The sequence below is a fragment of the Pseudomonas sp. G11-1 genome (genome assembly GCF_024031555.1).
Classification (GTDB): Bacteria; Pseudomonadota; Gammaproteobacteria; order Pseudomonadales; family Pseudomonadaceae; genus Halopseudomonas; species Halopseudomonas bauzanensis.
In genome coordinates this window covers 165,179-280,146 of sequence record NZ_QEYQ01000004.1, presented here as the reverse complement: position 1 = coordinate 280,146, position 114,968 = coordinate 165,179, and the positions used below count along the sequence as shown (strand labels likewise).

Below are 114,968 nucleotides of genomic sequence, written 5' to 3'. Positions count from 1 at the left end.
GCCAGGGCAGCACCCACTGTGGCGCAAAGGGCGGAATGCCTGCATGGATAACGCCATCGAGCTCATAGCTGAATCGCGCCCCGAGGGTGGCCACCGGCACATCCATGGCCAGCAGCAGCGCACCCAGCAGGCTGCCGACGAGCAGGGCGACCAGGTGGCCGGGAATGCGCCGGGTCAGCCGTGGCCAGAAGATCAGCACCAGCAGGGTCGCGACGCCGACCAAGGTGTCGCCCGGTTGCAGCGAGGGCAGGGCGGTGATCAGCAGTTGCCACTGTTCAAGATAATGGCTGGGTTGTGCCGCCAGCTGCAGGCCGAAGAAATCCTTGATCTGCAAGGTGGCAATCACCACCCCGATCCCGGCGGTAAACCCCATGACCACCGGATAGGGCACGAATTGAATCAAGCTGCCCAGGCGTGCCAGCCCCAGTATCAGCAGAATCAGCCCGGCCATCAGCGTTACCAGCAGCAAACCACCCAAGCCGTACTGTTGGGTGATCGGCAGCAGGATTACCACGAAGGCGGCGGTCGGCCCGGAAATATTGAAACGCGAGCCGCCGCACAGCGCGATGAGCAGGCCGCCGACAATACCGGTATACAAACCATGTTGCGGCGCCACCCCTACCGCAATGGCCAATGCCATCGCCAGGGGGATTGCGATGATGCCGACGGTGATGCCGGCCAATACATCGCTGCGAAAACGAGCAAGAGAATACCCTTGCCGGAAGCTGTCGCGTAGCGCGACAAACAGCGGCAATCTGAACGAACGGCTGGTCATGATCTTTCCCATGTTGACAACGCGGGGGGCGGCTGCCACAACAGATCTTTCTGTCTGCTCGGGAAGCTGTCCCATGAAAATCGGCACCAAGGTATTGACCAGCATACTCCTCGGCACCCTCGCAAGTGTAGTGGCGGCCGCTTCGTCGCCTCTGCCCCATGAAGACTTCATGCCGCCGGATCGCTATGCCGCACGGCAGGACCGTCCAGAGCAGATGTTGCTGGAAGTGGACAACTACCGGCTGACCATCGCCAGCGAATCCCGTCAGGCCGGTACCGGCCGCACGCAGGAAAGCAGCCTCTGGCTGTTTATCGCAGGTCGTTCATTGTTGCGTGGCAGCCAACTGGACAGTGTGCGGGTCGGCTTTATCGACGGCCCCGGCTCACTGCCCCCGGCGCGGCACGAGGCGGCGACTCAGACCCTGACGATGTATTATCCGTTGAGCTACCTGGATACGGTGCGCGGTCTGCTTGAGGGCCCCGGTCCGCATTTCGTGCAGGTCCGCTTTTATGGCAATGGAACGGTATGGGCGGATATCCACGCCGGACCGATCACTGTCAGATGAAAAAGGGCCGGGGAGGCTGCGGTGCTGGTGGCCGCGCGGCCGGATGGTTACAATTCGGGCTTTCCGGATCAGATTGAGGAACTATCGTGCGCAAAGACAAGAAAAAGGTGGTTGGCGAGCCCATGAGTGATGAGCAGGTCGCCGTCTTCATGACCTTTCGTCCCCGTGATGCTGGCGAGTCCGTCGACCTGTACATGTTGACGCGCGCCTATCGTGGCTTGCGTGCCCATGACTTCGCGCGCTTTTTAGAGATGTTCCAGGCCGCTGGCCATGACGTGAATGCCGTTGATGCCGACGGTCGCACCATGCTGCAGATCCTGCGCGAACATGCCCAGGCCGAGGAATACGTCGCGGCACTGGAAGCTGTCGGGGCACGCGCCATTGACTGATGCCATGCGCATTGGATCGGCAAGTCAGGTTCATTCATCTCAGATCTATCCATCCCTCGCTGAAGGAGTGCAAGCATGTTGAAACGTCTGGGTTTCCTGGCGGTAGCGGGACTGGCCGTGGTGTTATCCGGCTGTGCCCATAGTCCGCAGCAATTGAACGTCACGCCGAGCGTGACCATCCCCCTGAGCCAAGTGGCCCGACAGCAGCCGGTGGTGGTCACGGTAAAGGACGGCCGATCCTCACCGGTATTGGGCACGCGCGGCGGCCTGTATCCGGACTCCAGCAATCTGACTATCAGCGAGCAGACGATGCCGCATGTGCGTCAGCAGGTGGAGCAGGCGCTCGGTAAGCTGGGTTTTCAGGTGGTAGCCGAAGGCACGCCCAATGCCAACAGCATGATGGTGAGCCTGGCGGATCTGTCCTACGTCTCGCCGAAGGAAGGGGTGTACGTGACCCAGGCGGATATCGGCGCGGCATTTGCCGTTGAAGTCCGTTCGATGAACCAGCGCTATAACGGCCGTTACAGCGCGTCAGCTCAGCACCGCTTCGGTTATGCGCCGAATCAGGCGACCAATACCCGGCTGGTTACCGAAGTGATGAGCGATGCCCTGTCGCGCATCTTCAAGGATCCGGAAGTCATCCGCATCCTGCAGCAGTAATCCCGCCGTTTACAGCGGGCCGTTATGACGGCCCGCTGTCACCTTCTTACTCTTCCTTGGAATCGTGCGGCGTCTGCAGCATCTCGTCATGCTCGGCCATGTTCCAGGGCAGCACGCCCGGCGTCAGGTGCAGGAAATGCAGGTACTTCTCGAAGTGATCGAGAATGTCACCGATGAGCTCCTGCTGATCGTAGCCATAGACGTCATAGGCCTGGCCACCGCGGCGCAGGAACACCTCGGCCCGGTAGTAATAGCTGTCATCCGCCGCGGTTTCCTCGACCTCTGGATGGGCGAAGGCCGGGCGCAGATAGTCGCGCAGCCGGATCTCGTAGAGGAAGTCCAGTTGCTCCGGCACAATCACTTCCAGATATGCGCGCCGATGCTCTTCGTCATAGTGCACCTCCGCCGGCCAGGATTGGGCCTGCAACCCTTTGGCGACACGGATCATCGCCGTCAGCGCGGTGTCCTTGATAAACAGCTCGACTGCATCCTTTTCCGGGTAGTTGACGATACCGGCCAGGCGCTTCTTCCATAGCGATGTGTTGCTGCCAGTACTGCTGCGGCCTGGTTGCATGCCGGCGCTGACAGTCTGATGGTGGCTTTCGATCACCAGTGCCCGCCACATGCCCAAGGCCGAGATCAGCATGATGATGGCGAAGGGCAGGGCGCTGGCTACTGCCATGCTCTGCAAGGCCTTGAGCCCGCCGGCCACCAGCAGTACCGAAGCCAGAACGCCACTGAGAATGGCCCAGAAACCGCGCTGCCATGCCGGTGTGGCCAGCGCCCCGCCGGAGGCCAGCGAGTCGACCACCAGTGCACCGGAGTCGGCCGAGGTGACGAAGAACAGCGTGATCAGCACCACGGTGATGGTGGAAATGATAGCGGTCAGCGGCAATTGCTCGAACAGTTTGAACAGGGCAATGGCGTTATCCGCCTGTACCTGGTCGATCAGCTCGGAATAGCCCTGGTTGATGATCAGGTGTAGCGCAGTATCGCCGAATACAGAGAACCAGAAGAAGGTGAAGATGGTGGGGACCAGCATCACCCCGAAGACAAATTGGCGAATGGTCCGCCCGCGGCTGATCTTGGCGATGAACAACCCGACGAAGGGGGCCCAGGCGATGGTCCAGCCGAAGATGAACAGCGTCCAGTTGCCGATCCAGTCACTGCGCGAATAGGCCTGCAGATTGAAGGTCCGTTCGACGATGTTGTTCAGATAGCTGCCGGTGTTCTGCAGGAAGGTTTCCAGAATGAAGATGGTCGGCCCGACGAAGAACACGAACAGCATCAACCCGGTGGCCGTTACCATGTTGACCAGGGCCAGGTTCTTGATGCCCCGGTCCATGCCAGCGACCACCGAGCCCATGGTCAGCACGGTGATGCCCGCGATGCAGGCGACCTGAACGCCGGTGCTCACGGGAATCGCCGGCCACAGATAATTGAGCCCGGCGTTGATCTGCGCCACCGACAGCCCGAGTGTGGTGGCAATGCCGAACATGGTGCCGAGAATCGCGAAGGTATCCACCGCATGGCCAATCGGTCCATGGATGCGCTCGCCGATCAGCGGATACAGCGCTGAGCGGATCGACAGCGGCAGACCATGACGGAAGGAAAAGTACGCCAGAACCAGTCCGGTCAGCCCGTAGATCGCCCAGATATGAAAGCCCCAGTGGAAGAAAGCGATCTGCATTGCCTGTTTGGCTGCATCTACGGTGAGCCCTTCGGCACCTTCCGGCGGCTCGGCGTAATGCAGCACCGGCTCGGCCACGCCGAAGAACAACAGGGCAATACCATAGCCGGCGGAAAACAGCATGGCGAACCACGCCGGGAAACTGTATTGCGGCTCGGCATGATCCGGCCCGAGCTTGATATGTCCCCATTTGCTCATCGCCACGATCACGATGAACACCAGGAAGATTGCTACCGACAGCATGTAGAACCAGCCGAAGGTATTGGTGATGTAGCCCAGCACCGAAGAAAACAGCTCTCCTGCCAGTTCGGGTTGGCTGGCAGTACCGATGACCAGTAGCAGGATGAAGAAGAACGCCGGAATGAAGACCGGCAACAGGATGGTGGTATTCCAGAGGCGGGGTCTGGTTGTTTCCGGCATGTGGGGAAGGCTCCTTTGCCTGGATGCGCAGCTTGTGCCGCGGTGTCTGGAGACGGCTTGCCGAAGTATAGCAGCCGCTCTGGACGTCAGGATTCGAGGGTGTCGCAGGTCTCTACCCGGACGCGGGCGATGCCGGCGCGCAGCATGCCCAGTTCCTTGGCGGCGGCGAGCGACACATCGATGATGCGGCTGCCCACGAAGGGGCCACGATCATTGACACGCACGGCGGTGCTACGGCCATTGAACAGGTTGGTGATGCACAGCTGGGTGTCGAACGGCAGGCTGGGGTGCGCTGCCGTCATCGATGTTTCATCGTAGGGTTCGCCGCTGGCGGTACGTCGACCATGCAGGCGGGAGGAATAGTAGGATGCGCGGCCCTCGGCGCTGTAGCTCAGGCCGCCATCCTCATCGTTGAGACTGTCGCCGACGGCGGCGTAGCCGGACATCGACAGCAGGGCCGCCAGCGCCATCTGGCTCAGCCACACCGACTTGTTGCCGGTGCGGCCGGGGCGGGCACGACCTGAGCGCTGGCTAGCCATCGGGTTAGCCATCCAGCTTCTGCTTCAACAACTGGTTGACCTGCTGCGGGTTGGCCTTGCCTTTCGAGGCCTTCATCGCCTGACCGACGAAGAAACCGAACATCTTGCCGCGCTTGGCTTCATCGCTGGCGCGATACTGCTCGACCTGGTCGGCATTGGCCGCCAGCACGTCATCCAGCATGGCCTCGATAGCACCGCTGTCGGTGACCTGTTTCAGGCCTTTGGCTTCGATGATCTGGTCGGCATCGCCTTCGCCATCGGCCATGGCTTCGAACACCATCTTGGCGATCTTGCCGGAGATGGTGTTGTCCTTGATCCGCAGGATCATGCCCCCCAACTGGCTGGCGCTGACCGGCGACTGATCGATCTCGATGTCGGATTTGTTGAGCAGGCTGGACAGCTCGCCCATCACCCAGTTGGCGGCCAGCTTGGCATCGCCACAGACGCGCTGCACTTCCTCGAAGTAGTCAGCCAGCTCGCGGCTGGCGGCCAGGACACTGGCATCGTAGGCCGACAGGCCGAATTCGCTCTGGAAACGCTCGCGCTTCTGCTGCGGCAGTTCTGGCAGCTCGCCGCGCACGGTCTCGATGAAGGCCGGCTCGATGACCACCGGCAGCAGGTCCGGATCGGGGAAGTAGCGGTAATCGTTGGCTTCTTCCTTGCTGCGCATGGAGCGCGTCTCGTCCTTGTTCGGGTCGTACAGACGGGTTTCCTGAATCACCGTGCCGCCGTCCTCGATCAGCTCGATCTGCCGCTGCACCTCGGTATTGATCGCCTTCTCGATGAAGCGGAAGGAGTTGACGTTCTTGATCTCGCAGCGGGTACCGAACTCGGCCTGGCCCTTGGGCCGTACCGACACGTTGCAGTCGCAGCGCAGCGAGCCTTCGGCCATGTTGCCATCACAGATGCCCAGATAACGCACCAGCGAGTGAATGGTCTTGGCGTAGGCGACCGCTTCCTTGGCGCTGCGCATGTCCGGTTCGGAGACGATTTCCAGCAGCGGGGTGCCGGCGCGGTTCAGGTCGATGCCGCTCATGCCCTGGAAGTCTTCATGCAGGCTTTTGCCGGCATCTTCCTCCAGGTGCGCGCGGGTCACGCCCACGCGCTTGACGGTGCCGTCGTCCAGGGTGATGTCGAGAAAGCCCTTGCCGACGATGGGCAGGTCCATCTGGCTGATCTGGTAGCCCTTGGGCAGGTCGGGATAGAAGTAGTTCTTGCGCGCGAAGACGTTGGTCATGCCGATCTCGGCATCGATCGCCAGGCCGAACTTGACCGCATTGCGCACCGCCTGGGCGTTGAGCACCGGCAGGGTACCGGGCATGCCCAGATCAATCAGGCTGGCCTGGGTGTTGGGTTCGGCGCCGAAGCTGGTGGCGCTGCCCGAGAAGATCTTCGAGGCGGTGGTGAGCTGGGCATGAATTTCCAGCCCGATAACGATTTCCCATTGCATGATCTGTCCTCAATCCTCTCAGATGCCGGCCGGAGCGCGGGTGTGCCAGTCGGTGTGCTGCTGGTACTGATGCGCAACATTCAGCAGGCGGGCCTCGCTGAAATAAGGGCCCAGCAGCTGCATGCCGATCGGCAGGTCGCCAGCGAAGCCGGCCGGCAGGGCGATGCCCGGTACGCCGGCGAGGTTGGCGGTGATGGTATAGATATCGGTCAGATACAGACTCACCGGATCGTCGATCTTCTCGCCAATACGAAACGCCGGAGTGGGCGAGGTCGGGCACAGGATGACATCCACCTGCTCGTAGGCGGCCATGAAGTCGTTCTTGATCAGCCGCCGAACCTTCTGCGCCTGCAGATAGTAGGCATCGTAGTAACCCGCAGACAGCGCATAGGCGCCGACCATGATGCGGCGCTTGACCTCGTCACCGAAGCCCTCGGCGCGCGAACGCTTGTACAGGTCGGTCAGATCCGCCGGGTTCTCGCAGCGGTAGCCGAAACGCACGCCATCGAAACGTGACAGGTTGGAGGAGGCTTCCGCCGGGGCAATGATGTAGTAGGCCGGGATGGCCAGCTCGGCATTGGGCAGGCTGATGTCCTTGATCTCGGCGCCCAGGGCCTGGAACTGCTTGACCGCGGCGGCAATGGCGTCGGCGGTGGCGGTATCCAGTCCACTGGCGAAGTATTCCTTCGGCAGACCGATGCGCAGCCCGTTGAGGGGCTGGTTGAGCTCGGCGCTGTAATCCGGCACGGGCTCGTCGACACTGGTGGAGTCACGCTCATCGAAGCCGGCCATGGCCTGCAGCAGCAGGGCGCAGTCTTCGGCGGTGCGGGCCATCGGGCCGGCCTGATCCAGGCTGGACGCATAGGCGATCATGCCCCAGCGCGAAATCCGACCATAGGTCGGCTTGAGACCGGTCAGTGCGGTGTAGCCGGCCGGCTGGCGGATCGAGCCGCCGGTATCGGTGCCGGTCGCCGCCGCACACAGCCGCGCCGCCACGGCAGCGGCCGAGCCGCCGGAGGAGCCGCCGGGTACATGTTCGGTATTCCACGGATTGCGCACTGCACCGTAATAGCTGGATTCGTTGGACGAACCCATGGCGAATTCGTCCATGTTGGTCTTGCCCAGGGTCACGGTGCCGGCGGCCAGCAGCCGGGCGGTGACGGTGGACTCATACGGTGCGATGAAGTTGTCGAGCATCTTCGAGCCGCAGCTGGTGCGTATGCCCTGGGTACAGAACAGATCCTTGTGCGCCAGCGGGATGCCGGTCAGCGGACCGGCGTCACCGGCCGCCAGGCGTGCATCGGCGACACGCGCCTGCTCCAGCGCCAGTTCCGGGGTGACAGTGATATAGCTGTTGAGCGCACCATCGAACTGCTCGATGCGCTTGAGGTAGTGTTCGGTCAGCTCGACGCTGGAAATCGCCTTGCTGTGCAGGGCTTGGGACAAGCCGGCGAGGGTTTTCTCATGCATGTAATTTGTCTCGTTTCAATGCGCGGCAGCAGGGTTCGATATCACTCGATGACCCGGGGTACCAGATACAGGCCCTGTTCGGTAGCCGGCGCAATGGCTTGCAGCGCGTCGCGCTGATTGATTTCGGTGACCGCATCGGTGCGCAGCCGCTGGGTGGTTTCCAGTGGATGGGCGAGCGGCTCGACGCCGCTGGTGTCAACGGCCTGCAATTGATCGATCAAGCCCATGATGCCGGCCAGCTTGTCAGTGGTGGCGGTAATGTCGTCGCCGTGGAGGGCAATGCGCGCAAGATGGGCAATCTGTTCCACGTCAGAGCGGTCTAGGGCCATGTGTTTTCTCCATGAAGCCGGACGATCCGGTGTTATATGCCGATGTTGCCGGGCAAAGGGACGAATTTACCACATCCGCGCCTTGCCCAAAAACCCCGCCATTGTTAGAGTTGCGACACTTCGGGAAGTACCGATCAGTTGCCTGTGTTGGAGTCGTTCCGCCACTCTTCATTTGTGTGTGTCAGTGGCTATTTGCCAGGCAACCTGCATATCAGTGTTTCTTTCATTCAACCCACGTGCCCTCGGGGTATATTCAACGCATGTTCAAAAAAATTCGCGGCATGTTTTCCAGTGACCTGTCCATTGACCTGGGGACTGCCAATACTCTGATTTACGTTCGCGAGCGGGGCATTGTACTGGATGAACCGTCCGTCGTAGCCATTCGCACCCATGGCAACCAGAAAAGTGTGGTGGCGGTCGGTACCGAAGCCAAGCGCATGCTCGGTCGCACGCCCGGCAACATCCAGGCCATTCGCCCGATGAAGGATGGCGTCATCGCTGACTTCAGCGTGTGCGAGAAGATGCTGCAGTACTTCATCAACAAGGTCCACGAGAACAGTTTCATCCAGCCCAGCCCGCGCGTCCTGATCTGCGTGCCCTGCAAGTCGACCCAGGTCGAGCGCCGGGCCATTCGCGAATCGGCGCTGGGTGCCGGTGCCCGTGAAGTCTATCTGATCGAAGAGCCCATGGCGGCGGCCATCGGCGCCGGCCTGCCGGTCGAGGAAGCCCACGGCTCCATGGTCGTGGATATCGGTGGTGGTACCACTGAAATCGCGCTGATCTCGCTCAACGGCGTGGTCTACGCCGAGTCGGTGCGGGTCGGTGGCGATCGGTTTGACGAAGCCATCATCACCTATGTACGCCGCAACTACGGCAGCCTGATCGGTGAATCCACCGCCGAGCGCATCAAGCAGGAAATCGGTGTGGCCTTCCCCGGCGGCGAAGTGCTGGAAGTGGACGTGCGTGGCCGCAACCTGGCCGAGGGCGTGCCGCGGGCCTTCACCCTGAACTCCAACGAGGTGCTGGAAGCGCTGCAAGAGTCGCTGGCGACCATCGTTCAGGCGGTCAAGAGCGCCCTGGAGCAATCACCGCCGGAGCTGGCCTCGGATATCGCTGAGCGCGGCCTGATCCTGACGGGCGGCGGCGCGCTGCTGCGCGATCTGGACAAACTGCTGAGTCAGGAAACCGGCTTGCCGGTGATCGTCGCCGAAGAGCCCCTGACCTGCGTTGCCCGTGGCGGTGGTCGTGCGCTGGAGATGATGGACCAGCACGCAATGGATCTGCTGTCCACCGAGTGATCGGTGCCATGGCGGCAGGCTTGAGCCTGCCGCAACAGCCTATCCTGCTGCCGCAAGGAGCCCACCCATCAAACCGCTTTTCATCAAGGGCCCGTCACTTGGGGTCCGCTTCCTGGCGCTCACGGTGCTGTCGATTGCGCTGATGGTGGTCGACGCCCGTTTTTCCGCATTGAAACCCCTGCGCTCGCAACTGGGTATGGCGCTCATGCCGCTGTATTACGTGGCCGAGCTGCCGGTGCGCGCCTGGGATACCATCTATCTGCAGTTGACCAGCCGTGCCGATCTGATCGCGGAGAACGAAAGCCTGCGCGCCGAAGCGTTGCTGACCAAACGCAAACTGCAGAAGCTGGCGGCGCTGACCGAGCAGAACGTGCGTCTACGTGAACTGCTCAACTCCTCCGAACTGGTGGATGAACGGGTACTGGTTGCCGAGCTGATCGGCGTCGACCCCAACGCGTTCACCCAGCGCATTCTGATCGACAAGGGCGAGCGCGACGGCGTGTTTCTCGGCCAGCCGGTGCTGGATGCGACCGGCCTGATGGGCCAGGTGGTAGAAGTGTTGCCGTTCAGCGCCCGGGTGCTGTTGATCACCGATTCATCCCACAGCCTGCCGGTGCAGATCAACCGGAACGGCCTGCGCGCCATTGCCAGCGGTACCGGCAGCAGCGATTGGCTGGAGCTGCGCCATGTAGGCGATACCGCTGATATCCGCGTGAATGACATTGTGGTCAGTTCCGGTCTGGGGCAGCGTTTTCCCGCTGGCTACCCGGTCGGTCGGGTAGCGGCGGTGGACCGCGACTCATCGCAACCCTTTGCCGAGGTGCGGGTCGAACCTACTGCGCAGCTCAACCGCAGTCGCTATCTGCTGCTGGTATTCAGCGCGGAAAGTGGTTACGGCGATGTTCTGCCGGCATTGAGCCTCGATAGCGAGGCGGTGGAAGCGGACGCTGGTGACGACGTGGCCCCGACCGACGCGCCGCCGCCGAGCGAGACCCCGCCAGCGGCGCCGGCCGCAGAGGAGCAGAACGATGCGCAGTAGCCTGATCGTGGGACTGACCTTCCTCGCTGCGCTGATCCTCAGCGTGGTACCCATGCCGGCGCCCTTCGATACCGCTCGGCCCATGTGGCTGGCCATGGTCGTGGCCTATTGGGTGATGGCGCTGCCGCATCGGGTCGGCCTGCTGACTGCCTGGGTGGCCGGGTTGGCGATCGATGTGCTGGCCGGAGAACTGTTCGGTCAGAACGCCCTGGTAATGGTCTTGGTAGCCTGGTTGATGCTGCTGCTGTACCAGCGTATCCGGCGTTTTCCGTTGTGGCAGCAGAGTCTGGTAATGCTGCCGGTGCTGGGTATCGCGCAGATGGTAGCGCTGTGGTTGAGCAGTCTGGTCGGTAATCGGCCCCCAACGTTGTTGTATCTGCTCCCGGCAGTGATCAGTGCGGTGCTCTGGCCCTGGGTATTTTCCGTGCTGCGGGGCGTAAGGCGGCGTTTCCATGTGCTCTGAGTCCACCTTGCCAGTCCATCTGGCTTCGGCATCGCCGCGCCGCCGGGAGTTGCTGGAGCAGATTGGCGTGCCGGTGCAGCGGGTGATATGCGCGGTGGATGAGCAGGTGTTGCCCGGGGAAGCGGCGGCAGACTATGTACAACGGGTGACCCGGGACAAGGTGCGCGCCGGCGTAGCGGTGGCGCCGGCCGGGGCGGTGGTGCTGGCGGCGGATACCGCCGTGGTACTCAATGGGCGGATCCTCGGCAAGCCGACTGACCAGGAACATGCCCTGGCCATGCTGCGGGCGCTATCCGCCCGGGAGCATCAGGTGATGACTGCCGTGGCGGTGGCACGTGGCGAGGAGTTGCGACTGCAGTTGGTTACCACCCTGGTTCGCTTCCGGCCGTTGAGCGACGCGCAGATGCTGGCCTACTGGCAGACCGGCGAGCCGGCGGACAAGGCGGGCGGCTACGGTATCCAGGGGCTGGGCGCTATTTTCATCGAGCATATCGAGGGCAGCTACAGCGCCGTGGTCGGCCTGCCCCTGGCCGAAACCGCAGAGCTTCTCGGAGAATTTTCCATCCCCTGTTGGCAGTTGCGCTGACAGAGCGCGGGCGGGCCGGTATCCTGACTGTCTGACACAGAGGAAGAGGGCTCCATGAGCGAAGAAATCCTGATCAATATCACGCCAATGGAGACCCGGGTCGCGCTGGTGGAAAACGGCGTCCTCCAGGAAGTCCACATCGAGCGGACCCAGCGTCGCGGCATCGTCGGCAATATCTATAAGGGCAAGGTGGTGCGGGTGTTGCCGGGCATGCAGGCGGCCTTCGTGGACATCGGCCTGGAGCGGGCAGCCTTCATTCATGCGTCGGAAATCTCCGAACGTGAAGGCGCTGCGGTCGAGCCGATCAGCGCGCTGGTGCACGATGGCAAGGCGCTGGTGGTGCAGGTTACCAAGGACCCCATCGGCACCAAGGGTGCACGGCTGACCACCCATCTGTCGGTACCCTCGCGCTACTTGGTATACATGCCGCGTACCCCCCATGTCGGCATCTCCCTGAAGATCGATGAAGAAGCTGAGCGCGATCGGCTGCGTGACATCGTCACTCGCTCCGTTGAGCAGGAGGGGGGTGAAGAGCGCGGCGGTTTCATCTTGCGTACCGCCGCTGAAGCCGCCCGCGAAGAAGATATCCTCATCGATATCCGTTATGTGCGCCGCCTGTGGCAGCAGATTCAGCAGCAGATGAATACCGCTCCGGCACCCTCGGTGCTGTATGAGGATCTGCCGCTGGCGCTGCGCACCCTGCGTGATCTGGCCAACCCGCGGTTGGAGAAAATTCGCATCGACTCGCGGGAAACCTTCCAGAAGGTGGAGCAGTTCGTCCATGAGCTGATGCCGGGAGTGGAAGACCTGCTGGAGCATTATCCCGGTGAGCGCCCGATCTTCGATCTGTACGGGATTGAAGATGAGATCCAGAAGGCGCTGGATCGTAAGGTCTTGCTCAAGTCTGGCGGCTATCTGGTGATCGACCAGACCGAGGCGATGACCACCATTGACGTGAATACCGGTGCCTTCGTCGGTCATCGCAATCTGGAAGAGACCATCTTCAAGACCAACCTGGAGGCGGCGACCTCGATTGCCCGGCAGCTACGGCTGCGCAACCTGGGTGGCATCATCATCATCGACTTCATCGACATGGAGGATGAGGAACACCGCCGACAGGTACTGCGCACGCTGGAGCGTCAGCTGGAGCGTGATCACGCCAAGACCAACATCATCGGCATCACCGAGCTGGGGCTGGTGCAGATGACCCGCAAGCGCACCCGCGAAAGCCTGGAGCAGATTCTCTGCGAGCCCTGTCCATGCTGCTCGGGGCGCGGCATCCAGCGCACTGCGGAAAGCGTCTGCTACGAGATATTCCGCGAGATCATGCGCGAAGCCCGGGCCTATCAGGCCGGCGGCTATATGGTGCTGGCATCCCAGGCGGTGATCGACCGGCTGCTCGATGAGGAGTCGGGCAATGTGGCTGATCTGGAACTGTTCATCCAGCGGCCGATCAAGTTCCAGGTGGAAACCATGTATACCCAGGAACAATACGACGTGGTGCTGACCTGATCCACCCTGACCGGAGTGACTGACTTTCCATGAGCTGGCAGCGCTGGTTGCGGCGTTTTCTCGACGGGCTGATCCTGCTGCTGGTGGGCTGGCTGCTGCTGTCCGCGGCTTACATCAGCCTCGGCCGTCAGTTCGTGCCAGCGGTGGCGGATTATCAGGTTGAACTGGTCGAGTGGGTCGAGCAACAGACCGGGCGCGCCATAGAGCTCCAGGATCTGCGCGGGGAAATGCAGGGCGCACATCCAGTCTTCACCTTGCGTGGGCTGCGGGTTCACGAAGCGGCCGACCCCGCCAGCCCGGTACTGTTCGATCTGCAGCATGTCACCGCCCGGGTCGATGTGTTCGCCAGCCTGTGGCACCGCCAACCGGTGATGGACGCGTTGCAGCTCGAAGGTCTGTCGCTGGAGGTTATCGAAGATGCCGACAGCCATTGGCGACTTGAAGGGTTGGGGCAGAATGAGACGACCGGAGACGGCCTCGACCGCGCGCTGGAGCAACTATTCGATCAGCGCCGCATTACCCTGCTGGATACCCGTATCCGCATCAGCCCCTGGGCGCAACCCGACTGGGTGTTCACCGACGGTGATCTGACGCTGGTGAATGAGGGTGCCCGCCACCGCCTGGATGCTCAGGTGCGGTTGCCGGATGAGCAGCAAGTCCGGCTGCAACTCAACGGCCGTATGCCGGACCGGGACTGGCGGCGGGCCGAGCTGGATTTCTTCGCCGCGTTACCGGCCAGTGACTGGAGCGATTGGCTACCAGCCGAGGTATTGCGCGCGGCCCGCATCGAGCGGCTGGTGGCCGGCGGCGAGCTGTGGGGGCGCTGGCAGGACAATCGCATGCAGCAGCTCCGTGGGTTGCTGCAGGCTCCGGCGCTCGAGTTGGATCTGCTGCGGCCGGCGCCGTCGGTGCAGGATCTGAGCATGGGCTTCGAGCTGCAGCTATCCGATGAGCTGCAGCGGCTGAATATCGACGATCTGCGTCTGCGCCTGGACGAACAGAGCTGGCCTGCCACGCGGGCGCAACTGCAACGTCAGCCAGCGGATGGGCACTGGCAGGCCCGTATCGATCAGTTGCCGCTGGATCTGCTTGGCCGGTGGCTGGGCGGTGTGTTGCCGGACGAGCAGAGCGCCGAGATCCTCGACACCCTGGCGCCGGAAGGTACCTTGCGGGATGTATCGCTGAGCGGCAGTGACTGGTCCGATTTCCTCGACTGGTCGGTGCTGGCGCGGCTGGAGAACGTCGGTGTGCAGGCCTGGGAAGGCGTGCCGGCATTTGCCGGTATCAGCGGCGTGGTTGCCGGCACGCCGTCCGCTGGCGAACTGCGGGTCGACAGCCGCGACTGGAGCATGCATCTGCCGCGGCTGTTTCCCGAGCGCTGGGAATACGACAGCCTGGTCGGCGCACTGAACTGGAATTGGTCGAATGAAGAAGGGCTGAAACTGGCGGTGCCAGGCGCGGCGGTAACGGGGGTTGAAGGCGCTGGTGCCGCCACCCTGGAGCTGCATCTGCCGCGGCCTGGTGGCATACCGACCATGAACCTGCGTGTGGCCCTGCGTGACAGCCGTGCCGAATACCACAGCCGCTATCTGCCTACCCTGTCCTCGGCGATGAGCCCGGCACTGGCCGAATGGCTTGCCGCCTCGCAGCTCGCTGGCACGGTGCCGCTGGCGATCTTTGCCTACGAAGGGTCGCTGCTCAAGGCGGCGACCAGTGACGAGCGGCAAATCAGCCTGTTCGGCCGGCTGGAGCAGGGCCGCCTGCTGTTCCAGGACGGGTGGCCAACCTTGGAGCAGGTCAATGGCTCGCTGCATCTGCATAACACCGACCTGACCGTCGATCAGGCGCAAGGGCAACTGCTGCAGACCCAGCTTGACGATATCGAGGTGACTCTCGGGCGTGACGCGGAGCAGAACCTGCAATTGCTGATCGGCGGCGACTTTGCCGGGCCATTGCAGGACGGTTTGCAGTTGATGCAGCAAACCCCATTGGCCAGACTCACAGGTGATCCATTGCAGGGCTGGAGCGGGGCGGGGGAGGTGCAGGGTGACTTGCAGTTGGGTATTCCGCTGGGAGCTGGCCGGCAACCCGCCGTCCTGTTGCGGATGCAGGCCCGGGCGCAGCAATTGAATATTCCACAACTGCAGGCGCCGCTGAATGAACTGGTTGGTAATTTCAGCTATGAGCACGGCAAAGGGCTGCTCAGTGAGGCGGTCAATGCGCGGTTTCTGGGCCAGCCGGTCACCGGTCGTCTCGATCTGCGCGGTGCCGATCAGCGCCTGCGCCTGCAAGGCCGTCATAAGGTAGCGAATCTGCACGATTGGCCACTGCTGGCGGCGTTGCCGGAGCAATTGGCCGAAGGCAGCTTCGGCTGGAACGCCGAGCTGTTGCTGGGCGACGATCTGCGCCGCCTGCTGGTGCGCAGTGACCTCAAGGGCGTACAACTCAACCTGCCAGGCCCCCTGGCCAAGGCTGCCGATACCAGCCTGCCGAGTGAGCTGCAGCTGGACATGGGGCCAGCGCTGCGCTGGCAATGGCGGCTCGGTGACGACCTGCACGGTCTGTTGGTTGATCGCGATGGTGCGCTATCAGGTGACATCCGCTACCGCCAGGGCACGGCTCGCCTGACAGCGAGGCAGGGCGTCTCGGTCAGTGCCCGGTTCGACGAATTCGACTGGAGCCAGTGGCAGAACTGGTTCAATTCCGGGGTGTTGCCGCAGGAGGGGTTAGCCGAAGCGCTTGAGCAGCAGGATCAGGGGCCCATGCAGTGGTTGAGCGGTGTGCATGTAGAAACCGGGCGCTTCACCGGGTTCGGGCTGGAGTTGAGCGACCTCGCTGTGGTTGCCAGGCCGTTGCAAGGGGGCTGGGAGCTGAACACCAGTCATCCTGATCTGCAAGGCAGCATTACTCTGCCCACGGCGAAGGATGGCGTGATCGCCGTGAAGCTGCAGCGCCTGGGCTTCCCCAAGGCTAATGATCTGCCAGCGCAAACCGATGGTTTCATCGAACCGCTGGTCAGCGAAGATCCGCTCAAGGATATCAATCCGGCCAACCTGCCGGCGATGGATATTGCCATTGATCAGCTGTACTGGGGTGAAGACCTGGTTGGCGCCACCTACTTCAAGTTGCGCCCAGACGCCTCGGCGTTGGCAATCCGCGATATCGATGTGGCCCTGCGGGGTGGCTTGCAGCTCAACGGCAACATGCACTGGAATGCGCAGCGCACCCGGTTCGATGGCAGCCTGGCGGCGGGTGATATCGGCAAGGTGCTGAGCGCCTGGCGTTACGCTCCCACATTGACCAGCAAGCGATTCTCCGCCAGCGCGGGGCTGGAATGGCCCGGTTCACCCGCCTGGTTCGCGCTCAAGCGCGGCACGGGCTCGCTGGCCGTGCAGGCCGAAGATGGCATGTTGCAGAGCGGAGAAAGCTCTGCCGACGCGCTGCGGGTCTTCGGTCTGCTCAACTTCAACGCGCTGGCGCGACGGCTGCGGCTGGATTTCTCCGATCTGTTCGGCAAGGGCACGGCCTATGATACCTTCACTGGTGAAGTCGCCCTGACCAACGGCCTGATGCACACCATGTCCCCCCTGGTGATGGATGGCCCCAGCGCCAAGTTGCAACTCGATGGCACGGTGGACCTGCCGGCGGACCGGATCGACATGGGCCTGCTGGTGACCCTGCCGGTGACCAACAATCTGCCGCTGGCAGCGATCATCGCCGGCGCACCGCACATCGGTGGCGTCCTGTTTCTGGTGGACCGCATCCTGGGAGACCGCGTGGCGCGTTTTGCCTCGGTCAAATACCGCATCAGCGGTGACTGGACCCAGCCGCTGGTCGAATTCGACCGGGCATTCGACGACAAGGCCGCATTGGAGGATTGAAATGCCGCAGGTAGCCGCCATACAGATGATCAGTGGCGCGGATATCCAGGCCAACCTGGATGCCGCTGCCCGTTTGATTGCCGAGGCCGCTCAGCAGGGCGCGCAACTGGTGTTGTTGCCGGAGTGCTTCGCTGCCTTCGGTAACCGCGCCCTCGCGGATATCGCCGCTGCCGAGTACGCCGGCACCGGGCCGATCCGTCCGTTTCTCGCCGAGCAGGCACGCCAGCACGGCATCTGGCTGGTGGCCGGCAGTATCCCGCTGCCCGCCGAACCCGGTGGCAAGGCCATGGCCTGCTGCCTGGTACTGGACGAACAGGGCAATGAAGTGGTGCGCTACGACAAACTGCACCTGTTCGATGTGGAGGTGGCAGACAGTCAGCGCAGCTACCGCGAGTCGAAGGATTACGCTTACGGCGACCGCTTTGTCTGTATCGATACGCCGGTGGGGCGGCTCGGTCTGAGCATCTGTTACGATGTGCGCTTTGCTGAACTGTACGCCGCGTTGCGGCGTGCCGGTGCCGAATTGATCGTGGTGCCTTCGGCCTTCACTGCGGTGACCGGGGCGGCGCACTGGGAAGTACTGCTGCGTGCCCGGGCGATCGAGACGCAGTGCTACATCCTTGCCGCCAACCAGGGCGGCACCCATGCCAACGGCCGCGAGACGTTCGGCCACAGTTGTCTGATCGATCCCTGGGGTGAGATCACCGCCTGCTTGCCGCAAGGCGAAGGTGTGGTGACCGGTACGATCGATTTGCAGCACCTCAATACCATTCGCGGACGCATGCCGGTAGCCGGGCATAGCCGCTTCGAGCCGGTCGACGCCATCGTCCCGGCCTCAACGGAGTTCTGACTATATGAGTAATGTGCTGAGCCAGGTCGAAAGTCGCCTGCTGCTGCCCTCCGAACTGAGCCCCGACAGCCTTGCCAGCGTGTTGGGGCAATTGGTATCCGCCCCCGGGGTGGACGCTGCGGACCTGTATTTCCAGCACCAGATCAGCGAGTCCTGGGTGCTGGAAGACGGTATCGTCAAGGACGGCAGCTTCAATGTCGATCAGGGCGTGGGCGTGCGCGCCCAGGCCGGTGAGAAAACCGGTTTTGCCTACAGCAACGATCTGCGCCTGGCTGCCCTGAGCCAGGCTGCCGGCGCGGCGCGCTCGATTGCCCGCAGTGGGCAGAGCGGTGCGGTGCAGGCCTGGCAGCGCAGTGACAACACCGCCCTGTATGCGGCGGACAATCCATTGGATGTCATGCCCCAGGCCGACAAGGTAGCGCTGCTGCAGCGGCTGGACGCCTACACCCGCAGTCTCGATCCGCGCATCACTCAGGTCTCGGTCAGTCTCGGCGGTGTGCATGACACCGTGCTGGTCGCCGCCAGCGATGGCACCTGGGCTGGCGATATCCGGCCGCTGGTACGCCTGAACATCAGCGTCATCATCGAGCACAACGGCCGCCGTGAGCGCGGTAGCTTTGGCGGCGGTGGGCGCACCGATTACCGCTTCTTCGAGGCCGAGGAACGGGCCATGGCCTACGCCCGCGAGGCGGTGCGCCAGGCTACTGTCAACCTCGACGCCATTGCCGCTCCGGCCGGCAGCATGCCGGTGGTGATGGGGCCGGGCTGGTCGGGCGTGCTGTTGCACGAGGCGGTCGGCCATGGCCTGGAAGGTGATTTCAACCGCAAGGGCAGCTCGGCCTACAGTGGCCGGGTGGGCGAGAAGGTCGCTTCCAGCCTGTGCACCATCGTTGATGACGGCACCCTGCCGGGCCGTCGCGGTTCGCTGAGTGTGGATGACGAAGGCAACCGCACCAACTGCACCACCCTGATCGAGAACGGCATTCTCAAGGGCTACATCCAGGACAAGCTGAACGCCCGGTTGATGGGTGTGGCGCCGACTGGCAACGGCCGTCGCGAGTCCTACGCCCATCTGCCGATGCCGCGCATGACCAATACCTACATGCTGGCCGGCGAGAGCGATCCGGAAGAGATCATCCGTTCGGTGAAGAAGGGCATTTATTGCGCCAATCTCGGCGGCGGACAGGTGGATATCACCAGCGGCAAGTTCGTGTTCTCCACCAGCGAGGCCTATCTCATCGAGGACGGCAAGATCACCGCCCCGGTAAAAGGTGCCACCCTGATCGGCAACGGCCCGGAAGTGATGAACCGCGTTTCCATGGTCGGCCACGATCTGGAGTTGGATAGCGGCGTGGGCACCTGCGGTAAGGATGGGCAGTCGGTGCCGGTGGGAGTGGGTCAGCCAACGCTGAAAATTGATCAGATCACGGTGGGTGGCACCGGGGCTTAACGGCCTCTTTCAGCATGCTGGCAGGGGATGCAGCGGCGATTCGTGCAAGGCTGCGCAGCCCGACAGGGCCGCGCCGACACGCCGTAGATACGTCCCTGTAGGCTCGCGGTCGCCATCCCTGGCGACCGACGGTCGGCGCAACCCTGTCGGGCTGCGCCGCCGGAGAGTTTTGTGTTTCCGGTGAGTTTTTAAACCCCTTCAAATCGTCCCGCCAGCCGATTCTTGCGCACTCCATCTGCTGGGAATACCTTTCCGCTCATCGCGATATACACACCTGGCTGGCATACATTCAGCGCGCCGACGGCCAGGCCCAGATTGAACAGGGCATCCGAATCGCGAAAGCGTGCCGGTTGCATGGCGCCGGTCAGTACGATCACCTTGTCGTCGATATTGGCCAATGCCGCAGCGGTGACCGTCATGGTGTCGGTGCCATGGGTGATGAGGATATGGTCATGGGGGCAGGTGGCGACTTTGGCGTGGATCAGTGCGCGGTCGGCATCGTCCAGTTCGAGACTGTCCTTTTTTACCAGCGACTCGATGGCATAATCGAACCCGACCCGGGCCTGCTGCAACAGTTCGCCGGCCATGGGTTCACCGATCTGATATTCACTGAGCGCGTCGAAATACAACTTGTCGAGGGTACCGCCGGTGCTGAAGATCTGTATGAACATGACTTTCTCCCAGGATGATTGTCGCCAGTATGCCGTCTGATATCGCCGAACACAGCCCCACCATTGCCGTTACCGAGACGCTCTGGTGGGTATACATGGTGCGTGCCGAGAATGGCCATCTGTATACCGGCATCAGTACTGATCCCGAGCGGCGGTTCCGGGAACATGTCAGTGGCAAGCGCGGCGCGCGCTTCTTCAATCGTAGCCCGGCCAGCGCGCTGGTGTGGCGCGAGCGTTGCGCGGATCGTTCCGCTGCGCTGCGCCGCGAGTTGGCGGTGAAGGCGCTGCGCAAGTCGGCCAAGGAGCGTTTGATCTGCCAGCAGCCGGAGCACGAAGGCTGAATGACCTGCATCGTCAATGATCTTTGATTGACGATGCAGGGCCCGTTGGCACAGGCTAAGCTGACCTTCATCATTTGATCGGAGATTGTCATGAGCGAACTGATTCTGCACCACTATCCCCAGTCACCTTTCGCTGAAAAAGCCCGCCTGATGCTCGGTTTGAAGGGGCTGTCGTGGCATTCGGTGCTGGTTCCGCCGGTCATGCCCAAGCCCGATCTGACCGCCCTGACCGGTGGTTATCGGCGCACTCCGGTGTTGCAGGTAGGAGCGGATATCTATTGTGACACGGCGTTGATTGCCCGCCGCCTGGAGCGGGAAAAGGCAGTGCCGGCACTGTTTCCCGAAGGCCGTGAGGCGATTGCCGCGGCGCTGGCGCAGTACGGCGATCAGGTGCTGTTTCACCACTCCATCGCGATCAACTTTCAGCCCGAGGCGGTGGCGGCGCGCTTTGCCGAGTTGCCGGAAGAGGTCATGAAGGGGTTTGTGCGCGACCGTCAGGCGATGTTCGAGAAAGGCAAGGTCAGCCGGCCGTCGGCGGAGGAAGCCCTGGCCCAGTGGCCGGTACTGATGCGTCGCCTGGAAACCCAGTTGGAGCGTGACGGCGAGTTTCTGCTTGGGGATGAGCCGAGCATCGCCGACCTGGCCTGGTATCACCCGCTGTGGTTCATGGCGGCCAATGCCGTGGTTTCTGTCCTGCTGGATGATTATCCGATGATCCGCGCCTGGATGGCGCGCATTGCCGATCTCGGCCAGGGCGCATCGGCGAAGATGGACGCCGCGGAGGCTATCCGCATCGCCCATGACGCTACGCCGGAAGAGTTGCCCGAGCACGGCTTTGTCAGTACCAAGGGCTTGACGCTGGGCCAGTCGGTGACGATCATCCCGGTGGATTACGGCTGTGATCCGGTGGCTGGCAGCCTGGTGCATGAGGCGTCGGAAGAAGTCGTCATTGCCCGTGAAGATGAGCGCGCCGGGCTGGTCCATGTGCATTTTCCGCGCATCGGCTACCGGGTTGATGCAGCCTGATGTCAACCAGTGAAACCGTCATCGCCGTCAGCGGGCTGGGCAAAGTCTATCAGTCGGGTTTTCAGGCCCTGAAGTCGGTTGATTTGCAGATCCGGCGAGGCGAGATTCTGGCCCTGCTCGGGCCCAACGGGGCGGGCAAGACCACGCTGATCAGTATCATCTGCGGCATCGTCAACCCGAGCTCCGGCAAGGTCACGGTGGATGGCTACGACATTACCCGCGACTACCGCCGGGCCCGTAGCCTGATCGGGCTGGTGCCCCAGGAACTGACCAATAACCTGTTCGATACCGTCTGGGCGACGGTGACGCTCAGCCGTGGGTTGTTCGGCAAGCCGCCGAACCGCGCCTATCTGGAGTCGCTGCTGCGCGACCTGTCGCTGTGGGACAAGCGTAACGAGAAGATGATGGCGCTGTCCGGCGGCATGAAGCGCCGGGTGCTGATTGCCAAGGCTCTGGCCCATGAGCCGCAGATCCTGTTTCTGGATGAGCCCACCGCCGGGGTTGATGTGGAATTGCGCCGGGACATGTGGGCCATGGTGCGGACGCTGCGGGACAAGGGCGTGACTATCATCCTCACCACCCATTACATCGAAGAGGCCGAGGAAATGGCCGATCGCATCGGCGTCATCAACCGCGGTGAGCTGTTGCTCGTGGAGGACAAGGCAGTATTGATGCGCCAGTTGGGCAAGCGTCAATTGATCATCCAGCTGCAACAGCCGCTGACCTCGCTGCCGGCTGCGGTAGCGGGCAAGACGGTGGAGCTGACCGATAACGGCTCGACGCTGGTCTACACCTTCGATGCCCAGTGCGAGCAGACCGGCGTGGGCGACCTGCTGCGGTCGCTGGCGCGTGAGGGTGTCGAGTTCAAGGATGTGAATTCCAGCCATAGCTCCCTGGAGGAGATCTTCGTCGGGCTGGTGCATGACAGCAATCAACAGCGGAGTAGGGCATGAACCTGTATGGCATGTGGGCGATCTACTATTCCGAGCTGTCGCGCATGTGGCGCACCCTGTTCCAGAGCATTGCCTCACCAGTGATATCCACCTCGCTGTACTTCATCGTGTTTGGCGCGGCGATCGGCGCGCGGATGGAGGAGATCGACGGGGTCAGCTATGGCGCCTTCATCATCCCCGGGCTGATCATGCTGATGCTGCTCAACGAGAGCATTTCCAATGCCTCCTTCGGTATCTACATGCCCAAGTTCACCGGCACCCTCTACGAGGTGCTGTCTGCACCGGTCTCGCCGATTGAAATCGTGGTGGGCTATGTGGGCGCGGCAGCGACCAAGTCGGTGCTGCTGGGGCTGCTGATCCTGATTACCGCGCGCTTGTTCGTGACCTACGAAATCGCCCATCCGGTGTGGATGATGTCTTTCCTGATCCTGACGGCCGTTACCTTCAGCCTGTTCGGCTTCATCATCGGGGTCTGGGCCGATGGCTTCGAGAAGCTGCAGATCATCCCGCTGATGATTGTCACGCCGCTGGCCTTTCTCGGCGGCAGTTTCTATTCGATCAGCATGCTGCCGCCGGTGTGGCAGACCATCACGCTATTCAATCCGGTGGTTTACCTGATCAGTGGTTTTCGCTGGAGTTTCTATGGGCAGGCCGATGTGCATATTGCGACCAGCCTGGCCATGACCTTTGTCTTCCTGGCGATCTGCCTGACGCTGGTGTGGTGGATTTTCCGCACTGGCTACAAGCTCAAGCCCTGAGTCGCTGCCAGCAAAAGGGTTGAACAGTCTGAGTCCGGGTCGGTCCCTGTAGAAAGGGCAATGACAGGCGGATGACGATGATTTTCGCTGATCGCAAGCAGGCCGGCCAGGCGCTGGCCCAGTCACTCAGTGAATACGCGGGCCGTGCGGATACGGTGCTGCTGGCGCTGCCGCGTGGCGGCGTGCCGGTGGCGGCGGAGATGGCCGCTGCACTGCGATTGCCGCTGGATATCCTGCTGGTGCGCAAGCTCGGCGTGCCTGGGCATGAAGAGTACGCCATGGGGGCGATCGCCGAGGGCGGCAGTTGCTATCTGGATCATGCGCTGATCCATTCACTGGGCATCACTGACGAGCAGGTCGCGGCGATCCGGCGCCGGGAAGAATCCGAGCTGCAGCGTCGCGGCCAGGCCTACCGGGGCGCGGCGGCCATGCCCAACCTGTCCGGGCGCACCGCCATCCTGGTCGACGACGGTCTGGCCACTGGCGCCACCATGCTGGCGGCCATCAGCGCGGCGCGTGACATGGGCGCCGCGGCGGTGGTGGTCGCCGTACCAGTGGCCGCCGCCGAAACCGGACACCGCCTCGAAGCGCTGGTCGATGCGCTGATCTGCCCTCACCTGATCGAACCGCTCCGAGGCGTCGGCCTGTGGTATGAGGACTTCAGTCAGGTGTCCGATGAGGTTGTCACCCGTTTGCTCAGCCAGCATCGCCCGGGAGGTGATCATGACCGAAGCTGATTCCATTCTGGTGCGGACCATGGAAAAAGCAGCCGTGCCACTGACCGGCCAGCCGGGGGATTTCGATGCGATCATCGAGGCGGCGCGGGGCAAATCGCTGGTCATGATTGGCGAGGCGACCCATGGCACCCGCGAGTTCTATCACACACGTGCGCAGATCACCCGCCGGCTGGTGACGGAGCTGGGTTTTGCCGGTGTGGCGGTGGAGGCCGACTGGCCTGATGCTTACGCAATCAACCGCCACGTCTGGAATCTGGATCCGGGCCTGCCCGCTGAAGCAGTCATGCGCACCTTCGAACGCTTTCCGACCTGGATGTGGGCCAACACCGAGGTGCTGGATTTCGTGCGCTGGCTGGCGGGGTTCAATGCAATGCCCTCCCGGGCGGAGGCGGGGCTGCGCCCGGTTGGTTTCTATGGGCTGGACCTGTACAGCATGAGCAGTTCAGCGCAGGCGGTCATAACCTATCTGGACAAGCATGATCCACCCGCGGCGGTGCGGGCGCGGGAGCGGTATGCCTGCCTGGACCAATATCTCGACGAGCCGCATCTCTATGGCCAGTCGGTCGAGTTCGGCCTCAGTGCGTCCTGCGAACAGGCGATTACCGAACAGCTGCAGGAAATGCAGACCCGGGCGTTCCGCCGGTTGGAGGGCTTGGGGCTGGTGTCTGATGAGCAGCGCTTCTGCGCGGAACAGAACGCCCGCCTGGTGAGTAACGCCGAGGAATATTATCGGGCAATGTTCCGCGGTCGGCCGAATTCCTGGAACGTGCGCGACAGCCATATGTTCGAAACCCTGGAGGCGTTGTGCGGCCACCTGGGGCATCAGCTGGGTGAGCCGGCGAAGGTAGTGGTCTGGGCGCATAATTCCCACGTCGGTAATGCCGCTGCTACCGAGATGGGCGCCCGGGGCGAGCTCAATATCGGCCAGCTGGCGCGGGAAAAGTATGGCGAAGATGTGCTGCTGATAGGTTTTTCCACCGCCACCGGGGAAGTGACGGCGGCATCGGACTGGGATGGTCCGGCGGAGCGCAAACAGGTCCGCCAGCCGCTACCCGGCAGCTATGAGGCGCTGTTCCAGGCGGTGGCGCGGGAACGTTTTCTGCTTGATCTGCGTGGCGCGAGTCCGCTGACGTCGCAGTTGGCTGAAGCGAGGTTGCAGAGGGCGATTGGCGTGATCTATCGGCCGCAGACGGAGCGTCACAGTCATTACTATTACGCGCGGCTGGCCGAGCAGTTCGACTTCATGCTGCATTACGACCGGACTCACGCCCTGCAGTCGCTGGTCAGCGAGCCGGTTCCCGGTGAAGACGTTGCCGAAACCTGGCCCAGCGGCCTTTAGATCACCGGTTTGTAGGAGTGGCGTTCAGGTTCGCCACCGTGGTGAACCTGCTCGCAGGCCTGGAGCAAATAGGCACTCTTGACCAAGGCCAGATGGGACAGGGCCTGGGGGAAATTGCCGATCAGGCCATAGCGCGGGTCATATTGTTCGGCCAATAGGCCAACATCGTTACGCAGGGCCAGCAGATGGGCGAACATGTTCTCGGCATCGCCGTCCCGGCCACTCATGACCAGGGTGTCGGCAAACCAGAAGGAGCAGGCGAGAAAGGCGCCTTCGTCCCCACTGAAACTGTCCTGCGGCGGGAAGCGATGCACCACGCCGTCGCGTAACAGGTCCTGCTCGATCCAGGCAATGGTGGCCTGTACCCGTGGATCATCGATTGGCAGGAAGCCCAGCAAGGGAATCATCAACAGGCTGGCGTCCGGGCAGGCACGCTCATAGCTCTGCTGAAATGCGCCGCGCTGCGCATTGATGCCCTTGCGGCAGATATCCGCATGGATCTCGTCGCGCACCGCACGCCACTCCTCCAGCGGAGCCTCCAGCCCATATTCCTCCGCATCACGGATACTGCGATCCAGCGCCACCCAGGCGTAGACCTTGGAATGAACATAGTGGCGGCGTTGATCGCGCAATTCCCAGATGCCTTCATCCGGTTGTTGCCAGCAGTCGATAACTTTCTCCAGCAACCGACGTTGATCCTGCCAGTCCTGCTGGCTCAGGTAGGCGCCGCTGCGCCGGGCGATATGCAACAGGTCGACCAATTGACCATACACATCCAACTGGTGCTGATCGTAGGCGCCATTGCCGACCCGGACCGGCTGCGAATCCAGATGGCCTGGCAGCCAGTCCATTTCATGCTCGCCATTCGCCGATTGGCCATCGACGCTGTAGAGCACGCGCATATCACCGTCGTTGCGCTCGATAACCCGCTGCAGCCAATTGATCCAGGCATGAACCTCGGTCAGATAATTGGAGTCGATGAGGATGTCGAGCGCCCATACCGCATCACGGATCCAGCAGAACCGGTAATCCCAGTTGGCACCATGCCCCGGTGCTTCTGGCAGCGAGGTGGTGGGCGCCGCCACCATGCTGCCGCTGGGCTCATGGGTCAGCGCCTTGAGAGTGATCAGCGAGCGGATTACCGCCTCACGCCAGCGGCCATGATAGGAGCACTGGCGGACCCAGTCGCGCCACCACTGTAGGCAATCATCGAGCAGTTGCTGCGGGTCGGCATCCACGCCAGGCTGCTGCTCGGGTAGCAGATGATAGAGGGTGAATTCATGCATCTCGCCGGCGCCCAGAGCGAAGCTGGCGCTGACGTTATCCGCGCCGATACGTAGCGGTGATTGGCTTGTGAGCAGCAAACGCTGGCCGTCGGTATCCCACAGGCTGACGCCTTGGGCGCCTTCTTCGCAGCGCGCCGCGCGTGCGCCATAGCCGAAGCGCGGGACCAGTTGCATGTCCATCTGCACGCTGCCTTCGAGTCCTTCGACCCGGCGTACAATCAGCGCTTCACTGTTCAGCGGCATGAAATCGGTGATACGCACCCGACCGGCATCGCCACAGTCGAACTCGGTGCAGAGCACCAGGGTGTCGGATTCATAATGACGCTGGATTTTCTGTGCCGGTGGTTGCGGAGCCAGCTGCCAGAAGCCGTGCTCCTCGTTGCCGAGCAGCCGGGTGAAACAGGCGGGTGAGTCGAAACGCGGCGGGCAGAACCAGTCGATGCTGCCGTTGCGCCCGACCAGCGCCGAGCAGCGCAGATTGCCGAGCAGCGCATAATCCTTGATAGGCTGGGTCATATGGGCAAATTCCCGGTGATGGGCTTCAACGTTTCTTGCGTAGCAACAGCATAGCCAACGGCAGCAGGGGCAGCAGCATGGCGGTGGCCACCGCTCCCCGGTGCATGGTCAGCCAGAGTTGACGGCTGTGGTTACGGGCATCGGCGTCAAAGCGGCCATGACTGCCCATGTCGCGATCCACTGGCTCGAACAGATTGTCAGGGCGCCCGGGCGGCAGCGGCACATCGTCCTTCTGGCCCTGATAGCCATCGTCCTTGAGCATCTGATCGGCAATGAGCGGAAAGAACTTGTTACCCCAGATCGCCTTCACAGCGGGAAAGCCCACACATACCTCGCGCCGCCGTTGCCCGGCCGCCCAGACGATGCCTCGCGCTGCGACTTCCGGCTGGAAGATTGGTGGCATCGGCTGGGGTTTCTTGTCCAGGCGGGTGCGGGCCCAGTCAAACTGGGGGGTGTTGAAGGCCGCCAGATGCACGGTGGTGACATGGATGGAGCTGCGTTCATGCTCAAGCTCGACCCGCAGCGAATCGGTGAAACCGCGACAGGCAAACTTGGCTGCGCAATAGGCCGACTGCAGCGGAATGGCCCGATAGGCCAAGGCGGAGCCGACCTGCACGATCATGCCCCGGTTGCGCGGGCGCATATGGCGCAGCGCCGCGCAGGTGCCATGTACCGTGCCCAGATAGGTCACTTCGGTGACCCGGCGATACTCCTCGGCCTGCATCTTGCTGACCGGTGACAGCACGGTGACCATGGCGTTATTGACCCAGATATCGATCGGGCCCAATTCGGCTTCGATCTGCGCGGCGGCGTCATCCACCTGCTGCGCATCGGCCACATCCACCGTTTTGACCCAAGCGGTTGCGCCCAGGGCTTCCACTTCCGCCTTGGCGCCCGCCAGGCCGGCAGCACCGCGTGCCAGCAGGGCCACGGTGGCGCCGCTACGGGCAAATTCGATGGCGGTAGCTCTACCGACGCCGGCAGAGGCACCGGAAATCACAATAACTTTGCGCGAATGAAGCATCACAGGCTGCTCCTGAAAATGGCATTTGTATAGAGCAAATGACCCTGCCAGCGCCTGCGGTGTTCAAGTTAAAGAGAGAAGCTGTTGAGGGGGAAATCCGACTGATGTCTAAGCGCTATATTGATGTTATATTTTTGAGCTTATTGGAATAACGAAAGGGATTGGCGCATGAAAGATGTTTTGTTTTTTAATTCAATGCTGACACCGAAAATTCTCACGGGTGTTTATTGGTTGTTGCTGGTTATCGTCATAATCGGTGGTCTGGTCAGCATGTTTACCGTTAGCTTCTGGGCTGGGCTGGGCGCGCTGGTTGGTGGGGTGATCGGGGTTCGCATCTGGTGTGAGCTATTGATTGTGATGTTCAAGATTCACGAAAATCTGAAAAAGATTGCAGATAACCAGGCGTGATCCTGAGGCGGAGGCAAATGGCTTGCCTCCGCCTTACTTTCAGGGCTTACGCTTGTTACGCAACTGCTGGATCAGCCCTTTCGGCGGGTGCTTGATCACCAGCGAGTCATCGCTTTCGTCATACTCCACCCGGTCACCCAAAAGGTGCGCTTCAAAGCTGATCGACAAACCGTCAGCCTTGCCATAGAACTTGAGAAAGTTGTTCAGGGTCTTCTTATCCGGAGGAATCTCCGGGTTCAGCCCGTAATCCTTGTTGCGGATGTAGTCGTAGAAGGCCCGCGGCTGTTCCTCATCCATCAGCCCCGACAACTCCTCCAACGCTACCTGCTCGCCCTGGCGGGCCTGGCCGCTGACGTAGCCGCTCATGGCCTTGGTCTTGTCCTTGAGCTGGTCGGAGGGTAGGTCCGCCTCGCCGACGTAATCCTGGAACGCCTGCAACAGCGTGGAGGTTTCCTGCTCGGGGTTGGCGCCTTCGATACAGCCGATGAAATCCCTGAAATAATCCGATACGCGCTTGCCGCTGCGCCCGCGGATGAAGGAAATGTACTGCTTGGACGCAGCGTTCTGTTTCCACTCGGTGAGGTTGATGCGTGCCGCCATGTTCAACGCCGACAGATCCAGGTGGCGGGCCGCAGCCACTTCCAGATCATCCGTCACGGTTACGCCTTCGGTGTGGTGCAGCAGCGCGATGATCAGGAAGGCGGTCATGCCCTGGCGGTAGCGAATGAACAGCACATGGCCGCCAAGCGCCAGGTTGGAGCCTTCCATCAGGGTTTTCAGGTGTTCGGCAGACTGTTTGGTAAAGCCGACAAAGTCCTGTTCCTCATCCAGCAACTGCTGCAGCCAGCCGCTGAACGGATAGGCGCCGCTTTCCTCGTGGAAATAACCCCAGGCCTTGTTCGGCTTGCTGTTATATGCCTCTATCAGTCCCGCCAACAGCTGTTCCAGCGCCTCGGAATTGCCCAGCTCGGCATCGCGCAGGGTCAGGCTGGCGGGCTGGCCGTCAGGCTTCTTGTGAATCTGATGAACAATACTGTTGTCGATGGGCATACTGGTATCCGGAGCGGTAGAACAGGTAAACAACGATCGGCTGAACCGATGCGGTCAGCTGCAGCAAGGTACTCCAGTTGCCGATATGTCGCAAATCACGATGCGCTGGGGCCGGAGTCATTTTGGTTTTTGCATGGGAGTGGATATGAAGCGGATGATGCTGAGTGGGTTGTTGTTGAGCTGGGCCGTGCTGGCGACCGCCGAGCCGCTGCCGCCGTGGCACAACACACCCATGGCGCAGGCGGAGCGAACCGGGCAGGTGCTGGATACGGCCACGGGGTTGTGGCTGTCGGCTGATGATCTGGTCGAACGTCTGGCCCAGGCCGAGCATGTACTGGTCGGCGAGCAGCATGACAATGTGGACCATCATCAACTGCAACTCTGGCTGTTGCGTCAATTGCAGCAGCAGCGGCCGCAGGGGAGCCTGTTGCTGGAAATGCTTACGCCCTCGCAACAACCGGCCGTGGACAGCTTGCAGAACGACGATATCGAAGCGCAGCCTGAACAACTGGCGGAGCAACTGGACTGGAGCCCCGGCTGGGATTGGAGTTTATACGGGCCCATTGTTATCTGGGCGTTGGAGGAGGGCGTCAACCTGCGCGCCGCCAATCTCGATCGGGAGGAGATCACCACCCTGTACCGTACGCCGGCAGCTGTTTCGCCTCGCTATTCCGATCAGGCGTTAGCCGAACTGCGAGAAACCATCGAAGCATCCCATTGCGGGCAGATAGCCGAGCCGCAACTCAGCGCCATGCGCGGCATCCAGCAGCAGCGTGATGTACGCATGGGTGAACAACTGATCGCAGCACCGGCTCCGGCATTGTTGCTGGCTGGCAACTTCCATGTACGCAAGGACCTGGGCGTACCGCTACACCTGGACGGGCCTGCGCCAGTGGTGGTCATGTTGCACGAGGCGGGCAAGTCGATGCCAGGCGCTGAGCAAGCCGATTATCTGTGGCTGACCCCGGCTGGGCCGGAAAAGGATCATTGTGCGCAGTGGCAGCAAACTGACGACTGAAGCCCCGCCGCAATGGTGGAGGACAGATTCGCTACGCCGATATCTACAACGGAAAAATCACCGGCACCAACAACAGGGTAATGATCAACACCAACACGGTGAAGGGCGTGCCGATCTTCAGAAAGTCACTGAAGCGGTAACCGCCCGGGTCCAGTACCAGCGTGTTGACGGGGGAAGAGACCGGCGTCATGAAGGCCGCCGAGGCGGCCAGCGCCACGGTCATCACGAAGGGGTAGGGCGACGCTCCCATGGCCTGGGCGGTCGCTACCGCCACCGGTGCCATCAACACCGCAGTGGCGGTATTGGAGATAAACAGCCCGGTCACTGCAGTGGCAATGAATAGCGTGGCCAGCAGTGCACGCGGCCCGGCATCACCGAACAGGCTCAACAGCCCACCCACGGCCAGGTCGATGCCGCCGGTTTTCTGCAGCGCCAGGGCAAAGGGCAGCATGCCGACAATCAGGATCAGGCTGGGCCAGTGAATCGCCTTGTAGGCCGAATCCATGGTGATGCACTTGAAGGTGCCCATCAGCAGACAACCGATCAAGGCGGCCATCAGGTTCGACACCACACCGGATACCATCAACGCCACCATCACGCCCAGGCTGAACAGCGCATAGGGCGCCTTGCGGGCGGCGGGCACCACTTCCTTGATTTCGGTTGGCAGGCTGAGCAACACGAAATCCCGGGTCAGCAGGTGCAGCCGATCGATATCCTTCCAGCTGCCGGCGACCAGCAGCGTGTCTGCGGCCTTGAGCTTTTCATCCACCAACAGCCCCGGCAACGCCTCACCATGGCGCCGTAGGCCCACCACATTGAGCCGATGACGGCTGCGAAACTCCAGTTCCTGAATGGTCTTGCCGGGCAGGCGCGACTCCGGCGGCAGGGCGACCTCAGCCAACCCCAACTGATGGGAATGGGTACTGTAGTAGGAGGTTTCCAGCTCCAGCGGGGTGACACCGATTTCCTGATAGGCGCCCAGCAGGGCAATCGCCGGGCTGGCCAGGTCAACCAGGAGGATATCGCCCGGTTGCGCTACCGTATTGCCGGTGGCCACCTGCAGCAGATTGCGAAAGCGTCGCTGGCGCTCGATGGCAATGACATTGATGCCGTACTCGCTGCGCAGCTCCAGTTCGTTGAGCGGGCGACCGATCAACGGCGAATCCGCATTGATACGCAGCCGGCGCTCGCGCTCCGGCAGGCGGTACAACTCCGCCAGATCATGCATGGTCTGGCGATCCGGCTCGTCCTTGCCGGCACCGGAACCACCGAGCCAGCGACGCACAAACAGCATATAGCCGATGCCACAAACCAGTATGGCCAGGCCGATGGGGGTGAAGCTGAAAAAGGAGAACCCTTCCAGCCCATTGCGTACCAGCTCGCTGTTGACCACCATGTTGGGCGGCGTGGCCACCAGTGTCAGCATGCCGCTGATCAGCCCGGCGAAGCTCAACGGCATCATCAGCCGCGAGGCGGGAATGCCCATGCGCACGCTCACGCTCATCACCACTGGAATGAAAATCGCCACCACGCCGGTGGAACTCATCACCGAACCCAGCCCCGCCACGGTCAGCATCAGCAGCAGGATCAGGCGGGTTTCGCTGCTGCCCGCCTGCCGCACCATCCAGTCGCCCAGTTGGTAGGCAATCCCGGTGCGCACCAGGCCATCGCCGATCACGAACAGCGCCGCGATCAGCAGTACGCTGGGATCACTGAACCCGGCAACCGCCTCCTGCACGCTGAGCACGCCGGTCAGTGGCAACGCGACGATCACCAATAGCGCCACCACATCCATACGCGGCTTGTTGCGGATGAAGAGCACCATGCTGCCGAGCAGCAGGGCAAGAACGATGGTCAATTCGGTATTCACGCATCCATACTCATATGCCGGTGATTCGACGGGCGCGGCGGTGATGGCATCCCGGGAGGACAGTTCCTGGAAAGGACGATGCGCACAGTCTATGCGCATCATGTTGTGCGGGCTAGCGGGGGCAGACATGTCGATGGGCGTCAGGGTGTCTTCCTGCGGAGCACCAGTCCGATCCCGCCGAGCACAGCGACCGAGGCCGCGACTATCCGCAGAGTGAGTGGTTCGCTCAATAGCGCGACGCCGGCGAACGTCGCGATGATAGGCACACTCAGCTGCACGGTTGAAGCTTGCACGGCATTCAGGCCGCGAAGTGCGCTATACCAGATGGCGTAACCCACGCCGGATGCCAGGACACCAGAGAGGACGGCATAGAATGCGCCCCAGCCATCGAGCCGCAGCTCCCCCAGGAAGGGCAAACACAGCACCAGTGTGATGGGGAGGCTCCTGCGAAAGTTCGCGGCGGTCAGCGCGAGCGGATCGGCGGCTCCCCGGCCAAGCAGGGAATAGGCGCTCCAGGCGAGCCCCGAGATGATCATCAGTGCAGCGCTGCCGGCTGGAGGAGCGCTGGCTCCCGGCAGCAATAGCAGCACGAGCCCCGCCAGGGCCAGCAGCAGTCCCGCCACGGCCAGCGGGCCAAGCCGTTCGCCACGATAGATGCCATAGGTCAGCATGCCCAACTGGACCGAGCCAAACAGCAGCAGGGCGCCGACTCCCGTGTCCAGCTGGATATAGGCGAAAGTAAAGGCGACAACGTAAATGCTCAACGACAGCGCACCGGACCACGAGCCGGTACTGCGATTGCCGCGTTGGCGTAGCGCGAGCAGCAACCATAATCCCAGCGCACCGCTAATCAGGCGTATTAGAGAGAAACTTGCAGCGTCTATCTCGGTATTCTTGAGCGCCAGCCGGCAGAGTATCGAATTACCGGCAAATGCCAGCATGGCGATGCAGGTAAACAGGACGGTTCTCATCGAAACGGGTGGGTTCGGTTGCAACGTCGACTCATTCATAACGGTTCCTGCCTGGTCGGGATACAGGCGCTATCTTCATCTTATGCCTGTTTCGCTTTTTTGCTCATCAAAGGTGCCAATCATGATCACTTGCCATCAGTCGGATTACCTGGAAATTGCCTGTCTCTATCGCATCCCCATTGCTCTGATCTGGGCGGATGGCCGGCGGCTGGAAGGGACGCCGCTGGACACCGGCTATAACGAGCAGCGGGAGGAGTGCTTGTTGATGGATATTGGCGGGAACAGGGAATGGGTGGTGGTGGAAGAGGCGCAGGGCATGACCGCTTTGGCCGAGAACCCGCACTTTCATGAGGTTCGCTTTGGTGCAGAGTCTTAGCGATCACCGCAGGAGGCACAAGGTTGAACAAAATGGCGCCGGCTCGTAGCATCCCTTGGCTTGGCGGCTCACCCCACGAATAGCCAGCCCAGCCTTGTCCCTCATCAAAAGGTGATCCCGTTGTCTGAACTGAAAACGCTCGGTCTTTTCCTGATTACCGCCCTGGCAGAAATCCTCGGTTGCTATCTGCCCTATCTCTGGCTGCGCGAGGGGAAAACCATCTGGTTGCTGGTGCCCGGGGCGCTGTGTCTGGCGGCCTTTGCCTGGCTGCTGTCACTGCACCCGACGGCGGCGGGCCGGGTCTATGCGGCATACGGTGGGGTTTATATCTTCATGGCGATCATGTGGCTCTGGACCGTCGATGGGGTCCGGCCAACAGTCTGGGATCTGGTAGGCACGGCGGTCGCGTTGAGTGGCATGGCGATCATCATGTTTGCGCCGCGCAGCCTGTGATATTGGCCGAGGCGCCTTGCTCTGGAGCGAATCGCTACCCTTGCTTCGGCTTTATCATCAGGAGCATGCGCGCAATCAATCAAAGTCCTGCTTTTCCATCCACGGAATGATGCGCTCGAAGGCCTTCTCAAGATTGTCCAGAGAGGTGGAGTAGCTGAGCCGCAGGGCGTTGTTACTGTGATTGCCGAAGGTCTCGCCGGGGATGGTGCACACGCCGGTTTCCTTGAGCAGCCGCAGTGCCACATGGGTGCCGTTTACGCCTTCGGGCAAGGACGGAAACATGTAGAAAGCACCCTCCGGCTTGTAGCCCGTGAGGTGGGGTGTGGCCTCGACCAGCTCTATCAGCCGATCCCGACGACGGGTGTATTCCTCCCGCATGTTGTCGATAAAGTCATTGTCGCCGTGCAGGGCGGCCACCCCGGCCCACTGGAACGGTGTGTTGGCTACCGTGGTGGTGAACATGTGATAGCGCCGCAACATCTTGATGGCCGCCTGGCTGGCGAATATCCAGCCGATGCGCATGCCCGCCATGCTGTAGGTTTTGGAAAAGCTGCTGATCACCATGACGTTATCGAGGTCGCTGCAGGTTTCCAGCACTGAAGGGTATTCGATACCGTCGTAAATCAGGTGGTCATAGACCTCGTCGCTGATCACCTGAATGTTGCGATAGGCCGCCTCCTGAAGAATGGCGTCGAGGGTTTCCCGCGGGTAAACGGTGCCGGTCGGGTTGTTGGGGGAATTGAGTACGATGCCATAGGTGTGGGGTTCGATGGCATCGATCACCGCCTGGGGATCGAGTTGGTGGTTGTTTTCTGCATGGGTAGGTACTGCAGTGACCTCACCGCCATTCATGCGAATCAGCGGCGCGTAGAGAATGAAGGACGGGTCGGGCACGATAAAATGCCGGCCCGGGGCCGACACGGCGGTAAGCGCCAGATAGATGGCCTCGGTGGCGCCCGTGGTGATCAGCACATTCTCCGGGGTCAGCGGTTTCTGGTAGCGGTCTCCATAATAGGCGGCGAGGCTTTCGAGTAACTGGGGCAGACCGGCGTCCATGGTGTAGCCGGTCTGTCCGGCACGAAGGGCCTCGACGGCGGCGGTGACGACATTGTCCGGGGCCGGCAGATCCGGTTGACCTATGGACAGGTGGATCACGTCCGGCATCGACGCCGCCATGTTGACCATCTTGCGGATGCCCGGCATGGGCATGGCGCGCACGGACGGGTGCCACAGCGGATCTTCCGATTCGTACATCTCGATATCGATATTACTCAAAGACATGGCCTTACTCCGTCTCAACCCGGGAATCGAACAGTGCTGGTCGATGGTCAGTGAGGGGGGCTGCCTGCTGGTAAGCATGACCGGCGCGCAGCACCAGCGCGTCGTTGAACCGGGCGCCGACCAACTGCAGGCCAATGGGCAGGCCGTCATTGTCAAAACCGCAGGGAACCGACAATCCCGGCTGGCCGGTCATGTTGAAGGGGTAGGTGAACGGGGTCCAGGTGGGCCAGCGGGTATGGGGCCAATCCTCGGGCACTTCTCGGCCAGTCTTGAAGGCGGTGATCGGCAGGGCCGGGGTCAGTAGCAGGTCGTATTTCTGATGGAAGTGCGCCATGCGCTCGCGCAGGGCCATGGATTCATTGACTGCTCCCAGGTAATCGAGCATGGACAATTGCGCTGCCTTGTCCGCTACCGCGATCAGTTGCGGGTCCATCAGGGCGCGTTTTTTTGCCGATAGATCGCGGATGGCGTTGGCGGCGCCGCCATAGAACAGGTGACCGAAGGCGCCCAGCGGATCACCAAACCCAGGATCGACCCGCGTCACCTCTGCGCCCAGCGCGGTAAATACCGCTACTGCTTCGGCCAGTGCAGCTTCCACTGCGGGGTCTACATCGACGAAGCCGAGGTTAGGGCTGTAGGCGATCTTCAGCCCCTTCACTCCGCCTTCCAGCGCCGCCAGGTAGTCGATGGAGCGGCGGGGTACGGCGTTGCTGTCGCGGTGATCGGCTTCGGTCAGGACGTTCATCATCAATGCGCAGTCCTCCACGGTCCATGCCATGGGGCCGGCATGAGCCAAGGTGCCGAAGGGGCTGGCAGGCCAGTGGGGTACTTCACCGAAGGAGGGCTTGAAACCGACGATGCCGCAGAAGGCGGCGGGAATGCGGATAGAGCCACCGGCATCGGTGCCCAGTGCCAGAGGCGCCATACCCAGTGCCACCGCCACGGCGCTGCCGCCGCTCGATCCGCCAGCGGTTTTGGCTGGATTCCAGGGGTTGTTGGTGACGCCGTCAATGGGATTGTCGGTGACGCCTTTCCAGCCCAGCTCCGGGGTGGTGGTCTTACCGATCGGCACAAAACCATGGCGTGCCAGGGCCGCTACTGAAGGGGCGGCCTTGTTCAATGTGGTGTCCGGGTCGACAGTGTGCGAGCCGCGCCGCGTCGGCCACCAGGGAGTGAGGAAGACATCCTTGACGCCCACCGGCACGCCGTCCAACAGACCCTGCGGCTCGCCGCGCTGGTAGCGCGTCTCTGATTCTCGGGCGAAATCGAGGCTGGTCTTGCGGTCGACCAGGCAGAAGCCATTGGTATGGCTGTCGAGGCGCTCAATCTGATTGAGCATGGCTTCGGAGACTTCTACGGGGGAGAGCTTGCCAGTTCGATAGTAGCCGAGCAGGTCGGTGGCGGTCATGGTCAGGATATCGTTGCGCATATCGCTCCTCCAGTCATAGCCAGTGGGCCGCATTCACGTCGCACCCCCAGTGTAGTGCAGAAAAGGGAGGGCGGATCAGGGCGGGAGCTATTCCTCGAACAGGCGCCGGCGATGATGTCACTGTTCAGCGTCTCGACCGGATTGTCGGTGACTACGCTGGGGCAGCGACCGACGTTGAGCAGGGGCGCAGCGCGCCCCGGTAGTCAACGTTCACATGTACATCAGTAAATACACCGCGGCCCCAGCGGTATAGCCGAGGAACGCCAGCAGGCTGACCCGCTTGATGTACCAGAAGAACCCGATCCTCTCCATGCCCATGGCTGCCACACCCGCTGCCGAGCCGATGATCAGGCTGCTGCCGCCGGTGCCGGCGCAGAAGGCCAGGAACTGCCAGAACCGGCCGTCGGTGACGAACTGGCTGAGCCATTCGGTGTCGGTGGTGGCAGAGGCGAGCATGCCATCGGTGACTGTCGGGTACATCTTCATGGCGCCGGCCACCAGTGGCACGTTGTCCACCACGGCGGAGAGCAGGCCGATGGCATAGTTGATGGCAAAAATATTGCCCAGACCATCGCGCAATGCCACAGCGATCTGGCCCAGGTGGCCCGCCGTTGCCAGGCTGGATACCGCCAGCAGAATACCGAGGAAGAACAGAATGCTTGGCGTATCGACCCGGTGCAGAACGCCGATGACCGACAGCGGATGCTTTAGCTCCGGCTTCTTGTCCCGGTGCATGATCTCGGTGGCCACCCACAGCACACCCAACCCGAACAGGATGCCCATGTACGGCGGCAGGCCGGTGACGGTCTTGAACACCGGGACGAACAACAGCGCCCCGATACCCATGGCCAGCACCGCATTGCGCTCACGATCGGTAGTGGCATGACCGCCCTCAGCGACATGGGCACGTAAACGCGGGCGCGGCGCCTCACCTTTCAAGCGCAGGCTGAGAATGGCCAGCGGAACCAGCAGGCAGACGAGACTGGGCAGGAACAACTCGACGACCACCTGTTGCGCGGTGATCTGCCCGCCGATCCAGAGCATGGTGGTGGTGACGTCGCCAATCGGCGACCAGGCACCGCCGGCGTTGGCGGCAATAATCACAACCCCTACATACAACCAGCGCTCGGGGCGGCCCCGTACCAGTTTGCGCAGCAGCGAGACCATCACGATGGTGGTCGTCAGGTTATCCAGCACGGCGGAGAGAAAGAAGGTCAGCAGGCCGATGATCCACAGCAGCGAAACGCGCCGGCGCGTGGTGATGCGATCAGTGATGACCTTGAAGCCGCCATGGGCATCGATGAGCTCGACGATGGTCATCGCGCCCAGCAGGAAGAACAGGATCTCGGCGATTTCGCCCAGGTGATGACGCAGGGCGCTGACGACGATAGCCGAGGAGTCGGCAGGGTCATTGCTGCCCAGGGCCAGGGTTGGCAGGATCTCGTTGGCACCCAGCACCAGGACCGCCCAGGTCATGGCCGCCGTGAGGAGCGCGGAAGCCGCTTTGTCGAGTTTGAGGGGGTGTTCCAGCGCGATACATAAATAGCCAACCACAAAGATGACTGCCATCAACACATACATGAACAAGACTCCGTCTCGATTTTGAAATCTGCGTGCAGGCGCGGGCCGGCCTGCGGGTCAGGGGCGAGCTGTCGCCGATGACTGGAATGGGGTGCGCGTATTGTCCGCGTTGCGCGGGCAGGCTGACTTGTCAGAGATCAATTCTGCACGGTGATATGCACTTGCTATCAGCGTGAGCGGCCTGCGAGCGCAGGCCGCGGTATGTTTACCACTTACCCCAGCAGCAGGGCGTCATCCGCCAGCTTTTCCCCGCGCACTTTCTCGAACATGTGCAGCAGGTCAGGGACATCCAGGCCCTTGCGTTCATCGCCAGCGACATCCAGCACCACCTGGCCCTGATGCAGCATTACCGTGCGGTCGCCGATATCCAGCGCCTGGCGCATGCTGTGGGTGACCATCATGGTGGTCAGCTGTTTCTCGGCGACGATGCGTGCGGTCAACTGCAACACGAAGTCCGCGGTGCGCGGATCGAGTGCGGCGGTGTGTTCGTCCAGCAGCAGAATGCGTGACGGCTGCAATGCGGCCATCAACAGGCTCACAGCCTGACGCTGACCACCAGAGAGCAGACCGATGCGGTCGGTCAGGCGGTCTTCCAGGCCCAGGCCGAGGGTGGCCAGATGGGCGCGGAACTCATCACGCATGTCCACGCGCACCGCCCGGCGCAGGCCGCGGCGCTGCCCGCGCTGTTGCGCCAGGGCCATGTTTTCCTCGATGGTCAGGTCTTCGCAGGTGCCCGCCATGGGGTCCTGGAATACCCGCGCCACGCGGGTAGCACGGCTCCACACCGGCAAGCGGGTGACGTCATCGCCATCAATCAGGATCGCGCCGCTATCCACCGGCAGGTCGCCGGAGACCGCATTGAGAAACGTCGATTTGCCCGCGCCGTTGGTACCGATCACGGTGACGAACTGGCCAGTGGGAATCTCCAGCGACAGCCCCTGCAGCGCCTTGGTCTCGATCGGCGTGCCGGGGTTGAAGGTGATTTTCAGGTTCTGTGCGCTGAGCATCAGACATGCCTCCTGCGGGTCAGACGTTGCTTGATCAGCGGAATGACCAGCGCAATCACGACCAGCACTGCGGTAATCAGGTTCAGGTCCTGCGCCTGCAGGCCAATGAAGTCGCTGTTCAGCGCCAGGGCGATGAAGAAGCGATAGATCACCGCACCAATGACCACAGCCAGCGTCAGGTAGAAGATCCGCCGTGCCGGCAGGATGCTTTCACCGATGATCACCGCAGCCAGACCGATGACGATGGTACCGATGCCCATGGAGATATCCGCGCCGCCCTGGGTCTGCACGAACATCGCCCCGGCCAGCCCGACCAGCGCATTGGAAATGGCCATGCCAAGAATCACCATGGCGCCAGTATTCACGCCCTGGGAGCGGCTCATGCGCGGGTTGGAGCCGGTGGCGCGGATGGCCAGGCCCTGGCGGGTGGCGAAATAGGCATCCAGCAGCAGCTTGGCAGCAATCACCACCATCACCAGGATCAGCGGCCGGGCAATGTAATCAGCCAGCCACTGCGGCTGCAGGATGCTGAACATGGTCGGTTCCATGATCAGCGGAATGTTCGGCCGGCCCATGATGCGCAAGTTGATCGAATACAGCGCGATCATCATCAGGATACTGGCCAGCAGATCCATGATCTTCAGGTGCACATTGAGCACCGCAGTAACCATCCCGGCCAGCGCGCCAGCCAGGGTAGCGATGATGGTCGCCAGAAAAGGGTCCATACCGTTGGCAATCAATACCGCGCAGACCGCGCCACCCAGCGGGAAGCTGCCGTCCACGGTCAGGTCGGGAAAACGCAACAGACGGAAGGAAATGAAAACACCCAGCGCCACCAGACTGAAGATCAGGCCGACTTCGAGGGCGCCAAACAGGGAAAACAATGACATGGAATGTTAGGCCTTTGGTGAACGGCTGCGCCGGCGTGGGAGCACCGGCGCAGGTTGGATCAGTCGATGATCTCGGCGGCCGAGTCGATCAGTTCCTGGGATAGGGTGACACCCTGAGCCGCAGCGGCGGAACGGTTCAGATACAGGCTCAGCTCACCACTCTTCTGCGGAGCGATGGAGCCGGGCGCTTCACCCTTGAGTACGCGCACAGCCAGTTCACCGGCTTGCACGCCATGCTTGAAGTAGTCGATACCCAGCGCGGCGATGGCGCCACGCTTGACGCTATCGGTATCGGAAGCAACCAGCGGGGTCTTGGTATCCATGCCCACCTTGACCAGCGACTCGTAGGCGGACACCACGTTGTTGTCGGTGTTGGTGTAGATCACATCGACCTTGCCGACCAGGCTGCGGGCAGCAGAGCCCACATCTACGGTACGCGGCGCAGCGGCTTCAACCAGGGTCATACCCATGGTTGGCAGCAGTTCGCGCAGACGCTCGACCACGACCACGGAGTTGGCTTCACCGGGGTTGTAGACCATCCCCACGCGGGTGGCATCGGGCACAACACGCTTGACCAGCTCCATCTGACGGTCCAGTTCCAGCTCATCGGATACGCCAGTGACGTTGGTGCCGGAAGGCTCCCAGTTACGCACCAGCTGGGCCGCGACCGGATCGGTAACGGCAGCGAATACGGTGGGCACCGACTTGGTGCTGGACACCACCGCCTGGGCGGAAGGTGTGGCGATGGCGACGATCACATCCGGGCGATCACCCACAAACTTGCGGGCGATCTGCCCGGCGGTAGCCGTGTTGCCCTGGGCCGTCTGGTACTGCCACTTGAGGTTGTCGCCGGTATAGCCGGCTTCTTCCAGGGCAGAGCGGACGCCGTCGCGTACCGAGTCCAGCGCCGGGTGCTCAACGATGGCGGTAGCCGCCACCGACTTGGTCTCAGCGACCGCGCTGGAGAACGGGGTAGCCAGGCTCAAAGCCAGCGCGCCCAGGGACAGCCATTTACTGATGGGTGACTTCATTGCATTTCCTATCGGGCCGGCAGAGGCCCTGTTTGCTTGTTGTTGTGTCCGTGTTTGATGTCAGAGCCACGGGTTCCAGATTACAGATTGGCGATATGCGCCCGTTGTTCGCTGAGCTGAGCCACAGCCTTTTCGGCTTCGGCCAGCTTGGCGCGTTCCTTGTCGATCACCGCCGGCGGCGCCTTGGCGACAAAGCCCTCGTTGCCGAGTTTACCGCCAATTCGCTTGACCTCGCCTTCCAGGCGACCAATTTCCTTGTCCAGACGGGCCAGTTCGGCAGTCTTGTCGATCAGACCGGCCATCGGCACTAGCACTTCCATCTCACCCACCAGCGCGGTAGCGGACAGCGGCGCTTCGTCGCCCTCGGCCAGCACCTGGATGGACGACAGCTTGGCCAGCTTGCGCAGGAAAGCCTCGTTCTCGTTCAGACGGCGCTGGTCTTCGCTGCCAACCTTGCGCAGCAGCAGTTCCAGCTCCTTGCCCGGAGCGACGTTCATTTCACCACGGATATTACGCACGCCGAGAATCAGATTCTTCAGCCACTCGATATCACCTTCGGCGGCGCTATCGACACGGCTGTCATCAGCGACCGGCCAGGGCTGCAGCATGATGGTGTCGCCAGTCTTGCCAGCCAGCGGCGCGATACGCTGCCAGATTTCTTCGGTGATATAAGGCATGAACGGATGCGCCAGGCGCAGGGCCGTTTCCAGCACGCGCACCAGGGTGCGGCGGGTGCCGCGCAGGCGCTCGGCCGGGGCGTTCTCGTCCCACAGCACCGGCTTGGACAACTCCAGATACCAGTCGCAGTACTGGTTCCAGATGAACTCGTACAGCGCAGTCGCGGCCAGGTCGAAACGGAACTGATCCAACTGGCGAGTTACTTCCGCCTCGGTACGTTGCAGCTGGGAGATGATCCAGCGGTCGGCCAGGGTCAATTCCACGGGCTCACCATTCACACCAGTGTCCTTGTCCTCGCACTGCATCATCACGTAACGCGTAGCGTTCCAGATCTTGTTGCAGAAGTTGCGATAGCCCTCGACGCGGCCCATGTCGAACTTGATGTCGCGGCCGGTGGACGCCAGCGACAGGTTGGTGAAGCGCAGCGCGTCGGTACCGTAGGCAGCGATACCCTCGGGGAACTCGGCGCGGGTCTGCTTCTCGATCTTTTCCGCCAGCTTGGGCTGCATCATGCCGCTGGTGCGTTTCTGCACCAGGGATTCCAGGTCGATACCGTCGATGATATCCAGCGGGTCCAGCACGTTGCCCTTGGACTTGGACATCTTCTGACCCTGACCATCGCGCACCAGACCATGCACATATACGGTCTTGAACGGAATCTGCGCGCTGCCATCGCCATGCTTCATCAGGTGCATGGTCAGCATGATCATGCGTGCCACCCAGAAGAAGATGATGTCGAACCCGGTCACCAGCACATCGGTGGGGTGGAAGGTCTTCAGCGCTTCGGTCTGTTCCGGCCAGCCCAGGGTGGAGAAGGTCCACAGTCCCGAGCTGAACCAGGTGTCCAGCACGTCTTCATCCTGACGCAGGTTGGCGTCGCCCAGATTGTGCTTGGCGCGTACTTCCGCCTCGTCGCGGCCGACATAGACATTACCAGCATCGTCATACCAGGCCGGAATGCGGTGGCCCCACCACAGCTGACGGGAAATACACCAGTCCTGAATGTCGCGCATCCAGGAGAAATACATGTTCTCGTACTGCTTGGGCACGAACTGGATACGGCCATCTTCCACCGCGGCAATCGCCGGCTCGGCCAGCGGCTTGGTGGACACATACCACTGATCGGTCAACCAGGGCTCGATGGCCACGCCAGAGCGGTCGCCCTTGGGCGTCTTCAGGCTATGCGGCTCAATCTTCTCCAGCAGGCCAGCACTATCAAAGTCTTCAACAATCTGCTTGCGGGCAACGAACCGATCCATGCCTGCGTAGGCGGCGGGCAGGGTAGCGTCCACTTCATCATTGACGCTGCCATCAATATTGAACACCTGGCCACGGGCCAGAACCGCCGCGTTCTTGTCCAGCACGTTGATCAGCGCCAGGTTGTGGCGCTTGCCGACTTCATAGTCATTGAAGTCATGGGCTGGGGTGATTTTCACGCAGCCGGTACCAAACTCGGGGTCGCAATAATCGTCACCCACAATCGGAATACGCCGGCCGACCAGCGGCAGCTCGACGAACTTGCCGATCAGCGCCTGGTAACGCTCATCTTCCGGATTCACCGCCACAGCGGTATCACCGAGCACGGTTTCCGGGCGGGTAGTGGCAACGATCAGGTAATTCTTGCCATCAGCCGTGGTCGCACCGTCAGCCAGCGGATAACGCAGATGCCACAGCGAACCGGTCTCGTCGTGGTTCTCCACCTCCAGATCGGAAATGGCCGTATGCAGCTTCGGGTCCCAGTTCACCAGACGCTTGCCACGGTAGATCAGCCCGTCTTCATGCAAGCGCACAAAGGCTTCCTGCACCGCCGCGGACATACCCTCATCCATGGTGAAGCGCTCACGGCTCCAATCCACCGAACTACCCAGACGACGAATCTGCCGAGTAATGTTGCCGCCGGACTCCTCCTTCCACTCCCAGACCTTCTCCAGAAACTTGTCCCGGCCCAGATCATGACGGCTTACACCCTGCGCGCCCAGCTGACGCTCCACCACCATCTGCGTGGCAATACCCGCATGGTCGGTACCCGGCTGCCACAGGGTATTGCGGCCCTGCATACGGCGGAAACGGATCAGCGCATCCATGATCGAGTTATTGAAACCATGGCCCATGTGCAGGCTACCGGTCACGTTCGGCGGCGGCAGGGCAATGGTGTACGACTCGCCAGAACCCTGCGGAGCAAAGTAATTGTTCTGCTCCCAGGTCTGGTACCAGGAAGATTCAATAGCGTGGGGTTGGTAGGTTTTATCCATGGGTGTTTTGGCTGTCCGGTATATGGCTGGCGACGGTAAAGGGTGCCACGGCAGCTTACAGGAGTCCCGCCTGGCCCGCCGATCGGTGGGGCTATATAAAGCAGGAACTCCGCGCGCCATGAGACAGAGTCGCAAAAACGGCCATTATAGCGAGGAGGGAGGGTGGTCGCATCCTTGTTTGTATGGCGTGCAGGGTGCATTGAGCGCAGGTCATACGGCGCCCCGACATCTGCATTCACACTCTATGACTTTCCGACTATGGCCAAGCGCCATTCTCTGGGCTATGTTGACCCCAAAGCATGGATCGCAGCCGTTCCCGCCCAAGGGGCAAGGACAGCCTACCTTCCATACCCGAATCGAGAGCGTATTGGCTTGCCCGCCTGTTGAGGGGCGGGCGGTAGCGTGCCTGGCGGGGTGGGTTTGTACCCAGTAGTAATGGATTCATGAAAAGACGCAGTCAAGCGAATACGGGGTGGGCTGTGGTGTGAGCTGTAAGTTATTGTTTTTAAAGTATATTTCTGGCGGCGTGATTTCGGTGAAGCGGAGTTATGTCGCAGTCACTGTTATGTATTAGTGCTGCGTGCGATCTAATCACTGTTACATACAAAACCAATGAGTGATCACACAATGATAGATTGGCTAAATACCTTAACTGGAAATGATATAGCAACGTATATAGGTGCGCTTTTAGCCCTAGTGGGTTTGTTCTTTGTTGGGTCGAAAATGATTAATAAGACAACACAAAAGCAGAACGTTAAAAATGGAACAGGAATTCAGGTTGGCGGAAATCTAACAATAGGCGAGAAAGATGAATCAGAAAGCAACAGTTAAGGAAAATTCTACCTCCATTCAAGTCGCAGGCGATATGTCAGTAGGGCTAACTTTTGAAAGTTGTGAAAGGTTATTCAACCTACTGCTGCACGAGAATTTCCCAAAGCTGGAGGCCGCTGCAGCTCAAAAGGCACAAGAAAACGTAAAAACGCTTGTCTCTTCAACCTATCAAAAGCTTGAGGCTAGATTAGATCAGATTGAAGTATCTAAGTTAGCTGAGCCAGATGTACAAAGTACATTTAATTCCGCAGTCCAAAGCGCCGCTAAGAAAGGCAAAAAAATAGATATAAATCTATTGTCCGAATTACTACAAGCTCGGCTAGAGAAAGAGAATGATGATTACGTTGATAACTGTATTGAATATGCAATAGATATCATACCAAAATTAACGCATGAGCTACTTTCTGTCTTGCCAATTGTTCACTTCATTCAATCTTTATCATTCAGTAATGAAGCGGCTTTAGATCAAGTGTTTGTTGAGTTGAATAGACATTTTTTGTCCCAGTGTAAAAGCATCTCCATAACTAAATTAAAGACAATAGCTTCATCAGGCGCGGGTAGCTATATCAATATAATGGGTGGGAACACACTTCAAGATAGCTTCAAAAAGAAATATCCAACCCTGCAAGTCGAAGACGTTAAAGTAAAATTTCCTAATGTGTGCAGCTTTCTTGAAGAATATGACAAACTTTCTCTTCATCAGCTTACTTTAACTACTGCCGGGCAAGTGATAGCAACAAAAATGTTAGAAAAGATATTTGGAAGAATGCCTATTAAAGATTGTGTGCGGTAAAGTATGTAACAAGCGGCTATTGTCGCCCCTTCGGGGCTGGGACGGCCTTTCCGCCGCTTCGCGGCTCCAAGTCCGCCCCAAAGCCGAGCGTTAGGCAACACTAAGGAAGATCATGCCTTTAAAAGAAGAAACTAGAAATCTCATCCATGATTATTGTGTAAGAGATCTCCCTGGAGATATGTCTTGGCACATAGATAAATTCTCATTTATTGACGACGCTGAGCTTAGGCTTCGATTGGGAAGAGCTTTTTACTCTGCACGTTATGTCTACAAGCTAATGGAGGCTACATTCGTTCAAAATGACGAGCAGCATCCATTTGTGAAGTTTCAAATTATGCAATATGCCTCAATATACGAAGCCGTGATAACCAACTTGTTGTGGGGGTTGCTTAAAGAGCATCCGGAAGTTATACAGATCCAAACTCATAAGGCATATAAGCCAGTGAACGCCTTGGGCAGTCTAACCAAGGTTAAGTATGGGGACGAAGATATATTCACCTGCGTATATCGCGACGCAAAAACTCCAAAAAATTCAATACCATTTAAAGATAAAGTTGACTGTGCAGTACGCATTGGCTTTCTCGAAGCGGCTTACGCTGAGGATATTAAGCGTACCTATGAGCTAAGAAACCTAGCGCATATTGAAACAGAAGCATCGAAACAGCTTGATGTAGAAATAGCTCAATCAAAAACTGCATATTGGCGTCTCGGCCCGTTTCTTGATTATGCTGCATCGTTTGTAAGTAGCTGCAATACCTAACAGATCAATCAACTACGCGCCTGCGGCGCCGGACAGCCTACCTTCCGCTTCGCTGCATTGCGGCTGCCGGTTATTGAGGCGTTATGTTCCGGAGGTAGTCATTGGACTACGCTGAAATATTAAAAATTGTCTCACCTATTTTTGTAGGCTTCATATCTGCTTACTGCGGATCACTACTAGCGCTAAATAAATTTAAAAAAGAAAAGTTCTGGGATGAGAGACGCAACTCTTACAAATCCGCAATTGAGGCATTGGAGGAGCTTCTTCATTGGTCTGAACAAGTCCGTGCTGATCACCATTGCGAACCATCAAACAGCGTAAAAGCTGAGCCAGAGTTAGCGCTACGGTTAATATCAAAGCTGGCCAGAACGGGAAATCTCATATTTTCCACAAAATTCTCTGAAACTCTAGAAACCATTGACCAATCAATTTCAAGAGCGGCATTTCAAATCCATGACCAGAGCCTTGGAAGTTACGAATCTGAAAGGGAAAGAGCGGAGTGGTTTCTAATTGAGGCAAATGAAATCAGAACGATTGTAGAAGCAAATCTTCCAAAGCTAATAGAAATAGCAAAAGATGAGCTTCCCAAAAAAACATAACAACTGGTTCAAACCGTTAGCTACGCTCACTGGGACGGGCTAAAGCCCGCCCTTAACCAAACGTTATAGGCAAGACAGGTTTGTCTAAAATATAAACATCGAAAAATTGGAGAAAGCTGTGTTCATTTTAACGGAAGCGAAAATTAATAAATACAAGAGCTATACCAATGAACAAGTTATAAAGCTTGAGGATGACGTAACTACTCTTGTTGGTAAGAACGAAAGCGGAAAGACAGCATTCCTTGAGGCGCTGGCAAAGTTCAATTACTTTACCGATGATGATGATTTCAAATTCGATGAGGTTAGAGATTACCCCCGAAATGAACTGAAAAAGTATCAACGATCGGAAGAGGATGCAGTTGTAATAACATGCACTTTTAAAATTGACGAAGAAACAATTGATGAAATAAATTCGGATTTAGGCAAAGGCGTTCTTACTGCCGAGCAGTTCAAGGTTGAAGTCAAGTATAAATCTGGTCGTGCTTGGTATTATATCAAATCCAATGAAGAAAAATTTCTTGAAAACTTACAAAGTAAGCTGGGATTTGAAAATGAGATTAAAAACCACTTATTGAAACTAGGTACAGTGAAAGCGGTAGTAGAGTGCGATGCAGGAGAAGATGAAGAGCTTAAGAAAGTCATTTCTCATATTAACGAAAACATCGTCAAAGAAGCTTTTGGTTGGAAAACGAACCTAATAGATGCCTATATAATAAAGAGATATTTAAACCCTCGTATTCCGAGGTTCTGGTACTTTGACGAGTATCATGAGCTTCCATCAAGAGTAAGCATAGAATCAATTCGAAAAAACGCACCAACTGGTGAGCTAACGAAACATCAATTGGAAACGGCAAAGGCGCTGTTCGAGCTTGCTGTTGTTGATATAGATGAGCTGGCAAGTTCATCTAGCTTTGAGGCATTCATTGCTGAGTTAGAAGCTACTTCTAATGAAATAACAGACACTATTTTTGAGTACTGGTCAACCAATAGCAATCTCGCAATCGAGTTCAAAATTGACTCTGTTATAAGACCAAATCAACAGCCAGAAAAAATCTTAGATATACGTGTCAGAAATAACAGGCACAGAATATCGTTGCCACTCAAGAATAGAAGCAAGGGATTCAATTGGTTTTTTTCATTTATAGTATGGTTTAGTAAAATTCAGGATGACAAAGATAGCAACTTCATTCTTTTATTAGATGAGCCAGGCTTAAATTTGCATGCTTCTGCGCAAGCTGATTTGCTGCGGTTCATTAAGGATCTTTCAAAGGAATATCAGATTGTTTATTCAACTCACTCGCCCTTTATGGTGGAATCGGACTCGCTGAACAGAGTGAGAACTGTGTATGACTCGGAAAGCGGAAGTATTATATCAGACGCAATTCAAGAAAAAGATCCAGACACCCTTTTTCCACTTCAGGCTGCGCTCGGATATGATATAGCGCAAAATCTATTTGTTTCAAAGAATAATTTGCTAGTTGAGGGGCCTTCAGATTTAAACTATCTAACCTATATGTCTGGCCTTTTGGAGGGAGAAGGTCGTGAGGGCTTGAGACACGATATTACCATTGTGCCGGTGGGTGGCCTGGACAAAGTGGTTTCCTTCATTTCATTACTCCGAGGATCAAAGCTAAAAGTGGTTTGCTTGCTTGACTCATTTAATAATTCCAGCGGTTCTCAGCGACTGGAAGGATTGATTCAATCAAAAATTATCAAAGACAAAAGCGTTAGATTCTTCGACGAGTTTGCTGGTGAGAGTTATAGCAAAGCAGATATTGAGGATTTGTTCGGCAGATCAGAATATCTAAATATTTTCAATCAATCATTTCCAGAATATAAAGACATAAGTATTTCTGAATTAGATGATGGCAAGCCAACTATTTTGCTTCAGTTAAAAGCGGCGCTTGGAGGCAAGAGGTTTAATCATTACAAGCCATCACAGTGTTTGCTGGGTTCAGGTATTGATGCAAAAGGCTTTTCTAAAGGCACTCTCGATAAATTTGAAAATATGTTTAAAGAAGTCAATAAGCTATTTTGAGTGTGGTTTGTGCAGACGTTTTTAATTTATCGAGTCCTATAACAATGCACTGCACCGGACAAGCCGGTGAGCGCGGCGTTATACGAAAATCTATAGTGGAGTGAATACTTAAATGTCAGGGAAGTTATGTCAATAAATAATATACAAAAATTAAAGCAATTCGGTATTTTCAAAAATCACACGAATGCCAATGCTAAGGATTTCGGAAAGTACAATCTATTTTATGGGTGGAATGGAAGCGGAAAATCTACCCTTTCAGGTGTTTTTCGATGTATCGAAAATAGCACCACTTCAGGTAAATTTCCTTCTTCAGAGTTCACTGTGAACATTGGTAACGGTACGTCAATTACACAAGCGAACGTATCGAGTGCTGACCTAAATATTCACACCTTTAACCATGACTTTATTGACGAAAACATATCATGGGACAGCGTTGTAAAAAGTCTATTGCTTGTTGATAAAGAGAAAATTGAAGAACGTGAGAAGCTAGAAAAGCTAAAAAAGGAACAGGAAGCTGACACTAAAGCACACAACGTAGAAGCTGAAGCGATAGGGAAACTTGATGGTGCTGTTTCAAAATTTGGAACTGATAGTGCGCGGCACATGAAGACAAGTCTTCAGTCAATCGACACAACTGATAATTACTACCTTAACTACGACAAGCGTAAGTTTGAAAAATTTATCAACGATAACCTTGAAGCAAGTAAATCAGACGCCCCGCTTCTTGACGATCAAAAAATTGTTGAATTGACCAACGCTGCTAAGCCTGATCAAAAATCTCCGATTACCTTTAATCAATATGCTATTAATCAGGAAACTTTCACTAAAGCTAAAGAGCGCCTTGATGATCTTTTGAAAACCAGTGTGGTCAGTCAAACTCTTCAGCGGCTTGTTGAGCATGGTGATATAAAGTCTTGGGTTGAAACTGGCCTTGACCTACATAAGCGCCACGATACAAACCAATGTGAGTTTTGTGGCAGTACCATCACCGAAGAACGCACTAAACAGCTAGAAGCCCACTTTAATGACGATTACAAAGTCTTTCAAACTCGGCTTGAAAGTGCTGATGGATGGCTTTCTGGTCAATATATTCAGCCTCCAATGCTTCCAGCAAGTAGTGACTTTTACGACGAATTCAAAAATGGATACGGAGAAGCATGTAAAGCTTTAGAAGAAGCCATCAAAACCCTAAACGATGAAATAACAGTGTGGCACGCTGTGTTGAAAGAAAAGACAGCTAATCTACTTGAAACTGGTCTAACGGTTGAAGCTATTAGCGAATCATCTGTAAAGGCGTTTAATGATGCTATGACCGCTATTAGCGCGGCTGCTGGTAAACATAATCATAAATCAGGTAACTTCAAAGAAGAAACTAACAAAGCAAAAAAACAACTTGAACTTCACTATGCAACTACTGAAGTGAAATCATTCGGTTATCACGATAAGAAAAAAGAAGTTGTTGACCGAACAACCGCAAATGGATTGCTAAAAACAGCGATCAATACAAGAAAAATTGAAATTCTAACGCTTGAAGATTCACTATCAAATGAAGGCGTGGGCGCTGACCAATTTAACGAATCACTTCATAAGTTTCTTGGTCGCAGTGAGTTAACCCTCCGGTTCAATCCAGTTAAAAAAGGGTATGAAATACTTCGGAATGATTCCGAACAAGTTGACGGAAATCTAAGTGAAGGTGAAAAGACGGCTATTGCGTTTGTCTATTTCATAACCAAGCTAAAGGAGAACGACAATAAAATTGAAGACACTATTGTTGTCGTGGATGACCCTATTTCAAGTTTCGATTCCAATCACCTTTTTCACGCATATTCATTTATGAAAGTGAACTGTGAAAAGGCAAAACAATTATTTGTTCTTACCCATAATTTCACGTTCTTTAAGTTGGTGCGCGATTGGATTTCACGAAAAAATAAGCGTGACAACCAGAATATTGCAAACTTCTATACTGTTAAGGCAAGCAACGAAGTGCCTCGAACTTCAACTTATACAGACGCCGAGCCAGCGCTAACTTTATATAACTCAGAGTATCACTATATATTTTCGCGCCTGTATTCGTTAAAAACTCAACAGACCCTTGAAACGGATGATCATTTCCTTGCCGCCAACTTGTCCCGCAAGCTACTTGAATCCTTCTTGTCCTTCAAATTCCCTAAGAATCGGGGGAACTTCGCTAACTTGTTTAATGTGGCTGTTTCGGCAAGCCAAAATCCGGAAGATGAAGGAAAAGAAAAGATTCGAAAATTCATCAATGAGTATTCACATAATGACCTCATCGAAACTAATGAAGACTTTGTTGAAAACCTGATGGGTGAAGGGGTTACGGTTATTTCAGATATATTTGACTGGATAAATGAGCTAGATGAAAAGCACTACAAAGAAATGATGGAAGTTGTGGCATGAACAGAAATGCGTATAACAAGTTGCTGCACTCAGATAATTTACTCGCTATGCTCCCAGATTTTAGGTAAGCAAGGCGTTAGCCAGGAGCAAATCGTGCCTGTCAATTTCGGAAATGATTTATCCAAAAATATTGAACATTTTAAAGTTGTGTGTGCTGGTTTAGGCATACCATTCATTCGCGCAGACATTCACGGCTTGCTTGATACGTGTTATCTAGATTTAGATGAGCCATCCTTTCTCTTCTTAATTTCACATGAGAAACCATCAGCAATTTTTTATGAGTCGATCATCTATGACCCCGATCGATTCATTCTTGGCAAAATGATATCTAATGGCTGGAAAGAAAGTGTTGAGCACAGCCGAGAGTCTATCTGGCCAACACCTGGTGAGATCAAGGTCGAATTACACGTTGAGTTTTCTCAAGCAGAACAGAATATTGGGCTTCCTCGTTCCCTCATGGTGACATATGCAATCCATGGCCAGAATCGTGTTTGCTGGATATCTGCTGAGTGGGCCGAAGATCTTCATGAAAAAATTTCTGACATTCTGGAGACGCGACATGATCGCGCTGAAGTAGCCCGAGACCAGATCGCGCTGACTCTTGAGTCCCTAATTGTTGAGGTCGCTAACGACTCTGAATTTAAAGAGATTAGAGGCCGCCCCAAAAAGTTACTTTTCCTGCAAAAGAAATATGGTGATCGCATTCCCCCTCATCCGCGAGGTCAAATTTCTAAGCCTGCGCAGAACTGTGATTATGTAGATGCAAATATTGCAATTGTGCTTATTAAAGCGGATGAGCTTGCTTGGTCTTCAGAAAATCTAAATTGAATTTCAAAAAGTTAGTGCAGAGCAATACAAGCAAGGCTAGCAACTGGTTCAACCGTTCGCTTTGCTCAATGAATCAATAAAGGGGAACAAACAGGGGGGGTAGTTCATATTGAACTGTCCCCCTTTTTTTCAGATTGAGCACTTCAATCAGCCTTGGGGAAACAGGATTAGGTACAATTTTTTTATCATGAAAGAGTTATCACGCATGATATCTGTTGCCTCGCCTCTGGCGTTGCGTTCACGCCAGGCTGTCTGGTCGAGGCGGGCACGAATCGTGTTGACTGCCGGCATTGGTAGATCCATCCATTAAGCGGCTGCGCAGCGAGGGCATCACCTCTTACTGCCAGCAAATAGGTGGAGCCCATAGCTGCGGTCCTGGCCAGAATTGTAGTGAAGGCATTAACTCCCTGGCAGAAATGAACGTCATTATGGAAGCTGCAAAACTTCAAAGACATTGATCGGCAGGGTTACCTTCCATGCAGACGCTGGAGTCAACCTCACTCCAGCGCCCTAGGCTGGCTTTACAGCCAGATGCTAAACGTTAGCTCTGTGGTTTGATCAGGAACTTCTCTCCGGTAGCCTGTTTGCCGTAAACCGAGATCGCATCCAGTTGCAAGGCGCCGGCCAGGGATACTTCGTGAGTGTAGTGACTGGCGAACGTGGTCTTGATCTCGGCGGCTACGCGTTTGCGCATGGCGGCGGCGGTGTCCTTGCCCAGCTTTCCCAACGCATTGAACAGCAAGAAGCCGTTCACACCCCAGGCAAAACCGAAGCTGCGGTTCAGAGTAATCGGGCCGCGATCAAGGCCTCCATAAATATAAACCTGTTTATAGGTGTCAGATCCGTACACGCTGTATTCAGTCATGTTGCGAGAAACGGCGGCTTCCATGCAGGTGAGAATATCGCTGGCCAATCTACCGCCACCTATAGGGTCGAAGGCGATGGTAGCGCCGGTTTCGATAAGTGCTTCGGTCAGGTCTGCCATAAAGCTGTCGCTGCTGGAGTTGACCACGTATTTGGCGCCCATGTCGCGCAGCAATGCTTCCTGTTCCGGCTTGCGGACGATGTTGACCAGGTCTATGCCGTCGGCGATGCAGATGCGGTTGAGCATTTGTCCGAGGTTGGAGGCGGCGGCAGCGTGAACGATCGCCTTGTGACCTTCAGCTCGCATGGTTTCTACCATGGCCAATGCAGTAAGCGGATTAACAAAGCTTGAAGCGCCTTCGGCTGCGGTCGTACCCGGCTCCAGTTCCAGACAGCTTTGAATATTGGCACAGAGATATTTGCGGTAGCTACCACCGCCAATGAACGCAACGGTTTTGCCCAGCAGGCTTTGCGCAGCGGCTGATGAGCCAGCAGCGACAACTGTACCGGCTCCTTCGTTGCCTACGGGTATAGACTTGCCAACCCGCTTTTTAACGGCACCCATGAACTTGGCCGGGACATCGGCACTGATGACCGGGCGATCGGCGCTACCGGATTGGCTGGCGGTTGTCATATCGGCCGCGCTGAACATCACACCCAGGTCAGACGGGTTGATAGGAGCGGCTTCGATGCGGATGACCACTTGGTTCTCGCCCGGCTGCGGGATCTCAATCTCGCGCAGGGCAAGTTCCAGTTTGTTGTCTTCGCTAATGGTCGAAGTGAGTTCGATGTTGGTATCTGACACTTTGTTCTCCTGCAAAGGTTGAGTGGTCTGGTATTTCGCTAACCGGTGTTACCGCACAAGATGCGGGGCAAGCCCTTAGCGCTTGCGTGATCCGCCGCTCCGCGGCTACAAATCGGCACGTGTGCCGAGCGTTACAGCATTAAAGCAACATAGCAAGATTCGGGTCGGCAAGCTCGAATCGGCCTCTTAGTATCGTTTCTGTTCCGGTTAGATCCCCATCCATTAAGAACAGAGTCAAAGAGGTCAATTATATGAGTACCCTCGAAAATAAAGTCGCTATTGTTACTGGCGCCAGTGCAGGCATTGGTCGTGAGTCGGCTACACAGCAGGTATGCCGGGAATGGCGGCATATGCAGCTAGCAAGGCAGGGCTGATTGGCCTGACCCAAGTGCTTGCATCTGAGTATGGTTCCCATAACATCCGGGTGAACGCGCTTCTGCCAGGTGGAACTGATACAGCGGCGGCACAGGAATTTGCGGATACTCCTGAGGCGAAAGAGTTTGTATCTAATCTTCACGCGCTCAAGCGTATCGCGCAGCCTGAAGAAATTGCCCGATCAGCGCTTTACCTGGCTTCCGATGCTTCCAGTTTTACTACTGGGTCAGCGATGCTGGTAGATGGCGGCATATCCATAAATCGTGTCTGAGAGGCGGTGCCACATGTCAGACTATGACCGAATCGCGAGCGCTATGACTTATCTTGTGAATAGGGCGTCTGATCAGCCCAATTTGGAGGAAATAGCCGCCCATGTGCATTTGAGTCCTTATCATTTTCAGCGGCTCTTTTGTCGTTGGGCAGGCACGACACCGAAGCGATTCTTGCAGGTCCTCACATTGGAGCGAGGTAAAGGATTGCTGGATAAGTCTAGTTCTCTGCTCGACGTCTCACATGAACTTGGGTTAAGCGGCAGCTCAAGGTTGCATGACCATTTTGTGCAGCTGGAAGCAGTCACACCTGGGGAATACAAGAATCGAGGAAAGCAGCTAAAAATAGAGTACGGCGTACATTCTACCCCGCTGGGGGCCATGTTTGTGGCAGTGACTCCGCGTGGTGTGTGTCGGGCGGGATTCATGGACTTCAACAGCAAGGACGAACTGCTGGATGACCTTCGTATCGCTTGGCCATTCAGTTCAATCACGGAAAGCACCTCGTCTACGCGCCATGTTATCGACGCTATTTTTAGCGGCAATGCCGGCTCCAAGGAGGGTCCGCTTTCGCTCCATGTGGCAGGGACCAATTTTCAGATCGCCGTGTGGCGTGCGCTGCTGAAAATACCTCCGGGCACCGTGGCTAGCTATGGCCAAATAGCAGAGTCATTGGGTGCCTCTAATGCTGCAAGAGCCGTCGGTAATGCCATTGGCTCAAACCCGGTCGCTTTGCTGATTCCCTGTCACCGGGTTATACAGAAAAGTGGCGCGCTTGGCGGATATCGTTGGGGTCCCACAAAGAAACTGATGGTACAGACTTGGGAAAGAATGCAGGATGCTCCGCCTAACAATTCGTTTGAGCCGCCTCCGCGTCCCGACGGGCCTTAACTCAAGCGTTGAGGCCCGACTTACATGCCCCCGTCACCATCACGACGCTGAGTGCGCTGCTATAACCCCAAATACTCTGCTATCAAAAACGCTTCACCCTTGCCTTCATACTTGCCGAAATAGCTGACTGGCTCGCGGGCATCGTCTTCGATATAACCCACCTCGCAATCAATGCCATATTGCTCGGCCAGCTTGTTGAACAGGTCCACTGGGAAATTAAGGTGAATGTTCTTCGTCACGGGCTGACTTATTCCCAGCTGCCAGTCTTGGCAATCGTCGCTTTCGCACTCGTTGATCAGCGTGACATTGTTGGCCGCATTGGCATCAACATATGCCTGCAAGGCCGCTTGCAGCTCCGGCAGGTTCTGCCTCAGTTTTTTCTCTCGCTTTTCTTCAAGGCGGTCGCAGGCGATCAGCAGGTATATAAGCATTTGAACTGTCCGGGTTGAATTTTGTGGCTACTTTACCATAGGGGCTTTGGTTTCCATGGCTGGCAAACCTTGGGCTCCGGTAGGGCCTCTTACCGGGAGGGGGTACCGTCAACTGGCTGGAGACTGCTTCATGCAAATCGTTGTGTTAACCCTGACATTTTCACTCCCAGGCTGCCGCTCGCTGAAGGAGAAGCGCCAGCGAATGGGTGGGATTCACGAGCGCTATGGGCGTAACCCTGCGGTGGCCGTTTGTGAAAGTGGTGATCGTGAACGACTGGATGCAAGCGAATGGACTTTCGTTGTGGTAGGCACCTCGTCACAGGAACTGGACTCGCTGTGTAGCGAGATCGAAGACCGGATACAACGTACAGTCGAGGCCAGGGTGACGGATGTGGTTCGCGAGCGGTTGTAGTGGTCAGCAGGTTTGCCAGAGCAAGTATCTCAATACTCACCCAACACTGCCTTGAGCCGCTGAACCGACGCCCGTGCTTCTTCCGCAGTTGCAAAATTGGCGAACCCCATCAGTAAACCTCCCTGTGATGACTTGCACATCTGCCAGTCGCTCAAGGCGTGAACCGCGAGCCCGCTGGTTTGGGCAGCCTCCGCCAGAGCCCTGTCATTCTGCTCGGTGCGCAGATGGGCTAGGACATGGATGCCGCCCGCCTGTGGCTGGATATACAAGTGCTCTCCCATCTCCTGTTTCAACGCATCAACCAGATAGCCCCGCCGGGTTGCGTATAAGGCTCTCATCTTGCGCAGGTGCCTGCCAAAGTGACCCTGTTCCATGAAGTCAGCCACCATGGCTTGGGGCAGGATGGAGCCTGAGCCTGAGCGGTGATTCACCGCATCCCTGAACTGGCCGATTTGAGAGACAGGGACCACCAGATAGGCCAGACGTAAACCGGGAAACAGCACTTTGCTGAAAGTCCCGGTGTAGAGTACCCGCCCATCGCGATCCAGGCTTTTCAGCGCGGGCAGGGGCCGGCCGTGGTAACGGAACTCGCTGTCGTAGTCGTCTTCGATAATCCAGGCCTGGCGATGGTTTGCCCACTCCAGCAGCTCCAGCCGTCGCGGCAATGACAAGGCAACACCCAGCGGACTTTGATGGGTCGGGGTGACGACGGCGAAACGCGCATGGGGTGCCCGGCGCTGACCAGCCGCCACGTTCAGACCTTCCTCATCGACCGGCACCGGCTCCAGGCGCATCCCCGTACGCTCCAGGAACTGCCGGGCGAGGATGTATCCCGGGTCCTCGTACCATCCCAGGTCACCCGTCTTCAATAGCGCATGGCATACCAGTTCCAGCGCTCCCAGATAACCTGTCGTCACGAACACCTGCTCGGGCGAACAGGCAATCCCGCGTGAGATTCCCAGATAAGTCGCAATGGCGCGCCGCAGAGGCTCATAGCCTGCTGGATCGGGGTAGGTCATGGCCGTGGTCTGCAACGAGCGCATAGTGCGGCCAGCCAGGCGCGACCAGGTCTTTCGTGGGAATGCATCCAACGCCGGCAAGCCGAGCTGAAACGGCAGCACTTCACTGGATATCGCGTGCAGTGCCGGTGATGCAGGAGCGGGAGGCTCTGACAGCTTGGCGTGATCTGCGGCCAGGCTCTCCAAGCGGGGCGAGATGATGGTTCCCGCGGCACCACGCGTCACGAAATAACCTTCGTTGGCCAACATCTGATAGGCCATTTCGACCGTGCCACGCGCCAGCGTCAACTCACTGGCGAGGTTGCGCACGGACGGCACGCGGTCTCCAGGACGGAGTTTGCCCGCAGCAATTGCCTCCCGATAGCGCCGATACAACTGCAGATAGAGCGGCACGCCCTGTTCCTGACTCGGTCTGAGGTGCTGCAAGTCCATATCGAATGCCCCATTAAATTAGTCAATTCTTGCACCTACCTGCTAGGTCATGATTTTCCTACAGTACTGTCCATGCAACAAGGATCTTCACCTGAGGAAAATCTACATGAGTACCCCAAAACGTTTGCCCTATCACACGCTCTCTCCCGAGGCCTATCGCGGGCTCGGTGCTACGAAAGCAGCGCTGGAGAAAAGCAGTCTCGGTATGGAGCTGATCCAGCTTGTATGGCTGCGAATGTCGCAGATCAATGGCTGCGCTTTCTGCCTGGAAATGCATGCGCAAGCACTGCGTGCCGACAACGTTCCAGATGCCAAGCTCGACAGCGTGGCGGGATGGCGCGTGAGTGATCGTTTCAGCGAGCGTGAGCGTGCCGCACTGGCTTGGACAGAGGCACTGACGCACGTAGATCGCACGCACGCACCCGACGAGGATTTCGAGCCGCTCAAGGCGTATTTCAACGAGGTTGAAATTTCCGACCTGACCTTTGCCATTGCCTTGATGAGCGCATTCAATCGCCTGGCGATCGGGATGCGTCAGTAAGTATCAGTACACCCCCACAGCCGCCAGGTTCCTGGCGCGCGATTTGATTCAGGAGCATAACGCATGTCGCAACGTATTCTTGTCATAGGTGCCGGTTTTGCCGGTATGTGGAGCGCGCTGGGCGCCGCTCGTCTGCTCGATCAGGCGGGGCGTACAGACGTGGAGGTCGTACTGATCGCGCCAGAACCGGAGCTGCATGTCCGGCCCCGCTTGTATGAGCATAATCCCGAGGGAATGAAGGCATCGTTGCAGGACATTTTCCAGGCGACCGGTGTTGCGTTCATTCAGGGGCTGGTTGAGCACATCGATGTGACGAACCAGCAGGTGAACATTGTCGGTACCGGCATGGACACATCGCGCCGGTCCATCAGCTATGACCGCCTGGTACTCGCTGCGGGCAGCCGGCTGAATTGTCCGCCGATCCCGGGGCTGGCTGAGCATGCATTCAATGTTGACCAGATTGCTGACGCTGCGAAACTCGAGGCACATATCCATGGTTTGGCCAGCCGGGCGGAAAGTGCAGGGCGCAATACCGTGGTCGTTGCCGGTGCCGGCTTCACCGGCATCGAGACGGCGGCCGAAATGCCAGCCCGCTTGCGCGAAGCCCTCGGTCAGGATGCAGCAGTGCGCGTGATCATGATTGAGCGCAATACAGACGTGGGCCCGGATCTGGGTGCCGGTCCGCGGCCAGTGATTACCCAAGCGCTGGCTGAGCTGGGAGTCACTTGGAAGCTCGGCTCCGGCGCTGCTGGCATCGATGCGAAAGGAGTGACGCTCGAGAATGGGGAATATATCGAGGCTGATACTGTTATCTGGACCGCTGGCGCGCGCGCCAGCAAGCTGACCACGCAAATCCCGGCGCAGCGCGACAACTTCGGTCGGCTTCATGTTGATCGTAATCTGAAGGTCAACGGCCTCGATACGGTCTACGCCACGGGCGACTGCGCCTACGCGGCCACCGATGAAGATGGGAATTACGCAATGATGTCCTGTCAGCACGCCATGAATCTCGGGCGCTCCGCAGGCCATAATGTGGCTGCAGATCTGATCGGTGAGGAGCCGATCCCGTATAGCCAGCCGCAGTACGTGACGTGCCTGGACCTGGGCCCCTGGGGCGCCGTCTACACGGAAGGCTGGGATCGCCAGGTAAAGCTGGCTGGTGCGGAGGCCAAGGCGCTGAAGACGAAGATCAATACCGAGTGGATCTATCCCCCGAGTGGCGATCGCGCTGAAGTCTTTGCCCTGGCGGATCCCAGCCGCATCGTTGTTGCTTGAACGAACAGAGCGGTCTTACCCGATCGCTCTGCTCCTTTCACGAGGCCATGGCCGGAGGTGATATGAACATACTGCTGATTGACTGTAGTCCCAGGCCCAATTCGCATAGCCGGAAATTGTCGGCAGCCATCATTGCGCGGCTGCTCGCCGTGGATCCCGCTGCTCATGTCACTCGCCGTGATCTGGGGCGGGAGCCCATACCGCACGCGGAGACCAGCTACGCCACGGCGATCTCGTCACCTGGGGAGTTGGCAGCGTGGCAGTCGGATAGCGCCGTGCGTCTGTCGGAGCAATTGATCCAGGAGGTGGAAGCCGCGGACGTTCTGGTCATTGGTACGCCGATGAACAACTTCACTGTGCCTTCGGTACTCAAGGCCTGGATCGATCAGGTTCTGCGGATGGGCCGCACGATTGGTGCCGCATCCACGGGAGAAAAAATTGGCCTGCTGCAAGACAAGCCGGTCTATATTGGCATTGCCTCCGGCGGTATATTCACAGGTGACCACGCAAAACAGCCCGATTTTCTCATCCCTTACCTGACTGCTGCATTTGGATGCGTGGGCGTAACTTCGTTGCAGTTCTTTCCTCTGCAAGCGACGGCATTTCTCGATGAGGAGCAACTGAACGCAGATCGGGAAGCTCTGATCTCAACCATGGATACGACGAATATTGGCAGAACCATGCTTGGAGCGGCTCCTGCCGAATGGTGAGTGCGGTAGCCGGGCACTGCAGTCGATACTCCTCATCCTGCTATCAAAATAGGATTGATTGATGCGTAACTATCTGATCCATATAAATAAAATTATTTTCATGATGCTGTTCATTGCCACTCACTCCGTTGCCGACGGTTTACCTGATGAGCTGTTGAACGCGCCCATACACCTTATCTCAGGAGAGACTGTCAGCTTGGCCGAATACAAAGGTGAAAAGCCTGTGTATTTGAAGTTTTGGGCAACCTGGTGCCAGCCATGCCGCCAGCAGATGCCGCACTTCGAGCATGTTCAGGAAAAATATGGTGATGAGATCGAAGTCATCGGCATAAACCTGGGCCTCAATGATGACCTGCGTGCGGTACAAGACACGATTGCAGAATTTGGATTAACGATGCCGATGGCCATTGATGAAGGTGGTGACCTGGCCCAGAAATTCCGCCTTATCGGTACGCCTTACCATCTTTTATTTGATAAGCAGATGAACCTGATTCATCTGGGGCATGAAGCCGATTCCTCACTGGATAATAAGATTGACCTGGTTTCCCGAAGCCTGTCGGAGAAAGACAAGATAATTGACTCGTCCGTGTTGAATGAGGACGAGCCTGATATATCGATCAACACCAATGATGGTGACGTACATGCTCTGTTTTTCACTGCCACTTGGTGTGACTGGTATTTGAAAGAAACGCGGCCAGTGTCCGCTGAGCGCTGCGCTGCAGCGCAAAACACAATAAATTCTGTTTTCAAGGAAACAGCCGATATCTCCTGGCTTGGTGTGATAAATCGCTTGTGGACTGGCGATGAAGACATGGCGGAATACAGAAGAAAATACTCAATAGCGCATTCTATGCAGATAGACAAAAGCAATCGGTTGTTTCATAAATACGCTGTCCATGATCTCCCAACACTCTTGATTATTAAGGATGATGCGGTCGTGGCGCGGATAACGGACTTTTCTGATGAAAACAGAATAGTCAGTGAGCTGAAAAGCCATAAAAAATAAGGATGGGGAGCTCTCTCATCCATTGCGCTGCTAAGGACCTGAGTGCATACCGTGAAGAAAATTCTACTTGTTCTGGCCTTTGCTTTTGGCCTGTTCCAACTTCAGCAGGGTGGGCATCTCGATGGCTTGCTTGATGGCGCCGGCGTTACTCAGTCCGGCGCTGCCAACCACTCGCAGCTGTCGGCGCAGGACCAGCAACTGCACAACACTTTGGAGCGGATTAGTCGGAATGGGCCGTTTCCCTATCAGCGTGATGGCATCACCTTTGAAAATCGGGAACGGCTGTTGCCGATCAAGCCGAGGGGGTACTACCGGGAATACACGGTGGACACGCCGGGCTTATCACACCGTGGCCCGCGGCGAGTGGTGACGGGTGGCAATCCGCCTGTGGAGTTCTATTACACGGAGGATCATTACCGTTCCTTCACCCGCATCAAGGGGCACTGAGATGAGCACAGCAGCCAGCCAGCCAGCGGCAATCACCTGGCGGTCCAGAGGCCAGCTTGATCAACCGGCCATCGCGCTGGATGCAGGTAACAAGCTGAACAAGTCGACCCTGCTGCGGGCGCTCAGCGAGTCCTTCCGTTTTCCGGATTATTTCGGTGGAAACTGGGATGCGGCCTATGACCTGTTGCTTGATGAGGTGGATCAGCTAACAGCACCTGCGCTCTGGCGTTTTTCAATTGATGGCGCGGCGGAGGTGGATAAAGCAGATCTGGCAGACTGGATTCAGTTGATGGCGGACCTGTGTGCTTATGCTGAGTCCCGGGAGCATGGATTGCGGGTGGAGATATACAGTGATGCACAGGTCGAGTGACTCGACTCGAGCGGCTTGAACTGAGCACGAGCGAGTGCCGGGAGAAAAGCCAGGTATGACGCTTTGCAGTAACAGGGGAACTCCCCTTCTCCCAGTGCCGGGAGAGGGGGAACTCATCAGACCTCTGTTACTGTGGCCTCGGGGGCGTTCTTCTTGACGGACTCGATACCGTTGTCGCGGGACGCTGTTGATTCATATAGCTGGCTGGAGCCGATGATCTGGTGGTTTGCTGCCTTGAGATTGAACATGAACTTGCCAGAGCTGGACTCCTTGCGCTCGTAGCGGCCGTCTTCCGGGGCGTTGGCCTTGACTGATTCGACACCGTTCATACAACTGGCTTTGGTTTTGTACCCTTCACTGGCAAGGATGTTCTGCCCATTGGATGCCTTGAGTCGGAAGCGGTATTCACCAGCCTTGTCCTGATAGACCTCAAATTTACCTGCCATATTGTTCTCCTGGAAAAATGAACCACGGCGAATGTCGGTTCATTGTGTCAATTAAAGCTCAGAGTTTGCCGCTTCGCTAATGCCGGACTGCACAAAAGATTGCCTTGAGGCGGCTCGCCGCACCGCGGGCAGTGCGGCTTTTCTCGGGTTTTGGTGCTGCGGAGAAGTTTCAGCTGCGGGCTTCCGATATCATGGCGGCTGATCCGCTGTGCGTAACTGCAGACACGCCGCCGGATGAGGTGGCGTATCTCATGTCGGAGAGAAGGGTTGGCAGTGTGACCATCGATAATGTGGGCGGTCACATTGCTGGAGATCTTTACGGCTACTGATGCACTGAATGCACTGATTGAAATAGTCCGAGCAGGCAACGCTGCAGCCGCCTCGGAGTGAGGAACAGATGACTGAACAAAGATCGAACGACCCCTTGCATGGCGTCACGCTGGAGCAGGTTGTTACCCGGTTGCAAGGCCACTACGGTTGGGACGGCCTGGCTCTGCGGGTCGATATCAACTGCTTCAAGAATGATCAGTCAATCAAATCATCCCTGAAGTTTTTGCGTAAGACCCAATGGGCCCGGGACAAGGTAGAGAAACTGTATGTTTCAACCTTTCACGGTAAAGCTTACTAAGCCTGGGCAGGCGTTTGTAATTGGAGAGAGCTGGTGCTTTGCAGCAAAGCCGTACATTTTTACGCGCATAAAAGTGTGAATTTATCCATTTTTACGCGCATAAAAATGTAAATTCCTGCCCAATGCAAGTCGCTACGAAGAAGGTGCCAAGGTGGAAGGCGGCTCTGGCGCATGGATCGGAAGTGCAGATGAAGCATCGGAAGATTGAGGTGCGCCCGGGTAGTCTGGAGTTCCACAGATCATACGCTTGACGGAACCGGTGCCCCAGCCAACGCCCGATACACATTCACCATCGCCAGCACCATGGCTGTCTGGCTCTGCACCAGGTTATCCCGCATGGCGGTCAGTTCCTGCTCCGCTGCCAACAGTTCGAAGTAGCCGATAAAGCCCTGATCATAACGGTCACGCGCCTGCTCCACGGCCTGGGTGGCGGCGTCGGTGGCGCTTTGCAGCAACGCCGTGCGTTCGTGGGATTGCTGGTAGCGCAGCAGCCAGGTTTCTGTTTCTTCCAGTGCCAGCAGCACTGTCTGCCGGTAGTCGGCGAGCAGTTCTGCGTAGCGGGCGTCGGCGGCGTCTATGCGTGCCTGAACCATGGCCCGATCAAGAAAGGACCAGTCGATACCCAAGGCGACGCGCCCGGTTTGGGCGCCGCCGGTAAAGAGGTCTGACCCGGTGCCAGCCAGGGAGCCGAGCAGGGCACCTAGGGTGAAGCGGGGGAACAGGTCGGCGGTCGCGATGCCGATGCGGGCGTTGGCTGCGGCCAGTCGCCGTTCAGCGGCCTGGATATCCGGGCGGCGGCGCAGTACATCACCGGGGCTGCCTGCCGCAATGGACGGCCGACTGTCCGGTAGGTCCGCAGGGACTTCAAGCAGGGAAACCAGTGCGGTGGGTGTCTGGCCGGTCAATACGCCGATACGGTGCATGGCGGCGCCTATGTCGGCTTTGAGTTGGGGTATCTCTGCCCGGGTGGCATCCAGCTGGGCGCGGGCCCGCACCTGATCGAACAGGGTGCCGCGGCCGGCTTCCAGTCGTGCGTTGACGATATCCAGCGAGGCCTGCTGCAGGCTGACGTTCTCCTCGGCTACCCGCAGTTGCTGTTGCAGGCCGCGCAGCTGGAAGTAGCTGCTGGCCATCTGGCCCGCCAGCGCTACCTGCAGGGTCTGCTGGTCTGCACCGGCGGCCTGCAACTGTGCTTCGCTGGCCTCGGTGGCGCGGCGCAGTCGCCCGAACAGGTCCAGTTCCCAACTGAGCGCGACTCCGGCCTGGTATAACTCCACTCGCTCCTGACCCGGCTGAGTGCGCTCCACTTCTGCCAGGCGTTGGCCGGCAACATTGGCACCGGCGGTGACGCTGGGTAACTGATCCCGGCGCGAACCGCGCAGCAGGGCTTCAGCTTCCTGATAGCGGGCCAGGGCAGCCTGCAGGCTCTGGTTGTCGGCCATGGTTTGCTTGATCAGGTCGGCCAACAGGGGGTCGGCAAAGCCTTGCCAGAACTGCTGTTCGTTGCGTTCCAGCGCCGCTCCGGCAGCCTCTGTGGTTGCCTGGTCGTGGGCAAACTGCTCCAGCTGTACTGGCTCAGGCGGCTGATAATCCGGGCCTACGGCGCAGGCACTGAGCAGCGCTGCCATCGAAAAGATACCTGCCAGCTTACTCATGTGACGCTCCTTCAAGTTCTGCTTGTACATCGCTTTCAGGCTTTTCTGCCTTCTCAAAATGCTTGGCCAGCGTCCGCAGCGCGACATAAAACACCGGTGTCAGCAGCAGGCCGAACAGGGTTACGCCGATCATGCCGGTGAACACGGTGATGCCCATGGCGTTACGCACTTCGGCACCCGCACCAGTGGCCAGTACCAGCGGCACGACGCCGGCGATAAAGGCGACCGAGGTCATGATGATCGGGCGCAGCCGCAGGCGGCTGGCTTCCAGCGCGGCGCTGATGGTGTCGCGCCCTTGCAGTTCGAGTTCACGGGCGAACTCGACGATGAGGATGGCGTTCTTGCACGCCAGGCCCATCAGCACTACCAGGCCGACCTGCACGAAGATGTTGTTATCGCCGTCTACCAGCCACACGCCAAACAGCGCAGCGAGCAGACACATGGGCACGATCAGGATCACCGCCAGCGGCATTACCCAGCTTTCATACAGCGCGGCGAGTACCAGGAACACCAGCAGCAGGGCCACCGGGAAGACCACCATGGCGGCATTGCCCTGGGTAACCTGCTGAAAGCTCAGGTCGGTCCATTCCAATGACATGCCGGCTGGCAACACCTCACCGGCCACGCCCATGACCGCGGCCAGGGTCTGCGCCGAAGATAGCAGGGCGGGGTCGGATTGGCCGATCAGATCTGCCGCCGGGTAGCCGTTGTAGCGGATCACCGGGTCCGGCCCGAAGCTCTCGCGTAGCGTGACCATGGTATTGAGCGGCACCATCTGGTTGTTGGCGTTGCGGGTATACAGGTGGTCGATGTCGCTGGGGTTGTCGCGGAACGACGCATCCGCCTGGGCCATGACCCGGTAGGTGCGGCCGAACAGGTTGAAGTCGTTGATGTACTGCGAGCCGAAGTACAGCTGCAGGCTGCCGAACAGATCATCCAGCCGCACACCCTGAGCCTTGGCCTGGATACGGTCTACATCGGCATCCAACTGGGGAACGTTGGCCTGGTAGGAGCTGAACGGGTAGAACATGCCCGGTGTTTCACTCAGCGCCAGCGCCAGATCATTGGTGGCGGTTTGCAGTTCGCCATAACCGGCGCCGCGTCGATCCTGTACATAGAGCGAATACCCCGAGCCTGCGCCCAGCCCGAACACCGGTGGCGGCATGAAGGTAATGGCGAAGCCTTCGTTGATGTCGGCCAGCTTGGCGTTGATCTCATCGGATATCTCTTGGGCGGTGCGGTCGCGGTCGGCAAAGTCGTCGAATACCATGAACACCGTGCCGACGTTCGGCGTGTTGGTGCCCTGCAGCGCATTGAAGCCGACAAAGGCCAGCGCGTCGGCGACGCCCTCGGTATCCATCGCCAGCTCACTGACCCGCCGCGCAACGGCTTCGGTACGATCCAGCGAGGCGCCTTCGGGCAACCGAATACTGCCGATCAGGTAGGTCTTATCCTGGGTGGGGATAAAGCCGCCGGGCACCTGGGTGAACATCATGGCGGTGCCAGCCAGCAATAACAGGTATATCCCGAACACCCAGCCGCGGCGGCTCAAGCTGCGACCGACCAGGGACTCGTAGCGCTGGGCGTTGCGCAGAAAGAAGCGGTTGAAGGGACGGAAGATCCAACCGAACAGGCGATCAATGATGCGCGCCGGCAGATCCGGTGCTGCCCCATGGGGCTTCAGCAGCGCTGCTGCCAGAGCGGGCGACAGGGTCAGCGAGTTGATCGCGGAAATTACCGTGGCGATAGCGATGGTCATCGCAAACTGGCGGTAGAACTGACCGGTGATGCCATCCAGAAACGCCATGGGCACGAATACCGCGCAGAGCACCAGGCTGATGGCGACGATAGGCCCGCTGACTTCGCGCATCGCCTGATGCGCCGCCGCCAGCGGCGCCAGCCCTTCTTCGATATTACGTTCGACGTTTTCCACCACGACGATGGCGTCGTCCACCACAATGCCAATCGCCAGCACCATGGCGAACAGGGTCAGGGTATTGATGGAAAAGCCCAGCAGCAGCAGGACCGCGAAGGTGCCAACGATGGACACCGGCACCGCGAGCAGGGGGATCAGCGAGGCGCGCCAGGTCTGCAGGAACAGGATCACCACCAGTACCACCAGCGCGACGGCTTCCAGCAGGGTCATGATCACAGCCTTGATGGAGGTGCTGACGAACACGGTCGGATCGTAGGCAATCTCCCAACTGAGGCCCTGTGGAAAGTTATCTTCCAGCTCGGCCATTTTTTCGCGTATCGCTGCCGAGACTTCCAGCGAGTTGGAGCCGGGAGCCTGGAAGATGGGTAGTGCAACCGCTTGGCGGTTATTCAGCAGTGCGCGCAATGCATCCTGCGAGGCAGCCAGCTCGACCCGGGCCACGTCCTTGAGCAGAGTTACCTCACCCTGCTCACCGGTTTTCAGCACGATATTCTCGAACTCTTCGACCGACTCCAGCCGGCCCTTGGCGTTGATGGAAATCAACAGGTCGGAGCCATTCGGCATGGGCGGTGCGCCGATCTGGCCGGCGGAGACTTGGATGTTCTGCTCGCGTACTGCGGTGCTTATATCGCCTGCGGTGACGCCCAGAGCGGCGGCGCGCTGCGGGTCGATCCACAGGCGCATGGCGTAGTCACCCGAGCCAAACAGACCGGCCTGGCCCACGCCGGGAATACGCGCCAGCTCGTCACGGATATGCAGTACCGCGTAGTTGCGGATATAGGTGGCGTCCAGGCTGTCATCCGGCGAGGTCAGGTGCACCGCCATCATCAGATTGGGTGACTGCTTCTGGGTGGTTACACCAAGCTGGCGCACGTCCTCGGGCAGCCGCGGCAGTGCCTGGGATACCCGGTTCTGTACCTGCACCTGCGCCTGATCGGGGTCGGTGCCCAGAGCGAAGGTTACGGTCAGTGCCAGGCTGCCGTCACTGCCGGCCACCGATTTCATGTAGATCATGTTCTCGACGCCGTTAATGGCTTCTTCCAACGGCGTGGCCACGGTTTCGGAAATGGTCTTGGGGTTGGCTCCGGGATAGCTGGCGCTGACCAGCACGCTGGGCGGCACCACCTCGGGGTATTCGCTGACCGGCAGCAGTGGAATGCTGATCAGCCCGACCACGAAGATAATGATCGACAACACCGAGGCGAAGATCGGTCTGTCCACAAAGAAACGCGAGAAATTCACGGCAACAGTCTCCCGGAACGCATCCGGGAGACGCGCCCGTATCAGTTAATTGAAAAATGCAGGCGGGGTCGGGGCGTTACGGCGCCGTGGCCACTACCATGGGCGCCGGGTCGGGGCGCATCGCTACCCGCTGGGGCAGCACTTCCATTCCGGGGAACGCAATCTTCTGCAGGCCGTTGACCACCACCCGCTCGCCTTCGCTCAGACCGGCGGTAATGACCAGCAGCTTGCCCACCCGGCGGCCGGTTTCCACGGTGCGCCGCTCGACCTTGTTGTCGTCACCCAGTACATACAGGTAGCGGCGATCCTGGTCGGTCAGCACCGCCTTCTGATCCACCAGCAGGGCAGCGGAGGCGTTGGCCACGGGCATTTCCACCCGGGCAAACTGACCGGGACGTAATTTGCCGTCGGGGTTGGCTACCTGGGCGCGGTACTGCAGGGTGCCGGTGCGTGCGTTGTACTGGTTGTCGACGAAGTCCAGTTGGCCCCGGTAGGGGAAGTCCTGCTGGCCCGACAGCCCGATACGTACCGGCACAGCCTGACCGTGGGGGTTGTCCTGCGCGGTCTGCTGATCACTTTCGAAATACACATACAGCGGATTAACTGAGACGAGAGTTGCCAGCAGGGTGGCATCGATGGTCGCCAGGTTGCCACGGGTTACCTCGGCGCGGCCGATACGGCCACTGACCGGCGCCTTGATCTGGGTGTATTCCAGATCCAGCTGGGCGCTTTGCAGTGCCGCAGCTGCGGAATTCACCGCGGCCTGGGCCATGGTCTTCGCCGCATTGCGCTGTTCGAACTCTTCGCGAGAGATCGCCCGGCGCTCCCATAACTGTTCGGAGCGGGCCGCCTCGCTGCTGGCCAGCGTCAACTGGCTGCGCATGCGTGCCAGTTCGGCCTCGGCCAGTTGCACGTGGGCTTTATAAGGGCGTGGGTCGATGACGAACAGCACGTCGCCTTCGCTGACCAGTTCGCCTTCTTCGAAGTTGACCTGATCAATGTACCCGCTGACCCGCGGGCGCAGTTCCACGGTCTGGGGTGCTTCGACCCGGCCGCTGAATGCACCCCAGATGGTCACCGGCTCGGCGTTGACCTCGGCCACCTCAACTTCGGGTGGTGGTGGCGTAGCATTATCCTGGGCTTGGCCCCGAGCATCGCAGCCGGCCAGGACGAGCAACAGCAGGCCGCCGAGCAGAGCCACTTTGGCTTGATTGAAGGGGATTGCATGCATGGTCTGTTCTCGCTTCCCGTCAGGGATCACTGGTTCAAGTCGTTGGCGCGGGGCACCGTGGTGGAACGAACATTAAAGCCAGTGTTGTTGTAACGGGTAGCGCGTTACTGCCGCATGATTGCCTGATCCTACTTATAGCGGTTTCGCAATCTTGCGTTTTCCGGCTCTCGAAGATTGTCAAAACGTGATTGTTTCACCTTTGCAAGGCTTTACACGTGATAGCTTGAGCGATCCTGCTGGATTGTTGCCTATTCCTGCAGATCGTCGGCTCGGGGCTTGGGCCTTGTCTGATCCTGTATATACTGCCTTCACTCTCTGGAGGTCTGCTATGCTCAGTATTGTCCACTCGCCCCCTGAACTTGCCTCGATACAGCCCCCCGCCGAACCTATGTGCCGGCAACTGGCCGATCTGGTCTCATCCAGGATCACCACCGAGGGCATCCACAAAACCATCATTCCCGGCCTGGAGCTGTTTCGCATCGATGCGCCCTCCGGTTGTGTGTCTACCGTGTATGAACCCTCCTTGTGCGTCATTGCTCAAGGCCGCAAGACGGTTGAGTTGGGCGACCGGGAAATCGTTTATGGCGCGCTCAGCTATATGGTGTCCAGTGTCGATCTGCCGGTGCAGGGGCGAGTAATAGACGCCTCTCCCGAGCAACCCTATCTGGCGGTAAAAATCAGCATCGATCCGGCGGAAGTGGCCGATCTGGTACTGCAGTTAGGTGACTCCGCGGCGAGTGACGAGCAAACTGACTGCCCTTATTCAGGCTGCGGTCTGTGTATTGCCCAGATCGATCTGGGCATACTCGATGCCATGACCCGGCTGGTGCAGCTACTCGATTCGCCAACCGACGCGAAGGTGCTGGCACCCCTGATCCAGCGCGAAATCATCTACCGCGCGCTGGTTGGCGAGATGGGGCCGCGTATGCGTGAGTTTGTCTCGGCCGATAGCCAGTCACACCGTATTTCCAAGGTGATTTCGGTGCTCAAGAGCCGTTTTGCCGAGCCCCTGCGGGTGCGCGAGCTGGCGGAAGACGTGAATATGAGCGAGTCGGCGTTGTACCACAGCTTCAAGCAGGTCACGCGTATGTCGCCGGTACAGTTTCAGAAGAAGCTGCGCTTGCACGAAGCGCGAAGGTTGATGCTTAGCGAAGGGCTGGAAGCTGCCACTGCAAGCTATCGGGTCGGCTACGAAAGTCCTTCGCATTTCAGCCGCGAGTACAGCCGCATGTTCGGTGCGCCGCCGCGCGCAGACGTTACCAAGCTGCGCCGTGAGACGCGCATGGGTATGCCGGCCTGAGGGTTTCTGAACTATGCTTGAGGCGTGCTGGGAGCCCTCCGGAGGATTATCATCATGTCCCGTTTATTCATGCTTTTTGCTGCATTGATGCTCAGTTCTGCCGCCTTTGCCATGCATTGCCCCCAGGATATGGCAAAGATCGATGCCATCCTGGAAAACAATCCCCCCACCGATCAAGCGGTATTGGATCAGGTAGTGGCGTTGCGTGCGCAAGGAGAGGAGTTGCACGATGCTGGGCGGCACGAGGAGTCGGTAACGGTGTTGGCTGAGGCGCTTGAGCTGTTGGATGAGGAACCGCACAGCCATTGATTACACCGCAGGAGTAAGGACCTTTCTGGGCGCGGAATCAGGATCGGTTGCACATGACGTCTATGCTCCCGACCCTGACTCCCGCTTTACGCTACAGCGTTACAGTACGACCGCAGCCACACTGTTACTGTCGTAAACCAGCTCCACGTCTACGTCGCCTGCATCCACGCTATCAAACGCCCCGGTCACCGCCTGACCGGAGAGCAGGGTAATCTGCGTGCCGGTCGCAGGGGTGTTGGCGAAGTCCAGTTGCAGCGAACCTCCATCGATATAGACGATGCCACTGGCTTTCACCGGGATGTCGTTACCATCGGTATTCAGCGACAGGGTGCCGGCATCCATGGTCAGGTTCCCCACGATCGTCAGCGTACCTTCCACGTCTACTCGCACGGTACCGTCTTCCACATACAGATCCCCTTCGCCGAAGGCGCTGGTGGAACCGGCTTCCAGGGTGCCGCCTTGCACCAGAGTGCCGCCGGTATAGATATTCTCACCGGTCAGAACCAGGTGTCCGCTGCCGGCCTTGGTCAGGCGGCCTTCGCCGGAAATGTCGTTGCGCCACTGGTCGCGCTGGTTGAAGCCATCCTGGCTCGCATCCATGTTGACCGTGACGTCGCCAATGAAAGCGCCGTAGCCATCCGCTGCGGTGACCAGATCAAGGCGCCCCCAGCCATTGGTGTCGTCCAGTATCGGGTAGCCCGAATCGATCGCGGTGGTGTACAGCACTGCGCGGCGCTGTTCGGCGGTCAGATAGGGTAGGCGGGTGGCCAGCAGCGCTTCGGCACCTTCGGGTACCACAGGGGCCTGACCTGCTTTGGTCTCGTCATGGGGCAAGCCGTAGGTCATGCGGAAGCGGTACAGCTCCTTGTTCAGCTCGTTGTCGTCATACTTGCTGGTATTGAAGACCTCGGTGCGAACCAAGGCGCCATCGATCAAGCCAGGCTCGTTATCCACCGGACGATGGGCGTATTCGTACAGATCCATATCTTCGGCTGCTGCCATATCACCGAAGTACTGCTGCGCGGCCTGGTAGGCGGCCGTGGCGTCATCGAGAAGATGCGGCTGGTTCAGCGCATGGGCGGTGACGATCATGGAATGGATACGACCGCCGATGACATCAACCGGGGAGTGCATGCCGGCAATGATCCGGCTCTCACCCAGCAGGGAGGCGCGGGTGAGCATTTCCGAGTAGCGCTGGGGCAGGGCGTAGGCGTAGGCCATGGCGGCGAGGTAGCCGGCATTGGTGTGTCCGCTGGGATAGCCGCCATCCTTGCGGCGGTTCTCGGTATCGATCGTATACAGGCCTTTATCGTAATCGCCGGCGCTGTGCTGACGGCGGGCGCACATCAGGCCGGGGACGACGCTGACGCTGGTGATATAGGTGTCGATGACGCGGCTGGTTGTTGTTCCGCTGGAATCCATGCACTGGTAGTTCTTGTCGGTGCCGAGATACTCGATCTCGCCGAGATCGTTCATGCGCCAGGGGCGCGGGGTCGAGAAGATGTATTTGGACGCATTGGTCGAGGCTGGCGAGCGCTGGCGGAAGGCGTCGACCAGGCGCACCACGGCGCCCAGTTCCGGGGCGTTCTGATCTCCGGCCCAGGCGATTCCGTCATTCACGCCGGATTGAAAGTGCTCGTCCTGCAGAACCTGACTGACGCTGGGTACCGGAATATCGGTATAGGCGCCGGAGGCTGCTACGTAAGCTTCGGTCAGCGGCCCGAGGCCATCGATGACGCTGTAGTTCTTTGACCGTACGTCATCGAGAAAGGCCAGGATCGCTTCATCATCGGACCGGTCCTTGGTGACGTCGATCACATATTGAATGTTGGCTTCCCAGGCTGCGGCATCGACGATGGGGTCAGCCAGATAATGGTCTGGACCGTCACCGGATGCGCCTTGCTGGTAATGATCCGAGGTGCCCTGCCATATGGAATTGATACCGTCCAGGAGGTGGGCCATGGGGTTGTCAGCCAATACCCAGCGGGCGGTGCCATCTGCGTTATTGTCCGCAAAGCGGATGGCGGGTAATGGATAGCTGACTTCGGGCAGGGCGACGGTCTGCTCGTTGTCCAAACCGGCAGGCTTGGCAGGTTTTTCAATTGCGATGGGTGAGCGGTCGTTGCTCGAGCTGCTGCTTTTGCATGCGGACAGGGACATGGCGACCGCAATCGCCAAAGCCAGGCGTGCCGGCAGGGCGCCACGTAGGGAGTGATAGTGCATGAGTGTCTCGCTTTCAGGGCTGAATGAAACGCGCAAGTGAGGTGCGACTGCTGCTGCAGCGCAGCGACGTGTCTAGCGTGGCACTATAGGAAGGCTGTGTTACGTGGCTATTGCAGTTTCAAGGCAGGAGCCAGGGGATGTAAACGGGTCATGCTTCAGCGCATGACCCGTTTCAGTCAGGATTGTTTTCCTTGCTGACAGTTCCCGGCTGGGGGATGGAACAGATTCACTCATCCAACAGCATGCGGAAGCCACCATAGATCAGGCGCTTGCCGTCGAAGGGCATGGGATTGGCGTCCGGTTGCAGGCGGGGGTCCTCCATGACCTTGGCCATGCCGGCATCCCGTACCTCGCGGGAGGGCCATTCGATCCAGGCAAAGACCACCGTTTCCTCGGGCTGGCGCTTCACGGCCATGGAAAAGGATGTGGTCTGGCCCTCGGGCACATCATCACCCCAGCACTCCGTTACCCGCAGTGCGCCATGTTCCTTGAAGACCTGGGCAGCCAGGCGGGCGTGGTGGATATAGGCTTCCTGATTGGCGGTGGGCACCGCGGCGACAAAGCCATCAATGTAGTTCATGTCGATCTCCTGTTCCGCTGTTCTGGATGTTCAGTCTTTCGGTGGTAGTTCACGGGTGGGCCGTACTTCGATACTGCCCAGGCGCGCCGGCGGAATGCGGCTGGCGAGTCGGATTGCGTCGTCCAGGTCATTGGCCTCGAGCAGGTAGAAGCCGGCGAGCTGCTCCTTGGTCTCGGCAAAGGGACCATCGGTAATCAGCGTCTCGCCGTTGCGCACCCGGATTGTGGTGGCGGTTGTCACGGGTTGCAGTGGCTGACCGGTGACGTACTTGCCCTCGGCGGTCAGCCGTTCGACCCCGGCGATGCATTCCTGGTTGAGGTCATGCCATTCCTGCTCGGTCATGGCTTCGATAAGGCTCTCCTGGTAGTACACCAGCGCGACATATTTCATGGTGCGTTAACCTCCTCTGTGTTTGCGTTTTGGGGACATTGACCGGTGCCGTAACCGATCATCCAATGGGTGCCGAAGCGGTCGGTGGTCATGCCGAAGCGCTTGGCCCAGAAGGTTTCTTCGAAGGGCATGATGATCTGACCGCCCTGCTGCAACTGATCGAATACTTCGGCGGCGCGTTCCAGGGTGTCGAATTCCAGATGAACGCAGCTGCCCTGCATCGCCTGATGACAATCGCCAGCCATGTCTGCGCCCATCAGGCGTCGGCCACGAATGTTCAGGGAGGCGTGGATGATCCGGTCGGCCAGCTCGGCCGGCACTTCCGTGGCGGCGGGTGTTTCACCATAGGGAATCATGGCTTCCAGGACGCCGCCGGTGACCTGCTGGTAGAAGGTCATGGCTTCACGGCAGTTGCCGGGGAATGACAGGTGGATGTTCAGCTCGATCGGCAGCCTGGTGTGACGCTGATGTTCATCCTTGAGCGCACCGGGTTCGAAATCGCTTAGCTCGAAGTAGCGCCGTAGCTCCAGGGTGACGTTGCCATTGCTGTCTTCGCGTGGCCACTGCTTGGCCCAGTCGATGGCCTCTTCCAGGGAATCCACTTCCAGCACAGAATAACCGGCCAGTTGGTCCGAGACGGGGGTGAAAGGGCCGCGGGTGACGGTGGCTTCACCGTTGCGAAAGGCGATGCGACAACCTTCGCTGGTGGGCCGGACGCCATTGCCGAACAGAAATACACCTGCCTGGATCATGCGCTCGTTGTAATCGAGCATGGCTCGATAGACCTGATCGGATGGCAACGAGCCTTTTTCGGTGTCCTCGTCCGCTTTGCGCATCAGCATGAATTTCATTTTTATCGCTCTCCTCTGGTGGGTAGTTACCCTTGAGTCGTGCGGATGTGAACCAGATCGACAGCGGTATCGACTTTCTGATGAAGTTTTTATGACCGGCTGGCGAGTTGCTCTTCCAGTAGGCGCAGTTGGCGCGTCAGAAAACGCCGTTCCGGCTCCTGTACCACCAGTGTGAGTGCTTGCTGGTAGGCCAGTCGGGCCGATTCGAGGTCACCCGCACGGCGCAGCAGATCGGCGCGCGCTGCATGAAACAGGTGATAGCTGAGGACTTCTTTGCTGGAGTTGAGTTGCTCCAGCAGACGCAACCCGTCCTGCGGTGAGTCGCGCATGGCCACCGCCACAGCCCGGTTAAGGGTTATTACCGCGGACGGTTGTTGCCGGTGCAAGGCGTCGTAGAGCAGGACGATCCGCTTCCAGTTGGTGTCATTGGCGCTCTTGGCGGTAGCGTGTTCCGCTGCGATGGAAGCCTGCAGCGTGTAAGGAGCGACAGGCGTGAGGCGCAGCGCCTGGGCCAGCCAATCAAGGCCGAGGCGAATATCCTTCTGGTGCCAGAGGCTGCGATCCTGCTGTTCCAGCGTGACCAGTTCGCCATCCTGGTCCTGGCGGGCATCCCGGCGCGAGTGCTGCAGATACATCAGCGCGGCGAGCCCGAACACCTCTCCGTGAGGCAGCAGCCGAGCGAGTGATTCGGCCAACTGGATGGCCTCATCCACGAGGCTGACATCGAGGATATGCTGCCCTTCGCTACGTGAGTAGCCTTCATTGAAAACGAGGTAGATCACCTTGAGCACATCGGGGAGCCGTTGCGGCAGCTCATGCTGGTCCGGCACCTTGTAGGGAATGCCGGCATCGCGGATCTTGCGTTTGGCGCGGACGATGCGCTGCGCCAGAGTGGTGGGTCGCTGCAGCAGGGCACGGGCAACCTGCTCGGTAGTGAGGCCGCACATTTCCCGCAGGGTCAGCGCCACCCGCGCTTCCATGGCCAGCGCTGGATGGCAGCAGGTGAATAGCAATCGCAGCAGATCATCATCGATGGATATTTCGTCAGCTTCCACCGTCGATGGGTCGTCAGACTCCACCAGATGCGCATGGCGGCGCACTGTCTGGTTGCGGCGGATCTGGTCGATGCCGCGCCGGTGGCCGGTGCTGATCAGCCACGCGGTGGGGTTATCCGGAATGCCATTCTGCGGCCATTGCCGTAGAGCCGCTATGAAGGCTTCCTGCAGACACTCCTCGGCCAGATTGAAGTCGTTGAGCAAGCGGATCAGCGTCGCCAGGACCCGGCGAGAATGGTCCCGATAAATCTGCTCGATGTGGGCGGGAGAAGCGGGCATGACACTCATAATCGATAGCTCATCTGTCGTGAACTGCAGTATGGCAACGCTTGCTGCGAATATTGAGCCTATATTGATCTGACACCCTTTTGCTACCGGAACCATGATGCCCAAGCAGCCATCCGCAGCCGAACAACGCGCCATACTCGAGCGGCTCGATAAATTCAGCCGTTTCACTGATAGCAGCATTGGTCTGCCTTTCACGCGGTTCAAGATTGGAGTCGAGGCCATTATTGGCCTGGTGCCGGGTATTGGTGATCTGATTGGCTTGATAATGTCTGGCTACGTGCTGTTGGAAGCACAGCGGGCGGGGGCGAGTAGCAAGGTGAAGCGGCAGATGCTGCGTAATATCGGCATCGACTTTGTTGGTGGCCTGATACCGGTGGTGGGGGATGCCTTTGATGCTATCTACAAGGCCAATACACGCAATACTCGCCTGCTGAGAAACTATCTGAACGAGCAACTCGCCATAGAGCCGCCCCCGGCAACTTTTCCCTGGAAGGTATTGGTTGGTTTGTCTGTGCTGTTTGCCGTGGTTATTGGCGGGGTGGTGATATTGCTGTGAAAGCGGGGAAGTTGATCAGGTTATATTGAGTCCCGCTTGCATGAATACACCTCTCACTTGTTCCGCGCAGCAACCGTCTGGCTCAGCTGTTCACCGACCTCTGGGCGAACTGTTCCTGAATCAGCTGCTCGAGCCTGGCGCTCAACCGCTTGCGCAATTCCGCCTCGATCACCGGCAAGATCTCGTCGATCACATCCTGCATGACCAGTTGCGCTTCGGCCTGCAGGCGAGCCTCCATTCGTACCTCCCGCGCGCCAGTATGCAGCCCGCCGGATGAGGGCTGTTGCATGCTCTGCTGCAGCAACTGCTCAAGATGCACTCGCTCACCGGCGAGGCGGGCCAGTGATTCGTAGGGGAGGAAAGGATTTACCTTGAGGGAAGCAGGCGCTGCCGCTGGCGTGACAACGGGCGGCGCGTCACTGCCGGAGGTGATGATGTCCTGCAATAGAGGAATGTCGAGCTGTAGGTCTGGTTGCTGATCCGTCCCGGAGGAAGGCTCATCCAGCAATGTGCGGATGGACTCCAGGTCTTTCAGCAAGCGAGACGGGTCCGTTGGTTCGCGCTGCGTCATACATCATCCTGCTATCCGTATCTGATGTGTGCTCAGAGGATAGCCCCGTTTGCGGTAAAAACGAAATCGTTCCCGCCCCGGAACCAGGATTGGGTCGTGTTCGACCAGTATTTCCGCCAGACGGTTGAAGCGGCTGAAGAAATCGGGGGTGTCATTGCTGAGATTGATCAGCAGATCATGGTGGGGTGTCGGATCATCTCCCCAACCACAGACCACCGCCTCGTTAGGTTGGTCGGCATGCAGGGCGTGCGGCAGAAAGCTGTCTGCCCGGAATGACCACAGCAAGTCGTCCAGCCGGCTGGCCTCGGCCTCGTCCGCGCAATGCAAATAGACATGCCGGCTCTGCTGCCAGGCCTTGTGCGCCAGGCGGCAGGCATATTGCAGGCGGGCGTCGGGGCTGGGGCTGTTGAGGATGTAGAAGTCGATTCGGGTCATGGGTGCCGTTGGTTGTGGGAAGTGCGGTTAGGTTCCGGAAATATCGACGGCTCGCGTTCGGGTGTCGCCAGCGCCGGTAGCGCCGGTCATACACACGCGGCAAGTACATCCCTGTAGCTCGCGATAGCCATCCCTCGCTATCGACGGTCTAGGTCTGGCGTTACCGGCCCGGCTTGCGCAGGTCGGTGTGGTCAATATTCCCGGATTGCGCCGTGTAGCCTCAGCCCTGCACCTGATTCAACAGATACTGGGTCAGCAAGGGCACTGGCCGCCCAGTGGCGCCCTTGTCCTTGCCGCCACTGATCCAGGCGGTACCGGCGATATCCAGGTGCGCCCAGGGGTAAGCCTTGGTGAAGCGTGACAGGAAGCAGGCGGCGGTGATAGTGCCGGCTTTCGGGCCGCCGATATTGGCGATGTCCGCGAACGGGCTGTCCAGCTGCTCCTGATATTCATCGAACAGCGGCAGTTGCCAGCCGCGGTCGTCAGCCTGTTTGCCGGCATCCAGCAGTTGCTCTACCAGTACGTCATTATTACCCATGACGCCGGTCGTGTGGCTACCCAAGGCAACGATGCAGGCGCCGGTGAGAGTGGCGATATCGACCACGCTGGCGGGCTTGAAGCGCTCGGCATAGGTCAGCGCATCGCACAGCACCAGACGGCCTTCGGCGTCGGTATTGAGGATTTCGATGGTCTGGCCGGACATGCTGGTAACGATGTCACCCGGCTTGGTGGCGGTGCCACTGGGCATGTTTTCGGCGGCGGCGATGAGTATGGTCAGATTGATCGGCAATTGCAGGCTGACAACCGCCTTGAACACGCCCAGTACGGTTGCCGCGCCGCACATGTCGTATTTCATTTCATCCATACCAGCGCCGGGCTTGAGGCTGATGCCGCCGGTGTCGAAGGTGATGCCCTTGCCGACCAGCACATGGGGCTGGGTCTTGGTGTCCGCTCCCTGATAGCTGAGGCGGATCAGTTTGGCCGGTTCGGCGCTGCCGGCGCTGACCGACAGCAGTGAGCCCATGCCCAGTGCCTGCATGTCCTTCTCTTCCAGCACTTCGACTTCGGTGCCCTTGAACTGCTTGGCCAGCACCTTCGCTTCCTTGGCCAGGTAGGTTGGGGTGCAGACATTGCCGGGCAGGTTGCCCAGGGTGCGGGTCAGGTCGGTACCGTCACTGATGGCCTGTCCGTGGGCGACGGCCTGTTTGAGTACGCTGGCGTCGGCCTTGTCGGCAGACCAGAGCACGCATTTCTTCAAGCGTGGCTTGTCGGCTTTCTTGCTCTTGTACTGATCGAACTGGTACAGGCTTTCGCGAATGGTTTCCACCGCCAGGCGCGCCCGGGAATACAGATCCCGGCCCTGGACGGGCAGCTCGCTGAGGGTGAGCAGCGCGTCGGTAGCGCCACCATCCTTGAGAATCGCCACGGCTTTCTGCAGCAACTTGCGATAGTCGCGATCGCTCAATGCCGGCTTCTTGCCACTGCCGATCAGCAATACACGCTGGGCGCTGATGCCGGGGAGGGCGAACAGCATCAGGGTTTGCCCCGATTTGCCGGTGATGTCGCCACGCTTGACGGCAGCGCTGATCTGGCCGCCGCAGACACTGTCGAGGTGGGCCGCGGTGCCGGTGAGGGTGCGTGCTTCGTTGATGCTGACGACCAGGCAACCGGTTTTGATGGTTTCCGGTGCGCCGTGTTTGACGTTGAACTCCATGGTGCTCCCCAAGACAAATCGTGTGGATTGACCGATAATGCAGCCCATTATGACCGGCATCGTGCCGACGCTGGCCGAACAACTGCAGACAGTCACGCTGTAGCTGCATTCTGGCCTATTCCCGAGAGCCCTTAAAGCCCCCGGAATCAAGGAAACCAATGTGATCATATTCCGATACCTCAGTCGTGAGGTACTGACCACCCTTGCGGCCGTCAGCGGTGTGCTGCTGCTGATCATCATGAGTGGGCGTTTCATCAAGTACCTGGCCCAGGCGGCGGCGGGGCAATTGGACCCCGGTGTGCTGTTCATGATCATGGGTTATCGCCTGCCAGGTTTTGTCGTGCTGATCCTGCCGCTGGGCATGTTCCTCGGCATCCTGCTGGCCTACGGCCGCATGTATCTGGACAGCGAGATGGCCGTGCTGTCGGCGACCGGCGTCAGTGATCGCAAGATCCTCGCCTATACCCAGGGCCCAGCGTTGCTGGTGGCGTTGCTGGTGGCCTGGTTGAGTTTGTGGGTGGCGCCGGCCGGCGTACTCAAGACCCAGCAATTGTTCAATGAGCAGGATGCCATGACCGAGTTCGATACCTTGGCGGCGGGTCGTTTCCAGTCGCTGGGCAGCGGTCAGCGCGTCACCTACGCCGGTGGGTTGTCTGACGACCGCACCGAGCTGGAAACCATCTTCATCGCTGAAAGTACTGGCTCGGGCGAGGATGCCAGTGTCGGTGTGCTGGTGGCCGAAACCGGACGACAGCAGATGAATGCGGATGGTAGTCGCTATCTGGTATTGCAGAACGGCTACCGTTATGACGGTCGTCCCGGCGCGGCGGATTTCCGGACTATCCAATACGATACCTACGGCGTACTACTGCCCAAGCCGGAGGTGGTCACGGAGGTAACCGACCGCGAGGCGATGCCATCCGCTCGGCTGTTGGATAGCCCGGACCTGAAGGACCGCGCCGAGCTGCAATGGCGTCTGGCGATTCCGCTGCTGGTGCCCATTGTGGCGTTCTTCGCGGTACCGCTGTCCCGGGTCAATCCGCGGCAGGGTCGCTTTCTCAAGCTGCTGCCGGCGATCATTCTGTATATGGCCTACCTGGCATTGCTGGTCAGCGCCCGCGGCTGGATGGAAGCCGGCAAGACCCCGGCAGCGCTGGGGCTGTGGTGGGTCCATGGTCTGTTCCTGGGCATCGGTGTGTTGCTCAACTTCCGTGCCCTGACCGCACCCAATGCCCCAGCGGGAGGCCAGCATGCGACTGCTTGACCGCCATATCGGCAAATCGATCTTCCTCAGTGTGCTGACGGTGGCGCTGATCATTGTTGGCCTGGATCTGCTGTTCGCCTATATCAGCGAGCTGGAAGACCTGGAAGGCAACTATGGTGCTATCGAAGCGCTGACCTATATCTTCCTGACCAGCCCGCGCCGTCTCTACGAGCTGTTGCCGATGGCGGCATTGGTCGGCTGCCTGATTGGACTGGGGACGCTGGCAAGCAATTCGGAGCTGACCGTCATGCGTGCCTCGGGCGTCTCCATCGCCCGAATCATGGGCGCGGTGCTCAAGCCGCTGCTGGTCTTGATGGTGGCCGGCGTGCTGCTGGGCGAGTATGTCGCGCCCTACAGTGAAAATCTGGCGGAAAGTCGGCGGGCGCTGGCGGTTGGCAGCGGCGACGCGGTCAAATCCAAGGGGCTATGGCACCGTGAAGGTGATGACTTCATCCACATCAATGCGGTGCAGCCCAACGGCGTGCTGCACGGCATCACCCGCTATCGCTTCGATGACCAGCGCGAACTGCTGGAGACCAGCTTCGCCCAGCGGGCCAGCGTTCAGGATGAGCATTGGTTGCTGGAAGAAGTCGCCACCACCTTGTTCGACGTTGATGGCACCAGTAGGGTCGAGCAACATGAGCAGCAGCGCTGGGATGTGGGATTGTCTCCACGGCTGCTGCGGGTGGTTCTGCTCGATCCTGACGTACTGCCGCTGACCGGTATCTGGCACTACCAGAATTACCTTGCCGAGCAGGGCCTGAACAACAGCCAGTACTGGTTGGCATTCTGGAAAAAGCTGCTGCAGCCACTGACCACGGCGGCGCTGGTCTTCGTTGCCATTTCCTTCATCTTCGGCCCGCTGCGCTCGGTCACACTGGGGCAGCGCGTCTTTACCGGAGTGCTGGTTGGTTTCAGCTTCCGTATTCTGCAGGATCTGCTGGGGCCATCCAGTCTGGTATTCGGTTTCTCGCCATTGATCGCGGTGGTACTACCTATCCTGATACTGGTCGTGATGGGTGGCTGGTTGATGCGTCGAGCTGGCTGAGCCTGATCATCCGCTGGGCAACTTATTGCACAGCGGATCATTGATAATCCTGTTGCGACGATCCTGCAGGCCGCATTCTGAAAGGCCTGCAGGGCTATGCGCAAAAACTTGCACAGCTTTGCGCAACTTCTTGCGCAGTTTCATGTGATGGTGTTCACAGTAGCTTGGCTGGGCTTACCAGATTATTAGTAACCTACTGATTTATATTAACTATTTTTAGCTGGCACGGCTCTTGTAATACGTCTGGTTCCCGGATCGTTGTGATCCACTCAATCCAGGCAAGGAGAGCATCATGCCAACACCCGCGTATATGACCATCGAAGGCACCAAGCAGGGCCTCATTACCGCCGGTACCTTCACCGAAGATTCGGTCGGCAACATCTTCCAGGAAGGTCATGAAGATCAGATCCTGGTTCAGGCCTTCGATCATCAGGTCATCATTCCCCGCGATCCGCAATCCGGCCAGCCGACCGGCCAGCGCGTCCACAAGCCGCTGATGATCACCAAGGTCTTCGACAAGTCCTCCCCGCTGATCTTCAACTCGCTGACTTCCGGCGAGCGCCTGAACAAGTGCCGCCTGGAATGGTACCGCACCTCATCCACCGGCACTCAGGAGCACTACTTCACCATCGAACTGCATGACGCCATCATCGTGGATGTGCAGTCGCGCATGCCGAATTGCCAGGATCCGAACCTGTCGCACTTCACCCATCTGGAAGACGTCTATTTCACCTACCGCAAGATCGTCTGGACCCACGAAGTATCCGGCACTTCCGGTTCTGATGACTGGCGTACCCCGATCTCTGCCTGAGCCGCGCAGTAATCGATGCCATCGACCGGAATTCCGGTCGATGGCTTTTTCCATGACATGCAAGGAGCTTCTGGAAAACGCAACGCGTCACCCGGCATGGTCACGCGCGATGGTTTTCCAGAGTCTCCAAGAAGGAATACAGGATGTTCGCCCCGGCCAATACCGCGCACTTCAGCCTCGCCATTCCGCGCCTGGAACATGACTTCAAGGTGCTGGCCTTCCAGGGCACCGAAGCCATCAGCCAGCCTTATTGCTTTGAACTGGACCTGGTCAGCGAACGGCCGGACCTGGATATCGAAGGGTTATTACATCAGCCGGCATTTCTCAGTTACGCCGGGCCGGACCAGGGCGTGCACGGCCTGATCCACAGCGTCGCCCAGGGCGAATCCGGCAAACGCCTGACCCGTTACCGCATCACCCTGGTCCCCCGGCTGGCCTACCTGCAGCACGCCACCAACCAGCGCATCTTCCAGCACCGCACTGTGCCGCAGATCATCACCGAGGTGCTCAAGGGGCACGGCATCTTTACCGATTCATTCCGCTTCCAGTTGCGTGAAGACGGCCCCGAGCGGATCTACTGCACCCAGTACGACGAGACCGACCTGCACTTCATCCAGCGTCTGTGCGAAGAGGAAGGCATCCACTATCACTTCCAGCACAGCCCCGAAGGCCACCAGCTGGTGTTCGGCGAAGACCAGACCGTCTTCCCCAAACTGACCCCGACCCGCTTCAACCAGGGCAGCGGCATGGTCGCCGACGAGCCGGTCATCAAACGCTTCAACCTGCGCCTGCAAACCCGCCCCAGCCAGGTCAGTCGCCGCGACTACAACTTTGAAAAGCCGCGCCTACTGATGGAAGCCACCGCCCACACCGAAGCGCTGCCCGCGTTGGAAGACTACGACTACCCCGGCCGCTTCACCGACCGCGACCGCGGCAAACATCTCGCCACCAGAACCCTCGAAGCCCACCGCAGCGACTACCGTGTGGCGCAAGGCGACAGCGATCAGCCAACCCTTATCAGCGGCCACTTTCTGGCCCTGACCGAGCACCCGCGCCAGGAATGGAATGATCTCTGGCTGCTGACCTCTGTGACCCACGAAGGCAAACAGCCCCAAGTGTTGGAAGAATCGGTGACCAGCGCCAACCCCGGGGATGACTTCACCCAGGGCTACCGCAACTCCTTCACCGCCACCCCCTGGGACGTCATTTTTCGTCCGCCAACGCAGCACAAGAAAAACCCCATCAACGGCACCCAATCCGCCGTCATCACCGGCCCCGAAAACGAAGAAATCCACTGCGACGAATACGGCCGCGTCAAAGTCCAGTTCCACTGGGACCGCCAGGGTCAGGCCAACGACAAAACCAGTTGCTGGCTCCGCGTCGCCAGCAACTGGGCCGGCGACCGCTACGGCGGCATCGCCATCCCGCGTGTCGGCATGGAAGTGCTGGTCACCTTCCTCGAAGGTGACCCGGACCAACCGCTGATCACTGGCTGCCTGTATCACAAGACCCACCAGGTCCCGTACAGCCTGCCGGAGCACAAGACCCGCAGCGTCTTCAAAACCCTCAGCAGCCCCGGTGGCGACGGCTTCAACGAACTGCGTATCGAAGACAAGGCCGGTGAAGAACAGATCTTCATCCACGCCCAGCGCGACTGGGACCAAAACATCCAGCACGACCAACATATCCGCGTCGGCAACGAACGCCATGACCGAGTCGAAGCCAACAGCTACACCGAACTGCTGGCCGAAGAACACCGCACCACCCATGCCGACCGCAAAACCGAGATCATGGCCGACGACCACCTGACCGTCGCCAACAACCAGCACGTCAAACTCGGCACTGCACATCTGCTGGCCGCCGGTCGCGAAATACACCTCAAGGCCGGCCAGAAAATGGTTATCGAAGCCGGCATGGAAATCACCCTTAAAGCCGGCGGCAGTTTCATCAAGATCGATCCCAGCGGAGTCACTTTGGTCGGGCCACAGGTGCGGATGAACTCGGGTGGCAGTCCGGCAAATGGCAGCGGCGTTTCGGCGTTGCTTCCGACAATCGCGGGTGCCGCGGATTCAGACACCGCAGGTCAGATCACTCAATGGCCATTGGCAAATAGTCCGGAGCGGTTAGTAGCGGCTGCGAAAGACAACTTGCTGCTGAGCAGCCAATGCCACCGTCAGCCTGACGGCAACTGTTCGCTGGAGGCGTGCCCATGCCTGAGCAACTGAGCCACCTTCGTTGCGTGCGTTATGGCGAGCTACCTGCGGCTGATGATGGCCTTTATTTGCTACTGGACGGTGCTCTGCTCAATGCTCCCCGACTGGTTTATGAGCACGATAGCAATCCGCAGCTGGAGCAGCTTTATCGCGGTACACGACATGCCTCGGCGTTGGGAGTGAGCCCCTGTCTCGTCAAACCTTCGATCGACTCACAACTGTGGACAGAAGAGCACCGATGGAATACGTCGGGCATCGTGATTCGATCAGAGCTGCCGATGGCTCAATTGATAGATCACCTCCGTAGCCTTATCAGCGCACGCCTGCCCTCAGGTCAATTGGCCTATTTGCGCTATTACTCGCCTGAGTGGTTGCTGCGTTTGTTGAGTTCATTCACGGCTACGGAAGTCAGCGCATTTGCCGGCCCGGTCAGTGCCTGGGTGGTCTTCAGAGAAAATGAATGGTTTGAACTTGCTCCTGACTGCGCCGGCGACTGTCGAAGTGCATCAGAAGAAGGTTGGTTTACTATCCGTTCCGCGCAGCTCGAACAGTGGGAGCAGGAGCAGCGAGAGCAGTTTCTCGAACGCATGGCTGATCACTTTGGTGGCGCCAGTATTGATGAGCAGGAAGGGCTGCAACGGCGTGAGTGGCTTTCTCAATTGATCATGCGGGCAAATGAGTACGGGTTTGATCGGGAACATCTTTGTATCCATTATCTGGAGCTGGCGTGGGCTTTTCCCGATCAGATAAGTTCCGCATCGATCATCAGTTCTTTGACGGATCGAACCCAGGCGGGCGCCGCGAGATTGCGACAGGTAGAAGAACAGCTTTTTGGACTCGCCAGGGAGGCATGATATGTCCTACACCGTGAAATCAGGTGATAACCTCAGCCTCATTGCCCGGGCAAACGGCACAACCGTCGCCACATTGATGCGCCTTAACCCAGATGTTCAGGATGCCAATACGATCTATCCGGGACAACAGATTCAATTACCTGCCGGCCAGCCAAGTCGAGAGACGCGTACTGTGGGTCAGGTAGCGGACTGCAGCGACTGTTCTGACGAATATATAGATCTGATCCACCAGGCAGAGGAAGGGGTTTTCATCCCTATTACTGAGCAGGAACAGCAGCAGATCGAACGGGAAGAGGCGTTTTTGGAACAGATGATTCGTCAGTTCTATGCCGGCCTGGACGGCGCAGAGCAAGACATCGTGGCGCATAAAGCGGCGTTTATGGAGCGACTGATGCGCGAGCGTTTGATTGACGAAAGCAACCCGGCGCAGCCCTTTCAGCTGACCGAAATCCGCCGTCTGGCAGGGAATAGGCATTATGCTTATGTGCGCAAGGACAGCGGCTGGCGCCGTCACAGAAGCTACAGCATCGAATCTCAAGACCGGGCACGACAAGAAGGTTGGTTTGATCATACTACCGGCAAGGTAGATCCGCGCAAGCTGGGCGAGACAATTAAGAAAGATTTGAAAATCCAGTTCAACGCTCCTATTTATCAGGCGTTCGTTGACTGGTGTCTCCTGGAATGGCAAAGCGATGATGCAAAGTGGACGCCGATCGAAGGTATGCCGCCCATCATCTCCAGAGCGGAAGCGCAAGCCATGCGATTCGCCATGGGAGCGAGCTTGAGCGCAGGATACGATCCCAAACAACTGACCGCCCACATTGCCGCCAAGGCTACTGCCAGTGCCAGTCTTGTAGAAGGCAAAGCTTATAGCGAAATAGCTTGGCCCGCCGAAGAAGAAAGCGAGTGGACGATCCGTTATCGAGACGAGACCAACCAACTGCAAACAGCCTCTCTGGGCAGATTCCGCGCTCTCGCCCGTATTGAGCTTGCCGGCTTCGCCGGCGCCAGCGCCATCCTCGCCGCCAATGTACATGTCACCGCTGAGAATGGTATTCCTACACTGCGTGGCGTCGGCGGCACCCAAAGAACCGGCAACGAAGCCGCAAATGCCGAAGCAGGTGCCTTCGCTGGGGTTAGAGCGGATGGGAAAGTGGAGGGCACGATTGAATGGATGGACATGCTGGAGGACCGCCCTACATGGACGACGCTTTGCAGCTTGGGGGTGGGGGCTGGCGCTGCGTTGGGACTAGGGGCGGAGGCTAGAGTGCAATTGAAATGGAGTGCTCGAGCTCAGAGTTTTTATTTCAACGTTCATGCAGGGGTAGTGGTTGGCCCCGGTGCTTCGGGAGAGCTTGGGGCTGAAGTGGGGGCTGGTGCCTTTTTGAGCATGTTGCATTGTGTCTATAACGGGCTGTTGAAAGTAGACTTTCGAAGGCTGGAAGATATTGATGAGAGCGCGTTTGAATATCTATGCAGATTCATGTTGCATGGTGTGTTAACTGGCACATCTATAGCCCGTGAGGCTATGAAGCTAGGGACGGATGTAGCGATCGATGTGGTACGAGAGGTTTCGCGTATATTGCAGCAGCATCAAACAGCGATGCTGCGGGAGCGGTTGGCGTTTCAAACTGCCGATAATGTGCTGCGCGATTTGGACAAAGGGAGCCAGAGCTGGGTAGGCCATGCTCCTCCAGAGGTTAAGGGTGTGCTGTTGGATATTCTATGCTACGACTATTGGTTGACATTGGAGCGAGTAGGAGTCGTGGGGTTTTACAAAAGAGAACGAGCAATACTTAAGATTTTGGAGACCTCGCGTTCTTGGCGTGATTATGAAGAAACGATAACCAGGATGAATTCGGAAGGTAGTAAACAGGAGTTTCATGCAAATAGAGAGCGCCTGATCGATCTCATGACTTGGCTGCATTCGGTGAAATTTCGCTTGTTTGAGAATGAGCTGAAAAATAAAGAGCCATTAGCAGATAGGCCCATGCGGCTAGCACGTCATATTTCACTGACAACGGATCAACATTATGCTTAAGCTATGGAGAGTAATCTTGATTCTCCCTAATATCGCCCTATTAAGTGCTTGCAGCAGTGGGGCTGAGCAGGTCGAGCTCGAATCTAATCTAGTAGAACTGCTCTCAAGAGCAGAGCGCGACCAAGTGTATATTAAGGGGGGGGACTTTGTTATGGGAGATTTCGGTGCTGTGCAAAACGGTCAGTGGTTACCGTATTTTCCACCAACCGCCGAGATAGATGAGGCTCATACAGTGGAGTTGTCTGGCTTCTCTCTATCTGCGTATGAAACCACTTGGAAAGATTATGACACTTATAGCTTGATACATGATAAGCCGATCGTAATCCGAGGCGGGGGAGAGGAATACCCGAGAGAGGCTTATCTGCAAAATCTGGAGCATGATCATGATTTACGGAAGCCGGCACGAGTGACATGGCAAGAGGCCAAGGACTATTGTCTATGGCTTAGGGATAAAACGGGTATTGCCTTCGACCTGCCTACCTCCGCTCAGTGGGAGTTCGCAGCTAGAAACCGGGGTAGCAAAGATTGGATATACCCGACTCATGATGGAAAAGCGACCCCCAACGGGGCGCGAAGGGGTGGTGAAGGATGTATTTTCTGGACGGGTGTATGTTCGGTAGGAACGAACCTTCCGCCCAATCCTCTTGGCCTTTATGACATGGCGGGCAATGAGGAGGAGTGGGTTGAAGACTGGTATTCGGAGACGTATTACCGGGAAAGTAATGGAGTAAAGAACCCCACCGGACCGCTAGAAGGCACGAAAAAAGAAGTGCGTAGTCTGGAGGTGGGGTCACTGAGCTTCAGTTTTTCAAGGCGCGCTATGCCGGCAGTGCTTTCCAATGGCTCCGTTGCCCTCGCAGGCTTCCGCTGCGCGGTTCAAAGCCCAGAACCTATTCACTGATCATTACGGGTCGTACAACCTGGCCGTGATTATCAGTGGTTGCGCCGGCAGTTGGCCGGAGAGCCCGAGCGGCGCACCATGTTCATCGATCCGAGCTGTGACTTCTGTGGCAGTGGTTACGAGACGCAGTACAAGGGCGGGTAACCCGTACTTGGGAAACGGGGTATCAATGGCGCCTGATACTCCGTGAATCCTGGGATAGCCCTTATTTCTTCGGCAACACCACCGTTTGGGTACCGGAGGCGATGTCATGCCAGGTGCGCGATTGCTTGTCCCACAATGCCCACCAGATGCCCAGACCGCCGCAAAGCCAGGAGAGTAGTCCGACGGTGACCCGGATGATTGATTGCCGCCAGGTGATAGAACGGCCGTCGGGCTGCTGCACGCGAACCCGCCAGGCTTGCGCGCCCAGCGTCTGGCCGCGCAGGGTCCAGAACAGGCCGAAGAAGCCGTAGATGGCGAGGATCATCAGGGCGGTCAGCAGCGGATCGCGGTCCAGGGTGCCAGCGTCGGACATCGCCTGCAGTGCTTCGCTGCCATAAACCATGCGCAGAATGCCCTGCTGGTAGGCCAGGATCAGCACCATGAGCAATGCCAGCATCAGCATCAGGTCATAGAAAGCGCTGGCCAGGCGGCGGAACAGGCCGGGAGCGGGGAAATCCCCGGTGGGTAACAGTTGCTTGACCGCCATGCGGGCTCCGTCTGTGTCAGTTTGCCGAAATCGTTCAGCGCCGGGTCAGCGGCGGGTGTTCAAAGGCGATGCCGGCCAGGCCATGTTGCATCAGGGCGCGGATATTGGCGTGCTCGGTACCGTCCGGGCTGGCCAGCACGGCCTGGTAATGCTCAGCGAAGCACTGCAGGGCCTGCTCATCATTCAGCCCTTGATCCAGCGCCATGGCGATAACCTTGCAGGAGCCCTGGTTCTGCTCCGCGCTATTGCGTACTGGCCCGTTGCTGAACGCGCTGGGTTGATAGTGATAGTGCTGCTCGATGAACGCGAGCGTATCGGCAAAGCAATGTGCGGGGGACCCCAGGCGGGTCTTGAGTTGCTCGGCGGTCATGGGCGTTCGGCGCTCAGAGTGATGGACACGGACTCGGCAAACCGCAGGGCGTGGGGTTTATCCACTTCAACCTCGGCATAGCGCACCTGTGCATGCTGCATGATGATATCCAGCAGCTCCTGGGTCAGCCGTTCCAGCAGGGCAAAGCGGTTGTTTTCCACGTGGCTGATCAGCGCCTTGGTGATGGTGCGGTAGTTCAGGGCGTGATCGATCTCGTTCTCGGCCACTGCGCTGTCGGCCGGGTAGAGGATGCGGGCATTGATCAGTACATCCTGCCGGTTGTTGATTTCCTCTTCCTTGATACCGATGAAGGTCCGCAGGCGCAGGTTCTTGATCCGGATGCGCGCCATGCCGGGCTCCAGACGCTCCATATCAGTTGCTCCGACCGATCAGTTGCAGGAATTCCTGGCGGGTATTGACCGACTCGCGGAAGCTGCCGAGCATGACCGAGGTGAGCATGGAGGAATTCTGTTTTTCGACGCCGCGCATCATCATGCACATATGGCGCGCTTCGATGACCACCGCTACGCCTTTGGCATCGGTCACCGATTGCACGGCCTCGGCCACCTGGCGGGTGAGGCTTTCCTGGATCTGCAGGCGGCGGGCGAACATGTCGACGATGCGCGCGACCTTGGACAACCCCACCACCTTGCCGTTGGGCATGTAGGCGACGTGGGCCTTGCCGATGAAGGGCAGCATGTGGTGTTCGCACAGGGAATACAGTTCGATGTTCTTGACGATAACCATCTCGTCGCTGGAGGACTCGAACAGGGCGCCATTGACGATCTCTTCCAGTGACTGGTCGTAGCCGCGGCAGAGAAACTGCATGGCCTTGGCCGCCCGCAGCGGGGTGCCCTTGAGGCCTTCGCGCTCGGGATCTTCGCCCAGGTTGCTGAGGATGTCGTGATAGTTGCTGGTCAGTTTTTCAAGGCTCATCGGAATTCTCTTGTGGATTCACTTCAGGCTTCTGCCGCCATTCAGGTCGAGGCAGGTACCGGTTACGTAGGGATTGTCCAGCAGATAGCGGACGGCCTGATAGACCACCTCCGGGCCGGGCTCGATGCCCAGCGCAGACTTGGCCAGCGCCTTCTCGCGGTACTCTTCGGAGTCACCCTCATTGAACATGATCAACGCCGGAGCGATGGTATTGACCTTGATCCGTGGCGCGAAGCGGGCGGCAAAGGAACGGCTGAGGCTTTCCAGACCGGCCTTGGTGGCGCTGTAAGCGATGTGGTTGGCACTACCGCGTTGGGCTACATGATCACTGATATGGATGATGTCGCCGGTGACCTCGGGATCGAATAGCTCGGCGCAGGCCAGATTCAAGAGGTAAGGCGCCTGCATATGTACCATGAACATCTGCTGGAATGCCTCGGCGGCGTGATCGTCATTTCGCCATTCCGACGCATTGTGGATCAGGGCACGCAGGCGGATATTTCGCCGGGTCAGGGTATCGATCAACTGCTGGATGCCGACCTCGGTGGAAAAGTCGGCCAACAGTACCTCGATATTCTCCAACGGCTCATCCTGCCACTGCGGCCGTGGCCGGCGGCAGGTGATGATCACCCGGAAACCCTCAGCCGCAAGACGCTGGGCACAATGCAGGCCTACGCGCTGAGCTGCTCCGGTAATCAGAATGGTCTGCTGATCGTTCATGGTGCCGGGGGTCTGGTGGTCGATCGAATGCCGCATCTTAGCATGTTCGCCCCGCTGGGTCCGGCAGCCGGATACCGATTCGGGCATACTATGCGCCCGGTTATTCTTCCAAGGGGACGAAGATGCGTTTGGCAATACTCAGTGGTTCAGTGTTCGGCACGGCCGATTTTCTCGCGGATGAGGCAGCCGAGCGTTGCGCGGCGGCAGGGCTGCAGGTCAGCCGTATCAAGCCGGCCTCGGTCGATGCGCTGCTCGATGCTGGTGCGGATGCCATTCTGGTGTGCTGTTCGACCACTGGCATGGGTGAGTTGCCGGAAACCATCATGCCTTTCTACAGCGAAATGCAGACACGCTTTCCTTTGCTCACCGATATTCCCTTCGGCGTCATTGGCCTGGGTGATTCCTCCTATGGCGATACCTATTGCCAGGGCGGTGAACTGATGCGTGAGCTGCTGTTGGAGTTGCAGGCGCGGGAGGCGTTGCCCATGCTGCAGCTCGATGCCAGCGAGACGGTCACGCCGGAAGTAGACGCCGAGCCGTGGCTGGATGAGCTGATCGGTGTGTTGAAAAGCGCCTGACCTGTTTCAGAGCAGATTGTCGGTGCCGGTAGCCAGGCGGGTCAGTGCCTCTTCATCGAGAATGGTGATCTGGCTGTAATGGATGCGAATCCAGCCCGCTTGTTCGAGCCTCTTCAATAGCTTATTGATGCTCTGTCGCGAGCTGTTGAGCATCAGTCCAAGTACTTCCTGGGACAGCTGGATCGACAGCCGCTCGTTCTCTTGCGCCACGTCGCCATAATACTGCGCATGCATCAGCAGCCGCTTGGCCAGGCGGGCGGGCAGTGGCAGCAAGGCGCTGTCTTCCATCATGTTGAAGGATTGGCGCAGCCGTCGGCACAACAGCCGCATGAAATGCGGATACAGCTCGGGGCGGCGTTCGAGCAATTGTTGAAAACCCGTGCGGGGGATCAGCAGGAGTTCGGTGACGCCCATGGCATGGGCATCGTGGGTGCGCGGCAATCCATCGAACAGGGAAATCTCACCGAACCAGTTACCGGGGCTCAGCACCGTCAGCAGGGCTTCGCGTCCATCGGCGCCGGTATTGCTGATGCGCATGGCGCCGGTGCTGATGCCATACAAGCCATCCGGCAGGTCACCGCGGGCGTGCAACCGCTGGCCATCCTCCAGCCGGCGCAGCCGGGCCATCGATACCATCTCGCTGATGCATTCCGCCGGCAGGTCGCGGAACCAGCGGTTGCGCTGCAACAGCGCCGCATGCCGGTCGCCATCACCCGGTGACACTGTAAGCTGGTTGACAGTGCTATCTGCTGTCACGTTCTAGACTCTCCTGAAGATGCCTGGCCGATGGATATGCGCAGTATGCCGCAATTGGCTGAAAAGTCCTGCCCCGGCAAATCCCAACATACAAGAGGATCATCCCTATGAATGCAATGCAGCCCCTGCCCGCAACCGATATCCAGGCTCTGGTAAGCGCCGAGGAATGGCAAACCCGTGTGAATCTGGCCGCCTGCTACCGCCTGATCGCCATGCATGGCTGGGATGATGTGGTCTTCACCCACGTGTCGGCCAAGATTCCCGGTACCGAGCATTTCCTGATCAACCCCTACGGACTGATGTTCGAGGAAATGACCGCCTCCAACCTGGTCAAGATCGACCTGCAGGGCAACAAGCTCATGGACTCGCCCTATGAAATCAATCCAGCGGGTTTCACCATCCACAGCGCGGTGCATGAAGTACGCCATGACGCCGGCTGCGTGCTGCACACCCATACTCCGGCTGGGGTCGGTGTGTCCTGCCAGAAGGATGGCATTCTGCCGATCTCCCAGCAGGCGCTGTTCGTGTTGTGCAGCCTGGCCTACCACGATTATGAAGGCGTGGCGCTGAATGAAGAGGAAAAGGTGCGGCTGCAAGCGCATCTGGGCAATGCCAACAACCTGGTGCTGCGCAACCACGGCTTGCTGACCTGCGGCAAGACGATATCCGATGCTTTCCTGACCATGTATACCCTGCAGCGCTGCTGCGAGATTCAGGTGGCTGCGCAGGCCGGTGGCAGCGAGCTGCTGACCATCCCGCAGGCCATTCTGGATGGGGCCAAGGAAAGCATGCGCAAAGTGACCCGTGGCGCCGGCAGCGGCATTGCCTGGCCAGCCCTGCTGCGCAAGCTGCAGCGGGTCAATCCGGGGTTTGATGTCTGATATGGACCAGCTCGCGGGTATCGCGCTGGCGGATTGGCGGGCCCAGGCGCGGGAATTCGAGTTCCGTGGTTATCAACTGCGGTATTGGGAGGCCGGGCAGGGCGAACCGCTGCTGCTGATCCACGGCTTCCCCTCGGGTTCCTGGGATTGGCATTACCTGTGGCAGCCACTCGCTGAGCGCTACCGGGTGATTGCCTGCGATATGCTGGGTTTCGGCTTTTCCGCCAAGCCGCGTGGGCATGCCTACAGTTTGTTGGAACAGGCTGATATCCAGCAGCACCTGCTGCAGACCCTGGGCGAGTCGCACTATCACATCCTGGCCCATGACTACGGCGACAGCGTGGCCCAGGAGCTGCTGGCCCGGGATCTGCTGGAGGGTGAGCGGCAAATGGGCAGCCTGTGCTTTCTCAATGGTGGGCTGTTTCCAGAAACCCATCGGCCGGTGCTGCTGCAGAAATTGCTGATGAGCCCCATTGGCTTTCTGATCGGTCGGCGGTTCAGTCGGGAGCGGCTGGCGGCGAATTTCGGCAAGGTGTTCGGTGCCGATACCCAGCCGGACGAGCAGGAGCTCGATGCTTTCTGGGCCATGATCGAAGCCAATAATGGCCCGGCGGTGATGCACCGGCTGATTGGCTATATGGCTGAACGGCGGGTGCACCGCGAGCGCTGGGTCGGTGCCATGCAGCGCACCTCAGTGCCGCTGCGGGTGATCGACGGCGCGGCTGATCCAATCTCCGGTGCCCATATGGTGGCGCGGTACCGGGAGTTGATTCCGCAGCCCGACACCATGCTGCTGGAGGGTATCGGGCATTACCCACAGGTCGAAGCGCCGGAGCAGGTATTGGCCGGCTACCTGGCTTTCCGCGACAGGCTGAACTGAGTCGGGCAGCGCCGCTGCCCGCGCCTCATTGCTGTTCGTCGCGCAGGAACACCAGCTTGTCGGGGCTGGAGCTGGCCTTGTCGAAGTAGTAACCCTCGAGATTGAAATCCTTCAGGCCTTCCGGATCGCTGAGGCGCTCCTTGATGACATAGCGCGCCATCAGGCCGCGGGCTTTCTTGGCGTAGAAGCTGATGATCTTGTATTGGCCGTTCTTCTGATCCTTGAACACGGTCTCGATCAGCCGACCCTTGAGTGCCTTGGGTTTGACCGCGCCGAAGTATTCCTGGGAGGCGAGATTGAGCAGCACGTCATCGCCCTGTTCCCGCAGGTCCTGATTCAACCAGTCGGTGATGTGATTGCCCCAGAACGCATACAGATCCTTGCCGCGTGGGTTGACCAGCTTGGTGCCCATTTCCAGCCGGTAGGGCTGCATCAGGTCCAGCGGCCGCAAAATGCCGTACAGGCCCGACAGCATGCGCAGATGCTGTTGGGCAAAGTCGAGGTCGGCTTCGCTGAAATCCTCAGCCTGCATGCCGGTGTAGACGTCGCCTTTGAATGCCAGCAGCGCCTGCTTGCTGTTCTCGGTCGTGAAATCATCACTGTAGCTGCCGAAGCGGGCGACATTCAGCGCGGCCAGCTTGTCGGACAGGGACATCAGCTTGGCGATGTCCTGGGGGGACTTGTCCCGGAGCACGTCGATCAGCTCCCGGCTGTGCTCCAGATAGCGTGGCAGGGAATGGCGCTCGGTGGCCGGGGCTGTCTCGTAATCCAGGGTCTTGGCAGGGGAAATCACCATCAGCATGGCTAGGGCTCCTTGAAATGCAATGCCCGTCATTATGCCGCAAGCGAGACGCGAAGGCTGCTTATGGTGCCGATAAAGCCAGTCAATGGAACGGGCCGGGCAGGGGTGCCCGGCCCGATTGGGTCACAGGTGGGTTTCGGCGTATTCCGCCAGCACGGAGCGTGGTACGCCCTGCAGGTGGATATGCACGCCATGGGGGAAGTCTTTGAAGCACTCGGTCAGATAGGTCAGCCCCGAGCTGGTGGCGTTCAGATAGGGCGTATCGATCTGTGCCAGGTTGCCCAGACAGACCACCTTGGAGCCGGCACCGGCGCGGGTAATGATGGTCTTGATCTGGTGAGGGGTGAGGTTCTGGCTCTCGTCGATCAGGATAAAGCTCTGCTGGAAGCTGCGCCCGCGGATGTAGTTCAGCGACTTGAACTGCAAGGGTACCCGGTCGAGGATGTATTCCACGCTGCCATGGGTGCACTCATCATCCATATGCAGCGCTTCGAGGTTGTCGGTGATCGCCCCCAGCCATGGCTCCATCTTCTCCTTCTCGGTGCCCGGCAGAAAACCGATATCCTCGTCCAGCCCCTGGGTGCTGCGGGTGGCAATGATGCGCCGGTAGGTCTTGCTGACCATGGTCTGCTCGATGGCCGCGGCCAGCGCCAGGATAGTCTTGCCCGAGCCGGCAGCGCCGGTGAGGTTGACCAGATGAATATCCGGGTCCAGCAGCGCGTGCATGGCCAGTGCCTGGAACAGATCACGTGGCCGCAGCCCCCAGGCTTCCTGATGCATCAGCGGCTCGCGATGCATGTCCAGCAGCCGCAGATCCCGCCCATCGACTGCCTTGACCTGACCGACGAAGCCCTGCTCATCGATGATGAAATCATTGATATGCAGGGCCGGCAGGTTGTCGGTGAGTTGAACATCATGCAATGTCTGGCCGGTAAGCTGGCTAGTTTCCACTTTGCTGGCGCGATCCCAGAACGAGCCCTCGATCTGGTGGTAACCGCGGGCCAGCAGGCTGATGTCATCCAGTAACTGATCGGTATGGTAATCCTCAGCGTCGATGCCGCAGGCTCGGGCCTTGAGGCGCATGTTGATGTCTTTCGATACCAACGCAATGCGGTTGTCCGGATGGCGTATCTGTAACTGGCAAAGCTGGTTGATGATCTTGTTGTCGTTGAGATCGTTGGGCAGGCAGTGAGCGGGGAGAGGTGCCTTGTCCATCAGAATGGCGAGAGTGCCGTTGGGTTTCAGTTTGCCGCGCTGGATGGGAACGCCTGATTCGACCAGTTCAGGTGGTGCATCGGCCAGGGTCTGGTCGATCAGTCGGATTGCCTGGCGGCAGTCCGCTGCGGTGCTGGTCTTGCCGGATTTGAGCTTATCGAGTTCTTCAAGGACGATCATCGGGATGATGACGTGGTGTTCTTCGAAATTGAGCAGTGCGTTGGGGTCGTGGATGAGAACGTTGGTATCAAGTACGTAGAAGGTGTGTCGGGTCGCTCCGCACGCTTCCATGGGCTATTACCTCGCAATGGTCGCAGTCACGAGACTGGATCAGGCGCCGGTCTGCACCTGGCAGTCCGCAAGGCCGACTCGCATTACCTGACGGTATCAATGGATCACTGCCAAGCATCGGTCGGTTAATTGAGGTATAGCGCAAATCATGTGACAGCAACAAGCGTCATGGCGTAGAAAAATGACAGTTTTTGACTAGCGGGGCGGGGCGATGGCTCGCCCCGGCTCTTGCATTGCGCGTCAACGACGGTCCCGTCGGCCATCCCGGCGGTTGCTCGAACGCTTGCGGTTGGCTGCCGCCGCAGCGGCCTGTTCGGCTTCGTTGGCATCGCTGGCGGCTTTCTCCTCCGCGGTGCGCTGAAGCTTGGGCACGGGCTTGAGGTAGATCTCCTCCGGTGGGATGCAATCGAGCTTGCCGCCCAGCAACTCCTCGATCGGCGGCAGCTGGAAGGCGTCATCTTCACCGGCGAAGCTGATGGACGTGCCCTTGGCGCCGGCGCGACCGGTACGACCGATGCGGTGTACGTAGTCTTCCGGATCGTCCGGCAGGGTGTAGTTGATCACATGGCTGATGCCATCGATATGGATGCCACGGCCGGCCACATCGGTAGCGACCAGTACCCGCAGCTTGCCCTCGCGGAAGTTCTCCAGGGTGCGTACCCGCTTGTTCTGTGGCACATCGCCGGAGAGCTGGGCGGCATTCACGCCATCGCGGACCAGGCGCTCCTGGATGCGGCGCACTTCATCCTTGCGGTTGGCGAAGACCATGACCCGTTCCAGTTCGAGCTGGGTAACTAGGTTGAACAGCAGCTTGTACTTGTCACTGCCGCTCACGGCATAGACCTTCTGCGTGATGTTCTCCGAAGCGGGCCGTTCCGGCTCGATTTCGACGATGGCCGGGTCGACCGTCCATTGCTGCGCCAGGTTCATGACGTCATCGCTGAAGGTGGCGGAGAACAGCAGGGTCTGGCGGTCGCCCTTGCGCGGAGTCTGGCGGATGATCTGCCGCACCTGGGGAATGAAGCCCATATCCAGCATGCGGTCGGCTTCATCGAGTACCAGCACCTCGACCAGATCCAGATGCACTTCACCGCGGTTGCAGAAGTCCAGCAACCGGCCGGGGGTGGCCACCAGAATATCGCAGTACTTGCGTTCCAGCTGCTTGAGCTGTTTGTCGTAATCCATGCCGCCGACAAAGCCCATGACATTCAGGCCGCAGTGCTTGGTCAGCCCTTCGGCGTCGCTGGCAATCTGCATGACCAATTCGCGGGTCGGGGCGATGATCAGCGCCCGCGGCTCACCCATGAAACGCTCATCCGGTGGCGGGGTTTCCAGCAGCTGGGTGATGGTGGAAATCAGGAACGCCGCGGTCTTGCCGGTACCGGTCTGGGCACGGCCAATGGCATCGTGGCCGAGCAGGGTGTTGCCCAGCACTTCGGCCTGGATCGCGGTGCAATAACTGAAACCCTGGTCCTGAATGGCACGCATCAGGCTGTCAGGCAGCGGGAAGTCATGAAAGCGCGTCTTGCCCTCGGCCGGTTCGACCGCGAAATCCGCAAGCGTCCAGGGTTTGGCTGGCGGCGGGGTGGCGCGCGGTTTGCTCTGGCGGCTGCGCTTGGGGCGGGCTTCGCGCTGGTCCTGCTGGGCTGCGGCGGGCGGCGTCGGCGGTTCGGGAGCCGGGCGTATCGGTGCGGCCGCCGGCTCGATATGCGTCTCATGGTGCGGAGCCGGTGTCTTGCCCGGCTTGAACAGTTTTTTCAGTGCCTTTAGCACAATCGTCTCTCGATGTGATATGGGATCACCGAGCAGTGTAAAGGAAGCTCTGAAAAACTACTATGCGCAGCGGTATTGCCGCCCGGTCAGAGTCCCAGGCGGCTGACCAGCCAGGCGCGGATATCACTGATCTCTTGCGGGCACACTTCATGGGCCATGGGATAGCTGTGCCATTGAGTGGCATATCCCGCCTGCTGCAGCAGGTCGTGGGCGTTGCGGCCCATCTCCGGTTGCAGGATGTCGTCATACAGGCCATGGGCAAAGAATGCATTCAGCTTCGGACCCTGATGGTCGGCCAGCAACTGTTGGAGGGTGGGGCCATAGGTCGACAGCGCCATGATGCCACCCAGCGGCAGCCCACTTTCCAGCGCGGTATGCATGATCACCGCGCCGCCCTGGGAAAAGCCGGCCAGAATGATACGCTCGGCAGCGATGCCGGCAGTGATCTGTTCATCGATCAGCCCGCGCACCATGGCCACGGATTCAGCCAGCTGCGCCATGTTCATCACCCGCTGGGGTGTCACCGCGAGAATGTCGAACCAGCACGGCATGGGATAGCCACCGTTGATGGTCACCGGGCGGGTCGGTGCCTGGGGAAAGATGAAGCGCACCCGGTGATCGGTCGGCAATTCCAGCGCCTTGACCACCGGCACGAAATCGTACCGATCCGCGCCCAGGCCGTGCAGCCAGATAACGCAGGCATCGGCCGGCTGGGGAGATTCGATGATCAGGGCTTGGTTGGACATGATGTTCCTCAGGTTTATCAGGCGCGCGACATGAACTTGCCGCTTTCGGTATTGATGCGGACCACTTCGCCGGTTTCCAGGTATTCAGGAATCTGGATTTCCAGGCCGCTGGCGAAACGGGCGGTCTTGGTACGGGCGCTGGCGGAGGAGCCCTTGATCGCCGGGGGCGTTTCCTCGATGGCCATTTCCACTACTGCCGGCAGCTCCACACCCACCAGATTGCCTTCCACTACCAGACCGTAGAGGCCCGGAATGCCATCATGCAGATAAGGAATCTGTTCCTCAAGGGCATCGGCGTTCAGGGTGAACTGGGTAAAGTCCTCGTTATCCATGAAGGTGTAGCCGTCCATATCCTGGTAGAGAAACTGCACCGCGCGCTTCTGGAAGTCGATGGGCGCGAGGAAGTCATCGCCGGTCAGGCTCTGTTCCAGCTTCTGTTTGGTCTGCGCATGGTTGAAACGCACCTTGTACAGGGTCGTGCCGCTGCGCGAAGAGGGGCTCTTCACGTCGATCTGGGACACGATATACGGCTGATTATTGATCTGGACGATCTGGCCTTTCTTCAGTTCGGCGGCTTTTGGCATCGGTCATGCTCGGTGGGCGGGGAAAACGCTATTGTGCGTTCTTCCCCGATTGGCGCGCAAGCGGCGGCTCATCCCTTGTCGATGCTGATCAGCCGCTCCAGACCTTCATTGGTGCGCAGGTTGACATCCACCTGCCGGGTGGCAATCTCGATGTCGTTCTCGGCAAACAGGCGGTCGATTTCGCGGTTGGTTTCATCGATGGTCAGGTTGCGGTCGATCAACTGTCGCACGTGCATGCGCAGCTCGTGATCCAGGCGGTTGTCATTGAAGCCGAGGAACAGCACCATCGGCTCCGGCTCGTCCAGAACCCGGGGGTTGTCTTCGGCAATCTGCAACAGCAGGCGGCGCACCAGGGTGACATCCGAGCCATAGGCGACGGCAATCTTCACCGTGACCATGGTGATGGTATCGGACAGTGACCAGTTGATCAGATGCTCGGTAACGAAGGTCTTGTTGGGGACAATGATCTCCTTGCGATCGAAATCGATGATGGTGGTGGCGCGGATGCGGATGCGGTTGACCGTGCCCGACAGGTTGCCGATGGTTACCACATCGCCGATGCGCACCGGCCGCTCGAACAGGATGATCAGCCCCGAGACGAAGTTGGCGAAGATCTCCTGCAGGCCGAAACCCAGCCCCACCCCGAGCGCCGCCACCAGCCACTGTAGCTTGTTCCAGCTGACGCCCAGGGTGGCCAGGCAGCCGATGATGCCGACGCTGACGATGATATAGCTCAGCAGCGTGGTAATGGCGTAGCTGCTGCCCTGGCGCAGTTCCATGCGCGATAGCACCAGTATCTCCAGCAGTCCGGGCAGGTTGCGGGCCAGCATGACGGTCAGAATGACGATAATGATCGCGCCCAGCAGGTCGCCGGCGCTGAGTGGCGCCATGAGTGGATTGTCCGCGGTGCCGCTGTTGTATTCCCAGAGGGTGATGGACTCCAGATAGGAAGCTGCGCTGAGCAAGTCAGACCAGACCAGATACACCAGTACGCCGAACAGCACCAGCAGGCCCAGGCGGGCCAGACGCAACGACTGCTGGTTGATCTGCTCCAGCTTGAGTTCAGGTATTTCCACTGGTGTTTCATGCTCGGCGCCATTGGCCTGTTCCTCGGCCTGGCGTTTGCTGATGGCCCGCTGGTAGGCGAGGTGACGCCCAGCCACACCCAGATTGCGCACCACAATGCCCTGCAGCAATATCCAGGCGGCGATCAGGTACAGGGTATCGATCATCCGGTCCGCCAGGCGGATGGCGGTGAAGTGATAACCCCAGATGGTCATCCCGGCCAGCACCAGCGGCAGCAGGATGAGGATCAGCGAGGCACCGAAATGGAAGATCCGCGAATTGTTCAGCGGCTCGCTCCGGCGCATCAGGCGCCCGACCAGCAGGCTGAACAGCGACAGGGTGACGATCATCACCACTCGGCCCACCACATCCTTGTCCAGGTGCTCCGGAGTGGTGGACCCCAGGCTGATGATCAGCACCATCGGCAATAGTACCCAGGCCAGGTGGCGGGTCAGCTTGCGCAGGCGCGCGACCTTGATGGCGGACCAGCGGAAATGGCGGATGGTAATGCCCTGTGGATCGAACAGGCGATACATCAGGTGCAGCGCGAACCAGCTAACCGAGAGCTGCAACAACGCCCGCCCCAGCCTGGGCATGGCGGGGGTATCACCGAACACCAGGCCGAAGCCGGCGCCGCCCAGCAGGATAGGCAGCGGCAATACCGAGACCGCCGTCAGCAGCAGCGCGAGGGGCGTGGTACGTTGATTGTCGAGCCGGTAGTGGCCGACTTCTCCGTGAAGCTGGTTCAGGCGGTTGACCAGGCGCTTGCGCAAGAGCAACGGAATGCTGGCCACGGCCAGTAGCAGGGCGAGCCAGCCGGGGTGATCCCAGAGCGTCAACAGCAGCAGCTTTATCTGGGCCAGCGGCTGCAGACTCTGCAACTGGGACAATATCTGTTGTGGCAGGTTGAGCAGCCACTCGCGGTTGATCGGCGGATTGCTGGCCACCCAGAACAACTGATCATCGATGGTTTGGCGCAGCTTGGTGCTGAGTTGCTGCAGCTGGTTTTCGCTGATCTGCAGGGCGATGGCTTCACCCAGCAGGGTATTGATATGGACGCTGAGTTGTTCGACCAGGGTTCCCCGGCTGCGGATCAGCTGCAGCAGGTCGTCGCGCAACTCGTCCCGCTGGGCCTCAGGCAATTGATTCAGCAGCCGGGTGAGATAGGCGTCCTGATTGCGCAACTGTTCGCGCAGCTGGTTGATCTCGAACTGGCGCAGGCGCATGTCCGCTACCGAGTCGGCGAGGGTGCGGTCGATCTGCACCGCCGGCAGCGCCTGCTTTTCCTGATGCAGGATACGCGACAGGAGCACGCTGCCCTCCAGTACGCTGATCTGCTGGTCCAGAGCGCTTTCCTGCTGGGTGAGCTGATCGATCTGCTGGGTCGTCTGGATATTGCGGCGCGACAGGGTACTGATTCGATTCGATGATGCGAGCAGCTCCTCGCTGATCCGCTGATTGATCAGGCTCTGCTCGTGCAGCAACTGGTGGTTGCTGATCTGCTGTGATTCGGCGGTTGTATCGCTGATCACCTGTTCCGACAAGCTGCGGCGCTTCTCGTCAATCACGTCCTGCAGGACATTGATTTCCTTATCGATGTTGCCGAGTTCGGCGAGCAGGTGGCGGCGCTTGCCGTTGGCCAGTTCCAGCAGCGTATTGTTCGCCGACAACTGCTGGCGCAGCAGCGCGCTGGATTGTTCCAGGCTGACCAGTTCGGCCTCCGCCGCCTCGATTCGGGCCTGGTTGAGCTGGTTCTGCGGCTGGCGTTGCAGTTGGCGCAATTGCTCGTTGAGCTCATTGGTCCGCGCCTGGTTGGCGGAAATCCGGCTCTGGGTTTTTTCCGGGCGGGTTTCGGCGGCGATCAGTTCACTGTTGACGGCCGTCAGCTCGTTCTGCCAGTCATACATCCGGGCGACCTGATCGCCCAGGGTGGCATCCAGGGTCTGCAGCGTGCCGGCGGCAAACCGCTGGCGCAGGCGCTCTTCATCGACCGGACCCAGGGCTTCGGTCTGTTGATTCAGCCGGCGCAGCTCTTCCGGCGCGTCGTCCAGAGTCGCCTGCAGCTCGGTCTGTTGCTCGCGCAGTGACTCGGTTCGTTGCAGTGAGGTCAGTGTCTGCTGCCAGGCTTCCTGCAACTGCTGCTGCTCGGCGGCGGACTTGCCGCTGTCGGGTAGGGCAGCGATAGCCTGCTGCAGGCGTTCGACGGGATTGGCACCGTCCTCGCTGTCCTGCGCATGGGCCAGGGGCAGGGCCCAGAACAGGCACGCGAGCAGAATCAATGGCAACAGGTGGAGGCGTGGCATGATAATGATAATCCGCGATGAACAAAGGGAAGCTTAGTCCCGAGTGCGTGCCAATGAAAGCAGCACCAAGGAACGACGCCTCGGACAATGCGGGTCAGGGGTTGGTTCAGGAGTGGCTGAGGAAGTGCTTACGTCATCGACGGAACGAAGATGAACATGGGGAGCGGCCCGCGGACCGGTAAAAAGGGTTCCGGCTGATCGGTGTCAGCCGGAACTCGCGCAGAAGCGGATTTAGAACCACCCGTCCTGCATTGCCATGCACGTTTGATCACGCGCATCCAGCAGGTTCAGCTCATGGTGGCAGGCAGGCACTTCCCAGGTCAGGAAGTAGCGCGCCGCCTGCAGCTTGCCCCGGTAGAAGCTCTCGTCAGAGGTATTGCCGCGGGCCAGACCTTCCTCGGCGCGAATCGCCTGCTCCAGCCAGCGCCAGCCGATCACTGCATGACCGAAGACCTTCATGTACAGCGCCGAGTTGGCCAGGGTTTCGTTGAGCTTGCCGCTGCCCAGGTCGGTGAGCAACGCCTGGGTGGTGGTCTGCAGGTGTTGCAGCAATTGCTCAAGCGGCTTGCGCAGTTCCTCCAGCGAGGCGTATTCGCCGGCACGCTGGATGCTGCTTTCGATCAGCCCGATCAATTGGCGTAGGCCAGCGCCCTTGTTCTGGGTCAGCTTGCGGGCCAGCAGGTCCAGCGACTGGATGCCATGGGTGCCTTCGTGGATCGGGTTCAGGCGATTGTCGCGGTAGTACTGTTCCACCGGATATTCGCGGGTATAGCCGTGACCACCGAGGATCTGGATCGCCAGCTCGTTGGCCTTGAGGCAGAACTCCGAGGGCCAGGATTTGACGATCGGGGTCAGCAGGTCCAGTAGTTCATTGGCCAGTTGCCGCTGCTCTTCGGTATTGCCGGTCTTGCCGTCATCCACCAATCGGGCGCAGAACAGGCCCAGATCGAAGGAGCCTTCGACATAGGCTTTCTGCGTCAGCAACATGCGACGGATATCGGCATGCTCGATCAGCGCCACCTGCGGGCTGGTCGGATCCTTGCCATCGGGGTGGCGACCCTGAGGGCGCTCGCGGGCGTAATCCAGCGAGTACAGGTAGCCGGCGTAACCGAGCATGATGGCGCCCATGCCGACGCCGATACGCGCCTCGTTCATCATCTGGAACATGTAGGCCAGGCCCTTGTGCGGCTCGCCGACCAGATAACCCACGCAATTGCCGTTGTCACCGAAGTTCAGTGCGGTGGATGTGGTACCGCGCCAGCCCATCTTGTGGAACAGGCCCGCCAGCACCACATCGTTGCGCTCGCCCAGGCTGCCGTCATCATTGACCAGGAACTTGGGCACGATGAACAGGGAAATACCCTTCACTCCGGGCGGCGCGTCGGGCAGCTTGGCCAGCACCATGTGCACGATGTTTTCCGACAGCGGATGGTCGCCACCGGAAATGAAGATCTTGTTGCCCTTGATGCGGTAGGTGCCGTCGCCAGCCGGCTCGGCACGGGTGCGCAGGTCGGACAGGGAGGAGCCGGCGTGGGGCTCGGTCAGCGCCATGGTGCCAAAGAAGCGACCTTCGATCATTGGCTGGAAGAAGCGGCGCTTCTGGTCCTCGGTACCGAACTTGCCGATCAGGTTGCTGGCGCCCATGGTCAGCATCGGGTAGGACGAGGTGGCGATGTTGGCCGCCTGGAAGTGCGCGAAACAGGCGCGCGACAGCAGGTTCGGCAACTGCATGCCGCCTTCCTCGAAGCTGCGCCCGGCGTTCTGGAAACCGGCTTCAATAAAGGCGTCTACCGCCGGCTTGACCTCGGGGATCAGTACCGCTGCGCCGTCTACATACTCCGGCTCGTTTTCGTCGCTCTTGCGGTTGTGCGGGGCGAAGAACTTCTCTGCGATCTGGCGGGCTGTGGCCACGGCGGCATCGAAGGTTTCGCGGTTGTGATCGGCGAAGCGCTCGCGCTGGGTCAGTTCTTCGGCATCCAGCACTTCATATAGTTCGAATGCCAGGTTGCGTGGGTCGAGCAGGGTATCGGTCATGGCAGTTGCCCTTGTTGTGTTACCTCGAACTCGCCGTTCCCGGTTGGCTACCGACGTAATGCGCCGAGGTTGCAGATAATGATGTGCCGCAGTGTATGCGGCACATCATCGGTGGGGGAACAGCCATTGATGGGATTGATAAAGCGGAATCAGGAATTTTCAGAACAACCGCAGGGTCGGCTCATCCAGCGCAGCGCGCTGTTCGCGCAGGGTGAGGATCTGATCGGCCCAGTAGCGCTCGCTGGCAAACCAGGGGAAGTGCATGGGAAACGCCGGGTCATCCCAGCGCCGGGCCAGCCAGGCGCTGTAATGGATCAGCCGCAGACTGCGCAGGGACTCGATCAGCGGCAGCTGGCGCGGGTCGAAATCATGGAATTCGTTGTAGCCATCGACCAGTTCCGCCAACTGCGCCTGGCGCTGATCGCGCTCGCCGGACAACATCATCCACAGATCCTGGATCGCCGGGCCCTGGCGGCAGTCATCCATATCCACCATATACAGCAGCTCATCGCGCCACAGCAGGTTGCCGACATGCAGATCACCATGCAGGCGAATGGTCTGGTAGGGGTGCTCGCGGACGATGTCATCAATCCGTGCGAGCAGGTCATCGGCTACCGAGAAGTACGCCGGACGCAGGTTGGCGGGCACGCTGTCATGTTCACGCAGCCAGGCGATGCTGTCATGGCCGAAGTTCTGCACCGTCAATTCGGGGCGGTGATCGAAGGGGCGCATGGCGCCGACTGCATGAAGGCGACCCAGCAGGCGGCCGAGCATCAGCAGGTGGTCGGGGTTATCCAGCTCCGGTGCGCGACCACCGAAGCGCTTGAACAGGCTGAAACGGAAGCCGGCGAACTCGAACAGGGTCTGGCCTTCGACCTGCATCGGCGGAATGACCGGAATATCCCGTTCGGCCAGTTCCAGAGAGAACTGATGCTCCTCCAGTATCGCCCCGTCGCTCCAGCGGTCCGGGCGGTAGAACTTGGCGATCAGTGGCTGGCCATCCTCGATACCGATCTGGAACACGCGGTTCTCGTAACTGTTCAGCGTCAGGGTGCGGGCATCGCTGATAAAACCCAGCGACTCCACCGCATCCAGCACGGTATCAGGGGTCAGCAGGGCGAACGGGTGACTCATCGACAATTCCTCTGAGCTCCGGGCGATAGCAGCGCAGGAGAGGCTGCCCGCGTGGAGCTATTCAATTGTCCGCAGCTTACAGGTAATCACTGGCGCGTTGTAGGCGCGCAGCCATCTACCAAGGAGCTTCGCGGCCACAGGTCGCAGAAAAATATGACGCCTGCGCCAGCCACCTATGGGGTGCGCGCTACACACCAGATACTGACACTCGCCGCCCCGGCAGCCAGCAAGGTGCGGCTGGCCTCGTTGATGGTGGTGCCGGTGGTCACAACGTCATCGATCAGCGCGATATGCTTGCCGGCCAGACGTTCGGGGTGGCGGCAGGCAAAGGCATTCTGCAAATTCTGCCGGCGCGCCTGGGCGTCGAGACCTTGCTGGGGCGCTGTCGAGCGCTGGCGCACCAGGGTTTTGCGGTCCAGTGGCAACTTCAGCAGGCGGGCGATCGGGCGAGCCAGTTCCAGTGCCTGGTTGTAGCCCCGTTGCGCCTGGCGGGCGCGGTGCAGTGGCATGGGTATCAGCATATCGGGAAGGGCTAAGCTATGCTCCTGATAATGATGGACGACTGCCTGGTGCAGCAGGCGGGCGAGCAGCCGGCCATAGGTCAGTTGGTGGTTGTACTTGAAGGCCGGGATCAGGCTGTCGAGCGGAAAGCGGTAGCAGAACGGGGTGATCACCTGGGTGAAAGCGGGTGGCCGTTGCTGACACTGGCCGCATAGCTGACCCGCCAGGGGTAAGGGTAGTGCACACTGTCGGCAGGCCGGACCCAGCCAGGGAAGATCCGCAAGGCAGCCATTGCACAGACATTCTGATATGCCGGCCGCAGAGCCGAGGCATAACAGGCAGCGGTTGAATTGATCAAAATGCGTCCAGTTGTAAACCTTGCTGATCATAAGTGGTTGACAGTCTCCCTGCCGTCATTATCATGCCTTGCATAAGAATCCCCACCGACTTCAAGGATATGCCTCGATGACCGCGCCTGTAACCCGCCACGACTGGAAACCGGCAGAAGTGCTGGCTCTGCTGCGTCAACCTTTCAATGATCTGCTGTTCCAGGCGCAGACGGTGCATCGCCAGCATTTCGACGCCAACCGGGTGCAGGTTTCCACCTTGCTGTCGATCAAGACCGGGGCCTGCCCCGAGGATTGCAAGTATTGCCCGCAGTCCGGCCACTACAACACCGGCCTGGACAAGGAAAAGCTGCTGGAAGTGCAGAAGGTGCTGGACGAGGCCGCGGCGGCCAAGGCCATCGGCGCGACCCGTTTCTGCATGGGGGCAGCCTGGAAGCATCCTTCCGACAAGGATATGCCCTATGTGCTGCAGATGGTGCGCGGTGTGCGTGAACTGGGTCTCGAAACCTGCATGACCCTGGGCAAACTGACCAAGGAACAGACCGCTGCCTTGGCCGACGCCGGGCTGGATTACTACAACCACAACCTGGATACCTCGCCGGAGTTCTACGGCAACATCATCACTACCCGCACCTACAGCGACCGTCTGCAGACGCTGTCCTACGTGCGCGATGCTGGCATGAAGATCTGTTCTGGCGGGATTCTCGGCATGGGCGAATCGCTGGAGGACCGCGCCGGCCTGTTGATCCAACTGGCAAACCTGCCGGAGCACCCGGAGAGCGTGCCGATCAACATGCTGGTCAAGGTTGCCGGCACGCCGTTGGAGAACGTCGAGGATATCGACCCCTTCGACTTCATCCGCATGCTTGCCGTAGCGCGGATCATGATGCCCCGGTCCCATGTGCGTCTGTCCGCTGGCCGTGAGCAGATGAACGAGCAGACCCAGGCGCTGGCCTTCTTCGCCGGTGCCAACTCGATCTTCTACGGCGACCGTTTGCTGACCACCAGCAACCCGCAGGCCGAGAAGGACATGCGCCTGTTTGACCGCCTGGGCATCAAGCCCGAAGAGCGCCAGGAGCATGATGATGAAGTGCATCAGGCAGCCATCGAGCAGGCGCTGGTCGAGCAGCGCGACAGCCAGATGTTCACCAACGCGGCGGCGGTTTGAACGCCGCTGCGGGCTGCTAGCTATCCGCTTGAACGTGTTTGCCGATAACCGAACCTGACCCTGCGCGGCACGCTGTTACTGACAGCCTGCCGCCCGCATCTGCGTGAGCCTATGTCTTTCGATCTTTCTTCACGCCTGGCCGAGCGCCGCGCCGCCCACCTCTACCGCCAGCGCCCGTTGCTGACCTCGCCGCAGGACGTGCATATAAGCGTTGATGGTCAGCCGCTGCTGGCTTTCTGCAGCAATGATTACCTGGGCCTGGCCAACCATCCCGAGATTGCCGAGGCGATGGTCGAAGGCGTACGCCGTTGGGGTGTGGGTGGTGGTGCTTCGCATCTGGTGATCGGTCACAGCGAGGCGCATCACCAGTTGGAAGAAGCGCTGGCGGCATTGACCGGTCGGCCGCGGGTGCTGCTGATGTCCAGCGGTTACACCGCCAACCTGGGGGCCATCACTGCGCTGGTCGGGCAGGGCGATACCGTATTGCAGGACCGGCTTAACCATGCCTCGCTGCTGGATGCCGGATTGCTGAGCGGGGCGCGTTTTTCCCGCTATCTGCACAATGATGTGGCGAGTCTGGAGAAGCGCCTGGCCAAGGCCACCGGCAACACACTGGTGGTTACCGACGGCGTGTTCAGCATGGACGGCGACCTGGCCGATCTACCCGCCCTGTGCACCGCCGCCCGCCAGCGCGATGCCTGGGTCATGGTGGATGATGCCCACGGCTTCGGCTGTCTCGGCGCCACGGGCGCTGGCATTGTCGAGCAATACGGACTGGGCCTGGACGACGTTCAGGTACTGGTCGGCACCCTGGGTAAGGCCTTCGGTACCGCCGGCGCCTTTATCGCGGGCAGCGAAGAGCTGATCGAGACCCTGATCCAGTTTGCCCGACCCTATATCTACACGACCAGCCAGCCTCCGGCTGTGGCCTGGGCAACCTTGAAAAGCCTGCAATTGCTGCGTGATGAGAGCTGGCGCCGGGAGCATCTGGCGCGACTGATTGCGCGTTTTCGTGCCGGCGCCAGTGCGCTGGGGCTGCAACTGATGGACAGCGCCACGCCGATCCAGCCGCTGCTGGTTGGTGACAGTGCGCGGGCCATGCAGTTGTCCGCCGGCCTGCGCGAGCGCGGCATTCTGGTCACCGCCATCCGCCCACCCACAGTGCCGCAGGGCACGGCCCGGTTGCGGGTGACGCTATCGGCGGCGCACAGTGAAGCTGACATCGACCGCCTGCTGGAAGCATTGCAGCAGACCTTGAGCTATTTGCCGGAGATCGAGGCATGAAGAACATCACCCTGCTGCCGGGCTGGGCGCTGGCACCGCAGAATATGCAGCCGCTGCGTGAAGCACTGCTCGAGCGCCTTTCTGATATCAATGTGGACATCCTGCCGCTGCCGGCGATTCAGCTGTCCAGCCTGGAAACCGACCTGAGCAGCCTGGCCCAGCGGATCAAGCCCGGCGTGCTGATCGGCTGGTCACTGGGCGGCATGCTGGCGGTACAACTGCACCGGCGTTTCCCCGAGCACTTCGGGCAGGTCGCCACCCTGGCAGCCAACGCCTGCTTCGTCGAGCGCAAGAGCTGGGCGGCGGCCATGCCCACGGAGACCTTCAAGGCTTTCTATAACGATTATCGCGAGGCGCCGGAGAAAACCCTCAAGCGCTTCGGCCTGCTGGTAGCCCAAGGCAGTGCCGACGCCCGGCAGCTGGCAAAGCAACTGACCTGGGATAATCAGGACCCCGAGCAGCGTCTGCACGGCCTGGCGGTTCTGGGCATGCTCGACAACCGCGTGGCCTTGAGCAAGCCGACCCAGCCGATGTTGCATTGCCTGGGCGCGCAGGATGCGCTGCTGCCGGAGGCGGTGGCGCAAGATCTCGCCATGTTGCATGAAGGGTCGCGGGTAGCAATCCATTCCCACGCCAGCCATGCCTTGCCGCTGGAACAGCCGCTGTGGCTGGCTGAGGAAATCGCCGGCTGGCTGGAGCGCCAGCATGCCTGAACAGCGGCCAGACAAGCGCCTGGTTGCCGACTCTTTCAGTCGCGCAGCTGCAACGTACGATCAGGCCGCCGCCCTACAGCGCGCGGTGGGCAGTAACCTGCTCGCGCGACTGCCCGCTGAATTTGCGCCGACTGAGCTGGTAGATCTGGGCTGCGGTACCGGTTATTTCAGTCGCGCTCTGCAGGCGCGTTATGGCCAGCAAGTGATCGGTCTTGATCTGGCCGAAGGCATGCTGCGCCACGCCCGGCAAACCAGCCCGCTGATCAGCGGCTGGGTGGCGGCCGACGCCGAAGCCTTGCCGCTGCGGGCGAACTCCCAGGACCTGATCTTTTCCAGCCTGGCGCTGCAATGGTGCCCCGACCTGGCTCGCGTGCTGCACGAAGCCTATCGGGTACTGCGCCCTGGCGGTTGCCTGGCATTCAATACATTGCTTGAAGGCAGCCTGCATGAGCTGCGCACCGCCTGGCGGGCAGTGGATGACTTCGTCCACGTCAACCGCTTCATGCCGGCGGAAGAGCTGCACAGCATTCTTGCGACGGGTGAGTTCGGCGATTGGCGCTGTGAGGTCGAAGAGCACCAGTTGTACTACCAGCGCCTCGGTGAACTCACCCAGGAACTCAAGGCGCTGGGCGCGCATAACGTCAACCCTGGCCGCCCCGGTGGGCTGACCGGGCGGGCGCGGCTGCGCCGCCTGACCGACGCCTATGAGCCATTTCGCACTGATCAGGGGCTGCCTGCCAGCTGGCAGGTGGCGCAGATTCTCATGTTCAAACCCGCATGAAACGGAGACCCGACATGCCCCAGCGTTATTTCATCACCGGCACCGATACCGAAATCGGCAAGACCACCATCGCCGCCGGGTTGCTGCACGCAGCGCGGCAGCGCGGCTTGACCACCGCCGCGGTGAAACCGGTCGCAGCAGGTTGTGAAGTTACGCCGGAAGGTTTGCGCAACGACGACGCCCTGGCCTTGCAGGCCGAATGCTCGCCGCCGCTGGATTACGCTGCGCTCAACCCGGTAGCACTGGCGCCGCCGATCGCGCCGCATATCGCTGCCCGGGAAGCAGGGCTCCAGCTTTCCGCTAGCCGGCTCGCTGATGCCTGTTTTCGGGTCTTCGAGCGTGGTGCCGACCTGACATTGGTGGAAGGCGCTGGCGGCTGGCGAGTGCCGTTGAACGATGACCAGACTCTGGCCGATCTGGCCCAGGAGCTGGGCGAGCCGGTAATCCTGGTGGTGGGCTTGCGCCTGGGGTGCATAAATCATGCGCTGCTGACCGCCGAGGCAATCGCCGCCGACGGTCTGCGGCTGGCCGGCTGGGTGGCCAACCAGGTCGATCCGCAGATGGATCGCCAGCAACATAATCTGGAAACGCTCAAGGCGATGCTGCCGGCGCCATGTCTGGGAGTAGTGCCGCGGGTGGAAGGGGGGCGGCCGGCGGAAATTGCCAAATACCTCGCACTGGACACGCTGCTCGAGCCGACCGCCGGTCTGTCATCCTGAAACGACATGTGCTTGAATGGGCATATTGCCACTATGTGAGCTTATGCCATGGCCTCGCTCGATCTACTTTCCTCCGGCTTTGACGCCGTACGTCAGGGCCAGTACCGCGCCAATACCGCAGCCGCGGAGATCGCCCGCGCCGGCGCGCCGATCAGCGCATCGGCGGCCGCCGCTATTCCCCTGCAACCCGCCACCGGCCAGCCGGCGGCGACCACTCAGGTCGACAGCAACCGGCCGGTGAATCTGGCCAACAGCCTGGTCGAACTGCAGCAGGCGCAACGGGAAGTCGAGGCGGGTGCCTCGGTTATCGATACCGCCGATGAAGTGCTGGGTACGCTGATCGACATCCGAGCTTGACCGGTTTTCCCGGGCGTTATCCAGCAGGCTGTTCGCGAGTAAGCCCGCTCCCACAATAGGACTCCTGATATGGCTGAGCATCGGCTCGACCAGCGGAGTGCCTGAAATATCTTTCATCGAGCTGGTGCTCGACGCCCCCAGGAATGCTGTGCTGCATAACGCACACGCCCGATCCCAACTCTGCGACCTTTACTGCTAATCTCGAACTTCACCATGTTCCCCGGTTTTTCATCCGGCGGGGCTTGACATTGCTGTGGCTGAAACGTAAGTTTCAAACACGCGTTTGAATGGGCCCTGTGGCTCGTCGCCGTCCCGAATCCTGAAATAATCGTTGAGGTCAGTACCATGCCAGAATACAAGGCTCCCCTGCGTGACATCCGTTTTGTTCGCGACGAAGTACTGGGTTATGAAGAACATTACAGCAGTCTGCCGGGATGCGAAGATGCTACTCCCGACATGGTCAGTGCCATTCTCGAGGAAGGTGCCAAGTTCTGTGAACAGGTCATCGCCCCGCTGAACCGCGTCGGTGACACCGAAGGCTGCACCTGGTCCGCCGAGGGCGTGAAGACGCCGACCGGCTTCAAGGAAGCCTACGAGCAGTTCGTCGAAGGCGGCTGGCCGAGCCTGTCGCTGGACCCCGAGTACGGCGGCCAGGGCCTGCCCGACTCCCTGGGTTTGGCCGTCAGTGAAATGGTTGGCCAGGCCAACTGGTCCTGGGGCATGTACCCCGGCCTGTCCCACGGCGCGATGAACACCATTGAAGCCCACGGCACCGACGAGCAGAAGCAGGTCTACCTGACCAAGCTGGTATCCGGCCAGTGGACCGGCACCATGTGCCTGACCGAACCCCATTGCGGCACCGACCTGGGCATGCTGCGCACCAAGGCCGAGCCGGCCAGCGATGGCAGCTACAAGATTTCCGGTACCAAGATCTTCATCTCCTCCGGTGAGCATGACATGGCCGAGAACATCGTCCACATCGTACTCGCTCGCCTGCCCGATGCTCCGGCCGGCACCAAGGGTATTTCCCTGTTCATCGTGCCCAAGGTTCTGCCGAACGCTGCTGGCGAAAACGGCGAGCGTAACGGTGTCAGCTGCGGTTCGCTAGAACACAAGATGGGTATCCACGGTAACGCCACCTGCGTGATGAACTTCGACGGCGCCACCGGCTTTTTGATCGGGCCGCCGAACAAAGGCCTGAACTGCATGTTCACCTTCATGAACACCGCACGCCTGGGCACCGCACTGCAGGGCCTGGCCCATGCCGAAGTCGCCTTCCAGGGTGGCATCAAGTACGCCCGTGAGCGTCTGCAAATGCGTGCTCTGACCGGCCCGAAAGCCCCGGAAAAGCCCGCCGACCCGATCATCGTGCATCCGGACGTGCGCCGCATGCTGCTGACCATGAAAGCCTTCGCCGAAGGCAACCGCGCCATGGTGTACTTCGCTGCCCAGCAGGTCGACATCATCAAGCGCAGCACCGACGAAGAGCAGAAGAAGCACGCCGATTCCCTGCTGGCCTTCCTGACCCCGATCGCCAAGGCGTTCATGACCGAAGTCGGCTTCGAAGCGGCCAACCACGGTGTGCAGATCTACGGTGGCCACGGCTTTATTTCCGAGTGGGGCATGGAGCAGAACGTGCGTGATTCGCGCATCTCCATGCTGTACGAAGGCACCACCGGTATCCAGGCGCTGGACCTGCTGGGCCGCAAAGTACTGATGACTCAGGGCGCGACCCTGCAGAACTTCACCAAGATCGTGCACAAGTTCTGCAAAGGCCAGGAAGGCAACGAGACCATTCAGGAATTCGTCGGCCCGCTGGCAACCCTGAACAAGGAATGGGCTGACCTGACCATGAAGGTCGGCATGGCTGCCATGAAGGACCGCGAGATGGTCGGTGCCGCCTCGGTGGATTACCTGATGTACTCCGGTTACGTCTGCCTGGCCTACTTCTGGGCCGACATGGCTCGCGTAGCGGCCGAGAAACTGGCTTCCGGCGAAGGCGATGCTGCCTTCTACAAGGCCAAGCTGCAGACCGCGCGTTTCTACTACCAGCGCATCCTGCCGCGTACCCGCACCCACGTTGAAGCCATGCTGTCCGGTTCTGCGAACCTGATGGACATGGACGAAGAGAGCTTCTCGCTGGGCTACTGATAGCCTCGCGTTGAGTGATCTGCGAAGCCGCTCCCGGTTGCCGGGGGCGGCTTTTTTGTTGTGTGGTGCGGCTGGTTCTGTGTCGGTGCATAGCCGGCTGGCCCTGACCGGACCCGCTCGAGCCGTCCATGGGCGCTCGTGTGGTGGCCTTCCCTGGCCACCACACGGTCCAGTCAGGGCCAGCCGGCTACGCACTTGCCAACTATATGCACGCTGATAG

General features: G+C 59.2%; 107 protein-coding genes (1 of these 107 cut by a window edge). 58 read left to right on the top strand and 49 right to left on the bottom strand.

Features of this window, described 5'->3' with window-relative positions; all coding sequences use genetic code 11:
• Window positions 1-775, bottom strand: the start of a protein-coding gene (dauA, locus tag DHB74_RS13715) for a C4-dicarboxylic acid transporter DauA (protein WP_136870151.1). Its footprint begins 959 nt before the window's first position; 775 of the gene's 1,734 nt are visible here — the first part of the coding sequence; the start codon lies at window positions 773-775; its stop codon lies off the left edge, out of view.
• Window positions 776-848: 73 nt separating this feature from the next.
• Between dauA and DHB74_RS13710 the strand changes: the two genes are divergently transcribed.
• From DHB74_RS13710 to DHB74_RS13700, 3 genes are all read left to right on the top strand, one after another.
• The gene (locus tag DHB74_RS13710; RefSeq protein WP_036992939.1) at window positions 849-1,340 is read left to right on the top strand and encodes a hypothetical protein; all 492 of its coding nucleotides are present in this window, start codon (window positions 849-851) and stop codon (window positions 1,338-1,340) included.
• Between the two features lie 86 nt (window positions 1,341-1,426).
• The gene (locus DHB74_RS13705) at window positions 1,427-1,729 is read left to right on the top strand and encodes a PA4642 family protein (protein WP_036992938.1); all 303 of its coding nucleotides are present in this window, start codon (window positions 1,427-1,429) and stop codon (window positions 1,727-1,729) included.
• Window positions 1,730-1,804: 75 nt separating this feature from the next.
• Window positions 1,805-2,389: a YajG family lipoprotein gene (locus DHB74_RS13700; RefSeq protein WP_136870150.1), complete on the top strand. Its 585-nt coding sequence runs from the start codon at window positions 1,805-1,807 to the stop codon at window positions 2,387-2,389.
• A 46-nt stretch (window positions 2,390-2,435) separates the two neighbouring features.
• Here the strand turns inward: DHB74_RS13700 and DHB74_RS13695 are convergent, their stop codons facing one another.
• From DHB74_RS13695 to gatC, 5 genes are all read right to left on the bottom strand, one after another.
• The gene (locus DHB74_RS13695) at window positions 2,436-4,499 is read right to left on the bottom strand and encodes a BCCT family transporter (protein WP_051611379.1); all 2,064 of its coding nucleotides are present in this window, start codon (window positions 4,497-4,499) and stop codon (window positions 2,436-2,438) included.
• Between the two features lie 86 nt (window positions 4,500-4,585).
• Window positions 4,586-5,050 (bottom strand): septal ring lytic transglycosylase RlpA family protein, encoded by a 465-nt coding sequence (locus tag DHB74_RS13690; protein WP_235818300.1) that lies wholly within the window; start codon window positions 5,048-5,050, stop codon window positions 4,586-4,588.
• Window positions 5,043-6,488, bottom strand: coding sequence for an Asp-tRNA(Asn)/Glu-tRNA(Gln) amidotransferase subunit GatB (gene gatB / locus DHB74_RS13685; RefSeq protein ID WP_036992936.1), 1,446 nt, complete (start codon window positions 6,486-6,488; stop codon window positions 5,043-5,045). The genes DHB74_RS13690 and gatB overlap by 8 nt, the downstream gene beginning before the upstream one ends.
• Before the next feature lie 18 nt (window positions 6,489-6,506).
• A complete protein-coding gene (gatA, locus tag DHB74_RS13680) occupies window positions 6,507-7,958 on the bottom strand; it encodes an Asp-tRNA(Asn)/Glu-tRNA(Gln) amidotransferase subunit GatA (protein WP_136870148.1) in 1,452 nt (483 codons plus the stop codon).
• Window positions 7,959-7,999: 41 nt separating this feature from the next.
• On the bottom strand, window positions 8,000-8,287 hold the full coding sequence (gatC, locus tag DHB74_RS13675) for an Asp-tRNA(Asn)/Glu-tRNA(Gln) amidotransferase subunit GatC (RefSeq protein WP_036992930.1): 288 nt from the start codon (window positions 8,285-8,287) through the stop codon (window positions 8,000-8,002).
• Between the two features lie 260 nt (window positions 8,288-8,547).
• On the opposite strand from gatC, the gene mreB reads away from it, so the two are divergent.
• The 8 genes from mreB (at window position 8,548) to tldD (ending at window position 19,366) form a co-directional block, all read left to right on the top strand.
• Window positions 8,548-9,585, top strand: a complete 1,038-nt coding sequence (gene mreB / locus DHB74_RS13670) for a rod shape-determining protein MreB (protein ID WP_036992928.1) — start codon at window positions 8,548-8,550, stop codon at window positions 9,583-9,585.
• Window positions 9,586-9,709: 124 nt separating this feature from the next.
• On the top strand, window positions 9,710-10,624 hold the full coding sequence (gene mreC, locus DHB74_RS13665) for a rod shape-determining protein MreC (protein WP_235818301.1): 915 nt from the start codon (window positions 9,710-9,712) through the stop codon (window positions 10,622-10,624).
• A complete protein-coding gene (mreD, locus tag DHB74_RS13660) occupies window positions 10,614-11,087 on the top strand; it encodes a rod shape-determining protein MreD (RefSeq protein ID WP_036992925.1) in 474 nt (157 codons plus the stop codon). The genes mreC and mreD overlap by 11 nt, the downstream gene beginning before the upstream one ends.
• Window positions 11,077-11,673 (top strand): Maf family protein, encoded by a 597-nt coding sequence (locus DHB74_RS13655; protein WP_136870146.1) that lies wholly within the window; start codon window positions 11,077-11,079, stop codon window positions 11,671-11,673. Before mreD ends, DHB74_RS13655 begins: the two co-directional genes overlap by 11 nt.
• Before the next feature lie 54 nt (window positions 11,674-11,727).
• Complete coding sequence (gene rng, locus DHB74_RS13650; RefSeq protein WP_036992924.1) at window positions 11,728-13,185, top strand: ribonuclease G; 1,458 nt, start codon at window positions 11,728-11,730, stop codon at window positions 13,183-13,185.
• 29 nt (window positions 13,186-13,214) lie between these two features.
• Window positions 13,215-17,066 (top strand): YhdP family protein, encoded by a 3,852-nt coding sequence (locus DHB74_RS13645; protein ID WP_499161734.1) that lies wholly within the window; start codon window positions 13,215-13,217, stop codon window positions 17,064-17,066.
• 1 nt (window position 17,067) lies between these two features.
• Window positions 17,068-17,916 carry a carbon-nitrogen hydrolase family protein gene (locus tag DHB74_RS13640; RefSeq protein WP_499161733.1) on the top strand — a complete coding sequence of 283 codons (849 nt, stop codon included), beginning with the start codon at window positions 17,068-17,070 and terminating at the stop codon, window positions 17,914-17,916.
• Between the two features lie 4 nt (window positions 17,917-17,920).
• The gene (tldD, locus tag DHB74_RS13635) at window positions 17,921-19,366 is read left to right on the top strand and encodes a metalloprotease TldD (protein ID WP_036992921.1); all 1,446 of its coding nucleotides are present in this window, start codon (window positions 17,921-17,923) and stop codon (window positions 19,364-19,366) included.
• Window positions 19,367-19,554: 188 nt separating this feature from the next.
• On the opposite strand, the gene DHB74_RS13630 is transcribed toward tldD, so the two are convergent.
• Entirely contained in the window at window positions 19,555-20,037 is a 483-nt protein-coding gene (locus DHB74_RS13630) for an asparaginase domain-containing protein (RefSeq protein WP_036992920.1), read from the bottom strand.
• A 29-nt stretch (window positions 20,038-20,066) separates the two neighbouring features.
• On the opposite strand from DHB74_RS13630, the gene DHB74_RS13625 reads away from it, so the two are divergent.
• From DHB74_RS13625 to DHB74_RS13600, 6 genes are all read left to right on the top strand, one after another.
• Window positions 20,067-20,378: a GIY-YIG nuclease family protein gene (locus tag DHB74_RS13625; protein WP_051611400.1), complete on the top strand. Its 312-nt coding sequence runs from the start codon at window positions 20,067-20,069 to the stop codon at window positions 20,376-20,378.
• 90 nt (window positions 20,379-20,468) lie between these two features.
• On the top strand, window positions 20,469-21,404 hold the full coding sequence (locus tag DHB74_RS13620) for a glutathione S-transferase family protein (protein WP_499161732.1): 936 nt from the start codon (window positions 20,469-20,471) through the stop codon (window positions 21,402-21,404).
• Window positions 21,404-22,357 (top strand): ABC transporter ATP-binding protein, encoded by a 954-nt coding sequence (locus tag DHB74_RS13615; protein ID WP_499161731.1) that lies wholly within the window; start codon window positions 21,404-21,406, stop codon window positions 22,355-22,357. Before DHB74_RS13620 ends, DHB74_RS13615 begins: the two co-directional genes overlap by 1 nt.
• A complete protein-coding gene (locus DHB74_RS13610; protein ID WP_036992917.1) occupies window positions 22,354-23,115 on the top strand; it encodes an ABC transporter permease in 762 nt (253 codons plus the stop codon). The genes DHB74_RS13615 and DHB74_RS13610 overlap by 4 nt, the downstream gene beginning before the upstream one ends.
• Window positions 23,116-23,186: 71 nt before the next feature.
• A complete protein-coding gene (locus tag DHB74_RS13605) occupies window positions 23,187-23,852 on the top strand; it encodes a phosphoribosyltransferase (RefSeq protein ID WP_036992915.1) in 666 nt (221 codons plus the stop codon).
• Complete coding sequence (locus tag DHB74_RS13600; RefSeq protein ID WP_499161730.1) at window positions 23,839-25,191, top strand: erythromycin esterase family protein; 1,353 nt, start codon at window positions 23,839-23,841, stop codon at window positions 25,189-25,191. Before DHB74_RS13605 ends, DHB74_RS13600 begins: the two co-directional genes overlap by 14 nt.
• Here DHB74_RS13600 and DHB74_RS13595 read toward each other — a convergent pair.
• On the bottom strand, window positions 25,188-26,993 hold the full coding sequence (locus DHB74_RS13595; protein ID WP_499161729.1) for a glycoside hydrolase family 15 protein: 1,806 nt from the start codon (window positions 26,991-26,993) through the stop codon (window positions 25,188-25,190). The genes DHB74_RS13600 and DHB74_RS13595 overlap by 4 nt on opposite strands.
• A 25-nt stretch (window positions 26,994-27,018) precedes the next feature.
• Window positions 27,019-28,017 carry an SDR family oxidoreductase gene (locus DHB74_RS13590; protein WP_499161728.1) on the bottom strand — a complete coding sequence of 333 codons (999 nt, stop codon included), beginning with the start codon at window positions 28,015-28,017 and terminating at the stop codon, window positions 27,019-27,021.
• A gap of 168 nt (window positions 28,018-28,185) precedes the next feature.
• On the opposite strand from DHB74_RS13590, the gene DHB74_RS13585 reads away from it, so the two are divergent.
• Window positions 28,186-28,425 carry a DUF4282 domain-containing protein gene (locus tag DHB74_RS13585; RefSeq protein ID WP_036992911.1) on the top strand — a complete coding sequence of 80 codons (240 nt, stop codon included), beginning with the start codon at window positions 28,186-28,188 and terminating at the stop codon, window positions 28,423-28,425.
• A gap of 39 nt (window positions 28,426-28,464) precedes the next feature.
• On the opposite strand, the gene yejK is transcribed toward DHB74_RS13585, so the two are convergent.
• On the bottom strand, window positions 28,465-29,475 hold the full coding sequence (gene yejK, locus DHB74_RS13580; RefSeq protein WP_036992909.1) for a nucleoid-associated protein YejK: 1,011 nt from the start codon (window positions 29,473-29,475) through the stop codon (window positions 28,465-28,467).
• A 145-nt stretch (window positions 29,476-29,620) separates the two neighbouring features.
• On the opposite strand from yejK, the gene DHB74_RS13575 reads away from it, so the two are divergent.
• A complete protein-coding gene (locus DHB74_RS13575; RefSeq protein WP_499161727.1) occupies window positions 29,621-30,493 on the top strand; it encodes a ChaN family lipoprotein in 873 nt (290 codons plus the stop codon).
• Between the two features lie 43 nt (window positions 30,494-30,536).
• On the opposite strand, the gene DHB74_RS13570 is transcribed toward DHB74_RS13575, so the two are convergent.
• Both DHB74_RS13570 and DHB74_RS13565 read right to left on the bottom strand, forming a co-directional pair.
• A complete protein-coding gene (locus DHB74_RS13570) occupies window positions 30,537-32,318 on the bottom strand; it encodes an SLC13 family permease (RefSeq protein WP_407920293.1) in 1,782 nt (593 codons plus the stop codon).
• Window positions 32,319-32,503: 185 nt separating this feature from the next.
• Window positions 32,504-33,373 carry a DMT family transporter gene (locus DHB74_RS13565; RefSeq protein WP_499161726.1) on the bottom strand — a complete coding sequence of 290 codons (870 nt, stop codon included), beginning with the start codon at window positions 33,371-33,373 and terminating at the stop codon, window positions 32,504-32,506.
• Between the two features lie 82 nt (window positions 33,374-33,455).
• On the opposite strand from DHB74_RS13565, the gene DHB74_RS13560 reads away from it, so the two are divergent.
• Window positions 33,456-33,710 carry a Rho-binding antiterminator gene (locus DHB74_RS13560; protein WP_499161725.1) on the top strand — a complete coding sequence of 85 codons (255 nt, stop codon included), beginning with the start codon at window positions 33,456-33,458 and terminating at the stop codon, window positions 33,708-33,710.
• 120 nt (window positions 33,711-33,830) lie between these two features.
• Window positions 33,831-34,163, top strand: a complete 333-nt coding sequence (locus tag DHB74_RS13555) for a YnfA family protein (protein WP_499161724.1) — start codon at window positions 33,831-33,833, stop codon at window positions 34,161-34,163.
• Between the two features lie 75 nt (window positions 34,164-34,238).
• On the opposite strand, the gene DHB74_RS13550 is transcribed toward DHB74_RS13555, so the two are convergent.
• From DHB74_RS13550 to DHB74_RS13520, 7 genes are all read right to left on the bottom strand, one after another.
• Window positions 34,239-35,444, bottom strand: a complete 1,206-nt coding sequence (locus tag DHB74_RS13550) for a pyridoxal phosphate-dependent aminotransferase (protein ID WP_074781314.1) — start codon at window positions 35,442-35,444, stop codon at window positions 34,239-34,241.
• Window positions 35,445-35,448: 4 nt separating this feature from the next.
• Window positions 35,449-36,873: an amidase gene (locus tag DHB74_RS13545; protein WP_499161723.1), complete on the bottom strand. Its 1,425-nt coding sequence runs from the start codon at window positions 36,871-36,873 to the stop codon at window positions 35,449-35,451.
• 210 nt (window positions 36,874-37,083) lie between these two features.
• Complete coding sequence (nhaD, locus tag DHB74_RS13540) at window positions 37,084-38,454, bottom strand: sodium:proton antiporter NhaD (protein ID WP_499161722.1); 1,371 nt, start codon at window positions 38,452-38,454, stop codon at window positions 37,084-37,086.
• 212 nt (window positions 38,455-38,666) lie between these two features.
• Complete coding sequence (locus tag DHB74_RS13535) at window positions 38,667-39,461, bottom strand: ABC transporter ATP-binding protein (RefSeq protein ID WP_036992897.1); 795 nt, start codon at window positions 39,459-39,461, stop codon at window positions 38,667-38,669.
• Window positions 39,461-40,351: an ABC transporter permease gene (locus DHB74_RS13530; RefSeq protein WP_136870134.1), complete on the bottom strand. Its 891-nt coding sequence runs from the start codon at window positions 40,349-40,351 to the stop codon at window positions 39,461-39,463. The genes DHB74_RS13535 and DHB74_RS13530 overlap by 1 nt, the downstream gene beginning before the upstream one ends.
• Window positions 40,352-40,410: 59 nt before the next feature.
• Window positions 40,411-41,382 (bottom strand): ABC transporter substrate-binding protein, encoded by a 972-nt coding sequence (locus tag DHB74_RS13525; RefSeq protein ID WP_499161721.1) that lies wholly within the window; start codon window positions 41,380-41,382, stop codon window positions 40,411-40,413.
• 80 nt (window positions 41,383-41,462) lie between these two features.
• A complete protein-coding gene (locus DHB74_RS13520; RefSeq protein WP_499161720.1) occupies window positions 41,463-44,312 on the bottom strand; it encodes a valine--tRNA ligase in 2,850 nt (949 codons plus the stop codon).
• A gap of 808 nt (window positions 44,313-45,120) precedes the next feature.
• Between DHB74_RS13520 and DHB74_RS13515 the strand changes: the two genes are divergently transcribed.
• The 6 genes from DHB74_RS13515 (at window position 45,121) to DHB74_RS13490 (ending at window position 52,579) form a co-directional block, all read left to right on the top strand.
• On the top strand, window positions 45,121-45,936 hold the full coding sequence (locus DHB74_RS13515) for an LPO_1073/Vpar_1526 family protein (protein ID WP_499161719.1): 816 nt from the start codon (window positions 45,121-45,123) through the stop codon (window positions 45,934-45,936).
• A 112-nt stretch (window positions 45,937-46,048) separates the two neighbouring features.
• Window positions 46,049-46,696 (top strand): hypothetical protein, encoded by a 648-nt coding sequence (locus DHB74_RS13510; protein WP_499161718.1) that lies wholly within the window; start codon window positions 46,049-46,051, stop codon window positions 46,694-46,696.
• Between the two features lie 101 nt (window positions 46,697-46,797).
• On the top strand, window positions 46,798-47,295 hold the full coding sequence (locus DHB74_RS13505) for a hypothetical protein (RefSeq protein WP_499161717.1): 498 nt from the start codon (window positions 46,798-46,800) through the stop codon (window positions 47,293-47,295).
• Window positions 47,296-47,413: 118 nt separating this feature from the next.
• Window positions 47,414-49,333 carry an ATP-dependent nuclease gene (locus DHB74_RS13500; RefSeq protein ID WP_499161716.1) on the top strand — a complete coding sequence of 640 codons (1,920 nt, stop codon included), beginning with the start codon at window positions 47,414-47,416 and terminating at the stop codon, window positions 49,331-49,333.
• A 126-nt stretch (window positions 49,334-49,459) separates the two neighbouring features.
• A complete protein-coding gene (locus DHB74_RS13495; RefSeq protein ID WP_499161715.1) occupies window positions 49,460-51,751 on the top strand; it encodes an AAA family ATPase in 2,292 nt (763 codons plus the stop codon).
• A gap of 93 nt (window positions 51,752-51,844) precedes the next feature.
• The gene (locus DHB74_RS13490) at window positions 51,845-52,579 is read left to right on the top strand and encodes a hypothetical protein (protein WP_499161714.1); all 735 of its coding nucleotides are present in this window, start codon (window positions 51,845-51,847) and stop codon (window positions 52,577-52,579) included.
• Between the two features lie 541 nt (window positions 52,580-53,120).
• Here the strand turns inward: DHB74_RS13490 and DHB74_RS13485 are convergent.
• On the bottom strand, window positions 53,121-54,263 hold the full coding sequence (locus DHB74_RS13485; RefSeq protein ID WP_499161713.1) for a zinc-binding dehydrogenase: 1,143 nt from the start codon (window positions 54,261-54,263) through the stop codon (window positions 53,121-53,123).
• Between the two features lie 316 nt (window positions 54,264-54,579).
• On the opposite strand from DHB74_RS13485, the gene DHB74_RS13480 reads away from it, so the two are divergent.
• Together DHB74_RS13480 and DHB74_RS13475 are read left to right on the top strand one after the other, a co-directional pair.
• On the top strand, window positions 54,580-54,894 hold the full coding sequence (locus tag DHB74_RS13480; RefSeq protein WP_211242612.1) for an SDR family oxidoreductase: 315 nt from the start codon (window positions 54,580-54,582) through the stop codon (window positions 54,892-54,894).
• A gap of 13 nt (window positions 54,895-54,907) precedes the next feature.
• Entirely contained in the window at window positions 54,908-55,783 is an 876-nt protein-coding gene (locus DHB74_RS13475; protein WP_499161712.1) for a bifunctional helix-turn-helix domain-containing protein/methylated-DNA--[protein]-cysteine S-methyltransferase, read from the top strand.
• A gap of 59 nt (window positions 55,784-55,842) precedes the next feature.
• Here the strand turns inward: DHB74_RS13475 and DHB74_RS13470 are convergent, their stop codons facing one another.
• Window positions 55,843-56,214 (bottom strand): hypothetical protein, encoded by a 372-nt coding sequence (locus DHB74_RS13470; protein ID WP_499161711.1) that lies wholly within the window; start codon window positions 56,212-56,214, stop codon window positions 55,843-55,845.
• Between the two features lie 55 nt (window positions 56,215-56,269).
• Here DHB74_RS13470 and DHB74_RS13465 point away from each other — a divergent pair, with 55 nt between their 5' ends.
• A complete protein-coding gene (locus DHB74_RS13465; protein ID WP_499161710.1) occupies window positions 56,270-56,626 on the top strand; it encodes a DUF503 domain-containing protein in 357 nt (118 codons plus the stop codon).
• Window positions 56,627-56,655: 29 nt separating this feature from the next.
• On the opposite strand, the gene pdxR is transcribed toward DHB74_RS13465, so the two are convergent.
• Window positions 56,656-58,077: a MocR-like pyridoxine biosynthesis transcription factor PdxR gene (gene pdxR / locus DHB74_RS13460; RefSeq protein WP_499161709.1), complete on the bottom strand. Its 1,422-nt coding sequence runs from the start codon at window positions 58,075-58,077 to the stop codon at window positions 56,656-56,658.
• A 106-nt stretch (window positions 58,078-58,183) separates the two neighbouring features.
• Here pdxR and DHB74_RS13455 point away from each other — a divergent pair, with 106 nt between their 5' ends.
• The 6 genes from DHB74_RS13455 (at window position 58,184) to DHB74_RS13430 (ending at window position 62,426) form a co-directional block, all read left to right on the top strand.
• Complete coding sequence (locus tag DHB74_RS13455; RefSeq protein ID WP_074781240.1) at window positions 58,184-58,618, top strand: carboxymuconolactone decarboxylase family protein; 435 nt, start codon at window positions 58,184-58,186, stop codon at window positions 58,616-58,618.
• Window positions 58,619-58,681: 63 nt separating this feature from the next.
• Window positions 58,682-59,893, top strand: a complete 1,212-nt coding sequence (locus DHB74_RS13450; RefSeq protein WP_499161708.1) for an NAD(P)/FAD-dependent oxidoreductase — start codon at window positions 58,682-58,684, stop codon at window positions 59,891-59,893.
• 62 nt (window positions 59,894-59,955) lie between these two features.
• Window positions 59,956-60,603, top strand: a complete 648-nt coding sequence (locus tag DHB74_RS13445) for an FMN-dependent NADH-azoreductase (RefSeq protein ID WP_499161707.1) — start codon at window positions 59,956-59,958, stop codon at window positions 60,601-60,603.
• A 61-nt stretch (window positions 60,604-60,664) separates the two neighbouring features.
• Window positions 60,665-61,609 carry a redoxin domain-containing protein gene (locus DHB74_RS13440; protein WP_499161706.1) on the top strand — a complete coding sequence of 315 codons (945 nt, stop codon included), beginning with the start codon at window positions 60,665-60,667 and terminating at the stop codon, window positions 61,607-61,609.
• A gap of 51 nt (window positions 61,610-61,660) precedes the next feature.
• Window positions 61,661-62,056: a guanyl-specific ribonuclease gene (locus tag DHB74_RS13435; RefSeq protein WP_499161705.1), complete on the top strand. Its 396-nt coding sequence runs from the start codon at window positions 61,661-61,663 to the stop codon at window positions 62,054-62,056.
• A 1-nt stretch (window position 62,057) separates the two neighbouring features.
• A complete protein-coding gene (locus DHB74_RS13430) occupies window positions 62,058-62,426 on the top strand; it encodes a barstar family protein (protein ID WP_499161704.1) in 369 nt (122 codons plus the stop codon).
• Between the two features lie 116 nt (window positions 62,427-62,542).
• Here DHB74_RS13430 and DHB74_RS13425 read toward each other — a convergent pair whose 3' ends face one another.
• Window positions 62,543-62,872, bottom strand: coding sequence for a YegP family protein (locus DHB74_RS13425; RefSeq protein WP_136869026.1), 330 nt, complete (start codon window positions 62,870-62,872; stop codon window positions 62,543-62,545).
• Between the two features lie 191 nt (window positions 62,873-63,063).
• Between DHB74_RS13425 and DHB74_RS13420 the strand changes: the two genes are divergently transcribed.
• Entirely contained in the window at window positions 63,064-63,201 is a 138-nt protein-coding gene (locus tag DHB74_RS13420) for a hypothetical protein (protein WP_499161744.1), read from the top strand.
• Between the two features lie 68 nt (window positions 63,202-63,269).
• Complete coding sequence (locus tag DHB74_RS13415; protein ID WP_105646366.1) at window positions 63,270-63,500, top strand: VF530 family protein; 231 nt, start codon at window positions 63,270-63,272, stop codon at window positions 63,498-63,500.
• Between the two features lie 239 nt (window positions 63,501-63,739).
• Here the strand turns inward: DHB74_RS13415 and DHB74_RS13410 are convergent, their stop codons facing one another.
• From DHB74_RS13410 to DHB74_RS13400, 3 genes are all read right to left on the bottom strand, one after another.
• Entirely contained in the window at window positions 63,740-65,155 is a 1,416-nt protein-coding gene (locus tag DHB74_RS13410; protein ID WP_499161703.1) for an efflux transporter outer membrane subunit, read from the bottom strand.
• Window positions 65,148-68,333 carry an efflux RND transporter permease subunit gene (locus DHB74_RS13405; RefSeq protein ID WP_499161702.1) on the bottom strand — a complete coding sequence of 1,062 codons (3,186 nt, stop codon included), beginning with the start codon at window positions 68,331-68,333 and terminating at the stop codon, window positions 65,148-65,150. Before DHB74_RS13405 ends, DHB74_RS13410 begins: the two co-directional genes overlap by 8 nt.
• Before the next feature lie 76 nt (window positions 68,334-68,409).
• Window positions 68,410-69,564, bottom strand: a complete 1,155-nt coding sequence (locus tag DHB74_RS13400) for an efflux RND transporter periplasmic adaptor subunit (RefSeq protein WP_499161701.1) — start codon at window positions 69,562-69,564, stop codon at window positions 68,410-68,412.
• Window positions 69,565-69,892: 328 nt separating this feature from the next.
• On the opposite strand from DHB74_RS13400, the gene DHB74_RS13395 reads away from it, so the two are divergent.
• Together DHB74_RS13395 and DHB74_RS13390 are read left to right on the top strand one after the other, a co-directional pair.
• Window positions 69,893-70,864 (top strand): AraC family transcriptional regulator, encoded by a 972-nt coding sequence (locus DHB74_RS13395; RefSeq protein ID WP_499161700.1) that lies wholly within the window; start codon window positions 69,893-69,895, stop codon window positions 70,862-70,864.
• 54 nt (window positions 70,865-70,918) lie between these two features.
• The gene (locus DHB74_RS13390) at window positions 70,919-71,173 is read left to right on the top strand and encodes a PA2433 domain-containing protein (RefSeq protein WP_136869031.1); all 255 of its coding nucleotides are present in this window, start codon (window positions 70,919-70,921) and stop codon (window positions 71,171-71,173) included.
• Between the two features lie 99 nt (window positions 71,174-71,272).
• On the opposite strand, the gene DHB74_RS13385 is transcribed toward DHB74_RS13390, so the two are convergent.
• The 5 genes from DHB74_RS13385 to DHB74_RS13365 all read right to left on the bottom strand — a co-directional run bounded on the left by DHB74_RS13385 (window position 71,273) and on the right by DHB74_RS13365 (window position 76,560).
• A complete protein-coding gene (locus DHB74_RS13385; RefSeq protein ID WP_499161699.1) occupies window positions 71,273-73,396 on the bottom strand; it encodes a phosphatase PAP2 family protein in 2,124 nt (707 codons plus the stop codon).
• A gap of 226 nt (window positions 73,397-73,622) precedes the next feature.
• Window positions 73,623-73,976, bottom strand: coding sequence for a DUF1428 domain-containing protein (locus DHB74_RS13380; RefSeq protein WP_136869033.1), 354 nt, complete (start codon window positions 73,974-73,976; stop codon window positions 73,623-73,625).
• Between the two features lie 30 nt (window positions 73,977-74,006).
• On the bottom strand, window positions 74,007-74,366 hold the full coding sequence (locus DHB74_RS13375) for a YciI family protein (RefSeq protein WP_036992859.1): 360 nt from the start codon (window positions 74,364-74,366) through the stop codon (window positions 74,007-74,009).
• Window positions 74,363-75,217, bottom strand: coding sequence for a YciI family protein (locus tag DHB74_RS13370; RefSeq protein WP_499161698.1), 855 nt, complete (start codon window positions 75,215-75,217; stop codon window positions 74,363-74,365). Before DHB74_RS13370 ends, DHB74_RS13375 begins: the two co-directional genes overlap by 4 nt.
• A gap of 89 nt (window positions 75,218-75,306) precedes the next feature.
• Window positions 75,307-76,560, bottom strand: coding sequence for an RNA polymerase sigma factor (locus tag DHB74_RS13365; RefSeq protein WP_499161697.1), 1,254 nt, complete (start codon window positions 76,558-76,560; stop codon window positions 75,307-75,309).
• A gap of 97 nt (window positions 76,561-76,657) precedes the next feature.
• Between DHB74_RS13365 and DHB74_RS13360 the strand changes: the two genes are divergently transcribed.
• Window positions 76,658-77,116 (top strand): DUF4112 domain-containing protein, encoded by a 459-nt coding sequence (locus tag DHB74_RS13360; protein WP_280165187.1) that lies wholly within the window; start codon window positions 76,658-76,660, stop codon window positions 77,114-77,116.
• An 82-nt stretch (window positions 77,117-77,198) separates the two neighbouring features.
• Here DHB74_RS13360 and DHB74_RS13355 read toward each other — a convergent pair whose 3' ends face one another.
• The 3 genes from DHB74_RS13355 to DHB74_RS13345 form a co-directional block, all read right to left on the bottom strand.
• On the bottom strand, window positions 77,199-77,687 hold the full coding sequence (locus DHB74_RS13355; protein WP_036992854.1) for a hypothetical protein: 489 nt from the start codon (window positions 77,685-77,687) through the stop codon (window positions 77,199-77,201).
• A 3-nt stretch (window positions 77,688-77,690) separates the two neighbouring features.
• Window positions 77,691-78,122 carry a DNA polymerase III subunit chi gene (locus tag DHB74_RS13350; protein ID WP_280165188.1) on the bottom strand — a complete coding sequence of 144 codons (432 nt, stop codon included), beginning with the start codon at window positions 78,120-78,122 and terminating at the stop codon, window positions 77,691-77,693.
• A gap of 220 nt (window positions 78,123-78,342) precedes the next feature.
• A complete protein-coding gene (locus DHB74_RS13345) occupies window positions 78,343-79,836 on the bottom strand; it encodes a leucyl aminopeptidase (protein ID WP_499161696.1) in 1,494 nt (497 codons plus the stop codon).
• Between the two features lie 160 nt (window positions 79,837-79,996).
• Here DHB74_RS13345 and lptF point away from each other — a divergent pair, with 160 nt between their 5' ends.
• The 7 genes from lptF (at window position 79,997) to DHB74_RS13310 (ending at window position 88,968) form a co-directional block, all read left to right on the top strand.
• Window positions 79,997-81,100 carry an LPS export ABC transporter permease LptF gene (gene lptF, locus DHB74_RS13340; protein WP_280165190.1) on the top strand — a complete coding sequence of 368 codons (1,104 nt, stop codon included), beginning with the start codon at window positions 79,997-79,999 and terminating at the stop codon, window positions 81,098-81,100.
• Entirely contained in the window at window positions 81,087-82,148 is a 1,062-nt protein-coding gene (gene lptG, locus DHB74_RS13335) for an LPS export ABC transporter permease LptG (RefSeq protein WP_036992851.1), read from the top strand. Before lptF ends, lptG begins: the two co-directional genes overlap by 14 nt.
• Window positions 82,149-82,440: 292 nt before the next feature.
• A complete protein-coding gene (locus DHB74_RS13330; protein ID WP_036992849.1) occupies window positions 82,441-82,959 on the top strand; it encodes an Hcp family type VI secretion system effector in 519 nt (172 codons plus the stop codon).
• 143 nt (window positions 82,960-83,102) lie between these two features.
• Window positions 83,103-85,184: a type VI secretion system Vgr family protein gene (locus DHB74_RS13325; protein ID WP_499161695.1), complete on the top strand. Its 2,082-nt coding sequence runs from the start codon at window positions 83,103-83,105 to the stop codon at window positions 85,182-85,184.
• Window positions 85,169-86,026: a DUF4123 domain-containing protein gene (locus DHB74_RS13320; RefSeq protein WP_499161694.1), complete on the top strand. Its 858-nt coding sequence runs from the start codon at window positions 85,169-85,171 to the stop codon at window positions 86,024-86,026. Before DHB74_RS13325 ends, DHB74_RS13320 begins: the two co-directional genes overlap by 16 nt.
• Window position 86,027: 1 nt before the next feature.
• Window positions 86,028-88,067 carry a LysM peptidoglycan-binding domain-containing protein gene (locus DHB74_RS13315; protein WP_499161693.1) on the top strand — a complete coding sequence of 680 codons (2,040 nt, stop codon included), beginning with the start codon at window positions 86,028-86,030 and terminating at the stop codon, window positions 88,065-88,067.
• A 16-nt stretch (window positions 88,068-88,083) separates the two neighbouring features.
• Complete coding sequence (locus DHB74_RS13310) at window positions 88,084-88,968, top strand: formylglycine-generating enzyme family protein (RefSeq protein WP_499161692.1); 885 nt, start codon at window positions 88,084-88,086, stop codon at window positions 88,966-88,968.
• A 205-nt stretch (window positions 88,969-89,173) separates the two neighbouring features.
• Here DHB74_RS13310 and DHB74_RS13305 read toward each other — a convergent pair whose 3' ends face one another.
• From DHB74_RS13305 to folM, 5 genes are read right to left on the bottom strand one after another with little or no spacing between them, the layout of a single operon-like run.
• Window positions 89,174-89,659 (bottom strand): RDD family protein, encoded by a 486-nt coding sequence (locus tag DHB74_RS13305; protein WP_499161691.1) that lies wholly within the window; start codon window positions 89,657-89,659, stop codon window positions 89,174-89,176.
• Window positions 89,660-89,693: 34 nt separating this feature from the next.
• A complete protein-coding gene (locus DHB74_RS13300; RefSeq protein ID WP_499161690.1) occupies window positions 89,694-90,029 on the bottom strand; it encodes a HopJ type III effector protein in 336 nt (111 codons plus the stop codon).
• Window positions 90,026-90,400, bottom strand: coding sequence for a dihydroneopterin triphosphate 2'-epimerase (gene folX / locus DHB74_RS13295; RefSeq protein WP_036992837.1), 375 nt, complete (start codon window positions 90,398-90,400; stop codon window positions 90,026-90,028). The genes DHB74_RS13300 and folX overlap by 4 nt, the downstream gene beginning before the upstream one ends.
• Window position 90,401: 1 nt before the next feature.
• On the bottom strand, window positions 90,402-90,965 hold the full coding sequence (folE, locus tag DHB74_RS13290) for a GTP cyclohydrolase I FolE (protein ID WP_036992835.1): 564 nt from the start codon (window positions 90,963-90,965) through the stop codon (window positions 90,402-90,404).
• Window positions 90,966-90,983: 18 nt separating this feature from the next.
• On the bottom strand, window positions 90,984-91,685 hold the full coding sequence (gene folM / locus DHB74_RS13285; protein WP_499161743.1) for a dihydromonapterin reductase: 702 nt from the start codon (window positions 91,683-91,685) through the stop codon (window positions 90,984-90,986).
• A 122-nt stretch (window positions 91,686-91,807) separates the two neighbouring features.
• Between folM and DHB74_RS13280 the strand changes: the two genes are divergently transcribed.
• Window positions 91,808-92,263, top strand: a complete 456-nt coding sequence (locus DHB74_RS13280) for a flavodoxin domain-containing protein (protein WP_280165204.1) — start codon at window positions 91,808-91,810, stop codon at window positions 92,261-92,263.
• Window positions 92,264-92,269: 6 nt separating this feature from the next.
• Here the strand turns inward: DHB74_RS13280 and DHB74_RS13275 are convergent, their stop codons facing one another.
• Window positions 92,270-93,019, bottom strand: a complete 750-nt coding sequence (locus DHB74_RS13275) for a Crp/Fnr family transcriptional regulator (RefSeq protein WP_136869047.1) — start codon at window positions 93,017-93,019, stop codon at window positions 92,270-92,272.
• 107 nt (window positions 93,020-93,126) lie between these two features.
• Between DHB74_RS13275 and DHB74_RS13270 the strand changes: the two genes are divergently transcribed.
• A complete protein-coding gene (locus tag DHB74_RS13270) occupies window positions 93,127-93,900 on the top strand; it encodes a class II aldolase/adducin family protein (protein WP_499161689.1) in 774 nt (257 codons plus the stop codon).
• A 1-nt stretch (window position 93,901) separates the two neighbouring features.
• Window positions 93,902-94,780: an alpha/beta fold hydrolase gene (locus DHB74_RS13265; protein WP_499161742.1), complete on the top strand. Its 879-nt coding sequence runs from the start codon at window positions 93,902-93,904 to the stop codon at window positions 94,778-94,780.
• Between the two features lie 25 nt (window positions 94,781-94,805).
• Here DHB74_RS13265 and yaaA read toward each other — a convergent pair whose 3' ends face one another.
• From yaaA to DHB74_RS13220, 9 genes are all read right to left on the bottom strand, one after another.
• The gene (gene yaaA, locus DHB74_RS13260) at window positions 94,806-95,582 is read right to left on the bottom strand and encodes a peroxide stress protein YaaA (RefSeq protein WP_499161688.1); all 777 of its coding nucleotides are present in this window, start codon (window positions 95,580-95,582) and stop codon (window positions 94,806-94,808) included.
• Between the two features lie 123 nt (window positions 95,583-95,705).
• Window positions 95,706-97,088: a PhoH family protein gene (locus tag DHB74_RS13255; protein ID WP_499161687.1), complete on the bottom strand. Its 1,383-nt coding sequence runs from the start codon at window positions 97,086-97,088 to the stop codon at window positions 95,706-95,708.
• Between the two features lie 240 nt (window positions 97,089-97,328).
• Window positions 97,329-98,861: an ATP-dependent RNA helicase RhlB gene (rhlB, locus tag DHB74_RS13250; protein WP_136869049.1), complete on the bottom strand. Its 1,533-nt coding sequence runs from the start codon at window positions 98,859-98,861 to the stop codon at window positions 97,329-97,331.
• 86 nt (window positions 98,862-98,947) lie between these two features.
• Window positions 98,948-99,607, bottom strand: a complete 660-nt coding sequence (locus DHB74_RS13245; protein ID WP_280165205.1) for an alpha/beta hydrolase — start codon at window positions 99,605-99,607, stop codon at window positions 98,948-98,950.
• Window positions 99,608-99,624: 17 nt separating this feature from the next.
• Window positions 99,625-100,191, bottom strand: a complete 567-nt coding sequence (gene efpL / locus DHB74_RS13240; RefSeq protein ID WP_036992826.1) for an elongation factor P-like protein EfpL — start codon at window positions 100,189-100,191, stop codon at window positions 99,625-99,627.
• Between the two features lie 68 nt (window positions 100,192-100,259).
• Complete coding sequence (mscK, locus tag DHB74_RS13235) at window positions 100,260-103,559, bottom strand: mechanosensitive channel MscK (RefSeq protein ID WP_499161686.1); 3,300 nt, start codon at window positions 103,557-103,559, stop codon at window positions 100,260-100,262.
• Between the two features lie 231 nt (window positions 103,560-103,790).
• The gene (locus tag DHB74_RS13230) at window positions 103,791-105,593 is read right to left on the bottom strand and encodes an acyl-CoA dehydrogenase (RefSeq protein ID WP_280165207.1); all 1,803 of its coding nucleotides are present in this window, start codon (window positions 105,591-105,593) and stop codon (window positions 103,791-103,793) included.
• A 159-nt stretch (window positions 105,594-105,752) separates the two neighbouring features.
• On the bottom strand, window positions 105,753-106,727 hold the full coding sequence (locus tag DHB74_RS13225) for a serine/threonine protein kinase (protein WP_036992823.1): 975 nt from the start codon (window positions 106,725-106,727) through the stop codon (window positions 105,753-105,755).
• 173 nt (window positions 106,728-106,900) lie between these two features.
• Complete coding sequence (locus DHB74_RS13220; RefSeq protein WP_499161685.1) at window positions 106,901-107,617, bottom strand: ComF family protein; 717 nt, start codon at window positions 107,615-107,617, stop codon at window positions 106,901-106,903.
• A gap of 76 nt (window positions 107,618-107,693) precedes the next feature.
• Here DHB74_RS13220 and bioB point away from each other — a divergent pair, with 76 nt between their 5' ends.
• The 7 genes from bioB to DHB74_RS13185 all read left to right on the top strand — a co-directional run bounded on the left by bioB (window position 107,694) and on the right by DHB74_RS13185 (window position 114,748).
• Window positions 107,694-108,743 (top strand): biotin synthase BioB, encoded by a 1,050-nt coding sequence (bioB, locus tag DHB74_RS13215; protein ID WP_136869052.1) that lies wholly within the window; start codon window positions 107,694-107,696, stop codon window positions 108,741-108,743.
• A gap of 111 nt (window positions 108,744-108,854) precedes the next feature.
• Entirely contained in the window at window positions 108,855-110,027 is a 1,173-nt protein-coding gene (gene bioF / locus DHB74_RS13210) for an 8-amino-7-oxononanoate synthase (protein ID WP_499161684.1), read from the top strand.
• Complete coding sequence (locus DHB74_RS13205; protein ID WP_499161683.1) at window positions 110,024-110,740, top strand: alpha/beta fold hydrolase; 717 nt, start codon at window positions 110,024-110,026, stop codon at window positions 110,738-110,740. Before bioF ends, DHB74_RS13205 begins: the two co-directional genes overlap by 4 nt.
• Complete coding sequence (gene bioC, locus DHB74_RS13200; protein ID WP_036992816.1) at window positions 110,733-111,521, top strand: malonyl-ACP O-methyltransferase BioC; 789 nt, start codon at window positions 110,733-110,735, stop codon at window positions 111,519-111,521. Before DHB74_RS13205 ends, bioC begins: the two co-directional genes overlap by 8 nt.
• Before the next feature lie 14 nt (window positions 111,522-111,535).
• Window positions 111,536-112,240: a dethiobiotin synthase gene (bioD, locus tag DHB74_RS13195; RefSeq protein ID WP_280165211.1), complete on the top strand. Its 705-nt coding sequence runs from the start codon at window positions 111,536-111,538 to the stop codon at window positions 112,238-112,240.
• Window positions 112,241-112,288: 48 nt separating this feature from the next.
• Window positions 112,289-112,597, top strand: a complete 309-nt coding sequence (locus DHB74_RS13190) for a flagellar basal body rod C-terminal domain-containing protein (protein ID WP_136869056.1) — start codon at window positions 112,289-112,291, stop codon at window positions 112,595-112,597.
• Between the two features lie 345 nt (window positions 112,598-112,942).
• Complete coding sequence (locus DHB74_RS13185) at window positions 112,943-114,748, top strand: phenylacyl-CoA dehydrogenase (RefSeq protein WP_499161682.1); 1,806 nt, start codon at window positions 112,943-112,945, stop codon at window positions 114,746-114,748.
• The last annotated feature ends 220 nt before the right edge of the window (window positions 114,749-114,968 follow it).

Bases quoted from the DNA above. Each gene is read 5' to 3' on its own strand.
- DHB74_RS13710 (WP_036992939.1), top strand. From the start codon at position 849: ATGAAAATCGGCACCAAGGTATTGACCAGCATACTCCTCGGCACCCTC.
- DHB74_RS13700 (WP_136870150.1), top strand. From the start codon at position 1,805: ATGTTGAAACGTCTGGGTTTCCTGGCGGTAGCGGGACTGGCCGTGGTG.
- DHB74_RS13695 (WP_051611379.1), bottom strand. From the start codon at position 4,499: ATGCCGGAAACAACCAGACCCCGCCTCTGGAATACCACCATCCTGTTG.
- DHB74_RS13690 (WP_235818300.1), bottom strand. From the start codon at position 5,050: ATGGCTAACCCGATGGCTAGCCAGCGCTCAGGTCGTGCCCGCCCCGGC.
- gatB (WP_036992936.1), bottom strand. From the start codon at position 6,488: ATGCAATGGGAAATCGTTATCGGGCTGGAAATTCATGCCCAGCTCACC.
- gatA (WP_136870148.1), bottom strand. From the start codon at position 7,958: ATGCATGAGAAAACCCTCGCCGGCTTGTCCCAAGCCCTGCACAGCAAG.
- gatC (WP_036992930.1), bottom strand. From the start codon at position 8,287: ATGGCCCTAGACCGCTCTGACGTGGAACAGATTGCCCATCTTGCGCGC.
- mreB (WP_036992928.1), top strand. From the start codon at position 8,548: ATGTTCAAAAAAATTCGCGGCATGTTTTCCAGTGACCTGTCCATTGAC.
- mreD (WP_036992925.1), top strand. From the start codon at position 10,614: ATGCGCAGTAGCCTGATCGTGGGACTGACCTTCCTCGCTGCGCTGATC.
- DHB74_RS13655 (WP_136870146.1), top strand. From the start codon at position 11,077: ATGTGCTCTGAGTCCACCTTGCCAGTCCATCTGGCTTCGGCATCGCCG.
- rng (WP_036992924.1), top strand. From the start codon at position 11,728: ATGAGCGAAGAAATCCTGATCAATATCACGCCAATGGAGACCCGGGTC.
- DHB74_RS13645 (WP_499161734.1), top strand. From the start codon at position 13,215: ATGAGCTGGCAGCGCTGGTTGCGGCGTTTTCTCGACGGGCTGATCCTG.
- DHB74_RS13640 (WP_499161733.1), top strand. From the start codon at position 17,068: ATGCCGCAGGTAGCCGCCATACAGATGATCAGTGGCGCGGATATCCAG.
- tldD (WP_036992921.1), top strand. From the start codon at position 17,921: ATGAGTAATGTGCTGAGCCAGGTCGAAAGTCGCCTGCTGCTGCCCTCC.
- DHB74_RS13630 (WP_036992920.1), bottom strand. From the start codon at position 20,037: ATGTTCATACAGATCTTCAGCACCGGCGGTACCCTCGACAAGTTGTAT.
- DHB74_RS13625 (WP_051611400.1), top strand. From the start codon at position 20,067: ATGCCGTCTGATATCGCCGAACACAGCCCCACCATTGCCGTTACCGAG.
- DHB74_RS13620 (WP_499161732.1), top strand. From the start codon at position 20,469: ATGAGCGAACTGATTCTGCACCACTATCCCCAGTCACCTTTCGCTGAA.
- DHB74_RS13615 (WP_499161731.1), top strand. From the start codon at position 21,404: ATGTCAACCAGTGAAACCGTCATCGCCGTCAGCGGGCTGGGCAAAGTC.
- DHB74_RS13610 (WP_036992917.1), top strand. From the start codon at position 22,354: ATGAACCTGTATGGCATGTGGGCGATCTACTATTCCGAGCTGTCGCGC.
- DHB74_RS13605 (WP_036992915.1), top strand. From the start codon at position 23,187: ATGACGATGATTTTCGCTGATCGCAAGCAGGCCGGCCAGGCGCTGGCC.
- DHB74_RS13600 (WP_499161730.1), top strand. From the start codon at position 23,839: ATGACCGAAGCTGATTCCATTCTGGTGCGGACCATGGAAAAAGCAGCC.
- DHB74_RS13595 (WP_499161729.1), bottom strand. From the start codon at position 26,993: ATGACCCAGCCTATCAAGGATTATGCGCTGCTCGGCAATCTGCGCTGC.
- DHB74_RS13590 (WP_499161728.1), bottom strand. From the start codon at position 28,017: ATGCTTCATTCGCGCAAAGTTATTGTGATTTCCGGTGCCTCTGCCGGC.
- DHB74_RS13585 (WP_036992911.1), top strand. From the start codon at position 28,186: ATGAAAGATGTTTTGTTTTTTAATTCAATGCTGACACCGAAAATTCTC.
- yejK (WP_036992909.1), bottom strand. From the start codon at position 29,475: ATGCCCATCGACAACAGTATTGTTCATCAGATTCACAAGAAGCCTGAC.
- DHB74_RS13575 (WP_499161727.1), top strand. From the start codon at position 29,621: ATGAAGCGGATGATGCTGAGTGGGTTGTTGTTGAGCTGGGCCGTGCTG.
- DHB74_RS13570 (WP_407920293.1), bottom strand. From the start codon at position 32,318: ATGGTGCTCTTCATCCGCAACAAGCCGCGTATGGATGTGGTGGCGCTA.
- DHB74_RS13565 (WP_499161726.1), bottom strand. From the start codon at position 33,373: ATGAATGAGTCGACGTTGCAACCGAACCCACCCGTTTCGATGAGAACC.
- DHB74_RS13560 (WP_499161725.1), top strand. From the start codon at position 33,456: ATGATCACTTGCCATCAGTCGGATTACCTGGAAATTGCCTGTCTCTAT.
- DHB74_RS13550 (WP_074781314.1), bottom strand. From the start codon at position 35,444: ATGTCTTTGAGTAATATCGATATCGAGATGTACGAATCGGAAGATCCG.
- DHB74_RS13545 (WP_499161723.1), bottom strand. From the start codon at position 36,873: ATGCGCAACGATATCCTGACCATGACCGCCACCGACCTGCTCGGCTAC.
- nhaD (WP_499161722.1), bottom strand. From the start codon at position 38,454: ATGTATGTGTTGATGGCAGTCATCTTTGTGGTTGGCTATTTATGTATC.
- DHB74_RS13535 (WP_036992897.1), bottom strand. From the start codon at position 39,461: ATGCTCAGCGCACAGAACCTGAAAATCACCTTCAACCCCGGCACGCCG.
- DHB74_RS13530 (WP_136870134.1), bottom strand. From the start codon at position 40,351: ATGTCATTGTTTTCCCTGTTTGGCGCCCTCGAAGTCGGCCTGATCTTC.
- DHB74_RS13525 (WP_499161721.1), bottom strand. From the start codon at position 41,382: ATGAAGTCACCCATCAGTAAATGGCTGTCCCTGGGCGCGCTGGCTTTG.
- DHB74_RS13520 (WP_499161720.1), bottom strand. From the start codon at position 44,312: ATGGATAAAACCTACCAACCCCACGCTATTGAATCTTCCTGGTACCAG.
- DHB74_RS13515 (WP_499161719.1), top strand. From the start codon at position 45,121: ATGAATCAGAAAGCAACAGTTAAGGAAAATTCTACCTCCATTCAAGTC.
- DHB74_RS13510 (WP_499161718.1), top strand. From the start codon at position 46,049: ATGCCTTTAAAAGAAGAAACTAGAAATCTCATCCATGATTATTGTGTA.
- DHB74_RS13495 (WP_499161715.1), top strand. From the start codon at position 49,460: ATGTCAATAAATAATATACAAAAATTAAAGCAATTCGGTATTTTCAAA.
- DHB74_RS13480 (WP_211242612.1), top strand. From the start codon at position 54,580: ATGCCGGGAATGGCGGCATATGCAGCTAGCAAGGCAGGGCTGATTGGC.
- DHB74_RS13475 (WP_499161712.1), top strand. From the start codon at position 54,908: ATGTCAGACTATGACCGAATCGCGAGCGCTATGACTTATCTTGTGAAT.
- DHB74_RS13470 (WP_499161711.1), bottom strand. From the start codon at position 56,214: ATGCTTATATACCTGCTGATCGCCTGCGACCGCCTTGAAGAAAAGCGA.
- DHB74_RS13465 (WP_499161710.1), top strand. From the start codon at position 56,270: ATGGCTGGCAAACCTTGGGCTCCGGTAGGGCCTCTTACCGGGAGGGGG.
- pdxR (WP_499161709.1), bottom strand. From the start codon at position 58,077: ATGGACTTGCAGCACCTCAGACCGAGTCAGGAACAGGGCGTGCCGCTC.
- DHB74_RS13455 (WP_074781240.1), top strand. From the start codon at position 58,184: ATGAGTACCCCAAAACGTTTGCCCTATCACACGCTCTCTCCCGAGGCC.
- DHB74_RS13450 (WP_499161708.1), top strand. From the start codon at position 58,682: ATGTCGCAACGTATTCTTGTCATAGGTGCCGGTTTTGCCGGTATGTGG.
- DHB74_RS13445 (WP_499161707.1), top strand. From the start codon at position 59,956: ATGAACATACTGCTGATTGACTGTAGTCCCAGGCCCAATTCGCATAGC.
- DHB74_RS13440 (WP_499161706.1), top strand. From the start codon at position 60,665: ATGCGTAACTATCTGATCCATATAAATAAAATTATTTTCATGATGCTG.
- DHB74_RS13430 (WP_499161704.1), top strand. From the start codon at position 62,058: ATGAGCACAGCAGCCAGCCAGCCAGCGGCAATCACCTGGCGGTCCAGA.
- DHB74_RS13425 (WP_136869026.1), bottom strand. From the start codon at position 62,872: ATGGCAGGTAAATTTGAGGTCTATCAGGACAAGGCTGGTGAATACCGC.
- DHB74_RS13420 (WP_499161744.1), top strand. From the start codon at position 63,064: ATGGCGGCTGATCCGCTGTGCGTAACTGCAGACACGCCGCCGGATGAG.
- DHB74_RS13415 (WP_105646366.1), top strand. From the start codon at position 63,270: ATGACTGAACAAAGATCGAACGACCCCTTGCATGGCGTCACGCTGGAG.
- DHB74_RS13410 (WP_499161703.1), bottom strand. From the start codon at position 65,155: ATGAGTAAGCTGGCAGGTATCTTTTCGATGGCAGCGCTGCTCAGTGCC.
- DHB74_RS13400 (WP_499161701.1), bottom strand. From the start codon at position 69,564: ATGCATGCAATCCCCTTCAATCAAGCCAAAGTGGCTCTGCTCGGCGGC.
- DHB74_RS13395 (WP_499161700.1), top strand. From the start codon at position 69,893: ATGCTCAGTATTGTCCACTCGCCCCCTGAACTTGCCTCGATACAGCCC.
- DHB74_RS13390 (WP_136869031.1), top strand. From the start codon at position 70,919: ATGTCCCGTTTATTCATGCTTTTTGCTGCATTGATGCTCAGTTCTGCC.
- DHB74_RS13385 (WP_499161699.1), bottom strand. From the start codon at position 73,396: ATGCACTATCACTCCCTACGTGGCGCCCTGCCGGCACGCCTGGCTTTG.
- DHB74_RS13380 (WP_136869033.1), bottom strand. From the start codon at position 73,976: ATGAACTACATTGATGGCTTTGTCGCCGCGGTGCCCACCGCCAATCAG.
- DHB74_RS13375 (WP_036992859.1), bottom strand. From the start codon at position 74,366: ATGAAATATGTCGCGCTGGTGTACTACCAGGAGAGCCTTATCGAAGCC.
- DHB74_RS13370 (WP_499161698.1), bottom strand. From the start codon at position 75,217: ATGAAATTCATGCTGATGCGCAAAGCGGACGAGGACACCGAAAAAGGC.
- DHB74_RS13365 (WP_499161697.1), bottom strand. From the start codon at position 76,560: ATGAGTGTCATGCCCGCTTCTCCCGCCCACATCGAGCAGATTTATCGG.
- DHB74_RS13360 (WP_280165187.1), top strand. From the start codon at position 76,658: ATGCCCAAGCAGCCATCCGCAGCCGAACAACGCGCCATACTCGAGCGG.
- DHB74_RS13355 (WP_036992854.1), bottom strand. From the start codon at position 77,687: ATGACGCAGCGCGAACCAACGGACCCGTCTCGCTTGCTGAAAGACCTG.
- DHB74_RS13350 (WP_280165188.1), bottom strand. From the start codon at position 78,122: ATGACCCGAATCGACTTCTACATCCTCAACAGCCCCAGCCCCGACGCC.
- DHB74_RS13345 (WP_499161696.1), bottom strand. From the start codon at position 79,836: ATGGAGTTCAACGTCAAACACGGCGCACCGGAAACCATCAAAACCGGT.
- lptG (WP_036992851.1), top strand. From the start codon at position 81,087: ATGCGACTGCTTGACCGCCATATCGGCAAATCGATCTTCCTCAGTGTG.
- DHB74_RS13330 (WP_036992849.1), top strand. From the start codon at position 82,441: ATGCCAACACCCGCGTATATGACCATCGAAGGCACCAAGCAGGGCCTC.
- DHB74_RS13325 (WP_499161695.1), top strand. From the start codon at position 83,103: ATGTTCGCCCCGGCCAATACCGCGCACTTCAGCCTCGCCATTCCGCGC.
- DHB74_RS13320 (WP_499161694.1), top strand. From the start codon at position 85,169: ATGCCTGAGCAACTGAGCCACCTTCGTTGCGTGCGTTATGGCGAGCTA.
- DHB74_RS13315 (WP_499161693.1), top strand. From the start codon at position 86,028: ATGTCCTACACCGTGAAATCAGGTGATAACCTCAGCCTCATTGCCCGG.
- DHB74_RS13305 (WP_499161691.1), bottom strand. From the start codon at position 89,659: ATGGCGGTCAAGCAACTGTTACCCACCGGGGATTTCCCCGCTCCCGGC.
- DHB74_RS13300 (WP_499161690.1), bottom strand. From the start codon at position 90,029: ATGACCGCCGAGCAACTCAAGACCCGCCTGGGGTCCCCCGCACATTGC.
- folX (WP_036992837.1), bottom strand. From the start codon at position 90,400: ATGGAGCGTCTGGAGCCCGGCATGGCGCGCATCCGGATCAAGAACCTG.
- folE (WP_036992835.1), bottom strand. From the start codon at position 90,965: ATGAGCCTTGAAAAACTGACCAGCAACTATCACGACATCCTCAGCAAC.
- folM (WP_499161743.1), bottom strand. From the start codon at position 91,685: ATGAACGATCAGCAGACCATTCTGATTACCGGAGCAGCTCAGCGCGTA.
- DHB74_RS13280 (WP_280165204.1), top strand. From the start codon at position 91,808: ATGCGTTTGGCAATACTCAGTGGTTCAGTGTTCGGCACGGCCGATTTT.
- DHB74_RS13270 (WP_499161689.1), top strand. From the start codon at position 93,127: ATGAATGCAATGCAGCCCCTGCCCGCAACCGATATCCAGGCTCTGGTA.
- DHB74_RS13265 (WP_499161742.1), top strand. From the start codon at position 93,902: ATGGACCAGCTCGCGGGTATCGCGCTGGCGGATTGGCGGGCCCAGGCG.
- yaaA (WP_499161688.1), bottom strand. From the start codon at position 95,582: ATGCTGATGGTGATTTCCCCTGCCAAGACCCTGGATTACGAGACAGCC.
- DHB74_RS13255 (WP_499161687.1), bottom strand. From the start codon at position 97,088: ATGGAAGCGTGCGGAGCGACCCGACACACCTTCTACGTACTTGATACC.
- DHB74_RS13245 (WP_280165205.1), bottom strand. From the start codon at position 99,607: ATGTCCAACCAAGCCCTGATCATCGAATCTCCCCAGCCGGCCGATGCC.
- efpL (WP_036992826.1), bottom strand. From the start codon at position 100,191: ATGCCAAAAGCCGCCGAACTGAAGAAAGGCCAGATCGTCCAGATCAAT.
- mscK (WP_499161686.1), bottom strand. From the start codon at position 103,559: ATGCCACGCCTCCACCTGTTGCCATTGATTCTGCTCGCGTGCCTGTTC.
- DHB74_RS13230 (WP_280165207.1), bottom strand. From the start codon at position 105,593: ATGACCGATACCCTGCTCGACCCACGCAACCTGGCATTCGAACTATAT.
- DHB74_RS13225 (WP_036992823.1), bottom strand. From the start codon at position 106,727: ATGAGTCACCCGTTCGCCCTGCTGACCCCTGATACCGTGCTGGATGCG.
- DHB74_RS13220 (WP_499161685.1), bottom strand. From the start codon at position 107,617: ATGATCAGCAAGGTTTACAACTGGACGCATTTTGATCAATTCAACCGC.
- bioB (WP_136869052.1), top strand. From the start codon at position 107,694: ATGACCGCGCCTGTAACCCGCCACGACTGGAAACCGGCAGAAGTGCTG.
- bioF (WP_499161684.1), top strand. From the start codon at position 108,855: ATGTCTTTCGATCTTTCTTCACGCCTGGCCGAGCGCCGCGCCGCCCAC.
- DHB74_RS13205 (WP_499161683.1), top strand. From the start codon at position 110,024: ATGAAGAACATCACCCTGCTGCCGGGCTGGGCGCTGGCACCGCAGAAT.
- bioC (WP_036992816.1), top strand. From the start codon at position 110,733: ATGCCTGAACAGCGGCCAGACAAGCGCCTGGTTGCCGACTCTTTCAGT.
- bioD (WP_280165211.1), top strand. From the start codon at position 111,536: ATGCCCCAGCGTTATTTCATCACCGGCACCGATACCGAAATCGGCAAG.
- DHB74_RS13190 (WP_136869056.1), top strand. From the start codon at position 112,289: ATGGCCTCGCTCGATCTACTTTCCTCCGGCTTTGACGCCGTACGTCAG.
- DHB74_RS13185 (WP_499161682.1), top strand. From the start codon at position 112,943: ATGCCAGAATACAAGGCTCCCCTGCGTGACATCCGTTTTGTTCGCGAC.